Origin of the sequence: Cryobacterium sp. TMT1-2-2, assembly GCF_004403505.1 — a bacterium.
GTDB lineage: Bacteria > Actinomycetota > Actinomycetes > Actinomycetales > Microbacteriaceae > Cryobacterium > Cryobacterium flavum.
This window is the reverse complement of sequence record NZ_SOGS01000016.1, coordinates 228,126-342,404: the sequence shown is the minus strand read 5'-3', so window position 1 is coordinate 342,404 and position 114,279 is coordinate 228,126. Positions and strand designations below refer to the sequence as shown.

101 protein-coding genes, 1 tRNA gene and 1 riboswitch (2 of these 103 running past the window's edge) are annotated in these 114,279 nt (G+C 66.0%); of the genes, 61 read left to right on the top strand and 41 right to left on the bottom strand.

Annotation, left to right across the window (positions count from 1 at the left end):
- From E3T35_RS11470 to E3T35_RS11460, 3 genes are all read left to right on the top strand, one after another.
- Positions 1-49, top strand: partial view of a DUF3817 domain-containing protein gene (locus E3T35_RS11470; RefSeq protein ID WP_092339358.1) — the final stretch only. The gene continues 386 nt to the left of window position 1, outside the view; the window shows 49 of its 435 coding nt (coding positions 387-435); the start codon falls outside the window, past its left edge; its stop codon occupies positions 47-49.
- An 83-nt stretch (positions 50-132) separates the two neighbouring features.
- On the top strand, positions 133-1,680 hold the full coding sequence (gene guaA, locus E3T35_RS11465) for a glutamine-hydrolyzing GMP synthase (protein ID WP_241983034.1): 1,548 nt from the start codon (positions 133-135) through the stop codon (positions 1,678-1,680).
- A gap of 233 nt (positions 1,681-1,913) precedes the next feature.
- Positions 1,914-2,498, top strand: a complete 585-nt coding sequence (locus E3T35_RS11460; protein ID WP_134379177.1) for a GNAT family N-acetyltransferase — start codon at positions 1,914-1,916, stop codon at positions 2,496-2,498.
- A gap of 56 nt (positions 2,499-2,554) precedes the next feature.
- Here E3T35_RS11460 and E3T35_RS11455 read toward each other — a convergent pair whose 3' ends face one another.
- On the bottom strand, positions 2,555-3,799 hold the full coding sequence (locus E3T35_RS11455) for an MFS transporter (protein ID WP_134379175.1): 1,245 nt from the start codon (positions 3,797-3,799) through the stop codon (positions 2,555-2,557).
- 121 nt (positions 3,800-3,920) lie between these two features.
- Between E3T35_RS11455 and E3T35_RS11450 the strand changes: the two genes are divergently transcribed.
- Complete coding sequence (locus E3T35_RS11450) at positions 3,921-4,121, top strand: DUF1990 family protein (protein WP_134379173.1); 201 nt, start codon at positions 3,921-3,923, stop codon at positions 4,119-4,121.
- Positions 4,076-4,219, top strand: a complete 144-nt coding sequence (locus E3T35_RS19820; RefSeq protein ID WP_134379171.1) for a hypothetical protein — start codon at positions 4,076-4,078, stop codon at positions 4,217-4,219. Before E3T35_RS11450 ends, E3T35_RS19820 begins: the two co-directional genes overlap by 46 nt.
- Here E3T35_RS19820 and E3T35_RS11440 read toward each other — a convergent pair.
- On the bottom strand, positions 4,163-4,717 hold the full coding sequence (locus tag E3T35_RS11440) for a MarR family winged helix-turn-helix transcriptional regulator (protein WP_134379169.1): 555 nt from the start codon (positions 4,715-4,717) through the stop codon (positions 4,163-4,165). The two genes, E3T35_RS19820 and E3T35_RS11440, sit on opposite strands and share 57 nt — an antisense overlap.
- A 44-nt stretch (positions 4,718-4,761) precedes the next feature.
- Here E3T35_RS11440 and E3T35_RS11435 point away from each other — a divergent pair, with 44 nt between their 5' ends.
- Positions 4,762-5,676 carry a DMT family transporter gene (locus E3T35_RS11435; RefSeq protein WP_134379167.1) on the top strand — a complete coding sequence of 305 codons (915 nt, stop codon included), beginning with the start codon at positions 4,762-4,764 and terminating at the stop codon, positions 5,674-5,676.
- A 77-nt stretch (positions 5,677-5,753) separates the two neighbouring features.
- Here the strand turns inward: E3T35_RS11435 and E3T35_RS19295 are convergent, their stop codons facing one another.
- Positions 5,754-5,906, bottom strand: coding sequence for a hypothetical protein (locus tag E3T35_RS19295; protein WP_158252815.1), 153 nt, complete (start codon positions 5,904-5,906; stop codon positions 5,754-5,756).
- Positions 5,907-5,996: 90 nt separating this feature from the next.
- Complete coding sequence (locus E3T35_RS11430; protein WP_134379165.1) at positions 5,997-6,815, bottom strand: Bax inhibitor-1/YccA family protein; 819 nt, start codon at positions 6,813-6,815, stop codon at positions 5,997-5,999.
- Positions 6,816-7,013: 198 nt separating this feature from the next.
- On the opposite strand from E3T35_RS11430, the gene E3T35_RS11425 reads away from it, so the two are divergent.
- The 5 genes from E3T35_RS11425 (at position 7,014) to E3T35_RS11405 (ending at position 13,827) form a co-directional block, all read left to right on the top strand.
- A complete protein-coding gene (locus tag E3T35_RS11425) occupies positions 7,014-8,075 on the top strand; it encodes a glycerophosphodiester phosphodiesterase family protein (RefSeq protein ID WP_134379163.1) in 1,062 nt (353 codons plus the stop codon).
- 56 nt (positions 8,076-8,131) lie between these two features.
- Positions 8,132-10,669 (top strand): ATP-dependent helicase, encoded by a 2,538-nt coding sequence (locus E3T35_RS11420; protein WP_134379161.1) that lies wholly within the window; start codon positions 8,132-8,134, stop codon positions 10,667-10,669.
- 258 nt (positions 10,670-10,927) lie between these two features.
- Positions 10,928-12,352: a ferric reductase-like transmembrane domain-containing protein gene (locus tag E3T35_RS11415; RefSeq protein ID WP_241988822.1), complete on the top strand. Its 1,425-nt coding sequence runs from the start codon at positions 10,928-10,930 to the stop codon at positions 12,350-12,352.
- Positions 12,349-12,975, top strand: a complete 627-nt coding sequence (locus E3T35_RS19815; protein ID WP_241988821.1) for an FMN-binding protein — start codon at positions 12,349-12,351, stop codon at positions 12,973-12,975. The genes E3T35_RS11415 and E3T35_RS19815 overlap by 4 nt, the downstream gene beginning before the upstream one ends.
- A 9-nt stretch (positions 12,976-12,984) precedes the next feature.
- On the top strand, positions 12,985-13,827 hold the full coding sequence (locus E3T35_RS11405; protein WP_370449327.1) for an FAD:protein FMN transferase: 843 nt from the start codon (positions 12,985-12,987) through the stop codon (positions 13,825-13,827).
- 168 nt (positions 13,828-13,995) lie between these two features.
- Here E3T35_RS11405 and E3T35_RS11400 read toward each other — a convergent pair whose 3' ends face one another.
- The gene (locus E3T35_RS11400; protein WP_134345300.1) at positions 13,996-14,496 is read right to left on the bottom strand and encodes a MarR family winged helix-turn-helix transcriptional regulator; all 501 of its coding nucleotides are present in this window, start codon (positions 14,494-14,496) and stop codon (positions 13,996-13,998) included.
- Between the two features lie 133 nt (positions 14,497-14,629).
- Between E3T35_RS11400 and E3T35_RS11395 the strand changes: the two genes are divergently transcribed.
- The gene (locus E3T35_RS11395; RefSeq protein WP_134379159.1) at positions 14,630-15,274 is read left to right on the top strand and encodes an NADPH-dependent F420 reductase; all 645 of its coding nucleotides are present in this window, start codon (positions 14,630-14,632) and stop codon (positions 15,272-15,274) included.
- Positions 15,275-15,340: 66 nt separating this feature from the next.
- Complete coding sequence (locus E3T35_RS11390) at positions 15,341-15,952, top strand: DUF6518 family protein (protein WP_134345298.1); 612 nt, start codon at positions 15,341-15,343, stop codon at positions 15,950-15,952.
- A gap of 19 nt (positions 15,953-15,971) precedes the next feature.
- On the opposite strand, the gene E3T35_RS11385 is transcribed toward E3T35_RS11390, so the two are convergent.
- The gene (locus E3T35_RS11385) at positions 15,972-16,382 is read right to left on the bottom strand and encodes a DUF3054 domain-containing protein (protein ID WP_092339328.1); all 411 of its coding nucleotides are present in this window, start codon (positions 16,380-16,382) and stop codon (positions 15,972-15,974) included.
- 58 nt (positions 16,383-16,440) lie between these two features.
- Positions 16,441-17,151 carry a VIT family protein gene (locus tag E3T35_RS11380; protein ID WP_092339326.1) on the bottom strand — a complete coding sequence of 237 codons (711 nt, stop codon included), beginning with the start codon at positions 17,149-17,151 and terminating at the stop codon, positions 16,441-16,443.
- Between the two features lie 252 nt (positions 17,152-17,403).
- Here E3T35_RS11380 and sucC point away from each other — a divergent pair, with 252 nt between their 5' ends.
- The 6 genes from sucC to E3T35_RS11350 all read left to right on the top strand — a co-directional run bounded on the left by sucC (position 17,404) and on the right by E3T35_RS11350 (position 24,444).
- Positions 17,404-18,573: an ADP-forming succinate--CoA ligase subunit beta gene (gene sucC, locus E3T35_RS11375; RefSeq protein ID WP_134379157.1), complete on the top strand. Its 1,170-nt coding sequence runs from the start codon at positions 17,404-17,406 to the stop codon at positions 18,571-18,573.
- 13 nt (positions 18,574-18,586) lie between these two features.
- On the top strand, positions 18,587-19,474 hold the full coding sequence (sucD, locus tag E3T35_RS11370; protein WP_092339322.1) for a succinate--CoA ligase subunit alpha: 888 nt from the start codon (positions 18,587-18,589) through the stop codon (positions 19,472-19,474).
- Positions 19,475-19,711: 237 nt separating this feature from the next.
- Positions 19,712-20,959: a DUF6350 family protein gene (locus tag E3T35_RS11365; protein ID WP_134379155.1), complete on the top strand. Its 1,248-nt coding sequence runs from the start codon at positions 19,712-19,714 to the stop codon at positions 20,957-20,959.
- 10 nt (positions 20,960-20,969) lie between these two features.
- A complete protein-coding gene (purN, locus tag E3T35_RS11360) occupies positions 20,970-21,563 on the top strand; it encodes a phosphoribosylglycinamide formyltransferase (protein ID WP_104089806.1) in 594 nt (197 codons plus the stop codon).
- On the top strand, positions 21,560-23,227 hold the full coding sequence (gene purH / locus E3T35_RS11355; protein WP_134379153.1) for a bifunctional phosphoribosylaminoimidazolecarboxamide formyltransferase/IMP cyclohydrolase: 1,668 nt from the start codon (positions 21,560-21,562) through the stop codon (positions 23,225-23,227). The genes purN and purH overlap by 4 nt, the downstream gene beginning before the upstream one ends.
- A 137-nt stretch (positions 23,228-23,364) precedes the next feature.
- Positions 23,365-24,444 carry a Glu/Leu/Phe/Val dehydrogenase dimerization domain-containing protein gene (locus E3T35_RS11350; RefSeq protein ID WP_134345293.1) on the top strand — a complete coding sequence of 360 codons (1,080 nt, stop codon included), beginning with the start codon at positions 23,365-23,367 and terminating at the stop codon, positions 24,442-24,444.
- 175 nt (positions 24,445-24,619) lie between these two features.
- Here the strand turns inward: E3T35_RS11350 and E3T35_RS11345 are convergent, their stop codons facing one another.
- Positions 24,620-25,309: a DedA family protein gene (locus E3T35_RS11345; protein ID WP_134345292.1), complete on the bottom strand. Its 690-nt coding sequence runs from the start codon at positions 25,307-25,309 to the stop codon at positions 24,620-24,622.
- Positions 25,310-25,850: 541 nt separating this feature from the next.
- On the opposite strand from E3T35_RS11345, the gene E3T35_RS11340 reads away from it, so the two are divergent.
- Entirely contained in the window at positions 25,851-27,713 is a 1,863-nt protein-coding gene (locus E3T35_RS11340; protein ID WP_134379275.1) for an ABC transporter ATP-binding protein, read from the top strand.
- A complete protein-coding gene (locus E3T35_RS11335) occupies positions 27,710-29,515 on the top strand; it encodes an ABC transporter ATP-binding protein (protein ID WP_134379151.1) in 1,806 nt (601 codons plus the stop codon). Before E3T35_RS11340 ends, E3T35_RS11335 begins: the two co-directional genes overlap by 4 nt.
- 20 nt (positions 29,516-29,535) lie before the next feature.
- Here the strand turns inward: E3T35_RS11335 and E3T35_RS11330 are convergent, their stop codons facing one another.
- Positions 29,536-29,922 carry a cupin domain-containing protein gene (locus tag E3T35_RS11330; RefSeq protein ID WP_233206176.1) on the bottom strand — a complete coding sequence of 129 codons (387 nt, stop codon included), beginning with the start codon at positions 29,920-29,922 and terminating at the stop codon, positions 29,536-29,538.
- A gap of 265 nt (positions 29,923-30,187) precedes the next feature.
- On the opposite strand from E3T35_RS11330, the gene E3T35_RS11325 reads away from it, so the two are divergent.
- Positions 30,188-30,448 (top strand): hypothetical protein, encoded by a 261-nt coding sequence (locus tag E3T35_RS11325; protein ID WP_134379149.1) that lies wholly within the window; start codon positions 30,188-30,190, stop codon positions 30,446-30,448.
- Positions 30,449-30,817: 369 nt separating this feature from the next.
- On the opposite strand, the gene E3T35_RS11320 is transcribed toward E3T35_RS11325, so the two are convergent.
- The 3 genes from E3T35_RS11320 to E3T35_RS11310 form a co-directional block, all read right to left on the bottom strand.
- Positions 30,818-31,720, bottom strand: a complete 903-nt coding sequence (locus E3T35_RS11320; protein ID WP_134345289.1) for a sugar ABC transporter permease — start codon at positions 31,718-31,720, stop codon at positions 30,818-30,820.
- On the bottom strand, positions 31,717-33,330 hold the full coding sequence (locus tag E3T35_RS11315) for an ABC transporter permease subunit (RefSeq protein ID WP_092339303.1): 1,614 nt from the start codon (positions 33,328-33,330) through the stop codon (positions 31,717-31,719). Before E3T35_RS11315 ends, E3T35_RS11320 begins: the two co-directional genes overlap by 4 nt.
- Before the next feature lie 100 nt (positions 33,331-33,430).
- Positions 33,431-34,666 carry an extracellular solute-binding protein gene (locus tag E3T35_RS11310; RefSeq protein ID WP_134379147.1) on the bottom strand — a complete coding sequence of 412 codons (1,236 nt, stop codon included), beginning with the start codon at positions 34,664-34,666 and terminating at the stop codon, positions 33,431-33,433.
- A 250-nt stretch (positions 34,667-34,916) separates the two neighbouring features.
- On the opposite strand from E3T35_RS11310, the gene E3T35_RS11305 reads away from it, so the two are divergent.
- On the top strand, positions 34,917-35,933 hold the full coding sequence (locus E3T35_RS11305; protein ID WP_134345287.1) for a LacI family DNA-binding transcriptional regulator: 1,017 nt from the start codon (positions 34,917-34,919) through the stop codon (positions 35,931-35,933).
- Between the two features lie 30 nt (positions 35,934-35,963).
- On the opposite strand, the gene E3T35_RS11300 is transcribed toward E3T35_RS11305, so the two are convergent.
- Together E3T35_RS11300 and E3T35_RS11295 are read right to left on the bottom strand one after the other, a co-directional pair.
- Complete coding sequence (locus tag E3T35_RS11300; protein ID WP_092339297.1) at positions 35,964-36,287, bottom strand: MGMT family protein; 324 nt, start codon at positions 36,285-36,287, stop codon at positions 35,964-35,966.
- A 17-nt stretch (positions 36,288-36,304) separates the two neighbouring features.
- Complete coding sequence (locus E3T35_RS11295; RefSeq protein WP_092339295.1) at positions 36,305-36,757, bottom strand: GNAT family N-acetyltransferase; 453 nt, start codon at positions 36,755-36,757, stop codon at positions 36,305-36,307.
- Between the two features lie 159 nt (positions 36,758-36,916).
- Between E3T35_RS11295 and E3T35_RS11290 the strand changes: the two genes are divergently transcribed.
- The 7 genes from E3T35_RS11290 (at position 36,917) to E3T35_RS11260 (ending at position 51,411) form a co-directional block, all read left to right on the top strand.
- Positions 36,917-38,131, top strand: coding sequence for an NADP-dependent isocitrate dehydrogenase (locus E3T35_RS11290; RefSeq protein ID WP_134345286.1), 1,215 nt, complete (start codon positions 36,917-36,919; stop codon positions 38,129-38,131).
- Positions 38,132-38,252: 121 nt separating this feature from the next.
- Complete coding sequence (locus tag E3T35_RS11285; protein WP_134345285.1) at positions 38,253-40,190, top strand: heavy metal translocating P-type ATPase; 1,938 nt, start codon at positions 38,253-38,255, stop codon at positions 40,188-40,190.
- Positions 40,191-40,446: 256 nt separating this feature from the next.
- Positions 40,447-44,013 carry a S8 family serine peptidase gene (locus E3T35_RS11280; protein WP_241988819.1) on the top strand — a complete coding sequence of 1,189 codons (3,567 nt, stop codon included), beginning with the start codon at positions 40,447-40,449 and terminating at the stop codon, positions 44,011-44,013.
- Positions 44,014-44,270: 257 nt separating this feature from the next.
- Entirely contained in the window at positions 44,271-47,945 is a 3,675-nt protein-coding gene (locus tag E3T35_RS11275) for a S8 family serine peptidase (RefSeq protein ID WP_134379145.1), read from the top strand.
- A 326-nt stretch (positions 47,946-48,271) separates the two neighbouring features.
- Complete coding sequence (locus tag E3T35_RS11270; RefSeq protein WP_241988818.1) at positions 48,272-49,540, top strand: MFS transporter; 1,269 nt, start codon at positions 48,272-48,274, stop codon at positions 49,538-49,540.
- Between the two features lie 216 nt (positions 49,541-49,756).
- On the top strand, positions 49,757-50,758 hold the full coding sequence (locus E3T35_RS11265) for a ring-cleaving dioxygenase (protein WP_134345282.1): 1,002 nt from the start codon (positions 49,757-49,759) through the stop codon (positions 50,756-50,758).
- Positions 50,755-51,411 (top strand): alpha/beta hydrolase, encoded by a 657-nt coding sequence (locus E3T35_RS11260; protein ID WP_134379143.1) that lies wholly within the window; start codon positions 50,755-50,757, stop codon positions 51,409-51,411. Before E3T35_RS11265 ends, E3T35_RS11260 begins: the two co-directional genes overlap by 4 nt.
- 61 nt (positions 51,412-51,472) lie before the next feature.
- Here E3T35_RS11260 and E3T35_RS11255 read toward each other — a convergent pair whose 3' ends face one another.
- Both E3T35_RS11255 and purU read right to left on the bottom strand, forming a co-directional pair.
- On the bottom strand, positions 51,473-51,829 hold the full coding sequence (locus tag E3T35_RS11255; protein WP_241987749.1) for a YrdB family protein: 357 nt from the start codon (positions 51,827-51,829) through the stop codon (positions 51,473-51,475).
- Positions 51,830-51,946: 117 nt separating this feature from the next.
- Positions 51,947-52,807, bottom strand: a complete 861-nt coding sequence (gene purU, locus E3T35_RS11250) for a formyltetrahydrofolate deformylase (RefSeq protein ID WP_092339282.1) — start codon at positions 52,805-52,807, stop codon at positions 51,947-51,949.
- Between the two features lie 196 nt (positions 52,808-53,003).
- On the opposite strand from purU, the gene E3T35_RS11245 reads away from it, so the two are divergent.
- Positions 53,004-54,272, top strand: a complete 1,269-nt coding sequence (locus E3T35_RS11245; protein WP_134345280.1) for an MFS transporter — start codon at positions 53,004-53,006, stop codon at positions 54,270-54,272.
- Here E3T35_RS11245 and E3T35_RS11240 read toward each other — a convergent pair.
- Positions 54,269-55,828: an amino acid permease gene (locus tag E3T35_RS11240; RefSeq protein ID WP_134379141.1), complete on the bottom strand. Its 1,560-nt coding sequence runs from the start codon at positions 55,826-55,828 to the stop codon at positions 54,269-54,271. The two genes, E3T35_RS11245 and E3T35_RS11240, sit on opposite strands and share 4 nt — an antisense overlap.
- Before the next feature lie 289 nt (positions 55,829-56,117).
- Here E3T35_RS11240 and E3T35_RS11235 point away from each other — a divergent pair, with 289 nt between their 5' ends.
- From E3T35_RS11235 to mnhG, 6 genes are read left to right on the top strand one after another with little or no spacing between them, the layout of a single operon-like run.
- Positions 56,118-59,111 carry a Na+/H+ antiporter subunit A gene (locus E3T35_RS11235; RefSeq protein ID WP_134379139.1) on the top strand — a complete coding sequence of 998 codons (2,994 nt, stop codon included), beginning with the start codon at positions 56,118-56,120 and terminating at the stop codon, positions 59,109-59,111.
- Positions 59,108-59,653: a sodium:proton antiporter gene (locus tag E3T35_RS11230; RefSeq protein WP_092339278.1), complete on the top strand. Its 546-nt coding sequence runs from the start codon at positions 59,108-59,110 to the stop codon at positions 59,651-59,653. Before E3T35_RS11235 ends, E3T35_RS11230 begins: the two co-directional genes overlap by 4 nt.
- Positions 59,650-61,257 (top strand): Na+/H+ antiporter subunit D, encoded by a 1,608-nt coding sequence (locus tag E3T35_RS11225; RefSeq protein WP_134379137.1) that lies wholly within the window; start codon positions 59,650-59,652, stop codon positions 61,255-61,257. Before E3T35_RS11230 ends, E3T35_RS11225 begins: the two co-directional genes overlap by 4 nt.
- Entirely contained in the window at positions 61,254-61,847 is a 594-nt protein-coding gene (locus E3T35_RS11220; protein ID WP_134379135.1) for a Na+/H+ antiporter subunit E, read from the top strand. Before E3T35_RS11225 ends, E3T35_RS11220 begins: the two co-directional genes overlap by 4 nt.
- Positions 61,844-62,113, top strand: coding sequence for a monovalent cation/H+ antiporter complex subunit F (locus tag E3T35_RS11215; RefSeq protein ID WP_338061543.1), 270 nt, complete (start codon positions 61,844-61,846; stop codon positions 62,111-62,113). Before E3T35_RS11220 ends, E3T35_RS11215 begins: the two co-directional genes overlap by 4 nt.
- Positions 62,110-62,454 carry a monovalent cation/H(+) antiporter subunit G gene (gene mnhG, locus E3T35_RS11210; protein WP_092339272.1) on the top strand — a complete coding sequence of 115 codons (345 nt, stop codon included), beginning with the start codon at positions 62,110-62,112 and terminating at the stop codon, positions 62,452-62,454. The genes E3T35_RS11215 and mnhG overlap by 4 nt, the downstream gene beginning before the upstream one ends.
- A 341-nt stretch (positions 62,455-62,795) precedes the next feature.
- Here mnhG and E3T35_RS11205 read toward each other — a convergent pair whose 3' ends face one another.
- Positions 62,796-63,629 (bottom strand): DUF222 domain-containing protein, encoded by an 834-nt coding sequence (locus E3T35_RS11205; RefSeq protein WP_134379133.1) that lies wholly within the window; start codon positions 63,627-63,629, stop codon positions 62,796-62,798.
- 326 nt (positions 63,630-63,955) lie between these two features.
- On the opposite strand from E3T35_RS11205, the gene E3T35_RS11200 reads away from it, so the two are divergent.
- Together E3T35_RS11200 and E3T35_RS11195 are read left to right on the top strand one after the other, a co-directional pair.
- The gene (locus E3T35_RS11200; protein ID WP_134345274.1) at positions 63,956-64,558 is read left to right on the top strand and encodes a hypothetical protein; all 603 of its coding nucleotides are present in this window, start codon (positions 63,956-63,958) and stop codon (positions 64,556-64,558) included.
- A 35-nt stretch (positions 64,559-64,593) separates the two neighbouring features.
- Positions 64,594-65,418 (top strand): PKD domain-containing protein, encoded by an 825-nt coding sequence (locus E3T35_RS11195; RefSeq protein WP_134345273.1) that lies wholly within the window; start codon positions 64,594-64,596, stop codon positions 65,416-65,418.
- Positions 65,419-65,499: 81 nt separating this feature from the next.
- Here E3T35_RS11195 and E3T35_RS11190 read toward each other — a convergent pair whose 3' ends face one another.
- Positions 65,500-66,144 carry an FMN reductase gene (locus tag E3T35_RS11190; protein WP_092339264.1) on the bottom strand — a complete coding sequence of 215 codons (645 nt, stop codon included), beginning with the start codon at positions 66,142-66,144 and terminating at the stop codon, positions 65,500-65,502.
- A 1-nt stretch (position 66,145) separates the two neighbouring features.
- Positions 66,146-67,333 (bottom strand): LLM class flavin-dependent oxidoreductase, encoded by a 1,188-nt coding sequence (locus E3T35_RS11185; protein ID WP_134345272.1) that lies wholly within the window; start codon positions 67,331-67,333, stop codon positions 66,146-66,148.
- Between the two features lie 197 nt (positions 67,334-67,530).
- Positions 67,531-67,619: riboswitch (ZMP/ZTP riboswitch) on the top strand.
- A gap of 21 nt (positions 67,620-67,640) precedes the next feature.
- Here E3T35_RS11185 and glyA point away from each other — a divergent pair.
- Together glyA and E3T35_RS11175 are read left to right on the top strand one after the other, a co-directional pair.
- A complete protein-coding gene (glyA, locus tag E3T35_RS11180; protein ID WP_304997025.1) occupies positions 67,641-68,933 on the top strand; it encodes a serine hydroxymethyltransferase in 1,293 nt (430 codons plus the stop codon).
- A 205-nt stretch (positions 68,934-69,138) separates the two neighbouring features.
- On the top strand, positions 69,139-70,023 hold the full coding sequence (locus E3T35_RS11175) for a bifunctional methylenetetrahydrofolate dehydrogenase/methenyltetrahydrofolate cyclohydrolase (RefSeq protein ID WP_134345271.1): 885 nt from the start codon (positions 69,139-69,141) through the stop codon (positions 70,021-70,023).
- Between the two features lie 158 nt (positions 70,024-70,181).
- Here E3T35_RS11175 and E3T35_RS11170 read toward each other — a convergent pair whose 3' ends face one another.
- Complete coding sequence (locus E3T35_RS11170; RefSeq protein ID WP_134345270.1) at positions 70,182-70,724, bottom strand: gamma carbonic anhydrase family protein; 543 nt, start codon at positions 70,722-70,724, stop codon at positions 70,182-70,184.
- A gap of 126 nt (positions 70,725-70,850) precedes the next feature.
- Between E3T35_RS11170 and E3T35_RS11165 the strand changes: the two genes are divergently transcribed.
- The gene (locus E3T35_RS11165) at positions 70,851-71,792 is read left to right on the top strand and encodes an aldose 1-epimerase family protein (protein WP_134345269.1); all 942 of its coding nucleotides are present in this window, start codon (positions 70,851-70,853) and stop codon (positions 71,790-71,792) included.
- On the opposite strand, the gene E3T35_RS11160 is transcribed toward E3T35_RS11165, so the two are convergent.
- Complete coding sequence (locus E3T35_RS11160) at positions 71,789-72,685, bottom strand: LysR family transcriptional regulator (RefSeq protein ID WP_134379131.1); 897 nt, start codon at positions 72,683-72,685, stop codon at positions 71,789-71,791. The two genes, E3T35_RS11165 and E3T35_RS11160, sit on opposite strands and share 4 nt — an antisense overlap.
- A 72-nt stretch (positions 72,686-72,757) precedes the next feature.
- Here E3T35_RS11160 and E3T35_RS11155 point away from each other — a divergent pair, with 72 nt between their 5' ends.
- Positions 72,758-73,681 (top strand): DMT family transporter, encoded by a 924-nt coding sequence (locus E3T35_RS11155; protein WP_134379129.1) that lies wholly within the window; start codon positions 72,758-72,760, stop codon positions 73,679-73,681.
- A gap of 162 nt (positions 73,682-73,843) precedes the next feature.
- Here the strand turns inward: E3T35_RS11155 and E3T35_RS11150 are convergent, their stop codons facing one another.
- Both E3T35_RS11150 and E3T35_RS11145 read right to left on the bottom strand, forming a co-directional pair.
- On the bottom strand, positions 73,844-75,349 hold the full coding sequence (locus tag E3T35_RS11150; RefSeq protein ID WP_134379127.1) for an APC family permease: 1,506 nt from the start codon (positions 75,347-75,349) through the stop codon (positions 73,844-73,846).
- Positions 75,350-75,554: 205 nt separating this feature from the next.
- On the bottom strand, positions 75,555-76,520 hold the full coding sequence (locus E3T35_RS11145) for a helix-turn-helix domain-containing protein (protein WP_134379269.1): 966 nt from the start codon (positions 76,518-76,520) through the stop codon (positions 75,555-75,557).
- A 245-nt stretch (positions 76,521-76,765) separates the two neighbouring features.
- Between E3T35_RS11145 and E3T35_RS11140 the strand changes: the two genes are divergently transcribed.
- Positions 76,766-76,984 (top strand): hypothetical protein, encoded by a 219-nt coding sequence (locus E3T35_RS11140; protein ID WP_134345265.1) that lies wholly within the window; start codon positions 76,766-76,768, stop codon positions 76,982-76,984.
- A 127-nt stretch (positions 76,985-77,111) separates the two neighbouring features.
- Here E3T35_RS11140 and E3T35_RS11135 read toward each other — a convergent pair whose 3' ends face one another.
- Positions 77,112-77,708, bottom strand: a complete 597-nt coding sequence (locus E3T35_RS11135; protein WP_134379125.1) for a TetR/AcrR family transcriptional regulator — start codon at positions 77,706-77,708, stop codon at positions 77,112-77,114.
- 162 nt (positions 77,709-77,870) lie between these two features.
- Between E3T35_RS11135 and E3T35_RS11130 the strand changes: the two genes are divergently transcribed.
- Positions 77,871-79,784: a primary-amine oxidase gene (locus tag E3T35_RS11130; protein ID WP_134379123.1), complete on the top strand. Its 1,914-nt coding sequence runs from the start codon at positions 77,871-77,873 to the stop codon at positions 79,782-79,784.
- A gap of 116 nt (positions 79,785-79,900) precedes the next feature.
- On the opposite strand, the gene E3T35_RS11125 is transcribed toward E3T35_RS11130, so the two are convergent.
- Both E3T35_RS11125 and E3T35_RS11120 read right to left on the bottom strand, forming a co-directional pair.
- Entirely contained in the window at positions 79,901-82,069 is a 2,169-nt protein-coding gene (locus tag E3T35_RS11125) for an HAD-IC family P-type ATPase (RefSeq protein ID WP_241988817.1), read from the bottom strand.
- A gap of 183 nt (positions 82,070-82,252) precedes the next feature.
- Positions 82,253-82,693 (bottom strand): DUF305 domain-containing protein, encoded by a 441-nt coding sequence (locus tag E3T35_RS11120; protein WP_134379267.1) that lies wholly within the window; start codon positions 82,691-82,693, stop codon positions 82,253-82,255.
- A 122-nt stretch (positions 82,694-82,815) separates the two neighbouring features.
- Here E3T35_RS11120 and E3T35_RS11115 point away from each other — a divergent pair, with 122 nt between their 5' ends.
- Genes E3T35_RS11115 through E3T35_RS11105 form a run of 3 tightly spaced genes read left to right on the top strand, consistent with a single transcriptional unit; the run spans position 82,816 to position 86,024 of the window.
- Positions 82,816-84,153: a DUF445 domain-containing protein gene (locus tag E3T35_RS11115; protein WP_134379119.1), complete on the top strand. Its 1,338-nt coding sequence runs from the start codon at positions 82,816-82,818 to the stop codon at positions 84,151-84,153.
- Between the two features lie 50 nt (positions 84,154-84,203).
- Complete coding sequence (locus E3T35_RS11110) at positions 84,204-85,430, top strand: GAF domain-containing protein (protein WP_134379117.1); 1,227 nt, start codon at positions 84,204-84,206, stop codon at positions 85,428-85,430.
- A 42-nt stretch (positions 85,431-85,472) separates the two neighbouring features.
- Entirely contained in the window at positions 85,473-86,024 is a 552-nt protein-coding gene (locus E3T35_RS11105) for a pyridoxal 5'-phosphate synthase (RefSeq protein ID WP_134345260.1), read from the top strand.
- A 127-nt stretch (positions 86,025-86,151) separates the two neighbouring features.
- On the opposite strand, the gene E3T35_RS11100 is transcribed toward E3T35_RS11105, so the two are convergent.
- Genes E3T35_RS11100 through E3T35_RS11090 form a run of 3 tightly spaced genes read right to left on the bottom strand, consistent with a single transcriptional unit; the run spans position 86,152 to position 89,750 of the window.
- Positions 86,152-87,162 carry an acetamidase/formamidase family protein gene (locus E3T35_RS11100; protein ID WP_134379115.1) on the bottom strand — a complete coding sequence of 337 codons (1,011 nt, stop codon included), beginning with the start codon at positions 87,160-87,162 and terminating at the stop codon, positions 86,152-86,154.
- A 4-nt stretch (positions 87,163-87,166) separates the two neighbouring features.
- Entirely contained in the window at positions 87,167-88,582 is a 1,416-nt protein-coding gene (locus E3T35_RS11095) for an APC family permease (protein WP_134379113.1), read from the bottom strand.
- 58 nt (positions 88,583-88,640) lie between these two features.
- Positions 88,641-89,750, bottom strand: a complete 1,110-nt coding sequence (locus E3T35_RS11090) for an ABC transporter substrate-binding protein (protein WP_166789927.1) — start codon at positions 89,748-89,750, stop codon at positions 88,641-88,643.
- A gap of 39 nt (positions 89,751-89,789) precedes the next feature.
- Between E3T35_RS11090 and E3T35_RS11085 the strand changes: the two genes are divergently transcribed.
- Entirely contained in the window at positions 89,790-90,290 is a 501-nt protein-coding gene (locus tag E3T35_RS11085) for a MarR family winged helix-turn-helix transcriptional regulator (RefSeq protein WP_134379109.1), read from the top strand.
- A 95-nt stretch (positions 90,291-90,385) separates the two neighbouring features.
- Here the strand turns inward: E3T35_RS11085 and E3T35_RS11080 are convergent.
- Positions 90,386-90,458 (bottom strand) — tRNA-Lys (locus tag E3T35_RS11080).
- Between the two features lie 95 nt (positions 90,459-90,553).
- Here E3T35_RS11080 and E3T35_RS11075 point away from each other — a divergent pair.
- From E3T35_RS11075 to E3T35_RS11060, 4 genes are all read left to right on the top strand, one after another.
- Entirely contained in the window at positions 90,554-91,183 is a 630-nt protein-coding gene (locus tag E3T35_RS11075) for a DNA-directed RNA polymerase subunit beta (protein WP_092339233.1), read from the top strand.
- 436 nt (positions 91,184-91,619) lie between these two features.
- Positions 91,620-92,204: a sigma-70 family RNA polymerase sigma factor gene (locus E3T35_RS11070; protein WP_166789926.1), complete on the top strand. Its 585-nt coding sequence runs from the start codon at positions 91,620-91,622 to the stop codon at positions 92,202-92,204.
- The gene (locus E3T35_RS11065; protein WP_134379107.1) at positions 92,201-93,133 is read left to right on the top strand and encodes an anti-sigma factor domain-containing protein; all 933 of its coding nucleotides are present in this window, start codon (positions 92,201-92,203) and stop codon (positions 93,131-93,133) included. The genes E3T35_RS11070 and E3T35_RS11065 overlap by 4 nt, the downstream gene beginning before the upstream one ends.
- A 194-nt stretch (positions 93,134-93,327) precedes the next feature.
- Entirely contained in the window at positions 93,328-94,215 is an 888-nt protein-coding gene (locus E3T35_RS11060) for an aminodeoxychorismate lyase (protein WP_134379105.1), read from the top strand.
- Positions 94,216-94,236: 21 nt separating this feature from the next.
- On the opposite strand, the gene E3T35_RS11055 is transcribed toward E3T35_RS11060, so the two are convergent.
- The 4 genes from E3T35_RS11055 to E3T35_RS11040 form a co-directional block, all read right to left on the bottom strand.
- On the bottom strand, positions 94,237-94,905 hold the full coding sequence (locus E3T35_RS11055; RefSeq protein ID WP_134379103.1) for a signal peptidase I: 669 nt from the start codon (positions 94,903-94,905) through the stop codon (positions 94,237-94,239).
- Positions 94,902-98,003 carry an RCC1 domain-containing protein gene (locus E3T35_RS11050; RefSeq protein WP_134379101.1) on the bottom strand — a complete coding sequence of 1,034 codons (3,102 nt, stop codon included), beginning with the start codon at positions 98,001-98,003 and terminating at the stop codon, positions 94,902-94,904. The genes E3T35_RS11055 and E3T35_RS11050 overlap by 4 nt, the downstream gene beginning before the upstream one ends.
- A gap of 44 nt (positions 98,004-98,047) precedes the next feature.
- The gene (locus E3T35_RS11045) at positions 98,048-98,605 is read right to left on the bottom strand and encodes a hypothetical protein (protein WP_134379099.1); all 558 of its coding nucleotides are present in this window, start codon (positions 98,603-98,605) and stop codon (positions 98,048-98,050) included.
- Positions 98,606-98,692: 87 nt separating this feature from the next.
- Positions 98,693-99,352, bottom strand: a complete 660-nt coding sequence (locus tag E3T35_RS11040) for a hypothetical protein (RefSeq protein ID WP_134379097.1) — start codon at positions 99,350-99,352, stop codon at positions 98,693-98,695.
- 384 nt (positions 99,353-99,736) lie between these two features.
- Here E3T35_RS11040 and E3T35_RS11035 point away from each other — a divergent pair, with 384 nt between their 5' ends.
- From E3T35_RS11035 to E3T35_RS11025, 3 genes are all read left to right on the top strand, one after another.
- The gene (locus E3T35_RS11035) at positions 99,737-101,047 is read left to right on the top strand and encodes a UDP-glucose/GDP-mannose dehydrogenase family protein (RefSeq protein WP_134379095.1); all 1,311 of its coding nucleotides are present in this window, start codon (positions 99,737-99,739) and stop codon (positions 101,045-101,047) included.
- 111 nt (positions 101,048-101,158) lie between these two features.
- Complete coding sequence (locus E3T35_RS11030) at positions 101,159-102,556, top strand: DMT family transporter (protein ID WP_134345249.1); 1,398 nt, start codon at positions 101,159-101,161, stop codon at positions 102,554-102,556.
- A gap of 101 nt (positions 102,557-102,657) precedes the next feature.
- On the top strand, positions 102,658-103,737 hold the full coding sequence (locus E3T35_RS11025) for a YeiH family protein (RefSeq protein ID WP_134345248.1): 1,080 nt from the start codon (positions 102,658-102,660) through the stop codon (positions 103,735-103,737).
- Positions 103,738-103,859: 122 nt separating this feature from the next.
- Here E3T35_RS11025 and E3T35_RS11020 read toward each other — a convergent pair whose 3' ends face one another.
- Positions 103,860-104,570 carry a copper homeostasis protein CutC gene (locus tag E3T35_RS11020; RefSeq protein ID WP_166789925.1) on the bottom strand — a complete coding sequence of 237 codons (711 nt, stop codon included), beginning with the start codon at positions 104,568-104,570 and terminating at the stop codon, positions 103,860-103,862.
- A 94-nt stretch (positions 104,571-104,664) separates the two neighbouring features.
- Here E3T35_RS11020 and E3T35_RS11015 point away from each other — a divergent pair, with 94 nt between their 5' ends.
- Positions 104,665-105,450, top strand: coding sequence for a glucosamine-6-phosphate deaminase (locus E3T35_RS11015; protein WP_134379091.1), 786 nt, complete (start codon positions 104,665-104,667; stop codon positions 105,448-105,450).
- Here E3T35_RS11015 and nagA read toward each other — a convergent pair.
- Genes nagA through E3T35_RS10990 form a run of 5 tightly spaced genes read right to left on the bottom strand, consistent with a single transcriptional unit; the run spans position 105,447 to position 110,225 of the window.
- On the bottom strand, positions 105,447-106,595 hold the full coding sequence (nagA, locus tag E3T35_RS11010; RefSeq protein ID WP_241987746.1) for an N-acetylglucosamine-6-phosphate deacetylase: 1,149 nt from the start codon (positions 106,593-106,595) through the stop codon (positions 105,447-105,449). The genes E3T35_RS11015 and nagA overlap by 4 nt on opposite strands.
- On the bottom strand, positions 106,592-107,380 hold the full coding sequence (locus tag E3T35_RS11005; RefSeq protein ID WP_134379089.1) for a DeoR/GlpR family DNA-binding transcription regulator: 789 nt from the start codon (positions 107,378-107,380) through the stop codon (positions 106,592-106,594). Before E3T35_RS11005 ends, nagA begins: the two co-directional genes overlap by 4 nt.
- Positions 107,381-107,425: 45 nt before the next feature.
- Positions 107,426-108,367 carry a 1-phosphofructokinase family hexose kinase gene (locus E3T35_RS11000; protein ID WP_134379087.1) on the bottom strand — a complete coding sequence of 314 codons (942 nt, stop codon included), beginning with the start codon at positions 108,365-108,367 and terminating at the stop codon, positions 107,426-107,428.
- On the bottom strand, positions 108,364-109,335 hold the full coding sequence (locus E3T35_RS10995) for an ROK family protein (RefSeq protein WP_241988816.1): 972 nt from the start codon (positions 109,333-109,335) through the stop codon (positions 108,364-108,366). The genes E3T35_RS11000 and E3T35_RS10995 overlap by 4 nt, the downstream gene beginning before the upstream one ends.
- Entirely contained in the window at positions 109,332-110,225 is an 894-nt protein-coding gene (locus tag E3T35_RS10990) for an SIS domain-containing protein (RefSeq protein ID WP_134379086.1), read from the bottom strand. Before E3T35_RS10990 ends, E3T35_RS10995 begins: the two co-directional genes overlap by 4 nt.
- Before the next feature lie 292 nt (positions 110,226-110,517).
- On the opposite strand from E3T35_RS10990, the gene E3T35_RS10985 reads away from it, so the two are divergent.
- The 4 genes from E3T35_RS10985 to E3T35_RS10970 form a co-directional block, all read left to right on the top strand.
- Positions 110,518-111,771 carry an extracellular solute-binding protein gene (locus E3T35_RS10985; protein ID WP_134379085.1) on the top strand — a complete coding sequence of 418 codons (1,254 nt, stop codon included), beginning with the start codon at positions 110,518-110,520 and terminating at the stop codon, positions 111,769-111,771.
- Positions 111,772-111,835: 64 nt separating this feature from the next.
- The gene (locus E3T35_RS10980; RefSeq protein WP_134379084.1) at positions 111,836-112,804 is read left to right on the top strand and encodes a carbohydrate ABC transporter permease; all 969 of its coding nucleotides are present in this window, start codon (positions 111,836-111,838) and stop codon (positions 112,802-112,804) included.
- 2 nt (positions 112,805-112,806) lie between these two features.
- Complete coding sequence (locus tag E3T35_RS10975) at positions 112,807-113,697, top strand: carbohydrate ABC transporter permease (RefSeq protein WP_174777096.1); 891 nt, start codon at positions 112,807-112,809, stop codon at positions 113,695-113,697.
- Positions 113,698-113,720: 23 nt separating this feature from the next.
- Positions 113,721-114,279, top strand: partial view of a class II fructose-bisphosphate aldolase gene (locus E3T35_RS10970; RefSeq protein ID WP_134379083.1) — the 5' portion only. Its footprint extends 275 nt past the window's final position; only the first 559 of its 834 coding nucleotides appear in the window; its start codon is at positions 113,721-113,723; its stop codon lies beyond the right edge, outside the window.

Here is a 114,279-nt window from a genome sequence, read left to right as displayed (position 1 = left end):
TTCCCTCGAGCAGCTCGAAGCGAAAAAGGCCGCCGAGGTGCGTTCGTGAGTGTCGTCGACACAGCATCAGCGGATCCCTCACGCGCCGATTCAGCTGCGGTCGCCGACTCAGGCCTCGATCGCCCCGTTCTGGTGGTCGATTTCGGTGCGCAGTACGCGCAGCTGATCGCGAGGCGCGTGCGGGAGGCATCCGTTTATTCGGAAATCGTGCCGCACACGATTACCGCCGCCGAAGTTCTCGCCAAGAACCCGCGCGGAATCGTTCTCAGCGGCGGCCCGTCGAGCGTGTACGCCGATGGTGCGCCCGCGTTCGACGCCGCGATCTTCGAGCTCGGCGTGCCCGTACTCGGCATTTGCTACGGCTTCCAGGTGATGGCGACCGCTCTCGGCGGCACCGTCGCCCACACCGGTGCCCGCGAATACGGCTCGACCCCGGTCACCGTGAGCAACGGCGACAACGTGCTGCTGGCAAACCAGCCGGGCAACCAGACCGTGTGGATGAGCCACGGCGACTCGGTTGCCACGGCGCCGGAGGGCTTCACCGTGCTGGCCTCCTCGGTCTCGACCCCGGTCGCCGCGTTCGCCAACGACGCCAAGCGCCTCTACGGCGTGCAGTGGCACCCCGAGGTCAAGCACTCCGAAAACGGGCAGCACGTGCTCGAGAACTTTCTGCACCGCGCCGCCGGCATCAACCCCGACTGGAACAGCGGCAACGTCATCGCCGAGCAGGTCGCGAAGATTCGCGCCCAGGTCGGCACCGGCAAGGTCATCTGCGGCCTGTCCGGCGGAGTCGACTCCGCCGTCGCCGCCGCCCTCGTGCACAAAGCGATCGGCGACCAGCTGGTCTGCGTGTTCGTCGACCACGGCCTGCTGCGCCAGGACGAGCGCCGCCAGGTTGAGGAAGACTACGTCAAGGCCACGGGCATCCGCCTGGTCACCGTGGACGTGCGTGAGCAGTTCCTCGTGGCCCTCGAAGGTGTGAGCGACCCTGAGACCAAGCGCAAGATCATCGGCCGCGAATTCATTCGCACCTTCGAGCAGGCCCAGGCCGAACTCATCGAAGAAGCCAAGGAAATCGACGGCGACCCGATCCGGTTCCTCGTGCAGGGCACGCTCTACCCCGACGTCGTCGAATCCGGCGGCGGCAGTGGCACCGCCAACATCAAGAGCCACCACAACGTGGGCGGCCTGCCCGACGACCTCAAGTTCGAACTGGTCGAACCGCTGCGCACCCTGTTCAAAGACGAAGTGCGCGCGATCGGCGCCGAGCTTGGACTGCCGGCCGAAATCGTGCAGCGCCAGCCGTTTCCCGGCCCCGGCCTGGGAATTCGCATCGTCGGCTCGATCACCCAGGAACGCCTCGACCTGCTGCGTCAAGCGGATGCGATCGTTCGCTTCGAACTGACCGCCGCCGGCCTCGACCGCGAGATCTGGCAGTGCCCGGTCGTGCTGCTGGCCGATGTGCGCTCGGTGGGCGTGCAGGGCGACGGCCGCACCTACGGTCACCCGATCGTGTTGCGCCCGGTGTCTTCAGAGGATGCCATGACCGCCGACTGGACTCGCCTGCCCTACGACCTGCTCGCCAAGATTTCGAACCGCATCACCAACGAGGTCGACGGCGTGAACCGCGTCGTGCTCGACGTGACGAGCAAGCCGCCGGGAACCATCGAGTGGGAGTGATCGCGCAGTAAAAAGGGCCGGCTCGCGAGAGTCGGCCCTTTTTGTGTGCCCGGCGCCGGCATCCGCTCGTGGTCGCGCCCGAAACGGGTGCGCTCATACTCCTTCCACCGCGATGCGGTTGCCTTGGCAGAGCGGCGCGCAGTACAGTCGAATCATGTTCCGCTCCTGATTGTTCCGCGCTCTCGTGCATTCCGCGCGATTGAGCACCGAATTTTTCAACGATCAGGGACACGATGCTACAGATACGGGACTACCGCACTTCCGACGAACGAAGCTGGCTCACCTGCCGCTTGCTGAGTTTTTTTGACACCGATTACTATGACGACGTCAAAATTTGCAAGACAACATTTGCGAGTGATCGTGTGGAATTAGTTGCCTGCAGGGGCGACGTCGTCGTTGGACTGATCGACGTCGAGATCGACGGCGACACCGCGACGATCGACTCAATAGCCGTGCATCCGGATGCTCAACGCCACGGAATCGCCTCAAAGCTCCTGCGGCATGCCGTACAGCGGCTGCCGGAGCGAGTCACGTCGCTCGATGCCTGGACGCGAGAAACCGCGAGTGCAAACGACTGGTACACCTCGGCAGGATTCGCGGAGAACTATCGCTACCTGCACGTCTACAAGGAGTCAGCGAGCGGGGACGACGGATTTGAGTCTCCCGCTGGACTGTCCACACCCGTGCACGCCTTCATGCACGCGCGCTTCGAACTCGAGGATGAGCTTCGTCAGCGCTACTCCCGTGTATACGTCTGCCGCCAATATCTCTTGCGACTGCGGGCGCCAAGCCCCCGTTACCTTGTAGGTAGCCCTTGAAGCTTTGCTTCTGAAGGGTGTTGGCCTGTTAGGCCCGGCATGGTTATTGCCCCCAGTCATTGATGATCCGGGGGTGTTGTCACCGGGCCAACGGGCATTGGATGATCAGGGGCAGGATCGTGGGGGAGCACGATGACAGCCAGCACCGCACAACACACGAAGACTCCGCCACCGACGGCGATCGGCAGTGCAAGGCCAACCACAGCCAGCAGGCCGCCGAGCGCCGAACCGAGCGCCAGCCCGAGCAGGCTGAGCACGCGGGACACCGCGTTTACCCGTCCGCGCAGGGCGTCGGGCACGAGTCGTTGCCGGAGGGAGGTAGTGCAGATTCCCCAGACCACGGCGTGCAGGATGTAGACCGCGAGAAGCACAGCGGCAACAACTCCGTTGGTGGCGATCGACAGCGCGAACAGTGCTGCCGCCGCCGTGACGAGGCTCGCAATAATCGTGCGCCGGTAGCCCATCGTGCCAACGACTCGTGCTGTCGAGAACGAACCCACCAATCCGCCGAGCGCTGAAACAGCCAGGATCACCCCGTAACCGAGGGCGTCGAGGGCGAGGCGTTGCCCGGCGAACAGCACGAGGATCGAGAAGGGGAGCATGTAGCCCACACTGGCAAGCGCGCCGATCAGCGCCAGCCCGCCAACCGTGCGGTTGCCCGCGAGCCATCGCGCACCCTCGATCGCCTCGCGAAAAATGGGCTGGCGCAGGGTGAGGTCGGGGCTCGACCCACCGAGCCGCCGGATCGGCAGCGCCAGGGCGAGAATCCCGGCCGCAGCCCACAGCCCGCCCATGAGATACAGGGGAGCGGCGGCCAGGGCGGCAAACAGCAGTCCACCCAGCGGCGGCCCGGCGAACTCATCGGCGATCAGCTGCGCGGCTGAAATGCGACCATTGGCCCGATCCAGCTGCGTGACCGGTACGACCCCGGGCAACAGCGAAACGGATGCGTTGTCCGCCGCGCTCTCCAGCGTTCCGACGACCGCAAACGCCGCGTAGAGCAGCGGCAACGTTGCGAGGTCCAGCTGCACCGAGACGGCCAGGGCGAGTACCGCGAACCCACGGATGAGGTTCGCGCCAATCAGCAGCGTGCGCCGATCGACTCGATCGACCCATACCCCGATGGGCAGCGCGACCAGGAGCCGCACCAGGGCGTACGTCGTGGCCAGACCCGCGACCAACCGCGGATCGTCGGTGAGCGACGCCGCGAGAAGCGGCATCGAGATGAACGCGACTCCGTCAGCGAGATTCGAGGAGGCACTCGATGCCCACAGCGCTCGAAATGGGCGACCGAGCGACATAACCCGAGTCTACGCAGGGATTCACGCGGTGCGCTGCGGGCGAACCCCGGACTGAAACCGTCGCCGTTGCGATTGACTGGGCAGATGACCCACACCCTGAGGCTCGGCGCGAAGGAGAATCATGACCAGCCCTGAACTTCACGACTGGCCGGCGAGCGATCCGAAATTCCGGCGCTCGGAAGTGTCAGCGGTCGTGGGCAGCGGTGACGCGGTGTGGGAGCGCGCCGCCGGGGATGTGCTGCGCTGGCGGGTGAAGACGGCGAGGAGGCGTTCATCATGCACCGCCACGGCAACGAAGTGCATCTCACGGTGCGATCGCTGACGCGGGCGGCCCCGCAGCAGCCGTGGCGCGCCCTCTACCCACTACTTCGGGTCGCTCAACTCATCGTTCGCCGGCGTTACCTGCGTTCGCTGCGCTGATTCGTTCAGTCCGTGGGTTGCCGCAGCGTTGATCCTCTGCAGCAGCCCCACCAGAAGCGATTGCTCGTCGTCAGAAAGAATCGCGGTGATGGTTCGCTCGGTCTCGACGTGCGGGGCCAGGGCGGCGTCGATGAGCCGCTTACCGGCATCCGTCAGCGCGACCAGGGTACCGCGGCCATCGTCGGGGTTCGCCTCCCGGCTGACCAAACCTCGCGTCTGCAGTTTGTTCAGGCGCTGGGCCACCGCGCTCGTCGAGATCATCGCATCGCGGGCCAGTGCCGCCGGGGAGATCCGGTAGGGCGCACCGCTCCGCAGCAGCGTCGCGAGCACGTCGAAAGAGGATGCGTCCAGGCCGTACCGCGCAAAGGTCGCGGCCAGGCGGGACTCGACGGCCAGAGCGGTGCGACTCAAGCGGCCGATGACGGCCATCGGGGAGACATCCAGATCGGGCTTCTCGGTGCTCCACTGCTCGAGGATTCGATCGACCTGGTCTGTCATGGTTCCACACTATCAATTGCTAAGCACTTAGCTATAATAGCTAAGTGCTTAGCAATCGATTCCTTCTGTTGGCGACCACCGCCCTGGCTCCCGTTCTTTGGGGAACCACCTATCTGGCGACGACGGCGTTGCTGCCCGCGGATCGGCCGCTGCTCGCGGCATTCCTGCGCGCGCTCCCCGCAGGGCTGCTGCTCCTGGTGCTCTGCCGCCGATTGCCGCGCGGCGAATGGTGGTGGAAGTCCTGGGTGCTCGGCGTGCTCAACATCGGGGCGTTCTTCGCGCTGCTCTTCATCGCGGCCTACCGGCTCCCGGGCGGAGTGGCCGCCATCGTCGGAGGCCTGCAGCCGCTCGTGGTCGCATTGCTCGCCAGTCGCGTGCTGCACGAGAGGATGACCGGACGCGTTCTGGCGAGCGGCGCGACCGGTGCCTTCGGCGTCAGCCTCATCGTGCTCCAATCGCAGGCGAGGCTTGACGCTATCGGGATCCTGGCCGCTGTCGGCGGCACGGTCTGCATGGCCTCGGGCATTGTGCTCTCCAAGAAGTGGGGGCAGCCGGCGCCGCTGCTGGCGACGACCTCGTGGCAGCTCATCGCGGGCGGGCTCAGCCTGCTGCCCGTTTTGCTCCTGCTCGAAGGCCTTCCGACCACGCCGTTGACCGTGGCCAACCTCGCCGGCTACGCGTACCTCGCTGTGGCCGGCACGGCATTTGCCTACGTCGCCTGGTTCCACGGCATTGCGCGCCTGCCGGCGAGCACCATCGCATTCCTCGGCCTGCTGAGCCCCGTCGTGGCCATCGTGCTCGGCTGGGCGATCGCCGGAGAGTACCTTGCCCCGATTCAGATCGCGGGAATCGTCATCGTGCTCGGCTCGATCGCGGCCGTCATCGTCGCCAGGACCCCGAAACGCGGTGTCTCCCTGCATCGACCCAGGTTTGCCCGTGGCCGCGCCCGAAACGGGTGACCGCTACGGTAACCGGCGTAGCGACTGCCGATATTGGGGGCGCACATGGGATGACCCCGGGGCGGGCATCCGTTTAGTCAGTCTTTGGGCGCTTTGAGGTAGCGGCGGATGGCGAGCACGACCACCCAGGCGAGCCCGAGGAGCACGATACCGCTGCCGATGTAGCCGAACGTGGCGTTCACGCCGGTGGATTCGAGGGGAAGCAGCGCGTGCAGGTCAGTGAAACTCATTGCTTAAGCCAACCACAGTGTGGCGTGCGTGGGGTACGAAAAAGCGCCCCCGTTCCGAAATAACGAGGGCGCCTGATCAAGCGGATGCCGCTACTCGCGGGTCAGCACGAAGATGCGCAGCATTTCGACGTAGAGCCAGACGACGGTCATGATGATGCCGAACGCGCCGGTCCAGCCGTACTTGCGCGGCAGGCGGTTGTTGACGCCCTTCTGGATGAAGTCGAAGTCGAGCACGAGCGAGTACGCGGCCAGGAGCACAGCGAGCAGGCCGATGAGGATGCCGAGCTTGATGTCGAAGCCGAGAATGCTGATGCTCTGGCTGCGCATGCCGAAGGCCTGATCGGTGGCGCCGAACAGCATCATGCCGAAGTTGATCAGCGAGAACGCGGCGTAGCCGATCATGGCGACCAGGAAGATCTTGGTGGCTTTCTTCGAGGCGCGGATCTTGCCGCTCTTGAACAGGGCGAGCGTGACACCGACGACGACGAGGGTGGCGAGAACTGCCTGCATCACGACGCCCCCGTAGAGGTCCTCGAAGACGCGCGAGATGCCGCCGACGAACAGGCCCTGGGCCCCGGCGAAGGCGAGAATGAGCGGAGCGGACGGCTCCTTCTTGAAGGTGTTGACCAGACCGAGCACGAAACCGGCGATGGCACCCAGAATGAACAGGAACGGCAGCACCGGGGTAGCAACCCAGGAGATCATTGCCGCGACGAGCAGCAGCGCGAAGCCGAGGCCGGTCTTGGTGATGGTATCTTCGTAGGTCATGCGTTCGGTGTCCTGCGCACCGGCCGAGGGCCGGTTGTACATCGACTGCAGATCGTTGTCCGAGAGGGCCCGCGACGACGCCACTGCGCCGCGAGGGCCGAACGCCTCGTTGCGGGAGAAAGCGGGGTTGGAGGATGCCATGTGTTGCTGTACTCACAATCAGCTGGTGGAGTTTGGGTGCGCCTGGTGCGGCACGTACTCCACGGTACCCGAGAGCACATGCGAATGTGCAGGGGATCAGCCGATTTGCAGCATTGCAGGCGGTGGTTCGCACCCATTTCGCTTCGAGCGAATGCCGGCCCCCAGCATCCGTTCTCGCCCCGTTGTTAGCCTGAAACCATGAAACCGATCGTGATTGGCCACCGCGGGGCCAGCGGGCACCGGCCCGAGCACACCCGCAGCGCATTCGACCTCGCCTTCGGCCTCGGCGCCGACGCGGTCGAACCCGACCTCGTCGCCACCCGAGACGGGGTGCTGGTGATCCGCCACGAAAACGAGATCTCCGGCACAACGGATGTCGCCACCCGCGCCGAATTCTCCGCTCGCCGCACCGAGAAACACATCGACGGAACGCTCGTCACCGGCTGGTTCACCGAGGACTTCACCTGGGACGAACTGCGCACTCTGCGGGCCAGGGAACGACTGCCCGCCCTGCGGCAGGGCAACACCACCTTCGACGACCAACAGCCGATCCTGCGCCTGCGCGACCTGTTCGACCTGGTCGATGCCGCAGCCGAACACACCGACCGGGTGCTCGGTATCGTGGCCGAAATCAAGCACAGCAACTACTTCGCGAGCCTCGACCTGCCACTGCCCGAGCTGTTCGCTGCCGAGGTCTCCGCCGCAGGCTGGAACACCGACCGGCTCACCGTGGAGAGCTTCGAACCGAGCGTGCTCGCGCAGGTTCGGGCCCAGGGCGTGCGTGGCAAACGCATCTTTCTGCTCGAAGACCAGGGGCACCCGGCCGACCAACTCGCCGAGTACGGGGCCGGTGCGCTCAGCTACGCCGCCCACCTCACCGCTGGCGGGCTCTCGAGCCTGGCGGCGGGCCGCTCGGCCGGCGGCTCCCGCAGCAGCATGGGCTCCAGCACGGCCACGAGTGACATCGGGGTGGACGGCATCAGCGTTCCCAAGTCGCTCATCCTCAAAACGGATGACGCGGGTGACGTGATCGGGGCATCCGCTCTGGTCGATGATACGCACGCCGCCGGACTGGAGGTCTACTGCTGGACTTTGCGCCCGGAGAACAAGTTTCTGGAGACAGCCTTTCAGAGCGGCACCCGAAAGGCTGATTTCGGCCACTGGCAGTCCGAGTTTCGCCTTATTTTCGACTCGGGCGTCGACGGGGTGTTCGCCGACCACCCCGATCTGGCCGTGCACGTGCGCGACGAGCGGCGCTGACCCGTGGGCGTCATCCCGGCCTCGTGTCAGGGGCCTCGCCTACACTGGAAACCGACATGACCACACCTCTGAACGCGGAATCCGCACCCGTCACCACCGGCCGCTCGGCCACGCCGATCATTCTCGATTCCAATGGGTATGCCGGCCCGGGCGGTACGCAGGAGAGTCCCTTGCTTGACGGGCTCAACCCGCAGCAGAAAGAGGCCGTGGAATACCGCGGCCAGGCCTTGCTCATCATCGCTGGCGCCGGGTCGGGCAAGACCAGCGTGCTCACCCGTCGCGTCGCGAGCCTGCTCGAAACCCGCGATGCCTGGCCGAGCCAGATTCTCGCGATTACCTTTACCAATAAGGCCGCCGCCGAGATGCGCGAGCGGGTGCACGCCATCCTCGGGCAGGGCTCAGACGGCATGTGGATCAGCACCTTCCACTCCTCCTGCGTGCGCATCCTGCGCCGCGAAGCCGAAAAGATCGGCCTGTCCAGCACGTTCAGCATCTACGACTCGGCCGACACCAAGGTCACGCTCAAACGCATCATCAAGGGCCTCGACGCCGATACCTACGGATTCACGCCGGGGTCAGCGGGCGCCAAGATCTCCAAGCTGAAGAACGAGCTCGCCGATGCCGATTCCTATGCGCGCAACGCCAACATGAGCGACCCGCAGGAGGTCATGTTCGTCGAGATTTTTCGGCAGTACCAGGCCCGACTGCGCGCAGCGAGCGCGCTCGACTTCGACGACCTCATCGGCGAGACGGTCTACCTGTTCCGTGCTTTTCCCAAGGTCGCCGCGCTCTACCGGCGCCGTTTTCGGCACCTGCTGGTCGACGAATACCAGGACACCAACCACGCCCAGTACGCCCTCGTGCACGAGCTCACCCGACCGGTCACGCCCGAGCTCGCCCAGGAGATGGAAGACGACGGCGTGCACGTGCGCAACCTGCGCGACGCGTCCGGCGCCATCCCCGGGGCGTCACTCACCGTGGTCGGCGACTCCGACCAATCGATCTACGCCTTCCGTGGCGCCGACACCCGCAACATCAGCGGGTTCGAGCGGGACTACCCGGGAGCGAAAGTGATTCTGCTCGAGCAGAACTACCGGTCGACCCAGAACATTCTCTCGGCGGCGAACGCCGTGATCGGCCACAACTTCGACCGTACAGACAAGAAATTGTGGAGCGCCGGCGGCGACGGCGAGAAGATCGTCGGCTTCACCGCCTACTCCGGGCACGACGAAGCCCAGTTCGTCTCCGACGAAATCCAGGTGCTGCACGCGGCCGGCATGGCCTACCGAGACATGGCCGTGTTCTACCGCACCAACGCCCAGACCCGAGCGCTCGAAGAAATCCTGGTGCGCTCCGCGACCCCCTACCGGGTGGTCGGCGGCACCAAGTTCTACGAGCGGGCCGAGATCAAGGACGCCCTGGCCTACCTCATCGCCGTCGCCAACCCGGTCGACGAACTCGCCCTGCGCCGCATCCTCAACACCCCGAAGCGCGGCATCGGCCCGGCCACCGAAACCGGTCTGTCGAGCTTCGCCGACGACAACGAACTCACCTTTCGGCAGGCCATGCGCAATTCCGCCGCGCTCGGCCTCGGCCCCAAGGTGACCGGCGCCATCCTCAAACTTGCCGAACTGCTCGATGCCGCCGCGCTCATGCTGGTACCGACCTCGATCACCGACGACGGCGTGCCGGTCGGCGGTGCCAACGTCTCCGAAGTGCTCGAATTTCTGTTGAACGGCAGCGGGCTGCTCGCCGGCTTACGAAACAGTCGCGATCCGCAAGACGAGGTGCGCGCCGAGAACATCGAAGAGCTCGTGGCCCAGACCAAGGACTTCAACAAGGAGAACCCCGACGGCGGTCTCGTCGACTTTCTCACCCAGGTGTCACTCGTGGCCGCCGCCGACGACCTCGACGATGCCTCGGGAACCGTATCCCTGATGACCCTGCACACCGCGAAGGGCCTCGAATACGAGGCAGTGTTCCTCACCGGAGTGGAAGAGGGGCTGCTTCCGCACCAGATGTCGGCGAACGAGCCCGGCGGCCCGGCCGAGGAACGGCGCCTGTTCTACGTGGGCATCACCCGCGCCCGCAAACGGCTTTACCTCTCCCTCGCCATGACCCGCGCTCAGTTCGGCGACATCAACGTGGCCATGCCGAGTCGATACCTACAGGAGATTCCGGCCGACCTGATCGACTGGAAGCAGTCGCCGGGTATGGCCAATTCCCGTGGTGGCACCCAGCCGCGAGCCCTCAATGCGCGACGCGACGGTGGCTTCGGTGGGTTCGGTAATTCACTGGGCACCGGCTCTAACGATGGTTACGGCGGGCGCAGCAGCTACGGCACCAGCAAGCAACCGGTCGGCCTGCCGCCCGGCAAGCCGAAGACGGAGTGGGCGAACAAGATCACCGGAACGGTGCGCGACAACGGTGGCCTCGAGCTTCAGGCGGGTGACCGCATTCGCCACCACGACTTCGGCGAGGGCCGAGTCAACCAGGTCACCGGTGAAGGTACCAAGCGCATCGCGCACGTGCAGTTCGACACTGCGGGCGCCAAAAAGCTGTTGATCAAGATCGCCCCGATCGAAAAGATCTAGCGTGCACCCCGTTCAACCCGCGCCAGGGCCGGAACCGGGCCAGCCCGAATCCCTGCGCCAGCCCGATTCCTTGAGGCAGTAGGCGCTCAACCTGCGCTCCTTCCAGTTCGAGGTCGCTCGACTGGGCAGCGTCTTCGCCCTGGTGATCGTGCTGCTCGCGCGGGCGAGAGTCCGGCTGAAAAACAGGCATTGACGACACACAGACTGTTCACAGGTTATCGATAGCTGTTCGATGGCCCCCCGGTCGATGCTCTACTCATGAGCCTCGACACGCGCACCAACCGAACCGGCCAGGCGCCCACACGCCGCACCCGTACGGCGTTGCAGCACCCCGCGTACCAGAAGCGGATGCGCCTCGCCGACAGCCTGCAGATCCTCTGCGTGGCGTCGGTCGCCATCGTCATCGCCATCTTTCTCGCCGACGGGGGAGCAGCCAAGTTCTCCGCTCCGGCCGACGCTTTCACCTCGCTCGGAATCGTCGCCGGACTGGTCGGAACCGACCTGCTGCTCGTGATGCTCGTGCTGGCCGCGCGGCTGCCCCCGATCGACCGCGCTTTCGGACACGACCAGGCCATGGCCGTGCACCAGTCGCTCGGCAAGCCCGCCCTCTATCTCATCCTCGGCCACGCGGCGCTGCTCATCACCGGCTATGCCCTCGCCGAAAACGTGAACGTGTTCGTCGAGGTCTGGAACATGTTCACGACCCTGCCCGATATGCCGCTCGCCTTCCTCGGCCTCGCTCTCATGCTCGGTGTCGTGATCACCTCGCTCGTGGTCGTGCGCCGTAAATTTCGCTACGAGGCCTGGCACGCAGTGCACCTGCTCGCCTACCTCTCGGTGCTGGTCGCCATCCCGCACCAGCTGAGCGTCGGCAACCTGCTCAGCGAGGGGGCTATTGCCCGCTACTACTGGCTCGCCCTCTACGTGGCGGTCGCCGGCTCCATCATCGTGTTTCGCTTTCTACTGCCGGTCACCCGGTCGTTGCGCCATCGCCTCGTGGTTGACCGGGTCGACGCCATCGCTCCGGGCGTGGTCTCCATCACACTGACCGGCCGGCAGCTGGACAAACTCCGGGCGACCTCCGGGCAGTTCTTCGTCTGGCGGGTCTGGTCCCACGGACTCTGGTGGCAGGCGCACCCCTTCTCCCTGTCGTCAGCGCCGAGCGAGCGCGGACTGCGCATCACGGTGCGCAGTCTCGGCGATGCCTCCCAGCAGCTTCCCCAGCTGAAGCGCGGCACCCGAGTGAGCTTCGAAGGCCCGTACGGGCTCTTCACCGAGAACGCTCGCACGTCGCCCCGCGTCGTCTTGATCGCCGCCGGCATCGGCGTCGCCCCCATCCGCTCGCTGCTGGAAACGGTATCGTTCGCGCCGGGCAACGCCACCGTGCTGCTGCGCTCGCACAGCCTCGGCGACACTTACCTGGTCGACGAGCTGACCGACCTGTGCCGGGTGCGCGGCGCTGAACTGCGCATCATCGCCGGCAAACGTCCCAAGGGAGTGAGCACCTGGCTGCCAGCGGATGCCGCCCGCGCCGGCATCACCCTGCGCAAGATCGTGCCCGAACTGCTCCACTGCGATATCTACATCTGCGGTCCCCGCCCGTGGACCGACGCCGTTGTGCGAGACGCCCGCGCCGGCGGGGTCCCCAAGAAGCAGATCCACTACGAAAGGTTTGACTGGTGAGAGCACGTGCCGTAGCACTGGCCGCACTGGCCTCCGTCTCGATCGTCGGCATCGGCTGGCAGCTCGGCTCGCAGGCTATCGACGCCTCGCAGAGCCTGACCGCAGCCACCGGTACCGGCTCAGCTGCCGCCGCCGCCTCGGCCGCAACGGATGCCGCCGCCCAGGCCGCAGCGACCGCGAAAGCGGCCGCCGACGCTGCGGCCACCGCCCAAGCCCAGGCCGATGCCGCCAACACCGCTGCCTCGACGAAGGCAGCAGCGGATGCGGCGGCAGCAGCAACAGCCGCGGCCGACGCAGCTGCGGCTGCCAACGCGGTTGCAGTCACCGCGGCGACCGCATCGTCGCAATCGGGAACCTTCACCGGCTCGGTCGTCGCCACCCAGTTCGGCAACATGCAGGTGTCCGTGACGATCGCCAACGGGGCGATCACCGAGGTCACTCCGCTGCAGCTGACCAACCGTGGCGGCCGATCGGTTGCCATCAGCAACCAGGCCGCGCCGATCTTGCGCTCCGAGGTGCTCGCGGCCCAATCCGCGAGCGTGCAAAACGTGAGTGGCGCCACCTACACGACCCAGGGCTACCTGCGGTCGCTGCAGTCGGCCCTCGATACGGCCGGGTTCTAGGTGCCTGCCGTGCGCCGCGACTCTGAGCGGATGCCCGCGCTCACCTTTGCAACGATGGGCACCGTCGTCAGTTTGCGACTCGGCGATTTCGCTGCCGATACCGCTGCCGGTGACCTGGTCGAGACAGTGTTTCGGCGCTGGGATCAGCAATTCAGCCTCTACCGAGACGACTCGGAGCTGTCTCGGGTCGCGCGCGGGGACATCCGTTTGACCGACGCGAGTGAGAGCCTGCGCAACTGTTACGCCCTCGCGCTGGACTGGCGGGATCGCACCCGGGGCGTATTCACTCCGCATCGTGCGGATGGCGTGATCGACCTGTCCGGGGTGGTCAAGGCGCTCGCCATCGCCGAAGCCGGGGCGGCCCTGATCGCGAGCGGCTTCGCCGACTGGTCGATCAATGCCGGCGGTGACGTGCTGGTCAGTGGTCAGCCGGGCGAACGATTTGAGGCGTGGGAGTCCGCCGACAGTGCGATGCCGACCGGGCATCGAGTGGCGGCGCCGGCCGCGGCGACCGAGCACCTCGAATGGGTCGTGGCGATCGTCAATCCATTCGATCGGGGTGACGTGATTGCGAGCGTGCCGCTGCGGCATCCGCTTCGAGCCGTGGCCACCTCGGGCAGCGCGGAACGCGGAGAGCACATCTGGACGGCGTTGAACGGTGAGCCGTCGCCGTTTCGCCAGGTGAGCGTTTTTGCCGCCGATATCGTCACGGCCGACGTGCTCGCGACGGCGATCGTGGCTGGCGGCGAGGCGACGCTGAACGAAATGACCGAGCGCTTTCCCATCGATGTTCTCGCCGTGTTGCGTGACGGCCAGTTGCTCGCGACGCCGGGGCTGCGCCGGGCCGAATAGGTCATTTCAGACTGCCCGGACAGTTTGTACCTGGCGCTTGATCGACCGCAGCTTCGACCTCGATCTGGATCCAGACGCCTACGCCGATCTCGACTTCGACAACGACGACCGGTACTGATCAGCTGTTCGGTCGTGGCTGACCGGTCGTGCTTGGTCAGTCGTGCTTGGTCAGTCGTGATCGAGCAGGCGGTGGTCGGGGTCGAGGGTGCCGAGCAGTCGACCGCAGATCTCGCTGAGCTGGCCGACCTGGCGGGCGGTGAGCGGGTCGAACACCACGGTGCGCACCTCATCGACGTGGCCGGGAGCGCTGGCGACGACCTTCTGCCAGCCCGTTTCGGTGAGGCGGGCCAGGGAGGCGCGGGCATCCGCTTGCGAGGCACAGCGGGTGAGGTAGCCCTGCGTTTCCAGGCGGGTGAGCACGTGCGAGAGCCGGGAGAGTGAGGCGTTGGTGCGTGAGGCGAGTTCACTGAGCGGCAACGAGTGTTCGTCGTTCTCGGAGATCATGGCGAGCACGTAGTACTCGAAGTGGCTGAGGCCGGCGTCACGTTTCAGCTCGGACTCCAGGCGGGCCGGGAGCAGCATCGTGACCGCCATCAGGCGCAGCCAGGCGATGCGCTCGTCCTCGGTGAGCCAGCGCGGCTCCGGGGTGCGTTGGGGAGGGGAAGTCATAACAGACAATCTACCAGTTGACTTGACGTTTCAACTAAAAAGCCCTAGGTTTTAGTTGTTGCTTCAAGTAAGTAACATCCACATCGTGAACACGACCAACAGGCCTCACCCCCCCAATAGAAAGAGAATTCCCATGACTGACATCGTTATCATCGGCAGCGGCAACATGGCTCGCGGCATCGGAACCCGTGCAGTGGCGGCCGGCCGCAGCGTGCAGATTCTCGGCCAAGACCTGGCCAAGGCGGCGGCGCTCGCTGCCGAACTCGGGGCATCCGTAACCAGCGGCCCGGTCGACTTCGCTGCTGTCGACGGCGACATCGTCGTGCTCGCCGTTCCCTACGATGCGGCCCGCGCCCTTGTGACCGGCTATGGGGCCGCACTCGCCGGCAAGACCGTGATCGACATCACCAACCCGGTCGACTTCACGACCTTCGACTCCCTCACCGTCGCCCCCGGCACCTCAGCGGCCGAAGAACTCGCCAAGCTCGCCGCCGACGGCGTCAACATCGTCAAGGCCTTCAACACGACCTTCGCCGGCACGCTCGTCACCGGGTCGGTCTCCGGCCAGCCGCTCGACGTGTTCGTCGCGAGTGACTCCGACACGGCCAAAGCCGCCGTCGAGTCGTTCGTCATCGACGCCGGACTCAACCCCATCGATGTCGGCCCGCTGCGTCGCGCCCGCGAGCTCGAGGGCTTCCAACTGCTCATCATGACCCTGCAGGTCAACCCGGCACACGCCTCGTACAACTGGAACACCGGCCTCAAGGTACTCGCCTAGGCGCAGATCCGGCTGGGCGCCGCCCGCCCGCCCAGGAGGCGGCGTACAATACCCTAGGCTCGCAGCATGACCCTGACCGACGAACGGATGCGTCGGCCAGCGACGCTCGCCCGCAGTCTGCTCGTGGCGGTCGGCGCCGGGATCGCGACCGGGCTGCTGGCCCGCGCGCTGTATGCAGTGCTGCCGGAGCCGTGGACCACGCTCGCCAACACCAGCGCGCTGTGGGGCCTGCTTCCGTTCACCGTTGCAGCGCTGACCCGAACCCGCGGGTCGCGCGCGATCCTGCTTGGCGTGACCGCGCTGGCGGCGATGGTCGCAACCTGGGCCGTGCTCGGCCCGGAGTCGCAGCCACCCCGCGTGCTCGTGCTGTGGGGGATCGTCGCCATCGGCGCCGGCGCGCTGTGTGGGCTGGCGGGTGACCTGGCCGGTCGACGGCATCCGATCGCGCACCGATTGGGTTTGGCCGTGATGAGCGGGCTCGTCCTCGGCGAGGCGTTCTACGGCGCGCTGCTGATCGGCGGCCCGCAGTGGTGGGGCGAGGGCGCCCTGGGCCTGCTCCTGGCTCTCGGCGGAGGTCGCCGCTGGCCAGACCGGGCAGTGGCGCTCGCGCTGGCCGCTCTGATGGCGGCCAGCCTGTTCGGCGTCTACCTGCTCTTTGACGCAATCGCCGCCGGCTAGAACCGTTGCGGCCGACAGACTAGGCGGGGGTCGGCATCCGCTGGCGAGAGGCGCGCTGCACGAGCGCGGCGATGGCCCGCCAGCCGAGCAGGAACACGCCGAGCACAATAGTCGTGACGATCGCGAAACTGAGCTGCACGCCCTGGCCGCTGGCCAGGCGCAGCAGCAGGCCGCCGGCCACGGTGGCGATCCAGATGCCGATGCCGGTCCAGACGATCGTGCGTGGGTGACGCCAGGCACGCAGCACCAGCCAGCCGATGATCAGACCGCCGAGGAACGGCCAGTAGGTCACGCCGATGCCGGCCAGGCTTTCGCCGTGGCTGAGACGGCCGATCGCGGCGAAGGCCAGAACGAGGACCGCGTCGAGCACGCCAGCGGTGCGGATTGATGATCGAGGAATGGGGCCAGCGCCGATGTGCAGTGATGCCATATTTTCAGCCTATCCACGCGATGAGGGCGTAACCCGGAGTTGCCTGTGAGCCATCGTCTTAGATGCCGCCGCCGATCAGCGCACCGATGACATAGGTCACCGCGAGGGCGAGAATGCCGCCGATGACGATGCGGGCGATGGCGCGCGGCTTGGGGCTGTTGCCGAGGTGGGCGCTGAGCCAGCCGGTAATGACGAGGGCCACCAGCACCGCAAAGAAAGTGGCTCCGATGCGCCACTCGGCCGGTGGCAGCAGCACGGCGAGCAGGGGCAGTGCAGCGCCGACGGTGAATGCGATAGCGGATGCGTACGCCGCGTGCCAGGGATTCGACACATCCTGCTCGGTGATGTGCAGCTCGACTTCGAGGTGCGCGGCGAGGGCGTCATGCTCGGTGAGCTCGATTGCCACCTGTTGGGCGGTCTGGCTGGAGAGCCCCTTGGCCTCGTAGAATCCGGCCAGTTCGGCGAGTTCCTCGTCGGGCTCGTTCTCGAGTTCCCAGGTTTCTTTGGCGATGAGGGCGCGTTCGGAGTCGCGCTGGCTGCTCACCGACACATACTCGCCGAGGGCCATCGAAATAGCGCCGGCGAGCAGGCTCGCGACACCGGCGATGAGAATCACATTGGAATCGGTGGTCGCGGCGGCGACTCCGACGACGAGGGCGGCGACGGAGACGATGCCGTCATTCGCGCCCAGAACACCGGCGCGCAGCCAGTTCAGCCGGGAGGCGAGCCCGGCGGCGTGCGGTTCCACCGCTTGAGCAAGATCAGTCATAGCACTAGATAAGCACTCAGTGGCGGCGTCGTCCAGCAAGGTGTGGCTAGCCTTCGCGCTGGCATTTTGTGGCGGCACAGCGCCGTTTCGGGCGCCTCTTGTGTGCGCCGTGACGTTCAATTCACGCGATAGAGTTTCCAAGGGCCAGTTTGTCTTGATGTCGAGCTAATTTACGGCCGGACTGCTGTTACCAACAACCTCATATATCTTCACCGGCGGTGTGATCGCCAAGACGCGGATTGGAAGAGCAGCGTGGATCTTTACGAGTACCAAGCGAGAGACCTCTTTGAGGAATATGGTGTGCCGGTTCTGCCGGGCATCATCGCGGACACCCCCGCCGAAGTACGTGCAGCGGCCGAGGAGCTCGGTGGCGTTGTCGTCGTCAAGGCACAGGTCAAGGTTGGCGGCCGCGGCAAGGCCGGCGGCGTCAAGGTAGCTAAGACTCCGGATGACGCCGAGGCCGCTGGCCGCGACATTCTGGGCCTGGACATCAAGGGCCACACCGTTCACCGCGTCATGGTGGCCGGCGGCGCCCGCATCAAGGCGGAGTTTTACTTCTCCGTGCTGCTGGACCGGTCCAACCGGTCCTACCTGTCGCTCGCCAGCTACGAGGGTGGCGTGGAGATCGAAGTTCTCGCTGTCGAGAAGCCCGAAGCGCTCGCCTACACGGCGGTCGACCCGATGGTCGGCATCGACCTCGCCGTTGCGAAGCAGATCGCGATCGACGCCAAGTTCCCGGCCGAGCTCGTCGACAAGGTCGCTCCGGTCTTCGTCAAGCTGTACAACGTATTCAAGGGTGAAGACGCGACCCTGGTCGAGGTCAACCCGCTCGTCCTTACCGAAGAGGGCGACATCATCGCGCTCGACGGCAAGGTCACGATCGACGAGAACGCCGACTTCCGTCACCCCAAGCATGCCCTCCTCGAGGATGCCGCTGCGGCTGACCCCCTCGAAGCCAAGGCCAAGGCTGCCGGCCTCAACTACGTGAAGCTCGACGGTGAAGTCGGCATCATCGGCAACGGCGCTGGACTGGTCATGAGTACCCTCGACGTCGTCGCCTACGCCGGCGAGAACTTCGGCAGCGTCAAGCCGGCCAACTTCCTCGACATCGGGGGCGGAGCATCCGCTGAGGTCATGGCCGCCGGCCTCGACGTCATTCTCGGTGATCCGCAGGTCAAGAGCGTGTTCGTCAACGTCTTCGGCGGTATCACAGCGTGTGACGCCGTCGCCAAGGGCATCGTGGGCGCGCTCGCCGAGCTCGGTTCGAGCGCCAACAAGCCGCTCGTGGTGCGCCTCGACGGCAACAACGTCGAGGAGGGTCGTCGCATCCTCTCCGAGGCGAACCACCCGCTCGTAACACTGGCCGCCACCATGGACGAGGGCGCCGCCAAGGCCGCCGAACTCGCCCACGCAGCGAAGTAAGGGACAACTCAGAATGTCAATCTTCCTCAACAAGGACTCCAAGGTCATCGTTCAGGGCATCACCGGAGGTGAGGGCTCCAAGCACACCGCCCTCATGCTCAAGGCCGGTACCCAGGTCGTCGGTGGCGTCAACGCTCGCAAGGCCGGCAGCGTTGTCGTGCACGGCGACGTTGAACTCCCCGTCTTCGGCACCGTCAAAGAAGCCATCGAGAAGACCGGCGCCGACGTCTCCATCGTCTTCGTACCGCCGGTGTTCACCAAGGACGCCGTCATCGAAGCGATCGACGCCGAGATTCCGCTGCTCGTCATCATCACCGAGGGTGTTCCGGTGCAGGACTCGGCCGAGTTCTGGGCCTACGCCATCAAAAAGGGCAACAAGACCCGCATCATCGGCCCGAACTGCCCCGGCATCATCACGCCCGGTGAGGCACTCGTCGGCATCACGCCGGCGAACATCACCGTCAAGGGCCCGGTCGGACTCGTCTCCAAGTCGGGCACGCTGACCTACCAGATGATGTACGAACTGCGCGACCTGGGATTCTCCACCGCGATCGGCATCGGTGGCGACCCCATCATCGGCACCACGCACATCGATGCGCTCGAAGCCTTCGAGAACGACCCGGAGACCAAGGCGATCGTCATGATCGGCGAAATCGGCGGCGACGCTGAAGAGAAGGCCGCCGAGTACATCAAGGCGCACGTCACGAAGCCGGTCATCGGCTACGTGGCCGGTTTCACCGCCCCCGAGGGTAAGACCATGGGCCACGCCGGCGCCATCGTCTCCGACGGAGCCGGAACCGCCCAGGGCAAGAAGGAGGCCCTCGAGGCCGCCGGAGTCAAGGTCGGCAAGACGCCGAGCGAGGCTGCCACCCTGCTGCGCGAGGCACTCGCCGCACTGTAGATCGCTTCAATGGGGGGCTCGCCGGAACGTCGGCGGGCCCCTCTTGCGCGCGTGGCGTTCCAATCTGCGGATATTTCAGCAGAGGCCCGAGGCGGGCCGCGCGACGACGCGGCGGTTCGCGCGCGCCCGAGCCGCGACGGCAGAATATCCGCAGTTATGAACGGAGGCCGGGGTAGAAGCTCAGCGTGGGCGCGTGCTGGTGAGCATTGTCGGCCCGGCGATATAGGCTCGCAACGGATGAACCGCATAACGACCGCCCTGCTCGCCGCTCTCGAGGCTCTACTTGTTGTCGCCATTGGTATCGGCATTGCCATGGTGCCGCTCACCGTACTCTGGGCCGCCCATTTCGGCTTGTCGGTGGAATGGTTCGTGTTCTGGCGGGCGGCCGCCGATATCTGGCTGCTCGGCAACGGCGTCGACCTCACGGTGCAACTCGGCCCCGACGTCGCCGCAGCCCTCGGCCTGGCCGGCGCCGACACTCCCTTCCTCATCTCGGTCGTGCCGCTCGGTTTCGCCATCCTGAGCGTGCTCATGGGCGTGCACACCGGCCGTCGCGCGGCCGAAACCCCGCACCGCTGGACCGGCGTCGGCGTGGCCGTCGGCACGTATGCCATTCTGGCCGCGCTCGTGACCCTGTCCGCCGTGTCGAAAACGGTGGCACCCAACCAACTGCAGGGGCTGCTGCTGCCGACGCTCGTCTACGCTGCCGGAGTTCTGGTGGGGGCCGAACTGGGGCGGCGCAAGGCTGCGGGGGCCGTGGAGGGTCTGGACCGTGTGAGTCGCGGCATCCGCTCGTGGTACCAGCGCATGCCGCACACCACTCGCACCGTCATCGAGGGCGCCCTGCGCGGCGGAACCGCCGCCGCCGCCGGCGTTCTCATCGTTTCGGCCGTGGCCGTGACCGCGCTCATCGCCCTCAACTACGCCACCATCATCGGGCTCTACGAGGCGGTTCAGGCCGGCGTTTTCGGTGGCGCCACCATCACCCTGGCGCAGCTCGCGCTCATTCCCAACCTGGTGATCTGGGCCGCCGCCTGGTTCGTCGGGCCCGGCATCGCGCTCGGCGTCGGTACCACCGTCTCGCCGATCGGCACCGTGGTTGGCACCCTGCCCGGTCTGCCGCTGTTCGGTGCGCTGCCGCAGGGCACTCCGGCCTACGGCTTTCTCGGGCTGCTCGTGCCCGTGCTCCTGGGCTTTATCCTCGCCGTCGTGACCCGGCAATTCCTTGACCGTCGGGGAGCGCCAGAGCGCACCAGCCTCGAGCACGTGCTCACCGGACTGGGCATGGGCGTCGTCGGCGGGGCGCTCCTCGGTTTGCTGGCCTGGTGGTCGGCGGGCGCCATGGGCCCCGGTCGCCTCGCCCTGGTCGGGCCAAATCCGCTGCTGGTCGGCGCCCTCGCGGCAGCCGAAATCGGCGTTGCAGCGGCCCTCGGCATGCTGGCCGGCCGCGTTCGGCTCCCCTCGGTGCGTGCCGCCAAACGGTAAGCTCAAGACCGTGCTGTCTATTGTCGTGTTGATCTCCGGCGGAGGATCGAATCTGCGAGCCCTGCTGGAGGCGTCAGAAGACGCCGAGTTTCCCGCCAGAATCGTGGCGATCGGCGCCGACCGTGACGCCGACGGCCTCGAACTCGGCGTCGAATTCGGCATCCCGGCCTTTTCCGTTCCCTTCTCGTCGTTTCCCGACCGCGCCGCCTGGGGCGACGAACTACTTTCGCAAATTCAGCAGTGGCAGCCCGACCTGGTCGTGCTCAGCGGCATGATGCGCCTGCTGCCGCCGCGCGTGGTCGCCGCGCTGTCGCCGAACCTGATCAACACGCATCCGGCCTACCTCCCCGAATTTCCGGGCGCACACGCGGTGCGTGACGCTCTCGCTGCCGGGGCCGTGCAGACCGGTGCGAGCATCATCGTGGTCGACAACGGTGTCGACGAGGGCCCCATCCTCGTGCAGGAACGCGTCGACGTGCTGCCAGGCGATACCGAAACTTCCCTGCAGAATCGCATCAAGATCGTCGAGCGTCGCCTGCTCATCCAGGCCGTACTCGACATCGCCAACGGACACATGAACCTCAAGGAGAACTCCAACGCATGAGTGGACACACCAACGCGCCCAGCTCGTACCGTAACCGCGACCAGATCGTAATCGAGCGCGCACTCATCTCCGTGAGCGACAAGTCCGGCCTGGTCGAGCTCGCCGCAGCCCTGAAAGCGGATGGCGTCGAAATCGTCTCCACCGGTTCGACGGCGGCCACCATTCGCGCAGCGGGCTACGACGTAACCGATGTCGCGGAGGTCACCGGCTTTCCGGAGTCCCTCGACGGCCGGGTCAAGACCCTGCACCCCGGCGTGCACGCCGGCATCCTCGCCGACCTGCGGCTCGAAACGCACGAAGCTCAGCTCACAGAGCTCGGCATCAAGGCGTTCCAGCTCGTCGTCGTCAACCTGTACCCCTTCGTCGAGACCGCCCTGAGCGGCGCAGAGCCGGCCGATGTGATCGAGCAGGTCGACATCGGTGGGCCGGCATTGGTGCGGGCATCCGCTAAAAACCACGCGAACGTGGCCATCGTCGTCGACCCGGCCAACTACGGCGAGATCATCGCCGCCGTCGCGGATGGTGGCTCGACCCTCAAACTGCGCCAGAAGCTCGCCTCGCTCGCCTTCGAGCACACCGCCGACTACGACCTCAGCGTCTCGGCGTGGTTCACCGAGAACGTCTACGACCAGTGGCAGGACGACACCGAGGCGCTGGGCGAAGACGTCACGTTCTCCACCATCGACGACGACGACGAAGAGGAATCCACCTTTCCCGCCGGCCTCGGTATCGAGGTCACCCGCGACGCCATTCTGCGCTACGGCGAGAACTCGCACCAGGCTGCCGCGCTCTACGTCGGCGAAGGCGGCCGGGGCATCGCCCAGGCCAAGCAGCTGCACGGCAAGGAAATGTCCTACAACAATTATGTCGACGCGGATGCCGCGGTGCGCGCCGCCTTCGACTTCAGTGAGCCTGCCGTCGCCATCGTCAAGCACGCCAATCCGTGTGGCATCGCCATTGCCAAGCCCAATGCACCGGATGCCATCGCCTCCGCGCACCTGCGCGCGCACGCCTGCGACCCGATCTCCGCGTTCGGCGGCGTGATCGCCGCGAACCGCGTCGTCACCCTCGGCATGGCCGAAACCATCAGCGAGATCTTCACCGAGGTGCTCGTCGCCCCCGGTTTCGAACCCGCCGCGGTGGAACTGCTCACCAAGAAGAAGAACATCCGCCTGCTCGAACTGCCGGCCGACTACGAGCGTTCCTCGCTCGAACTGCACCAGATTTCCGGCGGCCTGCTCGTGCAGGAGACCGACAGCTTTGAGGGCTTCAGCTCGGCCGGCTGGACTCTCGTGGCCGGCCCCGAAGTGGATGCTGCCACCCGCGCCGACCTGGAATTCGCGTGGAAGTCCTGCCGTTCCGTGAAGTCGAACGCGATTCTGCTGGCGCACGCCGGGGCATCCGTCGGTGTGGGAATGGGCCAGGTCAACCGGGTCGACTCCTGTCACCTCGCTGTGAGCCGGGCCGGCGAACGCGCCGAGGGATCGGTCGCTGCGTCGGACGCGTTTTTCCCTTTCGCTGACGGGCTCGAAGTTCTGCTCGACGCCGGCATCGCGGCGGTCGTGCAGCCCGGCGGATCGGTGCGCGACCCCGAGGTCATCGCCGCGGCCACCGCGGCCGGTGTCTCGATGTACTTCACCGGGGAGCGTCACTTCTTCCACTAGAACAAACGCGAGAAGCACCGCGCGATATTGACTCGGCGGTGCTTTTTGCATGCCTGGGCCGGTTATCCTGTTCGAGGCGGTGCCACACACCGGCTCCGCCGCATTCGGCCCACAAGGCCCGAGACAACGGAGTTTCCATGACCCTCACGCATCCAGCCGCCGCCCTCGACTCCCTCGCGCAGACAACACTGTCCCACGAGAAAGTGCTGATCACGACCGGGGAACGCTCCGGACTGCTGATCACGGTGGCCGTTCATTCCACCCGCCTCGGCCAGGCGCTCGGCGGCGCCCGCCTCTGGCAGTACGCGAGCTGGACCGACGCGGTCGCCGACGCCCTGCGACTCTCCGGCGCCATGACCCTCAAGAACGCGGCCGCCGGTCTGAACCTTGGCGGCGGCAAATCGGTGATCTACCTGCCGCTCGGCACCGTACTCACCGACGCCCAGAAACGCCTGGCCATGCTCGACCTCGGCGACGCCATCGAAAGCCTGAACGGTGCCTACATGACCGCCGAAGACGTGGGCACGAGCGCCGAACTCATGGCCATCGTCGCCGAACGCACGAGCCACGTCTGCGGACTGCCCGCCGCGAGCGGCGGAGTCGGCGAACCAGCCGATGCCACAGCGGCCGGAGTTTACTCGAGCATCGAATCCACCCTGGAGGCCCTGTTCGGCAGCCGCGAGGTGCCGGGCCGCCACCTCGTCATCTCCGGACTCGGCCAGGTCGGCGGACGCCTCGCGCGGGCACTCGCCGCAGCCGGCGCCACCCTCACCGTGACCGACATCAACCCCGACAAGCGTGCCCTAGCCGACGAACTTGGAGCCAGCTGGGTGTCCGTCGCCGACGCCCACCGAGTACACGCCGACCTGTTCGTGCCGTGCGGCCTCGGCGGCGTGCTGAGCGCATCCGTCATCGCGGAGCTGAACGTGCTCGGCGTCTGCGGCGCCGCCAACAACCAGCTTGCGACACCGGCCGGGGCGGCCCAGCTGGATGCGCGAGGCATCCTCTGGGCACCGGATTTCGTCGTCAACGCCGGCGGGGTCGTCTACCTCGCCATGGCGAGCGAACCGAACGCCGACCTCGCGCAGATCACCGCGCGTGTCGCGGGCATCGGCTCCGTGCTGACCCAGATCTTCACGGATGCCCGCGCCAACGAGATCACGACGCTCGCCGCCGCCGAGATGCTCGCCGCGGCGCGGCTGGGCGCCGCCCGGTAGCCCGTTCGCTCGCCCTGGCGCGCCCGCTTCGAGCGCCGAGAGCTACTGGCGTTAGGTAAGCCTGCTGGCGCTCCTGGCAGGTCGGTCGCGCCAGCAGCTCGAGGCCACCGGTGCAGCTTTCGGCCGCGCGACATCGTGGTCTGCGGTCTGCGGTCTGCGGTCTGCGCCCGGGGCACTACTCGCGGAGGTCGGCCGGGATTGTCGGAACGACGCGTGCGGCCGCACGGCGCTCCTTGAGCGTCGTGCGTGCGGCCTTGCCCAGTTCGGTGAGAATGGGGATTCCGGAGAGCAGGATGATGCCGATGATGAAGAACTCGGAATACTTCTCGACGAAGGCGATCTGGCCGAGGAAGAACCCGACCAGGGTGAGTCCGACGCCCCAGGCGAAGGCGCCAATGGCGTTGTAGGTCACGAAGCTGCGGTAGCGCATCTTGCCGACACCGGCGGCAACCGGCACGAAGGCCCGAAAGACCGGCAGAAAACGGGCCAGAATAATGGACTTGCCGCCGTGCTTGGCGAAAAAGGCGTTGGTGCGCTCCACATTCTTCGGGTTGAAGAAGCGGTTCTTCTCCCGCGAGAACACCGCGGGGCCGGCTTTTCGGCCGATGACATAGGCCAGCTGGTCACCGGCGAAGGCGGCAATGAAGACCACCAGGCAGGTCACCCAAATCGGCAGCGGAACAACGCCGGTCGCGGTGAGCAAGCCAACGGTGAACAGCAGGGAATCACCCGGCAGGAATGACAAAACGATGAAACCGGTCTCGATGAACACGACCGCGGCGACGCCCAGAAGCACGAAGGACCCAAACGAGTGGATCAGCCACTCAGAGTCGAGAAAATCGATTCCGAAGAGGGTGGGCAGCATGAAGAATCCTTCCAACGGGCGAGCGCGCGGGGCATGGCCATGCCGAGATGAGGCGCAGAACCCAGACTACGTGACCTCAGGCTGGGAAATGCCGGGTGGCCATTCCGCCCCGCGGATGCTCCCGCCCCAGAAAAACCTTGCGTTCTGCCCCCGTTTCGCCATAGTCTGAAAGGCTGCCTGATCCGGGGGCATCTGACACATATTCTTGAGGCGCCCAGGAGGCAGACATGACAAAGACAGCACCGATCACGCTCGCAGCGATTGCGACCGACGGCGCACACTTTGGCGTCTCCGCTGGGTCCCCCGCCGCCGTGCGTCTCGTCGGCTAGCCGCGACTCACCCCGCAACGACGAGCGATTCGCTCGTTCAGCCCGGCAGCTCGCTGCCTGCGCGTTCTGTACACGCGCACCCATCGCTCGATACCGGGCATCGCCGACCCGCCAGCGCCGTACGGCGCGAGCGTCTCGGGTGGCGACCACTCTGTCTGGTGACCACAAACATCCGCTTCACGCGCACCCCGCACCACAATCAGGACTGGACCATGACCACCACTGCACCACCGGCACCGCCGCCTCCCACCAACGACGCGGCCGTGCGCAGCAACACCTTTCGCAGCCTGCAACGGCTCTACCCCTATGCCAAACCGGCCCTGCCGCGCATCTATCTCGGCATGGTCGCCGCGCTGCTGGCCGGTCTCGTGGCCCTGGCCATCCCGCAGGTGCTGGCCTGGCTGGTCGACGGCCCGCTCAGCAGCGTCGGCTCCGGCGACAGCGCCTCACAGATCTGGCCGGCCGTGTGGATCGTGCTCGCCCTCGGCGTGGTCGAGGCGATCATGATCGCCCTGCGCCGCTGGTTCGTGCTCACACCCGGCACCCACATCGAGGCGCGCATGCGCAACCACCTCTACGCCCGCCTGCAGGACCTTCCGGTGAGCTTCCACGACCGCTGGCCGAGCGGCCAACTGCTCTCGCGCGCCGTGAGCGACTTGAACCTCATCCGCCGCTGGGTGTCGTTCGGGCTCGTGCTGCTCGTCGTCAACTTTCTCACCATCGTCGTCGGCGTCGTCATTTTGCTGTGGATGCACTGGTTGCTCGGCGTGATCTTCGTGGTCTGCTCGATTCCGATCTGGATCTACGGTTACGTCTTCGAGGAGAAATACTCGGTGATCGCCAGGCGCAGCCAGGACCAGTCCGGCGACCTCGCCACCGCGGTCGAGGAATCGGTGCACGGCATTCGCGTGCTCAAGGCCTTCGGTCGTGGCTCGTTCGCGCTCAAGAACTTCGCCTCACAGGCCGAAAGCCTGCGCGGCACCGAGATCGAGAAAGCCCGCGCCATTGCCGGCATCTGGCTCTGGCTGCTGCTGGTTCCCGATGTGGCGTTCGCGCTCTGCCTCGTCGCCGGCGTCTGGCTCACCAGCCAGGGCGACCTGAGCGGTGGCGAGCTGCTCGCATTCTTCGCCACGGCGACCGTGCTGCGGTTTCCGGTGGAATCGATCGGTTTTCTGCTGTCGATGACCTTCGACGCGCGCACCGCGACCGACCGGTTCTTCGACATTCTCGACACCCCGAACGACATCACCGACCCCGCTGACCCGGCAACCCTGGCCGCACCGCTCGGCCGGCTCGCGTTCGACAACGTGCACTTTCGCTACCCGGACTCGCCGGAGCGTTTTCCCGACCTGCTCGACGGCATCGACCTCGTGCTCGAACCGGGGGAGACCATGGCGCTGGTCGGCCTCACCGGCTCGGGCAAGAGCACGCTCACGGCCCTGACCACCCGGCTGTACGACGTGACGGCCGGTTCAGTGACGCTCGACGGTGTCGACGTGCGCGCGCTCAGCCGTGAGGAGCTGCGCCGCCACCTGGCGATGGCCTTCGAGGACGCCACGCTGTTCTCCGCCTCCGTTCGCGACAACGTGCTGCTCGGGCGCGCCGATCTGGCCGAAAACAGCCCCGAAGCGGATGCCGCGCTCGCGCAGGCCCTGCAGATCGCCCAGGCCGGGTTCGTGCACGACCTGCCGCTCGGCGTCGACACCCTCGTCGGCGAGGAGGGCATGAGCCTGTCCGGCGGACAACGACAGCGCCTCGCGCTGGCGCGCGCGGTCGCGGCGCGGCCATCCGTTCTGATTTTGGATGACCCCCTCTCGGCGCTCGATGTGAACACCGAATCGCTCGTGGAGAACGCGCTCCGCGAGGTGCTCGTCGACACCACGGCGCTCATCGTGGCGCACCGCCCGTCGACGGTCATGCTCGCCGACCGGGTGGCGCTGCTCGAAGACGGCCGCATCACGGCGGTCGGTACGCACTCCGAACTGCTGCGCACCAGCCCGCACTACACCTTTGTCATCTCCAGTCTGGAAGACGAAGAACGAAGAGAATCGATCCGAGCGGAGGAAGTACTGTGAGCGTCACCGGAGTACAGGGTGAGGAACGCCACGACTTCACCAAGGCCGAAAGTAAGCAGATTCGGGCCCGCTCGCTGCGGCTGCTCGGGTCGCTCCTGCTGCCGGTGCGCGGCAAGGTCGTGCTCGCCATGCTCGTAGTGGTCGTCTCGACCGCCGCGCAGGTGGCCGGCCCGGCCCTGATCGCCTTCGGCATCGACCGCGGATTACCGGCGCTGCTGAAGCAGGACTGGATGCCGCTGGCCGCGACCGGCGGGATCTACCTGGTCGCCGGGGTGCTCGGCGCGCTGCTGATCGCGTGGTACACCGTGCTGAGCGCCCGGGTGAGCCAGGCCGTGCTGATCGACCTGCGCAAGCGCGTGTTTGTGCACACGCAGAAGCTGAGCCTCGAATTTCACGAGTCGTACACCTCGGGCCGCATCATCTCGCGCCAGACCAGCGACCTCGACGCCATTCGGGAGCTGCTCGACTCGGGGATCAACCAGCTGGTGCAGGGCATCCTCTATATGTCGTTCACCGCGATCGCCCTGGTGCTGTTCGACGGCACGAGCGGACTCGTGCTGCTCTGTGCGCTGCTGCCGCTGGTCATTCTCACCCGCTGGTTCCAGGTGCGCTCGCAGAGCCTGTTCCGGCAGTCGCGGGTCGCGTCGGCGAGCCTGATCGTGCGTTTCGTTGAAACCATGACCGGCATTCGTGCCGTGAAGGCCTTTCGCACCGAGAAGCACAACGAGTCGGTGTTCGGACAACTCGTCGAGAGCTACCGGCAGGTCAACGCCCGAGTGATCCAGCTGTTCGGAGTCTTCGACCCCGGACTCGTACTGATCGGCAATGTCACGGTCGCCGCCGTGCTGCTGGTGGGCGGCTTTCGGGTGGCCGACGGCGACCTCGCCATCGGCGCGCTGCTCGCGATACTGCTCTACACCCGCCGGTTCTTCGACCCGATGGAGGAGATGGCGATGTTCTACAACTCCTACCAGTCGGCCGCCGCGGCGCTCGAGAAGATCTCGGGTGTGCTCGAGGAACGTCCGGGCGTGCCCGATCCGGTCGCCCCGGTCGACCTCTGGGAGGCCCGCGGACGGGTGCGCTTCGAGAACGTGCAGTTCGCCTACCAGGCCGATCGGGAGATTCTGCCGCACTTCGACCTCGACATTCCGGCCGGGCAGACCATCGCCCTGGTTGGGTCGACCGGTGCGGGCAAGTCCACGCTCGCCAAGCTCATGAGCCGCTTCTACGACCCGACGGATGGCCGGGTACGGCTCGACGACGTCGACCTGCGCGACCTGCACCCCAAGGACCTGCGGCGCGCGATCGTCATGGTCACCCAGGAGGCCTACCTGTTCAGCGGTTCGGTGGCGGAGAACATCGCGATCGGCAAACCGGATGCCTCGGCGCACGACATCCGCGCCGCCGCGGCTGCCGTCGGTGCTCACGACTTCATCGAGAGCCTGCCGAACGGGTATGACACCGACGTGAACAAGCGCGGCGGGAGGGTGTCGGCCGGTCAGCGCCAGCTGATCTCGTTTGCGCGCGCTTTCCTTGCTAACCCGGCGGTGCTCATTCTCGATGAGGCGACGTCGTCGCTCGACATTCCGAGTGAACGGCTGGTGCAGGAGGCGCTGCAGACGTTGCTGGCCGATCGCACTGCCGTGATCATCGCGCACCGCCTGTCGACGGTTGCGATCGCCGACCGGGTGCTCGTGATGGAACACGGGCGCATCGTGGAGGACGGCACCCCGAACGACCTCATCTCGGGAACCGGCCGCTTCGCGACTATGCACGCCGCCTGGCGCGATTCCCTGGTGTAGAGCGGGCGAGGCCGCCGACACTAATCGAGCAGGGGACCACGGCGCTCGGTGGCGTCTGGACCGAGGGGCTCCGGGCGGCCTGGGGTGCCCGGGGTGAGCGTGGCGGGCACAGGCTCCTTGAGCTCGACAAAGATGGTGTGCGTGGCCGTATCGCCGATGTTGGACCCGGAATGCTCTTGGGCGGGAAGCCAGCGAGCGACGCCCTCCGGCAGGTCGACGTCGACGGAACGGCCGCCGCTTGACAGACGCCGCTGGAAGGCGGTCAGGGTGAACATGACGCTGTCGGGGTGCCGATGCGGCACGGTTTCGTCGCCGGGCCGGTCGAGGTACTCGAGCACCCGCACCCGCTCGTTCTCGAAAATCACCCGGTAGAACTGGGGGTTGGTGACGACCGGATCGCTCTGCATGCCAGCATGGTAGCACCCCGCCCACCTCCCCACCGCGGGCGCGGTCAGGGGCCAGGCCCGGACCGATCATCATGCTCATTCTGGGCACCGTGCTGGGTCTGGTCGGCGCCGGCATGATCTCGGGGGTACGGCGCTCGCCGTCGTCACCGCCGCGCAGGGGGATGACGGCTACTTCACCACGCAGGCCGAGACCTTCACTGTTGATTCCTCGGCGATCACCTCGCCGAACCTGGACGTTGGCAAGGACCTCGGAGTGCCGACCGGGATGGGGTTCGACATTGCCACGCTGCGCCTGCAGGCGACCGCTGTCGACTCCGACCAGGACGTCTTCATCGGCATCGCGCCGCGCGCCGACGTTGATACCTACCTCGCCGACGTGAACCACAGCGAGCTGCGCGAGGTACGGACGTCTCCGTTCCGGGTCGACTACCTCGACGTTCCCGGCACCCAAACAGCGGCCGCTCCCACGGACCAGAGCTTCTGGACCGAATCGGCCACGGGCACCGGCGCCCAGGAAATCATCTGAAAGCCCGCCGCCGGCGACTGGTCCGTCGTCGTGATGAACGCTGACGGCAGCCCCGGGGTCGCGGTCAACCTCTCCGCTGGTGTGCACACCGATCTGCTCGGACCGATCGCTGTGGGACTCCTGGTCGGGGGCGGCATCCTCTTTCTGATCGGTGTGCTCCTCGTTGTGGCCGGCGCCATCGGCCTCGGTCGACAGCTCACACCGAAGCCGCGTAAGCCCGGGGGCGCGGGCACGGCACTGCAGCCGCCCGCTTTTGGCCGAGTGGATGCGACCGGCCCGATCACCCCGCCGCGACGAGTACCCGCCGTTCCGGCTAGACCAGGGTCCGGTCGAGCCGACCCCGGTCACCCGGCCGGAGGGCTGAAAAACCTACTTGTCGGAGCCGGCTGTCAGCCCGCCCACGATGTACTTCTGCAGGTAGAGGAACAGCGCCATCACCGGCAGGGCGGCGAGCACGGCACCGGCCGAGAAGGCGCTCCAGTCGGCGTAATTGGGGTTGGAGACGAGCTTGTACAGGCCCACGGCGAGGGTTTGCTTGTCGGGGTCGATGAGCAGCACGCTGGCCACGACGAAATCGTTGGTCGTGGTGATGAACGAGAGCAGCCCGACGACCGCGAGGATCGGGGCGACCAGCCGCAGAATGATCGTGAAGAAGATGCGGGCGTGGCTCGCCCCGTCGATCTTGGCCGCCTCGTCGATCGACGACGGGATCGTGTTGAAGAAGCCGTACATGAGGTAGGTGTTCACGCCGAGGGCGCCGCCGAGGTAGACCATGATCAGCCCGACCTGGGTGTTCAGACCGATCGCCGGGAACAGGTCACCGATCGTGCTCATCACGAGGAAGATCGCGACGACGGCGAGCAGCTGGGGGAACATCTGCACGAGCACGAGGGTCAGCAGTCCAACCCGACGACCGGTGAAGCGCATGCGCGAAAAGGAATATGCCGCAAGAGCGCCGAGGAAGACGGTGAGAATCGAGGTGGTGCCGGCGATGACGATGGTGTTGCCGAACCACTGGGCGAACGGGGCGTCGGGGGAGTTGAGAATGCGCGCATAGGCTTCGAAACCCACCTGCGAGAACAGCTCGTTCGACCCGGTGAGGGTTCCCTGTGGGTTGAGGGAGGCCGAGAGTACGTACAGCAGCGGAAAGCCGGAGAAGACGACCATGACGATGCCGATCGCGTGCCGCCACCCCGTGCGGCCGAACCACCGCTTGAACGTGAACGGTCGTTTCTGCGGGATCACCCGCGTGCCCTCGTCGACGGATGTCATCGGTTCAACTCCTCGAGTGCCTTGGTCTTGCGGAAGGCGATGACCGAGATGACCGCCACCAGGATGAAGATGATGATCGAGAACGCGCTAGCGAGCCCGTAGTCCCGGGCCTGCCCCGTGAAGGCGACCTTGTAGACCATCGAAATCAGGATGTCGGTGGCCCCGACATTCACGTCGGCCGCGGCATCGCGCGGCCCGCCACCGGTGAGCATGTAGATGAGATTGAAATTGTTGAAGTTGAACGCGAACGATGCGATGAGCAGCGGCGCGACCGACACCAGCAGCAGCGGCAGCTTGATCAGCCGGAACACCGCCCAGGGCCTGGCGCCGTCGACCGTGGCGGCTTCCTCGAGTTCGGCCGGGATCGACTGCAGGGCTCCGGTGCAGACCAGGAACATGTACGGAAACCCGAGCCACAGGTTCACCACGAGAATGCTGATCTTGGCCAGCCATTCGTTGGTGAGCCAGGGGATCTGCGCCCCGCCGAGCAACACTTGGTTGACGAAGCCGAAACTCTCGCTGAGCATGCCGGCCCAGACTAGTGCGGACAGGAATGCCGGAAAGGCGTAAGGCAGGATCATGGCGACCCGGTAGAACTTGCGACCCTTCATGCGCATGTCGTTGAAAACGATGGCGAGAAAGAGCCCGAGGAAGAATGTCGTCGCCATCGAGAGGGCGGCGAAGGTGATGGTCCACAGGGTTACGCTGATCAGCGGTGTGCGAATGCCTTTTTCCGTGAAGGCGCGGGCGAAGTTGTCGAATCCCACGTTGATGCGCCAGCCCGGCAGCATCTCCTCACCGGTCGCCGAGACGAAGGCACCGTCACCGGTGTCGGAGAAGACCGTGCCGGTCTGGGCATCCGTCATGGTGTCGGCCTGCTCGTCGTAGACGAGCGAGGAGAGGTAGAGGTAGGCACTGCTGCCGTCGTTGGTGCGCAGGGCGCCGTCGTTCGGGTCGTCGGAGAACGGCACCGTGAGGGCGGTGATTTCAGCCGTGCGCGACAGGATGTCCTGGAAGCTGAGGGTGGTGTAGCCGTCGAGCCCGACGGCCTCACCACCGGTGATGGTGGCATCGTTCACGGGCGCCAACGGGCTGTCGGCCGAGCCGAGGCTCACCTCGCCGCCAGGGTCGGTCACCAGAAAACTCAGAGTGCCGAACTGGTCGAGCACCGTGACCGCGTAGCTGGGGGAGTCGGGCACGCGCTCCTGGGCGCTGCTCATGAGCGCCGAGATGGCCTGCGCCTTGTCACTGTTGTGGCCGGTGCTGTAGTTGGTGAACCCGATGTAGGCCGTGTAGCCCACGACGAAGATCTGGAACACGACCAGGAAGATGACGCCGGGGGTGAGGTATTTGGCCGGGAGCTTGCCGGGCGTGAAGTAGATCCAGTTGACCACGAGCGTGACCAGGGCGACGAGCGCGAAGATGAGCCACTGCTGCTGCAGGAACAGGATGAACAGGCCATAGAGCGCGACGGCGTCCACGACGCCGAGCAGCGCCATCTTGACCAGGATGGCTTTCAGGCCGCCGGAGGCTGCTTCCGCGACCATAGCCGCGCGATGCTGCCGCTTCGACGGTTTGGTCGTGCTGACGTCGGTGTCATCGGTGCGCATGGTTCAGCTTTCGTCGGGTTCAACTCTCGTGCGGGGTGTGGTCGACGGGCGACCACACCCCGCGGTGGTGCGGTTGCTGCGGTTCTACGGCGGGTGCCGGTCAGCCGATGGCGCCCTGCACGTCGGCGGCCAGCTTCTGCCACGTCGCGGTGGGGTCTTCGCCGTTGATGATGGCGGCCTGGGCGATGCCCCAGAACTGCCAGACCTGGCCCATGGCCGGGATGGCGGGCATCGGCACGGCCTCAGCGCCGACCGCGGCGAAGCCGGCCACGATGGGATCGCTCGACGCTGCCTCAGCGGATGCCTTCAGCGCGGGAAGGACCTCGCCCGACTCGAACAGGGCGGTCTGCACGTCTTCGGTGGCCATGTAGTTCACCAGGAAGTCGTTGGCGGCGACCTTGTTCTGGCTCTGCTCGCTGATGAAGAAGCCCTTCACTCCGGCGAAGGGGGCTGCGGCGCCGGTCGACGGAGCGGCGATCGGGTCGACCACGAGGTTGATTCCTGCGTCGAGAGCTGCGCCGACGTTCCACGGGCCGGTCAGCCAGAAGGCGGCGTCGCCGGACGTGAAGGCGGTCTTGGCGATGTCACCGGTGATCTCGGTGTTGAACACGCCGGTACCGGTCTTGCCCTGGGCGGAGAGCCAGGCAGCGAAGGCCTCACCGCCGGCGTTGCCAATTTCGAGCTGGGCGGCGTCATAGCCGCCGGTTGAGTCGGTGCCGAAGACCGGAGCTCCGAACGACGTCTGGAACGGGTAGAGGTGGTACGGATTGCCGTCGACACCCTGCTCGACCAGGAACGGGTAAGTCACGCCGGTGGCGGTGCCCTTGGCGATCATGTCGTCGTAGGAGGTGGCGGCCTCGGGCACGAGGTCGGCGTTGCGCAGCAGAGCGAGGTTTTCGACGGCGTAGGGCAGCTCGTAGACCTGGCCGTCGTACGTGGATGCCGTGATGGCGACGGGGAGGAAATCGTCTGCCTTGTCGCCGAGTTCGATCGGGCTGACGACACCGTTGGTGACGAGTTCACCGAGCCAGTCGTGGGCGCCCATGGTGATGTCCGGGCCCTTGCCGGTGGGGACCTGCTGAATGAAGTCATCCTTGAGGGTGGCATTGTCTTTGGAGACGAGGTCGACCTCCACTCCGGTCTTCTCGGTGTACGCGGCCGCGGCCGGTTTCAGGGCGTCGACGCGTTCGGCGTCGATCCAGACCGTCAGTGTGCTCGCGGAAGCGGCGTCGCCGGCGGTGTCGTCGGATGACGCGGGCGAGCATCCGGCGAGGGCGAGGGTTGCAGCGCCCAGGAGGGCGCCGAGGCGGAGCAGGTTCTTGGTGTTCACCGTCATTGGTGTGGAGCCTTTCGCAAAATTGTGCCTGCGGCGATGCAGGCGGGCTGATTCCGACCCGGTTTGCAAGCGATTGCATCCCGGCCTTGATCGAGGTTAGCCCGAATACGCGCCATTCTGGTCACAGAACTGCAACGAATCGTGGAGAACGCGAATTCTGTGCGGATCATCCTGCAAACGCTTGCAGTGATCGGAAAATGTGTAACATATCGACTACGCCGCCAACGAGGGCGGCACGACGAGGGGCCTCATGGTTGGAATCGCGGACGTCGCCCGTCACGCCGGGGTCTCGACGGCGACGGTGTCACGCGCTCTCAGCGGTGCCCACAACGTGTCGCCGGCCACGCGCCTGCGGGTGGAGGCATCCGCTGCCCAGCTCGGTTACGTCGTATCGTCGACAGCGTCGAGCCTCGCCTCCGGTCGCATGAAGAACATCGGTGTGGTCGTACCGTTTTTGAACCGGTGGTTTTTCGCGAGCGTCGTCGAGGGTGCTCAGCAAGCCCTGCAACGCCACGGCTACGACCTCACCCTCTATAACCTCACGGGCGGGCTCGAGGCCCGCCGCAGCGTCTTCGAACACTTCCTGCTGCGCCAGCGAGTGGATGCCGTCATCGCGGTGTCGCTGGAATTGACCGAGCACGAGGTGGCCCGTCTGCACGCCCTCGACAAACCGCTCGTCGGGGTCGGCGGCCCGCTGGCCGGCGTGCCAACCCTCACCGTGGACGACCTCGCCGTGGCACGCCTGGCGACCGAACACCTGATCGCTCTCGGCCACACCCGAATCGCCCATATTGGCGGGGACAAGGCCTTCGACCTGGACTTCAACCTGCCGACGAACCGGCGCTTCGGCTACGAAGCGGCGCTCGCGGCGGCCGGGATCACAGCACGCCGGGAGGACTATCGCCCGGCCGACTTCACCACGGCGGGCGGATACCAGGCTGCCAAGCAACTGCTTGGGCGGCCGCACGAACGCCCGACCGCCATTTTCGCCGCCTCCGACGAAATGGCCATCGGCAGTGTGCTCGCCGCCCGTGACCTCGGACTCGGTGTGCCCCGCGACGTGTCGGTGATCGGGGTTGACGACCACGAACAGGCGGCCTTCTTCGGGCTGAGCACGGTCGCGCAGTTTCCCAGGCAGCAGGGCGAGAAAGCCGTTGAGGTGCTCATGGAAGAACTCCGACCGCACCTGGAGCCGCGTACCGGGCTCAATATCAACATGCCGTTCGAGCTCATCGTGCGCGCCAGTACGGCGCGGCCGCCGGAGTAGTCCCGGCCGCGAGCAGATTACGCGAGCAGGTTAGGCGGGCGGTGACCAGCGGGCGGCGGCGTAGTCGACGCGATACGCGGCATCCGTTTTCGTGATGAGAACCGGCGTGTTTTCGGCGCGGTAGTGCGGTAGCGCCTGGGTCTCATGCCCGATCGGCGGATGCCCGCCGGCGCGAATCACCCGCCACCAGGCCGCATCAGAGCCGTAACGAGCCATGACTTGCCCGACCGCGCGGGCCGCGCGGGAACCGAGCTGCGCGGCCACGCCGCCGTAGGTCATCACCCGGCCGGGCGGGATGGAATCGACCACGCCGAGCACCCGGGACACGAAGTCGTCGGGCTCAGGCGTGCTCATCTGAGGCTCGACGCGGCTCAGAGCTTCAGCGAGCCGATGACTTCGCCGTACTGGGTCTCGCCGACATCGACGAAGCCCAGGCGGTGAAAAAAGGCCTCCGGGCCGTCGGCACCGGGCTCCCAGATGACGTTGACGTGGTCGAAGCCGCGATCACGGGCTTCAGCGGCGAGGGCTTCAGCGGCGAACTTGCCGACACCCTGACCCTGCGTCTCCGCGTTGACGTTGATGCGCCAGATGCAGGCGCGAAATTCTTCGTGCTCGGAGTTCGGGTCGAAGTTGCCGTGGATGAAACCAGCGACGACGCCGTCGAGAAGTACCACGCGCTGCCACGAGGTGGCCGGGTTGATCACCGAGGCGGCGACCGAATACGAGACCGGTGCAATGAATTGTTCCTGGCCAGGCTTGAGGCTCAGATTGTTGGCCGCGACGATGTTTCGTGCAGATAATTCTTCCAGCTTCAGCTCACCCATGTGTTCAGGCTAACGTGCGCCCGGGGTGGCCGGTAGTCGAGAGGGCGTTTGGCCCCCGCAATTCACCTCGCAAATTTATCTCGATGTCAAGATAGTTACCGTCCTCTAGTAAGCTTGACGGTGGTCGTGACGGCCACACTGAATATAGAGGAGATATTTTTGTCGAAGATCAAGGTTGAGGGAACAGTAGTCGAGCTCGATGGCGATGAGATGACCCGCATCATCTGGCATGCCATCAAAGAAACGCTCATTCACCCGTACCTCGATATCGACCTCGAGTACTACGACCTCTCCATCCAGAAGCGCGATGAAACCAACGACCAGATCACGATCGACGCCGCCCACGCCATTCAGAAGCACGGCGTCGGCGTGAAGTGCGCGACCATCACCCCCGACGAAGCCCGGGTGGAAGAGTTCGGCCTCAAGAAGATGTGGCTCTCGCCCAACGGCACCATTCGCAACATCCTCGGCGGCACCATCTTCCGCGAGCCGATCGTCATCTCCAACATCCCGCGCCTCGTGCCGGGCTGGAACAAGCCGATCATCATCAGCCGTCACGCCTACGGCGACCAGTACAAGGCCACCAACTTTCGGTTCAAGGGCAAGGGCACGCTCAGCATGACCTTCACCCCGCAGGACGGCAGCGAGCCGTCCACGTTCGAGGTGTTCGAGGCCCCGGGCGACGGCGTCGCCATGGGCATGTACAACCTCGACTCGTCGATCACCGACTTCGCCCGCGCCACCCTGGCTTACGGCCTCGAGCGCAACGTGCCGGTCTTTCTCTCGACCAAGAACACCATCCTCAAGGCCTACGACGGTCGCTTCAAGGACATCTTCCAGGACATCTTCGACGCCGAGTTCAAGGCCGGCTACGAAGCGGCCGGCCTCACCTACGAGCACCGCCTCATCGACGACATGGTCGCCTCGGCCATGAAGTGGGAGGGCGGCTACCTCTGGGCCTGCAAGAACTACGACGGCGACGTTCAGTCCGACACCGTAGCGCAGGGCTTCGGATCGCTCGGCCTCATGACCAGCGTGCTCTCCACTCCCGACGGCAAGATCGTCGAAGCTGAAGCCGCCCACGGTACCGTGACCCGTCACTACCGTCAGCACCAGCTCGGCAAGCCCACCTCGACCAACCCGATCGCGTCGATCTACGCCTGGACCCGCGGTCTGTCGCACCGCGCCAAGCTCGATAACAACAAGGCTCTGGCCGAGTTCGCGTTGACCCTCGAAGACGTCGTCATCAAGACCGTCGAAAGCGGCAAGATGACCAAGGACCTCGCGCTCCTGGTCGGCCCGGAGCAGAAGTACCAGACCACCGAGGAATTCCTCGCCTCGCTCGCCGAGAACCTGCAGACCCGCCTGGCGTAGTCAGCACCAGCGTCTCGGAAGGCCTCGACCGTAATCGGTCGGGGCCTTCGTGCGTTCTGCGTGACTGCAGGCGAGGCTTTCCTCGGTGGCGCTCGGCTGCACCGCGCGGGAGAATGCAGTCATGTCCCGCCTCCTCGTGTTCGCACGCCGATATCCGCTCGTCGCCGCCACGGTGCTCGTCGGCCTGCTCGGGCTCGCGCTCGGAATCTTCGGTCAAGCGGATGCCGTGCGCTGGCTGTTCAGCGGGTTCGGCATCGTTGCCGCCCTCGTTTCGTCCGTCGGGATGGTACGTCAACTGGTCCGGGGCAGCTTCGGCGTCGACCTGCTCGCCATCATCGCGATCGTCGCTACCACCCTCGTGGGCGAATACGTGGCGACCCTCCTCATCGTGCTCATGCTGTCGGGCGGCGCGGCCCTCGAAGATTATGCCGCTGGCCGCGCTGCGCGAGAACTCGACGCGCTCCTGAAACGTGCGCCTCAGATCGCTCATCGCCTCGACCCTGACTCGGGTGAGGCTACGGATGTGCCGGCCACCGAGGTGCGCGTCGGCGACCTGCTGCTCGTGCGCCCGTCGGAAATCGTGCCGGTCGACGGGCAACTGCAGAGCGACACTGCCGCGTTCGACGAGTCCTCGCTTACCGGCGAGAGCCTCCCGGTTGAACGCAGCGTCGGAGACCCGGTACTGAGTGGATCCATCAACGGGCAAATCGCAGCCACCCTGATGGCCACGGCGACCGCCGCGAACAGTCAGTACCAGCACATCATCGCCTTGGTCGAGGAGGCGTCAAGCAGTAAAGCCCCGGTGGTGCGCCTCGCCGACCGCTACGCCGTTCCGTTCACGGTGGGCGCTCTCACCCTGGCCGGTCTCGCCTGGGCGCTGTCCAACGATCCGGTGCGGTTCGCCGAGGTGCTCGTAGTGGCGACGCCGTGCCCGCTGCTGCTCGCCGCGCCGGTCGCGTTCATGGGCGGCATGAGTCGCGCCGCTCGGAACGGGATCATCGTCAAGGGCGCCGGCGTGCTCGAAGCCCTCTCCCGCGCCAAAACTATCGTCTTCGACAAGACCGGAACGCTCACCTACGGCACGCCCGCGATCAGCGAGGTGCGCCCCGAAGCGGGCTTCAGCGCTGACGAGCTGCTGACTCTCGCGGCGTCGGCCGAGCAGTATTCGAGTCACGTGCTGGCGGCATCCGTTCTTGGCGCCGCGCACGAGCGCGGTCTCGCGCTGCACACGGCGGACTCGGCGAGTGAGGCCGCAACCTTCGGCGTCGAGGCCCGATTCGGGCCCGGAACCGTGCGGGTCGGCAAGCTCTCGTTCATCAATGACGGGGCAGCGGATGCGACGGCTACGCACCTTGCCGGCGGCGAGCTGGCCATGTACGTCGCCGTGGACGGACGGTTCGCCGGCAGCATCGTGGCCAGCGACCGGGTGCGGGACAACGCCCGCCAGAGCGTCGCTGACCTCGCCCGTCTCGGCGTGCGGGAGAATCTCATGCTCACCGGCGATGCGCGCGCTACCGCTTTGCATGTGGCCGGCCAGGTGGGCATTGTGCACGTGCGAGCGGACTGCCTGCCGAGTGACAAAGTCGACGCTGTGCGGGCGCTGACCCGACGCCCGGTGATCATGGTGGGCGACGGCGTCAACGACGCTCCCGTACTCGCAGTCGCCGACGTTGGTATCGCGATGGGGGCCAAGGGCTCGACGGCGGCGAGCGAATCGGCCGACGTGGTCATTCTGCTCGACGATATCTCGCGTACCGTGCGGGCCGTGCGCATTGGCCAGGACACCGTTCGTGTTGCCTTGCAGAGCATCTGGCTGGGGATTGCCCTGAGCGTGGTGCTCATGGTGATCGCGGCGTTCGGCCTCATACCGGCGACGGCCGGAGCGATCAGCCAGGAGGTCGTCGACCTCATCACCATTCTGAACGCGCTGCGCGCCATCGGCGGTCGGCGCGATGCCGTGCGGGCTCGGCGGGCATCCGTTGGCGGTGCATCGGCCCCACTGGAAACCAGCGAAAGGGCAGACAGACCGGTACTCCCGGCAGTAGACAGACCCGTCTGATTCAGGGGCTACCCCGAGCCTGAATTGAGCATTGGTCAAGGTAACGATCGTGTTACCGAGCATTCTGCACCCTGTACGGGGGTGTCGCCCGTGCGATACGTTCACGAGCACGTTGTGCCCCGAACTGGGGCAGAGCGGCTAGCGCACTCCGATCCGATTGGACACGCACGTGAGATCACAGTTCAGGCGAACCACACTCCCGCCCGAAAGCCCGTATTTCGCTCCTCACCAGATGCGGCGGGTGATGGCACTCTGCGTGACCACGACCCTGGTTGCAGCCGGCGCCCTCGTGGGCGTGAGTGGCGTGGCGGCCGCCCCGATGGCTCCCGGCCTTGGCGGCATCATCGGCGCGGGCAGCCCGGTCACCGACTTCACCGACGGTCGCTACATCGTGACCCTGGCCGACAACGCTGTCGCCACCTACACCGGCGGTGTCGACGGTTTTGCACCGACCACACCGGATGCCGGCGCCCGCCTCGATCCGCACAGTCGCGCCTCGGCGAGCTATTCCGACTACCTGGCTGGTAAGCAAAAGGAGGTGGCGGCATCCGTTGATGCCACGATCGACTACTCCTACACCCTGGCCTTGAACGGGTTCGCCGCCGAACTGACCGCCGCGCAGGCGGCCAGGCTCTCGGCCGAGAAAGACGTTGTGGCCATCTCGCCCGACGAGCTCAAACACCTGACCGCTACCTCGTCGACCGAGTTTCTCGGACTCTCCGGCGATGACGGCGTCTGGGCGTCCACCGGCGGCGCCGACACCGCGGGCGAGGGCGTCGTCATCGGCGTGCTCGACACCGGTTTCGCACCGGAAAACCCCTCGTTCGCCGGCGACGCACTCGGCGGCACGGCCGGTGACGAGCCCTGGCTCGACGGTGACACAATCACCATGACCAAGAGCGACGGCACCGTCTTCACCGGCGAGTGCGTCACCGGCGTGCAGTTCGACGCCTCGGACTGCAGCACCAAGGTGGTCGGTGCGCGCTACTTCGTGACCGGCTACGGCGCCGATCGCATCGGCGGGGTCGACGAGGGCGAATACCTGTCGCCGCGCGACGGCGACGGCCACGGGTCGCACACCGCGAGCACCGCCGGCGGCAACCACGACGTGACCGCGACCATCAGCGGCCTGGACTACGGCCTCATCTCGGGCGTTGCCCCGGCCGCCAAGATCGCCGCCTACAAGGTCTGCTGGACGGCCGCTCCCGGCGGAGACGACGGCTGCGCCACCTCCGACCTGCTGGCCGGTATCAACCAGGCCGTCGCCGACAACGTCGACGTGCTGAACTACTCGATCGGCGGCGGAGCGGCCGACACCACGGTCTCACCGACTGACCAGGCCTTCCTCGGCGCGGCCGCAGCGGGCATCTTCGTGGCCGCCTCGGCCGGCAACTCCGGCCCCGGTGCGTCGACGCTCGACAACGCCTCCCCGTGGATCACCACGGTCGCCGCGAGCACTATCCCCGGCTACGAGGCCACCGCCACCTTCGGTGACGGCACCGCCTACGCTGGAGGCTCGATCTCGGTCGACCGCACCCCGGGCGCCACCCCGCTGGCCGGCACTCTCGTGCGTGGTGACCTCGTAGCGGCGGAAGGCCACGACCCGGCCGACGCCCTGCTCTGCGGCCCCGATTCCCTCGACCCGGCGCTCGTTTCCGGAACCATCGTGCTCTGTGAACGCGGCGTTTACGACCGCGTCGCGAAGTCCGCCGAGGTTTTGCGGGCCGGCGGCATCGGCACGCTGCTCGTGAACAGCGTTCCCGGCTCGGTCGACACCGACGAGCACAGCGTGCCCACCATCCACCTCGACTCCACATACTGGGAGGCGACGTATGCCTACGCGGGCAGCGCCGCGGCATCCGTTATATTCACCGACGGGAATACGACCAGCTACACGCCGCCGACACCGCAGGTGGCCGGGTTCTCCTCGCATGGGCCGGTACTCGCCGACGGCAGCGACATTCTGAAGCCCGACGTGACCGCGCCCGGCGTGGCCATTCTCGCCGACGGTCCGAACGCAGAGGGTGGCGAGCCGACCTGGCAGTTCCTCTCCGGTACGTCGATGTCGAGCCCGCAGATCGCCGGACTCGCAGCGCTGTATCTCGGTGAACGACCGCTCGCCACCCCCAGCGAGATCAAGTCGGCCATGATGACGAGCGCGTATGACACCGTCGATGCGGGCGGCGACACCGTCACCGACCCGTTCACCCAGGGTGCAGGTCACGTCGACCCGACGAGAATGTTCGAACCGGGCCTGCTCTACCTGAATGACACCGAGGATTGGTACTCCTACATTCAGGGCATCGGTTATGACGTCGGCGCCGACCCGGTGGACCCGAGCAACCTCAACCTGGCCTCCATCGCGATCGGGTCACTGACCGCGCCGGAGACCATCACCCGCACCGTCACGAGCACCGAGACCGGCACCTTCACCGCCCAGCCGGTGACGGTACCGGGCATCGACGCGGTCGTCTCGCCGGCCACGCTGAGCTTTGGCGCTGAAGGCGAATCGGCCAGCTACACCGTGACGTTCACCCGAACGGATGCCCCGCTCGATCAGTTCTCGACCGGCTCGCTCAACTGGGTGAGCGGCTCAGGGACGCTCGTGCACAGTCCCATCGCCATTCAGCCCGTTACCCTCGTCGCGCCGGCCACCGCCAACGGCACCGGGATTGACGGTTCGGTCGACGTGTCGATCACCCCCGGAGCCACCGGGGACATCGCGCTGAACCTGATCGGCCTCGCGGCCGGACTGCACCAGAGCGACCCGGCCGACCCGGCCAGTCCGAACACCGGATCCGGCACCGCCGGTGACGAGTTCAGCTACCAGGTGGAGGTACCGGAGGGTACCCAGCTCGCCCGGTTCGACCTCGACGCGGTCGACCAGACCGCCGATCTCGACCTGATCGTCTACCGCCTGAACGGTGACGGCGGTTCTCCGGTGGCCGGCTGGCAGTCTGCGACCGGATCGGCCGATGAACTCATCGACCTGGTCGACCCCGAAGCCGGTTTCTACCAGGTGATCAACTCCATCTACAGCGGAACGACCGCGTTCAACGTGAACACCTACTCGGTGCTCGCCGGCCCCGGCGCGGGGTCGTTCGCGGCCGCACCACCGGTCGTCGCGGGCCAGCAGGGCGTGGCGGCGACGTACTCGCTGTCCTGGTCGGGCCTTCTGCCCGAGACCGGTTACCTCGGTCTCGTCGGTTACGGTGACAGTTCGGTCTCAACGGTCGTCTCGGTCGCCAGTGGCGCAGCTCCCGAGCCGGAAGCGCCCGTGAACACGGCGTTGCCGTCGATCGAGGGCACCGCCGTCGTCGGCGCGAAACTGACCGCTCTGGCGGGAGAGTGGAACCTCGCCGGGCTGGCCTACAGCTATCAGTGGCAGGCCGATGGTCGCGACATCAAGAAGGCCACCAAGGTCGACTACACGCCGACCAAGTCGCTTGGTGGCAAGACGCTCACGGTGGTTGTCACCGCCCGGGCCGACGGGCTTCCGGCCGGCGCGGCTACCTCGGCCGGGGTCGTAGTGAAGTACTCCACCACCGTTGATGTGAAGGTCGATTCGAAGGCTAAGCCGCACTCCAAGGGCGCCACGATCAATGTGTCGGTGAAGACCGACGCACCGCGCTCGGCGTCGCTCGGCACAGTGCAGATTCTGGTCGACGATCAGAGCTACGACGTGGCCCTCGATCAGAGGGGCAAGGGATCGCTGACCCTGCCCGACCTGGACCGCGGCAGCTATACGGTTGTGGCGCAGTACGCCGGTACCGACCTCGTCGCCGCGGCGAACAGCAAGCCGCGCACGCTGACCGTGCGGTAGCAGGCGAGCGCCAGGCGCGCGCCGCGTGCATCCGTTTTTCAAGCGGATGCACGCGGCGCGCGTTGCGTGTGCCCGCTTGCGCACCCCCAGCCTGCGGTACCTGCGGAATGCCCCTATCCGGGGGTCGCCGAGCGCGCTACGGTCACCAGCGAACTGTCCCGCGCATCGGGACAGCGACACGTTCCTGTTGTGGAACGAGACCACCTCGCACCCTTATCGGATTGGACACCCACGTGAGTTCTTTCTTCAGGCGCACGATGTCTGCGCCGGATTCAGCGCTGAACCCAGCGCCAACATCCCGCTCGCGCCGCCGCGCCACAATCGCGGCCACCGTCGCCATCGCCCTGGTGGGCGCTTCCGTACTGGTCGGCGGCACCCTGCCCGCCGGCGCCGCCCCCGCAGCGACCGGTCTCTCCGGCAGCATCGCCTCTCCCGGCGGGCAGCGGATGGATTTCACCGCCGGACGCTACATCGTGACCCTCAGTGACGAGGCCGTTGCGCTGTATCAGGGCGGAGTCGACGGTTTCTCGGCCACCATGCCGGATGCCGGGGCCAAGCTCAACGCCCAAAGCCGCTCGGCCGAGACCTACAAGGACTACTTGACGCGCATCCAAAGCGAGGTGGCAGCATCCGTTGATGCCAAGGTGGCGTATTCCTACACGCTCGCCGTGAACGGATTCGCAGCGCAGCTCACCGGCAAGCAGGCGGCGGCCCTGGCCGTGAAGAAGAACGTGGTGTCGGTTGTACCCGACGCCCTCCGACACGTGACCGCCGAGTCGTCGACCGATTTTCTGCGGTTGAGCGGACCGAACGGACTGTGGTCCAAGCTCGGCGGAACCAGCGAGGCCGGTAAGGGCGTGGTGATCGGAGTGCTCGACACCGGCATCGCCCCAGAGAACCCGTCCTTCGCCGGCTCGCCGCTCGGCACGACACCCGGCGAGGAGCCGTGGCTCGACGGTGACACGATCACCATGAACAAGGCTGACGGAACCACCTTCACCGGCACCTGCCAGACCGGCGAGCAGTTCGCTGCGAGTGCCTGCAGCACCAAGGTGATCGGGGCCCGGTACTTTCTCGACGGCTTCGGAGCCGACCAGATCGGCGACGCGTCAACGGGTGAATACGTCTCCCCGCGGGACGGCGACGGTCACGGTTCGCACACCTCGAGCACCGCTGGCGGCAACGCCGACATACCGACGACCATCAACGGAGTCGACTTCGGCAACATCTCGGGGGTAGCCCCGGCTGCCAAGATCGCCGCCTACAAGGTGTGCTGGTCCGGCCCCGACAACACCGTCACGACCGACGACGGCTGCACGGACACCGACATTCTGAAGGCCATCGACCAGGCCATCTCCGACGGCGTCGACGTGATCAACTACTCGATCGGCGGCGGCCCCGCGCAGACCACGTTCTCGCCCACCGACGCAGCCTTCCTCGGCGCTGCTGCGGCGGGCATTTTCGTGGCTGCATCCGCTGGTAACGACGGTCCAACGGCATCCACCGTGGAGAACGCGTCACCGTGGATCACCACGGTCGCCGCGACGACGATTCCGTCGTATGAGGCGACGGCCACGCTCGGTGACGGTACGGCGTATGCCGGTGCCTCGATCACCGTCGACCGCACGCCGGGAGCCACCCCGCTCTCCGGCAACCTGCTGCGGGCCGACCTCGTAGCGGTGGACGGCTTCGACCCAGCCGACGCGTTGCTCTGCGCGCCGGGCGCACTCGACCCGGCCAAGGTGTCCGGCGGGATCGTGTTCTGCCAGCGCGGCGTCTACGACCGGGTGGCCAAGTCGGCCGAGGTGCTGCGGGCAGGCGGCAGCGGCATGCTGCTGGTCAACCGCACACCGGCCGACGTCGATACCGACGAACACTCGGTGCCGAGCATCCACTTGGACGCCCCCGCCTTTGACCCGGTCTTCGCCTACGCCGCAACGGCAGGCGCGACCGTCACGTTCACACCCGACAACACGACCGCCACGCAGACGCCGGTGCCCCAGATGGCCGGATTCTCCTCCCGCGGGCCGGTGACCGCCGACGGCGGCGACCTGCTCAAGCCCGATATCGCGGCGCCCGGTGTCAGCATTCTGGCCGACGGCCCCAACGCGGAGGGTGCCGACCCGACGTTCCAGTTCGAGTCGGGTACCTCGATGGCCAGCCCGCACATCGCCGGCCTCGCCGCACTGATCCTGGGCTTTCGGCCGCTCGCGACCCCGGCCGAGATCAAGTCGGTCATGATGACGACCGCGAAGAACACGGTCGACGCTACCGGTGCCCCGGTGACCGACCCGTTCGCGCAGGGTGCCGGGCAGGTCAACCCGTCCTCGTTCGACTTTCCGGGTCTGGTCTACCAGAGCGGTCCAGCCGACTGGCTGGCCTACCTGCAGGGGATCGGTTTCGACGCCGGCGTGGAGCCGATCGACGCCAGCAACCTGAACCTGCCGTCGATTCAGATCGGAGCGCTGACCGCGCCCGAAACCATCACCCGCACGGTGACCGCCGTACGGGTGGGCACCTACACGGCAGTCCCGATCGAGATCCCCGGCATCACCGCCGTTGTGTCTCCGGCCGAGATGACCTTCAGCGCCGTGGGTGAGAAGCAGAGCTACACGGTGACCTTCACTCGAACGGATGCTCCGCTCGACCAGTACGCCACCGGCTCGCTGGACTGGGGCTTCGGAAACAGTGGTTCGGGCGACCCGGGCGACTTCTTCGACGTGGTGCACAGCCCGATCGCTGTTCGTCCGGTCACCGTCGTCGCCCCCACCGAGGTGGCTGGCACCGGCCTCGACGGTTCGATCGACATCACCGTGGCCCCGGGCGGGTCAGAACCGGTAGCGCTGAACCTCAGCGGCCTGGCCAACGGGGTGCACCAGAACAACGCCGCGGACCCGTCCGCTCCGCACAGCGGTGAGGGCGCGACCGGCGACCAGTTCACCTACGAGGTGGAGATTCAGACAGGCCGGCTCGCCCGGTTCGACCTGAACGCCGTCGACGATTCGACCGACCTCGACCTGTTCGTGCTGCTGCTCGACGGCCCGGGAGGCAACCCGGTTGCCGGCTGGCAGTCGGCTACGGGGTCCGCCGATGAGCACGTTGACATCCCCACTCCGGAGGCCGGCTTCTACCAGGTCGTTGTGGACGTCTTCTCCGGTTCGACGGCGTTCGACGTGAACACCTTCTCGGTCGCGTCGGGGGTTCCCACCAGTGGGTTCACCGCGACACCGGCGACGATCCAGGGGCCGCAGGGCGTGCCGATCACGTACACGCTCAGTTGGGCCGGTCTCGTGCCGAACACGCCGTACCTCGGTGTGGTCGACTACGGCGACAGCACAGCCTCGACGATTCTCGCCATTGCGGCGAGCGAGGGTGACAACACCCAGGCCCCGGTGAATACCGTGGCGCCGAGCATTTCCGGTACGCCGGAGATCGGGTCGGTTCTGACGGCTGACCCCGGCCAGTGGAACGTCGAAGGTCTTACCTTCGGCTACCAGTGGCAGAGCAACGGCGTCGACATCACGGGTGCGACGTCAGCCACCTTCACGCCGACCAAGGCGCTCGCCGGAACGACACTGACCGTGGTCGTGACCGGGTTGGTGCCGGACGGGCCGAGCGCAGCGGCCACCTCGGCCGGTGTTCTGGTGAAGTATGCCGCCAAGGTCGCGGTGACGCTCAACCACCGGGCCGTCTTCTTCTCCAGCCGGGTCATCGTGTCGGTCACGGTCACCAGCAAGGGGGAGGTCGGTGACACCGCCACGGTGACGGTCGACAAGCGCCGGTTCACCGTGGCGCTCGACGCGAACGGGCACGGCAGCGTCACGCTGCCTAAGCTCGGTCGCGGCCTGTACAAGGTGGTCGGGCACTACGCCGGCAACGACGCGGTCGCTGCGGCGAACAGCCCGGCCCGCTCCCTGCTGGTCGTGCGGTAGCCCGCCGCCGGTGCTCGGGCCCCGTGCAATCTGCACGGGGCCCGAGCTTCGTCTCGTTCCCAACGGGTTCCGGTCTCTTTCTGAACGGGTTCGGTCTCTTTCTGGACGGGTTCGGTCTCTTTCTGGACGGGTTCCGGTCTCTTTCTGGACGGGGCCCAGGCCCCGTCCCTGGGCCCAGTTTAGAAACTGGGCCCGTGGTCATAAGGTGGGCCCGAGCGACGATGAAGGCGACGGATGCGCCGTCCGTCGCCTTCACGCGTGTCACGAGTTGTGCGTGTTCGTACTTTCCGGGCCCGGGCGGGCGCGTGTCAGCTTAAGCTGTAGGGATGCGAGCGGCGGGATGGATGCGGGGGCGACCCCGGGCATCCGCTGTAGCCGTATCGGGCGCAACCGGATCGGGCGCAACCGGCGCGAGCCCGAAGCCGCGGCTGAACCGGGACGTGATCGTGCTCGGCGTCATCGCATTCTTCGTGATGGTCGGGTTCGGGGTTGTGGTTCCGGTGCTTCCGGTCTACGTGCAGAGCTTCGGGGTCGGCAACCTCGAGGTCGGTGCGGTCGTCTCGGCGTTCGCGCTTATGCGTTTCGTGTTCAGCCCGGCCTGTGGCCGCCTGATCGACTGGGCGGGGGAGCGCAGTGTGCTCGCCATCGGCATCGGAATTGTCGCGCTCTCCAGTGGACTGGTCGGCGCGGCCGACAGCTACGTGCAACTCTTGCTGCTGCGCGGTGCGGGCGGCATCGGCTCGGCCATGTTCTCGGTGTCGGCCATGACACTGCTGCTGCGCACGGCCGAGCCGGGCCGGCGGGCCCGTGCGATCGGGTTCTATCAGGGCGGATTCCTGATCGGTGGCATGGCCGGCCCGGCGATCGGCAGCCTGCTCGCGACCATCTCCCTGACCGCACCGTTCTTCTTCTACGCCGGCACCCTCACCGTGGCGGGCCTGGTTGGGCTGTTCCTGCTGCGTTCCGGCGGGCGGGGCAGCGCGCTCGCCGCGGCCGGCGCATCCGCTGTGCGCACGCCGTTTCGCACCGTGCTGCGCGACGAGCGCTTTCGCGCGGCCTGCATCGCCAACTTCGCCCAGGGCTGGACGTCCCTCGGTGTGCGCACGACGCTCATTCCGCTGTTCGTGGTGGTGGTGCTCGGCGGGACCAGCTCGTGGACCGGCATCGCTCTCGCGGCCGCGGCGGTGGCCCAGGCACTCGCGCTGGCGCCGGCCGCCCGGTTCGTCGATACGGTCGGGCGTAAACCGGCCATCATCGGGGCATTCACCGTGGCCGGGCTGGCGATCGTGGCCATCTCGTTCGCGCCGAACATCTGGGTGCTCGGCGCCCTGCTCTGCGTCTACGGGGTCGCCGCGGCGTTCATGGGCACCGCGCCGGCCGCAGCGGTGGGCGATGCTGCCGGCGCTCGCGGGGGACGCCCGGTGTCGGTGTTCTCCATGTGCGCGGATGCCGGTGCGATCGTCGGTCCGCTCGTCGCCGGCTTGCTGGTTGATACCTTCTCGTTCTCGGCCGGGTTCGCGGTGGGCGGGGTTTTCCTGGTCATTGCGGCGGCGTACGCGCTGCGGATGCCGTCGGAGCGCCTCGCCGTCTCGTAACAGCGGATGCGCGTGGCTGATTCAGGAAAGTCCGGCGCGGCCCACCGAGCTTCCACAGGAGTCCGAGGCGTTCCCTGGCCAGCGAAACCGATTTCCTGAACTAGTCCCCGAAAACGCGCGCACGAATTCCGGCGGGCATGGGACGAGTGGGAATACCACAGCAGATACATGCGTTTGCATAAACACCGAACGATTGATCTGCCAAGGAGACTAGCCATGACCGTCCAGACCAGCGGACTGCACCACGTCACCGCGATTGCGGGCGACCCGCAGCGCAACATCGACTTCTACGTGACCGGACTGGGCCTGCGCCTCGTCAAACGAACCGTCAACTTCGACGACCCGGGCACGTATCACCTCTACTACGGCGATGACTCCGGCCGGCCCGGGTCACTACTCACCTTCTTTCCGTGGGCCGGCATTCGCAGCGGACGCACCGGTGCCGGGCAGTCGACGACCACCGCGTTCTCGGTTCCGGCCGGCAGCCTCGGCTGGTGGAAAGCACACTTCGCCGCGCTCGGCGTGGAATCTGCGGTGACCGGGCGCTCCTCGCACGAGGAGCGCCTGTCGTTGCGCGACCCCGACGGCCTGCAGCTCGACCTTGTGGCATCGTCGACCGTGGATCCGCGCAATCCGTGGGATTCCGCATCCGTTCCCGCCGAATTTGCGGTGCGCGGCCAGCACTCCTCGGTGCTCACGGTGGCCGACCCGGCGAAGACCGTGCAGGTGCTCACGGCTGACCTCGGCATGCATGTCATCTCCGAATCGGATGGCCGCATCCGCGTCGGGGCCGGTGATGGTGCGGCCGGCAACCTCGTCGACGTGCTCGCTGACCCGGCCTGCGAGCCGGGACTGACCGCTGGCGGAACCGTGCACCACGTGGCGTTCCGGGTGCCCGACCGGGCCACCCAGGCCGAATGGCGCGAACAGCTCGTGGACAGTGGTTACGGTGTGACCGCCATTCTCGACCGGGACTACTTCACCTCGATCTACTTTCGCGAACCCGGCGGCGTATTATTCGAAATTGCCACGGACACCCCCGGCTTCGACATCGATGAGCCGCTGCTCGAACTCGGTCGGTCGCTCAAGCTTCCGCCGTGGCTCGAGCCGAGCCGTGAGGCCATCGAGAACTCGGTCGCGCCCGTCACGGTGCCCGCCGAGAACAACCCGGGGCTGGCGGATGCCGCGGCGCTGGCAGCCGCCGCGGCTCACGAATGAGTGACGTGACACCGGACTGGCCGCACCTGTTTCGGGCGGGTTCGCCCGACGCTCCGGTACTGCTCATGCTGCACGGAACCGGCGGCGACGAGCAGCAGATCAGTGGGCTCGCCGCCGCGCTCAACCCGACGGCCACAGTGCTCGCCCCACGCGGACGCGCGGCAGAGAACGGCATGAACCGCTGGTTCCGTCGGCTGTCGGAAGGTGTCTTCGATACCGAAGATGTCGCCCGGCGAGCCGACGACCTAGCCGGATTCCTGGTCTGGGCCCGGGACTACTACGAGTTGGGCGACCGTTCGCTCGTTGCCGTCGGGTTCTCCAACGGCGCCAACATCGCCCTCGCCCTGGCCCTGCTGCATCCCGAGGTGGTGGCGCGGGTGATCGCTTTCTCGGGGATGCACCCGCTCGACGTTTCAGCGGATGCGAGCGAGGTGGAGCGTGCGATCGGCGCGCGGGTCGCGGCGAGCGAGCTGGCGGCATCCGCTGCGCTGCTGCTGAATGGTCACAGCGACCCGATGGCACCGCTTGCCAGTGTGCAGAGCCTCGTGGAGGTTCTGGAAGCGCAGGGCGCGCGGGTGCAGCAGGAGCTGCGCGCCGGTGGCCACGGTATCGCCGAATCCGATGTCGCTGCTGCGGTCGCCTGGTTGGCCTAGCCGGCGAGGGTGCACCGCACGTGCCCGATTGACCCGTTCAGCATTGCTCTAGTGGGAGTGGTTAGCGAAGCTCTTTGCGACCGGAGATGACGCCGCTGGCCGTCGCGACCACGGCGAAAATCACCGTGATGATGGGAAAGCCGAGGTCCCACCAAGCGAGCGCGGCCGAGCCGAAGATGGCGATCTCGATGACTGCCTTACCGAACGGATCGAGGCGGAACACGGCCCGGGGCGACCGGAACAGCGCCCAGACCAGGATGGCGAAGGCGGGAGTGGCGAGGCCGAACAGAATGCCGGGCCAGGGGAGGGGCCAGGCGACGAACCCCCAGATTCCGAGGCTGACGAAGGCGAAGAGTTCGAGCACGAACCGGAGCATGTCGTTGGGGCCGATTTTCGGCAGGTCGCGCGTATCTGTCACCAGTCAATCCTAGCGATGCCCTGTGGCCTCGCGTTCCGGGCGTGCATTCCGGGCCCGCGCTGCGGACGGGGCCCAAGCCCGGACCCTGGGCCCAGTTTATAACCTGGGCCCCGTCCGCTACTTGAAGATGATCGTGCGGGCCCCGTCGAGCAGCACGCGGTTCTCGGCGAACCACTTGACCGCCTGAGTGAGGGTGCGGCTCTCCTCATCTTGTCCGATCGACACGAGCTCCGCCGGAGTGCGTGAATGATCGACCCGCACCACGTTCTGCTCGATGATCGGACCCTCGTCGAGGTTGCCGGTCACAAAGTGCGCGGTCGCACCAATGAGCTTCACGCCGCGCGCGTGCGCCTGGCGGTAGGGGTTGGCCCCCTTGAACCCCGGCAGGAACGAGTGGTGAATGTTGATCGCCCGCCCGCCGAGCCGCGCGCACAGTTCCGGCGACAGAATCTGCATGTACCGGGCGAGCACGACGAGTTCGATGTCGAGGTCGTCGACCGCCTCGATGACGCGCGCTTCGAAGTCGGCCTTGCTGGCGGCATCCGTTATGGGCAGCGATTCGAACGGCACCCCGTAGAACCCCACGAGGTCGCGCAGCGTGCCGTGATTGCTGAGCACGAGCGGAATCTCCACCGGCAGCTGCCCGCCGCGCTGGCGAAACAGCAGATCGTTGACGCAATGACCGGCCGAGGAAGCGAGCACGAGCGTGCGCAGCGGACGCCCGACGACATCGATGATCGACGCCATCGCATAACGTTCGATTACCGGCGCGAGCGCCGCCTCGAGCTCGGGCCTGGTCGCCGGCGACTGCACCTGCAACCGCATGAAGAACCGTCCGGTGTCATCGCTGGAGAACTGCTGGCTCTCCGAGATATTGCCCTGCGCCTGCACGATCGCGCCGCTGACGGCGTGCACAATGCCGGGCTGGTCAGCACAGACCAGCGTGATTACCCAGTGGTGCGGGGTCGAAGAAGTCATTGGGCCAGAATACCCGGCGTGAGAGCGGATGCCGCGGCCCGCCCAGTTGCCGCCTCACCGGCTTTGGGTAGACTAGTTGTTGGTCGCACTGCACAAGTCGGCCCCGGGCGCGCACGTCGGCGCGCAGTCGAGTGGCTTCGATCTCGGTGTGAATAATCCCACCGGTCGTCCTCTTCGGCCCAGTTCGAATGCAGCCATGACCAACACCGCCAATATCTTTTTGCCCACCGGCTCGATCCCGGTCGCGCCGTCCAACCGAACCGAACCGCCGTTTCCCTGGGTCGGTTTGATCACCCTGTCTGCCGCCGTTTTTCTCTCGGTCACGAGTGAAATGCTGCCGACCGGGCTGCTCCCCGAGATGAGTCGCAGCCTGGGTGTCGCCCAATCGCAGATCGGGCTGCTGGTCTCCTGGTTCGCGTTCACGGTGGTGCTCACGAGCGCACCGGTCGCCATCTGGACCCGCCGCTTTCCGCGGCACGGGCTGATCATCGTCGTGCTCATCATCTTCGCGGTGAGCAATATTCTCACCGCCATCGCGCCGACCTACGAGTTCGTCGTCGCCGCGCGCGTGCTCGGCGGCGTCGCGCACGGACTGTTCTGGTCGGTGGTGGGTGCCTACGCCGGGCACCTCGTGCCGAAAGCGCAGATCGGTCGCGCCGTCTCGATCACGGTCGCCGGCGGCACGCTCGCCTTCGTGTTCGGGGTGCCGCTCGGCACCGCGGGCGGACACCTGCTCGGCTGGCGGCTCTCCTTCGTCGTGCTCGCCGGCCTGATGCTCGTGGGCGCGGTTCTGGTCTGGAAGTTTCTACCACCGGTCGCGCGGTATTCCACCGGCGTCGCGGCATCCGCTCACGCACCGAAAACCCGTCAGCCGCGCGACGCGACCGTGCCGGCCGTGGTGCTGATCTGCATCATCACCGGCATCACCATGATCGGCCACTACAGCTTTTACACCTACATCGCGCCGTTCCTGCTCGACGGGCTCAGTATTGACCCCGAACTGCTGGCCCCGATGCTGTTCGCCTACGGTGTGGCCGGCGCGGTGGGACTACTGCTCGTCGGCACGGTCTTCGGCCCGCGCCCGAGCCTCGGCCTCATTCTCGGCCTCGCCGTGAGCGCCCTCAGCGTGAGCCTGCTCGCCGTGTTCACGGCGACCCTGCCGGTGGCGCTCATTGCATTCGTGCTCTGGGGCATGGCGTTCGGCATGCTCCCTCCGCTGATGCAGACCCGGATGCTGCACGCCGCGTCGCCGCGCATCCGCGATACCGCAAGCGCCTTTTACACCACCGCGTTCAACGTCGGCATCGGCGGTGGTGCACTGCTCGGTGCGGTGCTGATCGACAGCGTCGGGCTCGAGCGGGTGCCGTTGGTCTACGTGGGGCTGCTGGTCGTTGCCCTCGTGCTCGTGGTGGTCACTGACCTCATGACGCAGCGCGCCCAGGCGCGCCAGGCCGCATCCGCTTAGTCGCGCGAACGGTCGGAGAGCGGACGGTTGGCCACGACCGGCACGCGGCCGGTGAAGCCGTCGCGGGCTGCGGCGATTTCGAGAATGCGACCGCGGCAGGCGTACCAGCCGATCATCAGCCCCGGAACGATGAGCACGAGCGAGCTGATCGTGAGGGTGCCGACCGGCCAGTCGAACGCCATCAGCACGAGCACACCGGCCAGGAACACGAGCGTCAGATAGCCCGAGTACGGCGCCCACGGCATGCGGAACACCGGGCGCACCAGAATGCCGCGCTTGGCCCAGGCCTGCAGCCTCAGCTGGCACAGCACGATCATGCCCCAGGCGCTCACGATGCCGATCGCCGCCATGTTCAGCACGATTTCGAAAGCTTCATCTGGCACGATGGCGTTCAGGCCCACCCCGAGCAGGGTCACGACCCCGGTCAGCAGGATGCCGCCGAACGGCACTCCGTTGCGGCTGATCTTGCCCGCGAAACGCGGCGCTGAGCCGGCCAGCGACATCGACCGAAGTATGCGCCCGGTGGAATATAGGCCGGCGTTCAGCGACGACAAGGCCGCGGTGAGAACGACGAGGTTCATGATCACGTCGACGCCGTCGATGCCGATCGTGCCGAAGAACGTGACGAACGGGCTTTCGCCGGCTTTATATGCCGTGTACGGCAACAACAGCGAGAGCAGCAGAATGGACCCCACGTAGAACACCGCAATGCGAATGATGACCGTGTTGATGGCCTTCGGCATGACCTTCTCGGGGTTCTTCGTCTCCCCGGCCGTCGTTCCGACCAGCTCGATCGACGCATACGCGAACACAACGCCCTGCACCACCAGAACGGATGCGATCAGCCCGTTGGGCAGCCAGCCCCCGTTTTCGCCGATCAGCGCAAAACCGGCGGTGGCCCCGTCGAGCGGCGTGCCGAAGATGACCATCCAGGTTCCGACGATCAGGAATGCCACGATGGCGAGCACCTTGATCAGGGCGAACCAGAATTCCATCTCACCGAACACCTTGACCGAGAGCAGGTTGAGCGAGAGCACCAGGGCGAGTGCGGCGAGGGCGTACAGCCACTGCGGCACCTCGCCGAACGGCGCCCAGTAGGTGGCGAAGAAATTCATGTACAACGCCACCGCGGTCACGTCGACGATCGCCGTCATGGCCCAGTTGAGCCAGTACAGCCAACCGGTGACGAAAGCAGTCTTCTCGCCGAAGAATTCGCGCGCGTACGACACGAAGGAACCGGAGCTCGGGCGGTGCAGCACCAGTTCGCCAAGCGCCCGCAGGATGAGGAAGGCGAAGAAACCGCAGATCGCGTAGACGAACACCAGGGCGGGACCGGCGCTGGCGAGGCGTCCGCCGGCACCGAGGAACAGGCCGGTGCCGATCGCACCGCCGATCGCGATCATCTGCACGTGGCGAGACTTGAGTCCCTTGTGCAGGGCGTCATCCTCGTGCACGCTCAGGGCGTCTTCGATGTGCTCGAACGGGGTCTCTTCGGGCGGAATCGCGTGGTCGTAGTGACCGTGCGGTTCCGACGACGAATCGCCCGACGCGGGCATGGATGAGGGCTGCTGGCCGCGGGTGGGGCTCAAAACGGTGCTCGATTTCGCTGGCCGGTCACGCAGAAGGCTTCGTGTGAGAAACGATTCGAGTGGCGCGGGAAGTTGCCGGAAACTGCACGCACGCGCGCTTCTGGCGGTGTGCGGCGTCGGCCGGGGGATAGCGCAACCCTACTCTGCGGCCCCGAGCCCTGCGCTGAGCGCGTTGCCAGAACCCCCGCCGGGGGGCACCGCCTGTAGGCGGGTAGACTAGACCTTCACACCCCGACCTGACAAGCCTGGAGGCCGCATGGTTCTTTTCCTCCTCGCGTTTGTCGTTCTTTCGGTGATCACGCCCTGGCTCACCCGGCGTCTCGGCACCCGCGTCTTCTACCTGATCGCCCTGCTGCCGGCCGGGGCCTTCGCGTCCACGCTCACCCAGACCGCTACGGTCACCGCCGGCGGGGCCGTGACCCAGTCGATCCCGTGGATTCCGCAGCTCGGTATCAGCCTGTCTTTTCGGGTCGACACGCTGGCCTGGCTGCTCGCCCTCGTCGTGACGGGCATCGGCGCCCTCGTCCTTATCTATTGCGCGCGGTATTTCACCGACGACGAGCCCAGCCTCGGCCGGTTCGCCGCGCTGCTGCTCGCCTTTGCCGGCACCATGTACGGCCTCGTCACCGCGGACGACCTGGTGATCATGTTCATGTTTTGGGAGATCACGAGCGTGCTCTCCTACCTGCTGATCGGGCATTACACGCATAAACGCGAGAGCCGCGGCGCCGCCCTGCAGGCGCTGATCGTGACGACCTTCGGCGGGCTGGTCATGCTGGTGGGTGTTGTGATGATCTCGGTCGCCTCCGGCACTACGAGCCTCGCCTACATCGTGGCCAACCCGGTGACCGGCACCATGGGCACCTGGGCCGTGCTGCTGATCCTGGTCGGTGCGCTTTCCAAGAGTGCACTGGTGCCGTTCCACTTCTGGCTGCCGGCCGCGATGGCCGCGCCGACCCCGGTGAGCGCGTACCTGCATGCCGCCGCCATGGTCAAGGCCGGCATCTACATCGTCGCCCGGCTCGCCCCTGGCTACGCCGACAGCGACGGCTGGCTGCCGGTGCTCGTCACCCTCGGCGTCTGGACCATGGTCGTCGGCGCCTGGCGGGCCCTGCGCCAGTACGACCTCAAACTTCTGCTCGCCTACGGCACGGTCAGCCAGCTTGGCTTTCTCATGATCGCGATCGGCTTCAACACCCGCGACACCGCCCTCGCCGGCGCCGCTCTGCTGCTCGCTCACGCCCTCTACAAGGCCACGTTGTTCCTCGTCGTCGGCGTGATCGACCACCGGGCCGGCACCCGCGACTGGCGCAAGCTCAGCGGCGTCGGTCGCACAGCTCCCGGCCTCGCCGTCATCGCGCTCATCGCTGTCGCGTCGATGGCCGGCCTGCCGCCGTTGTTCGGCTTCGTCGCCAAGGAGGCTGTGTTCACCTCCCTGCTCGACGCCGGCGTCGGCGGGTCCGGCTGGGGCTACGCGGCGCTCATCGGCACGGCCGTCGGGTCCGTGTTGACGGTGGCATACAGCATCCGTTTCTTCTGGGGGGCCTTCGGCAGGCGCAAGGAACAGCCCCAGACCGTGCTGCACGCGAGCCCCTGGGACACCCTGCTCGCGCCCGGGGTGCTCACCGTCGCGACCATTGGTTTTGGTCTGTTCGCCTCCGTGCTCGACCCGCTGCTCGCGCCCTATGCCGACACCGTTCCGGGCGCCGGCAGCGTCACCGAACCGCCGTACCATCTCGCGCTGTGGCACGGGCTCGAGCCGGCCCTCTACCTGAGTGCGGCCGTGCTGCTGCTCGGCGCGCTGCTGTTTCGAGCCCGCCGCGGCGTGTCGAAACTGCAGGCGAGAGTTCCCGACTACATCGACGCCGGCCGCGGTTACGGCAAGGCCATCCGCGCCGTCGACCGCATCGCGGCCCGCGTCACCCACTTCGCGCAGCAGGGCGGACTCCCGCAGTACCTCGGCACTATCCTTACCGTCTTCGTGCTGGCCCTCGGTTTTGCGGCCTTCGTCAACCGCACCTGGCCGGACGCGATCGTGCTGTGGGACTACCCAGGTCAGGTACTGATTGCCCTGATTATGGGAATCTGCGCGGTGATGGCGGCCAGGGTCGGACAGCGGATGACCGCCGTGATTCTTGCAGGCGTCACCGGTTACGGCCTGGTCGCCCTGTTCGCTTTTCACGGGGCACCAGACCTCGCTCTCACTCAGGCCCTAGTCGAGTCGATCACCCTGGTGATCTTCGTGCTCGTGCTGCGCCGACTGCCCGCGAACATCGCCCAGCACAACAAACCGGTGCGCCGCAAGCGTCGCCTGCTGATCGGCAGCCTGGTCGGCCTGGTCATGGGCACCATTGGGTTCATCGCGCTCGGGGCGCGGGACTTCGCGAGTATCGCCGGCGCGCTGCCCCGATTGTCGGTGGACGACGGGCACGGCGACAACATCGTCAACGTGATGCTCGTGGACATTCGCGCCTGGGACACCATGGGTGAGGTCTCGGTGCTCATCGTCGTGGCCACGGGCGTTGCGAGCCTGCTGTTCGTGTCGGGCCGCAACTCGGTCGTGCCCAGGTTGAAGGAATCCCGCAGCCTGCGCTCGGTGGCGAACCGTCGTCGCGTCGTCGCCGACCCCGAGCTATCGAGTGAGGGCCACGCCGTCACCCGGCAGGCTTTTCTCCTCGCCGGGCGTAAAAACGCCCCAAGCAGCCGGTCGATTCTCATTGAAGTGCTCGTGCGGTTGCTCTTCCATCCCGCGATGATCGTGTCGATCTACCTGCTGTTCGCCGGTCACAACCTGCCCGGCGGAGGGTTCGCTGGCGGGCTGCTGGCCGGCCTGGCCTTGGTGGCCCGGTATCTGGCCGGCGGACGCTACGAGCTCAGCGAAGCGGCGCCGATCGATCCAGGAAAAATCCTGGGTCTGGGCGTGATTCTCGCCGTGGGCATGGCCGTCGTCTCGCTGTTCTTCGACGGGATCCCGCTTGAATCGGCCTACTTCACGGCGTCCGTGCCCGTGCTCGGTGACCTGTCGTTTGGTACCTCTACCATCTTCGATATCGGCGTGTATCTCGTTGTCATCGGGCTGACCTATGACATTCTGCGCAGCCTCGGCAGCGAAATCGACCGGCAGAGCGAAAATGACGAGATCGGGCCGCGACCGGCCCCGGCGACCGACGCCGAACCTCCCACCGACACGGCTGCCGGCGTGAGCATCAGCCCCGTGAACGATTCCTCGAACGGAGGAGCATCCCAATGAGCGCCTCCCTCACCCTCGTCATTGTGATGGCCGTCATGTACGCGGCCGGCGTCTATGTGATGCTCGAACGCAGCCTCACCCGGGTACTGATCGGCTTCCTACTCGTCGGCAACGCCACCAACCTGCTCATCTTCATCATGAGCGGCCGGCCCGGAAGCTCGCCGATCGTCACCGGCTCGAGCGTCGCCGACATGGTCGACCCGATTCCGCAGGTGCTCATGCTCACCGCGATCGTGATCAACTTCGGCATCACCGCGCTGTTGCTCGCCCTGATCTATCGCTCGTGGTGGCTGGCCCAGCTCGGCGACGAGGGCGACACCCTCACCGACGAGCACGCCACCGAGAGTGCCGACGAAGCCGACGCCACCTTCCGCTCCTCCTCCGATGATGACGACGCGGTCGCCGAGTCGATCGATGACTTCGAGCGCGGCGACGGCGCCACGAGCGACGAAGACACCGTCTCCAGCAAAGCGGATGCGGCCGGCAGCGCCGGCGCATCCGCTCGCGCTGCGTCGAAAAAGCCCGAGGGAGATGCGCGATGACCGCCCTCGTACCCCTCATCGTCTGCCTGCCGCTGCTCGGCGCCGCCGTCGCGCTGATGCTCGGCCAGCGTCGTCGCCTGCAGGTGCTGGTGAGCGTGCTGAGCCTCGCCACCGCCACGGTGATGAGCGCAGTGCTGCTTGCGCTGGTCGACCGGTTTGGAACCGTCGTGGTGCAGGTCGGGGGCTGGGAAGCGCCGTGGGGCATCGTGCTCGTCGTCGACCGACTCTCGGCGATCATGCTGCTCATCTCGGCGCTCATGCTGCTCGGCGTGCTGCTGTTCGCGGTGGGCCAGGGCATCGTCGACGGTGACACCGAGACTCCGGTCTCGATCTTTCACCCCACGTATCTCGTGTTGGCCGCCGGCTTGTTCAACGCCTTCGTTGCCGGTGACCTGTTCACCATGTATGTCGGTTTCGAGATGCTGCTGTCGGCGAGCTACGTGCTTCTCACCCTCGGCGGTACCGGCGCGCGCATTCGCGTGGGCATCACCTACATCGTCGTCAGCCTGGTCTCGTCGCTGCTCTTCCTCAGCGCGATCGCTCTCATCTACGGGGCCACCGGCACGGTCACCCTCGCCCTCATAGCCGAGCGGATGCCCGACCTCCCCGCCGACATTCAGCTGATCCTCGGGCTGCTGCTGCTCATCGCCTTCGGGGTGAAAGCCGCCGTGTTCCCGATGTCGTTCTGGCTGCCGGACTCCTACCCGACCGCCCCGGCGCCGGTCACCGCGGTGTTCGCCGGGCTGCTCACCAAGGTCGGTGTCTACGCGATCCTGCGCACCCAGACCCTGTTCTTTCCAGACAATCAGTTCTCGATGCCACTCATGATCGTGGCGGGGCTGACCCTGCTGGTCGGCATTCTGGGAGCGCTCGCCCAGGCCGACATCAAACGGCTGCTCTCATTCACCCTGGTCAGCCACATCGGCTACATGCTCTTCGGCATCGCCATCGGCACCCCACTCGCCATTGCCGCGACCATCTTCTACGTCGTGCACCACATCACCGTGCAGACCACCCTGTTTCTCGCGGCGGGCCTGATCGACCGGGTCGGCGGCACCACCTCGCTGTCGCGGCTCGGCGGACTGCTGAAATCGTCACCGCTCGTGGCAATTTTGTTCTTTCTGGGCGCGCTCAACCTCGGTGGGATCCCGCCGTTCTCCGGCTTTCTCGGCAAGATCGCCCTGTTTCAGGCCGGCACGATCGTGGGCGACCCGATCATCTACGTGCTGATCGGCGTGGGCGCACTGACCTCGCTGCTCACCCTCTACGCCCTGGCCCGGGCCTGGAACATGGCGTTCTGGCGGCCGAAGAAACAGGTGAAGGACTACACCTCGTCGATGTCGGCGTCGCTCGTGGAAGACCCGCAGGACGAGGGCATCGTGCTGAAGAAGACGGTCTCCCCGCTCATGGTCGGTGCGACCACGTCCATGCTCGTGCTGGCCCTCGGCCTGACCGTGTTCGCCGGTCCGATCTTCGACCTCGCCACCCGGGCCGCCGCCAACATCAGCTCGCCGTCGACCTACATCGATGCCGTGTTCCCGAACGGAACCGGGTCGATCGCCGACAGTAATGTGGGCACCAACTTCGAGGGCGGCGCCAAGTGACCACTCCGCGCGAGCGCCTCGAAGCCGTCGGCAATCAAATTCCGCCGCTGATCGCCCTGATCGTGCTGTGGATGCTGCTCTGGGGCGAGTTCTCCTGGCTCAACCTGCTGGTCGGGCTCGTCGTGGGAATCGTCGTGACCGTGGCGTTTTATTTGGTGCCGGTGCAGCTGAGCGGGCGCGTGCATCCGCTGCACACCGTGGTGTTCTTCGTGCGGCTCATCGTGGACATCGTGCGGGCGTCGGTCGACGTGTCCTGGCTCGCGGTCAAGCCCCGGCTGGTCACGTCGAACGCGATCCTGGAGATACGGCTGCGCACGCGCAGCGACCTAATTCTCACCTGGACGGCGGTGGCCACCTCGATCGTGCCCGGCTCGATCGTGGTCGAAATCGACCGGGAATCGTCCATCCTGTACCTGCACGTGCTGAATATGCAGAGCGCCGGCGATATCGAGCAGTTTCGGCGGCGCGTACTCGACACCGAACGGCGCATCGTGCGCGGGTTCGGCTCGCACGAAGACGTCGAGCGGATGCGCGGGGTGCTGCCCGCAAACCGGCTCAGTGCTCGTCGATCAGGAAAGGAATTGTCATGATGTTGCAGATTGTGGCCGTGGTCGCGTCGGTCATGTTCGCGGTCGGGGCGCTCCTGTCGGTGTACCGCATCGTCATTGGACCGAGCGTGCTCGACCGGGTCATCGCCTCCGACGTGCTTGTGGCGACCATCATCTGCGCCCTCGGCGCCGAGATGGCCCTGAATCGGCACACCGACACCCTGCCGGTGCTGCTCGTGCTGGCGCTGTTCGCGGTGCTCGGTTCGCTCAGCGTCGCCCGCTTTCTGCCCGGTCGGGACAACGCATGAGCGCCGTTCTGCACGATGTGCTGACCGCAATTCTCGTGCTAGCCGGCGCGACCATGTGCCTGGCCGCCGGAATCGGGCTCATTCGTTTTCCCGACGTACTGTCGCGACTGCACGCCGCGACCAAGCCGCAGATTTTCGGGCTCATGGCGGTGACAGCGGATGTCGCGATCAACAATTTCTCGGTCGGAACCGTGACTCTCGTGGTCGCGATTGTGGTCTTCCAGGCCCTGACCGCGCCGATGGCCGCGCACCTGGTGGGCCGGGCCGCGTACGAGACCGAGCACCTGCGGCCGGACCTGCTCATTGTCGACGAGCTGAAGGACCGCCGGGCCGACCGGTGACGTGCCGACCGGTGACCCGCCGACCGGTGCGCCGCACGGGTGTTTGTCGGGTCGCGCGTCGGTGCTCTTTTTGCGGTCGGGGCCTGGGCCCCGTCCGCGGGCCCAGTTTATAAACTGGGCCCGCGGTCATAAGGTGGGCCCAAGACGAGATCGCCATCGTCCAATGTGACGTTGCGTGTGTGGCCCTGACATGTCGCTGGTCGAGCTCGCCGAGACCGGCATCGTCCAACGCGACCCGGCTTGCGGTGGCGCACGGGCAACGTTCTACCGCGGCGGCTAGAGCAGCATGGGCTCCTGCAAGAGGGGCACCTGCAGGAGGGGGTTCTTGCTGGGCAGCGCGATCAGCGTCTGCTCGGGGTCGATCTCGACCGGGGGTGCAGCCAGTGCAAGCCTCCCAAGAGAAGGATCTTCCAGTGCTTGTTGTGGAGCAGCAGGTGGTGGTGGGCGCAGAGCAGGATGGCTTGGTCGATGTTAGAAAGTCCGAGGTCAGCCCAGTTTTCGAGGTGATGCGCTTCCGACCAGGACGGTGGTCGATCGCAGCCGGGCCAGCGGCATCCGCCGTCGCGGGCGGCGAGGGCTCGGCGTTGGTCCCGGTTGAACAGGCGTTCGTCGCGTCCGACGTTGAGGGGCTGGCCGTCCTGGCTGAACAGGATGCCGAGGTAGCCGGCGTCGCACAGATGTCGGTCGATCGTCTCTTTCGATACGGGGGCCGGGCTTCCCTCAAAGTACCCAAACGACCCGGTGGTGCTGGTGGCCTTAGCCGCGCGCGTGTTCTTCGTGGTCTGGGTGGCGCCCGTGGTTTCAGCCGGCGTCGCTTCGCGGGCTGCCGCGGCGTCCCGCTCGGCCGTCTCCGTCTCGCTCATCAGCACGCCGACGGCGACCAGCCGTCCCGCTTCGATGCGGCTGAGACCGGTGGCGTGCTGCACCATCAACGTCGGGTTGCCGAACCCGTGCCGTGCTGCCAGACCGGACTGCCCCAGCTGCGGCCGGGACCGCTCCGCGATCGTACCCGCCAGCAGGGCGGCCGCCGTGTTCGTCAGCCGCAACAACGCCGCAATCGGCACGCGCGCGGCGAGCACCTCCGCATCGGACAGTCCGGCGAATTCAGCGCTGGACCCACCGAGAGCGGCGACAGCATTCGCCGCCCGAGTGAGCTCCATCGCCAGGTTGTTCATGCTTCAACTCAACACCCAACCACCGACACGAGAAAATGTCACTCATAAAAGCACAACACCGGCAAAACCGGCAAAGAAAACCCAAAGAAATGTTTCGACAAGTCGATGAGTCTTCGGCGATCTCTAGTTCTTCGACGCTGACCGGAACGATCGTTGTGGCCCAGCGCACGTTCGTGTTGCCCCGTCTCATGGGGTTTGCACGGTCGAAACGCGATGCCCGGCGACCCGACGTTCGGGTTTCGCTTTGCCCGTAGCCTGATTTGAACCTCCGCACCAGCCTGTGGAAACACTCGGCAGGATTGTAGTAACCCGTCTACTCTGACCCCATGCGAAACCCCTCGCGTCACCAAACGCTGCACAACGCCGTGCTCAGCGCCCTCCTGATAGCCCTCGCGACCGGCGCGTTGAGCGGATGCTCCGCCACACCCGCCCCAGCACCCAGCGACACAGCCTCGCCCGTCGCCGAGGCAACACCCGCACCGACCGAAACATCTGCGGTCTTCGCTTCGAACGACGAAGCCCTGGCTGCCGCGACCGCGTTTTATGCGTCGTATCAGGGCATCGCAAACACGATCTCGCGCGAAGGTGGAGCTGATCCATCTCGAATATCGGACTTTGTCACAAAAGATATGTTGCCGGGCGAAATCGCAACCTTTGAACGACTGGCAGACCGCGGCGTACACCTTGTCGGCGATATCGATTTCGACTCGATGTCTGTGCAGTCGGCAGACCTGAATGCCGGGTCAATCAATCTGTACATGTGCTTAGACGTTTCCAAAGGCGAAGTCGTGGACGCAGGCGGCATGTCGGTCGCACCGCCAGACAGGCCCTTGCGCTACCCACTCGTTGTGGCCCTGGTTCAGAACGACGCATTGAATCAGCTTCTCCTAGAGAAATCGGAAATATGGTCCGGGTCAGATTTCTGCTAGTCGTTGCGGCCCTATTCGCCGCCCAGTTCTCTCAGGTGAGTGCCGCATCGGCAAGTGCTCACGAAGTGGTCGGGCTGACCGAGACCGTCGAACTTGGCAATGCCGTCGATCCGCCGCCAGACTCCGACGGCATGGCCCACGGAAATGGAGTGGATCTTGTGGCTGGCTACACCTCTGCACATGTTGGCGGCAAGTCTGCCGGCAAGCAGCACGGTTCCGGTGGAGGGTCGGTCACGCCCGCGCTGCCGACAGTGTGCGCAAACGGCGACCCGATGAAGCCCGGAATCGAAACGATTCCCTGCGGCAACGGCACATTTTTGCCTTTGGCCCAGCACAACGCACCCGCAGTCCCGTGCGCAGGATGCTCTCCCGACACCATCGTGCGGGTCTCCGACCTGCAGAACTTTCCCGCCTACCCCGCCCCCACCGGCATGGAGCCCAATGGCTGGGCGATCGTTGGGCTGGCCGCGAACTTCTGGGCCGGGGCATCCGCTCAGATCGGCGAAGGACTACTGCTGGGCGAACCGGCCCAGGTGATGTTCACGCCGATCGGCTACCGCTGGGACTACGGCGACGGCACGACAGCGGTATCCGCCGACGGTGGGGCGAGCTGGGCCGACCTCGGCCTCACCGAATTCTCCAGCACCCCCACTAGCCACAAGTACGCCGCGAGAGGCAGCTACTCGGTCACCCTCACTGTCGACTACCGCGCCGACTACAGCTTCGGCGACCAGGGCTGGCGACCCGTCGACGGCATCGTCACCGTACCCTCCGCGCCGTTCGCCGTCGTCGCGGCGACGGAATCCACTGTGCTCGTGGCCGAAGACTGCAATGCCAACCCTCGCGGACCCGGCTGCTGACGTACCTGCCCGCGTCGCGGCACCGGTTAGAGATCAGGGCACTCTACGTAGGGGTGCCATGACCTGGAACGAGTGCCGTGACTATCGAGACGGGCTGAAACCGGCAGGGTTGAAGCCGGCCGGCAGCTCGAACGGGTCGGGCACGCGGCTCGACCGGTCCGACGCGGCCACCAGGGTCGCCAGCTCACCGGCCGCCCTCTCGATGCGGGCGGGCAGGGTGGCCAGCCGGCTGTCCACTCCGCCGTCGCCGCTGCCCCAGTCCTCCGAGGCGGCGAACACCGAGGTTGGCACGACAACGGCGTGCAGGTAGGTGAACATAGGGCGCAGCGCGTAGTCGAGGGCCAGGGAATGCCGGGCCGTTCCTGCTGTCGCGCCGATCAGAACCGGCTGGTCGGTGAGAGAGCGGTTGTCGATCACGTCGAAGAACGTCTTGAACAGGCCGCTGTAACTGGTCGTGAAGATCGGTGTGACGGCGATCAGGCCGTCGGCCGCGGTGACGGCCTCGATCATCGTTTGCAGCCGCGGGCTGGCGAAACCGGTGAGCATGTTGTTCATCACGTCCTGCGCGTAGTCGCGCAGCTCGTAGGTCACCACTTGGGTCGTGACACCCTCGTCGGTCAGCCGCGCCACGGTGGCAGCGGTGAGCTTGTCGGCGAGCAGCCGAGTTGATGACGGCTGGCTCAGGCCGGCCGAAACGACCGCGAGGGTTCGCTCGGTCGTGGTCATCTCAGGCTCCGGTCTGCGTGGTGCGGGTGAGGCCGAAGGCGGCGCCGGTTCGGGCGGGTGCGATGGCGGCGGCGGTGTCGAGGTCGTCACGCAGCGCGGTCGTAGCGGCAACCGGAGTGTGGGCGGCGAGGCGCAGGGATTCGTGAGTGGGGCCATCCGGTACGTCGACCGGGCGGTTCTTCGCAAACTCGCGGCGCAGCACGGGCACGACCTCTTCACCGAGCAGGTCGAGCTGCTCGAGTACGGTCTTCAGCGGCAGGCCGGCGTGGTCCATCAGCCAGAGCTGTCGCTGGTAGTCGCCGACGTAGTCGCGGAATCCCAGGGTACGGTCGATGACTTCCTGCGGGCTGCCCACGGTGAGCGGGGTCTGCGAGGTGAAGTCCTCCATGCTCGGGCCGTTGCCGTAGACCGGGGCGTTGTCGAAGTACGGGCGGAAGTGGCGCTTGGCATCCTGCGAGTTCTTGCTCATGAACACCTGGCCGCCGAGCCCGACGATGGCCTGTGCGGCGGTGCCGTGGCCGTAGTGTTCGAAGCGTTGGCGGTAGTACTGCACCATCTTCGCGGTGTGCGAGGCGGGCCAGAAGATGTGGTTGGAGAAGAATCCGTCGCCGTAGTACGCGGCCTGTTCGGCGATTTCGGGGCTGCGGATACTGCCGTGCCAGACGAACGGCGGCACGCCGTCGAGCGGGCGCGGGGTGGACTGGAAACCCTGCAGCGGGGTGCGGAACTGGCCTTCCCAGTCGACGAAGTCTTCACGCCAGAGCCGGCGGAGCAGGGCGTAGTTCTCCAGCGCGAGCGGGATGCCCTCGCGGATGTCTTTGCCGAACCACGGGTAGACCGGGCCGGTGTTGCCGCGGCCCAGGGTGAGGTCCACCCGGCCGTCGGCGAGGTGCTGCAGCATGGCGAAGTCCTCGGCGATTTTCACCGGGTCGCTCGTGGTGATCAGCGTGGTCGCGGTGGAGAGGATGATGCGCTTGGTTTTCGCGGCGATGTAGCCGAGCATGGTGGTCGGCGACGACGGCACGAACGGCGGGTTGTGGTGCTCGCCGGTGGCGAAGACGTCGAGACCGACCTCCTCGGCCTTCTGCGCGATGGCGACCATGGCTTTGATCCGGGCGTTCTCGGTGGGGGTGTCGCCCGTGGTGGGGTCGGTGGTGATGTCCCCGACCGTGAAGATTCCGAACTGCATGCCATCTCCAACTTTCTATGCGTCTGCATGTATATCTATCGTAACGGTAGAACCTGCGCGGCTATTCCCGGTCTTCGAGATTCACGGCACGTGCCCGCGAAGCTGGCAGGCGTTGCAACCAGTGCCAGCTTCCTGGACGCGTGCCACGAGGCGCGAGCGGATGTTTGGGCGGCGGGCGCGGGCATCCGCTGATATACTAAGCGGGTCGCAACTGGCGTAGCACGAAGATGGGTCACCATCGGGGAGCGACTGACACGGTTAGTGGCCGCACGCCTGGGCCGCAACATCCATATATAAGGAGAACTCCGTGCCTGATTCCGCCACTGTCTTGAAGTCAACCTTCAACGAACCGCTCTCGGTCGTTGACCCCGAGATCGCCGCCGTGCTCGAGCAGGAGCTCGGTCGCCAGCGCGACTACCTCGAAATGATCGCGAGCGAGAACTTCGTTCCGCGCGCCGTGCTGCAGTCGCAGGGCTCCGTGCTCACCAACAAGTACGCCGAGGGATACCCGGGGCGCCGCTACTACGGCGGCTGCGAGTACGTCGACGTCGCCGAGCAGCTCGCCATCGACCGCGCCAAGAGCCTCTTCGGCGCCGCCTACGCGAACGTGCAGCCGCACTCTGGCGCCACCGCCAACGCGGCAGTGCTCTCCGCCATCGCCACCCCCGGAGACACCATTCTCGGCCTCGAGCTGGCCCACGGAGGCCACCTCACCCACGGCATGAAGCTCAACTTCTCGGGCAAGCTGTACAACCCGGTCGCCTACGGCGTCGATCCCGAGACCTTCCGCGTCGACATGAACGTCGTGCGCGACAAGGCGCTCGAGAGCAGGCCGAAGGTCATCATTGCCGGCTGGTCGGCGTACCCGCGCCACCTCGACTTCGAGGCCTTCCGCGCCATCGCCGATGAGGTCGGCGCGCTGCTCTGGGTTGACATGGCCCACTTCGCCGGACTCGTCGCCGCCGGCCTGCACCCCTCGCCCGTGCCCTACGCCGACGTCGTGTCGAGCACCGTGCACAAGACCCTCGCCGGCCCGCGCTCTGGGTTCATCCTCTCCCGCGACATGGCCCTGGCCAAGAAACTCAACTCGAACGTGTTCCCCGGCCAGCAGGGCGGCCCGCTCATGCACGTGATCGCCGCCAAGGCCACCGCGTTCAAGCTCGCCGCCGAGCCCGAGTTCAAGGAACGCCAGGAGCGCACCCTGCGCGGGGCCAGCATCCTCGCCGACCGTCTCACCGCCGACGACTCGCGTGCCCACGGCATCGATGTGCTCACCGGCGGCACTGACGTGCACCTCGTGCTCGCCGACCTGCGCCACTCCGAGATCAACGGCCAGCAGGCCGAGGATGCCCTGCACGAGGTGGGCATCACCGTGAACCGCAACTCGGTTCCGTTCGACCCGCGCCCGCCGATGGTCACCTCTGGCCTCCGCATCGGCACGCCCGCCCTGGCCACCCGCGGATTCGGCGACGCCGAGTTCACCGAAGTCGCCGACGTCATCGCCGAGGCCCTCAAGCCCGGCGCCGACATTGCAGCGCTCCGCACCCGCGTTGGCGCTCTGACGCAGGCGTTTCCGCTCTACTCCGGTCTGCAGCAGTAACTTTCGTCGAAGCGGATGCCGCTGACTGGCCCGTGGCATCCGCTCTCGCAGATGGATGTCGCCGGCCGCTCGGCTGGGCATCCGCTGTCGCCCGCCTGCGATGAGCCCGGCAAGCACCCGGTAATCAACACTGGACGGGGCCCAGGCCCCGTCCAAGCGAACCGAAGTACGGCACCGAACTGAACCACAACAGTAGGGATCCACGATGACGGCAATCACACTCGACGGGGTCAAGACCGCCTCCGACATCAAGGCCGAGCTGCGGGACCGCATCGCGGCGCTGCGCTCGCACGGCGTCGTGCCCGGCCTGGCAACCCTGCTCGTGGGTAATGACCCGGGTTCTGAGACCTATGTGGCGGGCAAGCACCGCGACTGCGCCGAGGTCGGCATCGAGTCGCTGCGCATCGATCTGCCCGGCTCGGCGACGAGCGCCGACGTGCGCGCGGCGATCAACGACCTCAATAACAGTCGCGAAGTCACGGGCTACATCATCCAGCTGCCGTTGCCCGTTGGTCATAACGAAAACGCGATGCTCGAGCTAATCGATCCGTCGAAGGATGCCGACGGCCTGCACCCGACGAACCTCGGGCGGCTCGTGCTCGGCATCGAGGGCGAACTGCGCTCACCGCTGCCGTGCACCCCGGCCGGCATCGTAGAGCTGCTACGTCGTTACGACGTGCCGATCGTGGGCCAGAAGGTCGTCGTGGTCGGCCGCGGCCTCACCGTGGGGCGCCCGCTCGGCCTGCTGTTCACCCGCAAGGGCCTCGACGCGACCGTCACGCTGACCCACTCGCGCACGGTCGACCTCGCCGGCGAAGTGCGTCGGGCCGATATCGTCGTGGCCGCCGTTGGCGTGCCGCACCTGATTCAGGCCGACTGGATCAAGCCGGGTGCCGCCGTGCTCGACGTGGGAGTCACCCGCGTGACGGACCCGGTCACCGGCACGGGCCGCCTGACCGGCGATGTACACCCGGATGTGGCCTCGGTGGCCGGGCACCTGTCGCCGAACCCGCGCGGCGTCGGCCCGATGACCCGCGCCATGCTGCTCTCCAACGTAGTGAAGGCCGCCGAGCAGTCCCTGCTGGCGTAACGCCAGCTGTGGTACCGGAGTAACTGTGCGTAACTGCGGAAATTTCGCAAATATTTGTGCGAAATCAGGGCATCTCGCCCGCTCGAAACTGGAATTTCCGCAGTTGTGAACGACGCCTCCGGTATAGGGGCGACATTCAGGCTGGCTCCGCTCCTGCGCTACTGCTGGGCGAGGGCTGCGCGGTGCAGCTCGGTGTGTGCCAGGTAGCTCGTGGCGTTGTGCCGGATGCTCGCGATCTCCTCGTCGGTCAGCGTGCGCCGCACCTTGGCGGGAACGCCGGCCACGAGCGAACCGGGGGGAACAACGGTGCCGCCGAGCACGACGGCTCCGGCGGCCACGAGCGATCCGGTGCCGATGATGGCGCCGTTCAGAACGGTCGCGGCCATGCCGACGAGCACGTTGTCCTCGATGGTGCAGCCGTGCAGCACCGCGCCGTGCCCGACCGAGACGCCGGTGCCGAGGGTGAGCGGAAAGTCGGTGTCGACGTGGCAGGAGACGTTGTCCTGCAGGTTGGAGCCGGCGCCGATCGTGATCGGCGCAAGTTCCGCGCGCAGCACGGAGTTGTACCAGACGCTGGCCCGGTCGGCGAGGGTGACGTTGCCGACGATCACGGCGCCGGGAGCGACGAACGCGGTCTCGGCGATGGTTGGAGCCGGTGTGTTCGGCAGGACGATGATTCGGGCGGCGTTGTCAGCAGTCATACGCGTCAGCCTACTGCCGAGGGATGGCGCCACTCGGCTCGGTTTGCACCTGCGACCCCGCAGCGGCTCGGGTCGGAGCTATATCGCGTCGGGCATGCCCGGCCCCGCCCGCAATACACTGAACGGATGCGTGCACCCACCGGAATCCAGTATGAGTTGACCCGCGAAACCCCGAGCGGCCCCGCTCGCGCCGTCGTGACCGAGGTCGCGGCGGGACTGCGCGCATATTCCGTAAATGGCATAGACGTGGTGGAGACCTTCGACGAGTCAGTGCAACCGCCGATGGCGGCCGGAATTGTGCTCGTGCCCTGGCCCAATCGCATTCGTGACGGCAAATGGACTCAGAACGGAATCACCCGCCAGCTCGCTCTCACTGAGCCGGCCAAGCAGAACGCCAGCCACGGGCTGCTGCGCTTCGCGCCGTACCGGGAGGTATCGCGCACTACAGACACGGTAACCCTGGCGGCGACGGTCTTTCCACAGTCCGGCTACCCATTTCACCTTGAGACCGAGGTGACCTACGCGCTCACTTCCAGCGGGCTCGAGGTCACGCATCGGGTGCGCAACGTGGGAGCGGAGCCCGCGCCGGTCGCCGTGGGGGCGCATCCGTTTTTGAAGATCGGAGACGTGCCCACGGGCGACCTCATCGTGCGCGTGGATGCCGCGACCCACCTCGACGTCGACGACCGCCTCAACCCTGTCGGTGAAACCCCGGTAGACGGCACCCGGTTCGACCTGCGCGCGGGCGCCCGGGTCGGCGACCTCGACCTCGACGACGGCTTCGGCGGCGTCGGAGTCGGTGCCGAACATACCCTCACCGCGTCGGATGGCCGAAGCCTCACCCTCTGGGGCGATGCCAATATGCGCTACGTACAGGTCTTCACGCCGCGCATCTTTCCGGTCACGCAGGGTGCGGGCGAGCCGGTGCGCGGCCTCGCGATCGCGATCGAGCCGATGACCGCTCCCGCCGATGCGTTCAACTCCGGGGCCGGCCTGCACTGGGTAGAGCCGGGGGAGCAGTGGATCGTGCGCTGGGGCATCCGTCATGACGGGTTTGAGCTGCGTTAACGCTGCCCGGCCACGTCGACGAGTTCGGCCAGTACCCTGCGCACCGAGGCGCGGGCGAGCGTTTCCGGGCGACTCAACACGTCGATCTGCCGCCCCACAGTGAGGCCCCGAAACGGCACGAGCACGACTCCGTCGCCCTGTCGCGGCGCCATTGTGTAGCGCGGCAGCAGTGCAATGGCCGCCCCGGTCGCGACAACCGACGTCGCCACGAAGAACTCGTTGATCCGATGCACGATGCGCAGCGGCTGACCGGCCGCCGCCGCGACCACGTTCACCGCCTCGGCGAGCGGAAACCCAACGTGACCGGTGACCCACGGCTCGTCTCGAATATCGTCGAGGGTGAGCGATACCTTTACGGCCAGCGGATGCCCGACCGGCACGGCCACATCCAGCGGCTCGAACAGTAACGGCGTGACCGCGACGGTATTCGGCCAGGCCGGATCGTGCGGCACCCGGTGCGCAATCACCAGGTCATAGTCGGCGACGAGCGCCGCAAAACGCTCCCGCGGCACATCCTCGTCGCCGCAGCCCACGGTCGGGCCGCCACTCAAGTGCATTCGGTTCAGCAGCGGGCCGAACCAGGCCAGCCCCGCACTGTGGAACGCGCTCACGGTCACCGGCAGGCCGGGGTCGTTTTGAAACCGGGCCACGGCCTCGTCGGCCCGGGCCATCGCGGTCGAGACGTCGGCGGCGGCGCTCGCCAGGGCGACGCCGGCAGGGGTCAGCCGGAGCACCCGTCCGTGTTTCTCGGTGAGCATGACGCCGGCACGTTGCTCGAGGGCGCTGAGCTGCTGCGAGACCGCCGACGACGACACGTGCAGGGCGCGGGCCACAGCGGCGACGCTTCCGCGCTCGCCGAGCTCCCGCAGTACGGCAAGCTGGCGCAATTCCATAAGCTCAGGCTAAAGCATCCGTTTATAAAATGGTGTCTAGACTTAACGAATGCCGCCGCGCACCATTACCTTATGACTTTCGTTCTGACCCGCCGTACTCTGCTGCCGCACCTGGGACGCTACCGCGTCGACCTCGTGCTGCTGCTCGTGGCCTTGGTCTGGGGTGGCAGTTACCTGAGCGCAAAGATGCTGACCGAGCAGGCGAGCGTGTCAGCCGTGCTCGCGCTGCGCTTTCTGGTCGCGGCGCTGGCCCTCGTGATCGTCTGGGTCGTGCGGCGCGAACGCCTTCCGACCCGGCGGGCGCTCGGGGTGGGTTTGCTGCTCGGAGCCACCCAGGCGAGCATCCTCTGGCTCGAGACCCAGGGCGTGGCATTCACCTCCGCCACGAACGCCGGGCTCATCATCAGCCTCACGATCATCATGACCCCGGTACTCGAGTCGGTGGCGGCCCGCCGCTGGCTGCCGCGCCCCTTCTTCGTGGCGGCGGTGCTCGCGGTCGTGGGGGTAGCGCTGCTCGTCTCCGGCAACGGATTCGCGCAGCCGAACGTGGGCGACCTGCTCATTCTCGCGGCGGCGGTCGTGCGCTCCCTGCACGTCACCATGATGGGCCACCTCGTTCGGGGCCGCAGCGACAGCACCATCACTCTGACCCTGCTGCAGGCGCTGGTCGGGGCGGCGGTCTTCACCGCGTTCGATCTTCCCGGCCTCGTCACCGCCGTCACCACCTTCAACCTGGCCGCCTGGATCGGCGTGCTCTACCTCGGCCTGGCCTGCAGCGTGTTCGCGTTTCTCGCGCAGATGTGGGCGATTCGCCGCACGTCGGCGGCCCGGGCCAGCCTGCTCATGGGAACCGAGCCAATTTGGGCGGTGCTCGTGGGAGTGTCGCTCGGCAGCGAAACCCTCGGCCTGATCGGCGCCGCCGGGGCCGCGCTCATCATCGTGGGTACGTTCTGGGGCCAGCGCATCGAGGCGGGTCACCGCCTGCGCGTCGGGTAGGCATCCGCTGGGGGTGGCGGAAGAATGCCACGTCTGTATGCCGACCCGTCCGATTCGCGGGACACCTCGCGCACGGCTCGGCGCGCGGCCAGGAATCCGTTCCATCAACGACGAGTGCCTGCGGCTCGAAGGCCGCAGGCACTCACCAAGTGGATGTCGCAGCTAGGACAGCACGTCCCGCACCAGATCATCGTTCTCGTGGTTGCGCAGCCGGGAGAAGATATAGCCGCCGATCAGCAACGCGAACGGCAGAGCCACGAGCACCCAGCCGATGGTGCTGAGGCCCCAGGAGGTGGTGGTCGGGTCAACGCCGTCGGCCACGGTGCCGGCGAGCAGTCCGAAGTGGCTCATCAGCAGGTATTCGCCGAGCAGCAGGCCGAACGTGGCGAGAACCGGGGCGATCACCGTCTGGAAGATATTCTCGGTGCCCTTGTTGCGGCGAAAATACGCGATGATCGCGATGCTGACCAGAATCTCGATAAGTACGATGGCGATCACCGAGAGCCCGCTGAACCAGTAGAACAGGTTGAGTACCGGGTCGAGCTGGAACACCGCGAACACCACGAGCACGACGCCGGTGATGACGGACGTGACGAGCGACGCCGTGCTCGGCGCGCCGCGACCGTTGACCGTGCTGAGCGGCCCCGGCAGCGCGCCGCCGCGGCCGAGCGCGAACAGGTAGCGGCTCGCGGCGTTTTGAAAGGCGAGCAGCCCGGCGAACAGGCTCGACAGCACGAGGATGCCCATGAGCGTCGCCATCCACGGGCCCACGTATTGGGTCGCGAGTGCGAACAGCACTGCGGCCGGGTCTGCCAAAGGAACGCCCGCGACGGTCGAGAGTTCGACGGTCTTCTCAACCACGGTCGATGCGCCCATGCCGGTCACCATAGCGAAGGCGGTCAGGCCGAACAGAACGGTGATGACGACGACGGCGAGGTAGGTGGCGCGGGGAACGACGGTCTTCGGGTCCTTGGATTCTTCGCCGTAGATGGCGGTGGCCTCGAAGCCAATGAAGGAGGCGAAGGCGAACGCGAAGGCGATGCCGGCCGAGCCGGCCAGGCCGCCGGCAACGATGGCGGCGGGGTTGAACGAGGCCCAGAAGTTGATTCCTTCCGGCCCGCCGTCGAGCAGGATGGCGACCGCGGTGACCACGAGCGCGGTCAGTTCGAGCAGCATGAGCACGCCGAGCACCTTGGCGCCGACGTCGACGCTGAGCAGGGAGAGCAGGGTCACGATGCCCCAGGAAATGAGCGACCAGGCCCACCAAGGGAGCACGCCCACCTGGCCGGCCATGAGGGCGCCGAAGAATCCGTAGATGGCCAGCTGCACGGCGAGGTAGGCGAGAATCGACACGAACGCCGATGCGGTACCGAGGTGGCGGCCGAGGCCGCGGCCAATGTAGGCGAAGAACGCACCGGCATTGGTGACGCGCTGGCTCATCGCGGCGTAGCCGACGCTGAACACCAGCAGGGTGAGTCCGACAGCCACGTAGGCGCCGGGGGCCGCTGCGCCGTTACCGAGCACGATCGCCACGGGTACCGCGCCGGTCATGCCCACGAGAGGGGCCGCGGCCGCGACCACGAAGAAGACGATGCAGAGAACGCCGAGTCGGCCCTTGTGCAGGGCCGTTTCCGGTGCTGTCGCCTGGTCGGGTTTGGTCTGGGTCATGGCTACTCCTCGTTGAGTAAGAGGTCGGGTGCGCAAAACGGATGCACGCTGCATCCGCTTCACCTGTGGCTATCAGCGTGGCAATCTCTGGGCCAAACCGTTTGCCATTTGCGGCACCGCAGTTGTCGAATTGCGCATGCTGTGACGGTTGCCTGCCGTCGAGGCGCACGCCGACGAAGCGTGCCGCGCGACCGCGAAAGCGGGCTCAGACGCGACGGTAGGTGCTCGGCGTTTCGCCGAAAGCCGTGCGAAAGATGCGACTGAAGTGCGCGGCGTCGACGAAGCCCCAGCGAGCGGCGATGGTGCCCACCGAGCGGTCACCAAGAATGGGGTCGCGCAGGTCGCGGCGGCAGTGCTCCAGCCGGCGGGTGCGGATCCAGCTCGCCACGGTGCTGTCGGCCTCGTGAAAAACGTTGTGCAGGTGCCGGGTCGAGATGAAGTGGACGTTCGCGATGCTCGCCGGGCACAGCTCCGGGTCGCCCAGGTGGGCATCCACATACGAGCGGATGCGCCCCAGCAGGTCGCCGTGCGCCCCCGCCACCGGGTCGCGGCGCAGGTTCAGTTCGCTCTCGAACATGGTCGCGATCAGGTCGACGGCGTTGTAGGCGAGGCGGTGCCCACTCGCGCCGGAAAGCACGTCGAGGTTTTCCGCGAGCTGCACCATGAAAGGGCTGATCAGGCGGCCGAGTCCGGCGTCGCCGGGCAGCCGCACGGCGGTGAGCTGGCCCACCGAATCGGCCGGCAGGTCGAGTACGTCGTGCGGAAACATGAGCACGAGGGTGCGAAAGTCCTTCTCGAACTCGAGCGTGTATGGCCGGTTGGTGTCGTACACGGCCAGGTCGCCGGGGCGCAGGGTGGCCTCGCGGTTGTCCTGCACGAGCAAGCCGGTGCCGGTCAGTTGCAGGTTCAGCTTGAAATACTGTCGAGTGGATGCCGCGATCAGCGACGGTGTGCGAATCACCTGGTGCCCGATGGCGGTGACCTCGACGATGGAGAGCTCGTCGAGCACGCGCGAGCGCAAGGTGCCGTGAAAGCTACGGGAGGCACTGCGCACCTCGAGCGGAACGAATGACTGCGACACGAGGGTGCGCCACTGCGAGAAGGAGTCGGTGATGGCGCACTCCACTCGGTCGGTCGGGGCGGTCAGCGGAACGGTGTCCTCGGGTGGCATGGTGCTCGTGCCTGCGGCGCCCGTTACCGAGTTCACAACCGTCATCGTCACGAGCAGCTCCTTCGCCGGGTCCTGACCAGATCGGCCCTCGGGGGGCGTTTCATGATCGTCTGGAGCTAATGTAGTCCTGCAGGGCTCCATTGTCATTCTTTTTTCGACACTCGGCGAAAATAGATCTGCACGCAGATCGACGGAACTGGCTAGTATCCGGAGAGTGATTGACCGGTCGCGAGTGGAGCGAAAAAATGGATGACGATGCTCGCTTGGCCGCTGCTCAGCTGATCCGTAATCGAGTCGGGTGGGTATCTCTGGCCGCCGGCGCCCTGTTCGCCGTGTTCGGCGTGGTCTTCGACCAGGGCGCACTCCTGGCGTTGTCGGCTGCCTGCGGTTCCGCTTTCCTGTGGACTCTGCTTCCGGTGCGGGTCTCTCGGTCCCAATCGAAGGATGACGCGCCCACACAGTGAGCCTGGCCCGTCGTTGGCGCTGCCAACGGCTGCGCGCGCGGCTGACCGTTTCGGGCGCTCTCATGAGCGTCGGGCGCGCCCATCCGCTTGCGCGGGCAGCTTGTGGCAATCCGAGCAACCCAGGGCGCTAGTCCCCGGTCGAAAGCAGGTGCAGGTAGCCGTCGAGCTGGGCCACGAGCTGTTCCGGGGCGTGCTCGTCGGGGGAGAGCGCAGCGGTGATCTGCGCGCCGAGCAGCACGTTCAGGAGGTGACCCACGACATCCGTGTCGGTAAGAGCCGTGTGCATCTCGCCGGCTGCGCGTGCCTCGGCCAGGTGCTCGAGCAGCGCGAGGCGCCACTGCAGCATCGACTCATCGTGCAGCTGCGCCTTGGCCGCATTGGTCAGCGCCTTCTGCCAGAACGGAATCACGATGCGCGCCTCGCTCACACGCGTCTCATCGAGCGGAAGAATTTCGTGACAGAAGGCGCGCACGGCGGCCAGCCCGGTCAGGCCAGCGGCCCCGCGCTCGATGCGCAGGTTGGTCTGGCTGAACACGTGCCCGAAGGCGAAGGTGAGCAGGTCGTCCTTGGTGCCGAAGTAGGGTTTGAGTGCGCCGTTGGCGAATCCGGCCTCGGTGGCGATCTCGCGCAGGGTCGCGCCCTCGATGCCGTGCCGGGCGATGATGCGCCAGGTGGCATTGACCAGCTCGACGCGACGCTGGTCGTGATCGACGACTTTCGGCATTGGCCCTCTTCTGGTGGTGCCGGTTAGAGCTGGGAGCATCAGCTTGTCAGAAAGATTCTCGAAAGGCTTGCCAGCAGCAGCGCTGACCATTTATATTCTACAACCATAGGAAATAAATCCCCGGAGCTGCAACCGCCGGGCCGATCCAGGAAATGAGACGCAATGCTCACCGCCGAGACTGCCGACATCGTCACCGACTTCGCACTTCCCACCGCGCAGGAACTGCAAACCGTGCGCACGATCCTGGCCGACGCCGGCCTGTTCGGCGACAGTATTCGGGTTGCCTATCTCGGCCTGCTCGACCCGCCGCGAGGTGCCAGCGAGATCAACCGTCGCTTTCGCGTCTTTCTGCACGACGTGTCCGGCGCAGCCCCCACCGACGTGATCGTCTCGGCGACCCACGGCACCGTCGAGTCCCGCGTCACCCTCGACACCGCGCTCACCGGTGAACTGCCCGTGCTCGAGGAAGAATTCGGCGCCGTCGAAGAGCTCCTCACAACGGATGCCCGCTGGCTCGCCGCACTCGCAGCCCGCGGCCTCGACGTGGCCACCGTGCGCGTCGCTCCCCTCTCCGCGGGGGTATTCGAATACCCGAACGAGAAGGGCCACCGCATTCTGCGCGGCCTCGCCTTCGTGCAGAACTTTCCGGAGGACAGCGCCTGGGCCCACCCGATCGACGGCCTCGTCGCCTACGTCGACATCGTCGCGAAGACCGTGGACCAGGTGCTCGATTTCGGCGTCGTTCCCATCCCCGCCGAACACGGCAACTTCACCGATCCCGCCCTCACCGGCCCGCTGCGCGAAACGCTCAAGCCGATCAGTATCACCCAGCCCGATGGCGTGAGCTTTACCGTCGCCGGCGGCAACCACATCGAGTGGGAGAAATGGAGCCTCGACGTGGGTTTCGACGTGCGCGAGGGCGTCGTGCTGCATAACATCGGCTTTCGCGACGGCGCGAAGACACGCTCCATCATCCGTCGTGCGTCGATCGCGGAGATGGTCGTGCCCTATGGCGATCCGGCCCCCGTGCGGTCCTGGCAGAACTACTTCGACACCGGCGAATACCTCGTCGGCCAGTACGCCAACTCGCTCGAACTCGGCTGCGACTGCCTCGGCGAGATTACCTACCTGAGCCCGGTCATCACCGACGGCTTCGGCAACCCGCGCGAGATTCGCAACGGTATCTGCATGCACGAAGAGGACTGGAGCATCCTCGCCAAGCACAGCGACCTGTGGAGCGGCATCGAATACACCCGCCGCAACCGCCGCTTCGTCATCAGCTTCTTCACCACCGTCGGCAACTACGACTACGGCTTCTACTGGTACCTCTACCTCGACGGCACCATCGAATTCGAGGCGAAGGCCACCGGCGTCGTCTTCACGAGCGCCTACGCCGGCAAGGGCTATCCCTACGCCTCCGAAATCGCTCCCGGTCTCGGCGCCCCCTTTCACCAGCACCTGTTCAGCGCCCGCCTCGACATGGCCCTCGACGGCGATACCAACCGGGTCGAAGAAGAAGACGTCGTGCGCGTTCCGATAGGCCCCGGCAACGAGCGCGGCAACGCCTTCACCCGCCAGCGCACCGTGCTCGCCACCGAGCTCGAGGGCGTCAGACAAGCGGATGCCGCCATCGGCCGCACCTGGCACGTCTCCAACCCCAATTCCCTCAATCGCCTCGGCGAACCCGTCGCGTACAAGCTGCACCCGCAGGGGCTGCCCGTGCTGCTGGCCGACCCGGAGTCGTCGGTGGCCCAGCGCGCGGCGTTCGCCACCAAGGGCCTCTGGGTCACCCGCTTCGCCGAAGACGAACGCTATCCCACCGGTGACTTCGTCAACCAGCACGCCGGCGGCGCCGGGCTGCCCGCCTACATTGCGGCCGACCGAGCGATCGACGGCGAGGACATCGTGCTCTGGCACACCTTCGGCCTCACCCACTTTCCGCGGGTCGAGGACTGGCCGATCATGCCGGTCGACACCGTGGGCTTCAAGCTGCGCCCCGACGGCTTCTTCGACCGCAGCCCCGTGCTGGACGTCCCCGCTAACGTGCCCCCGGCATCCGGTGGTCACTGCCACTGACCCGTGTCGCGCACGTCGCATTGCGGACGGGGCCCAGGCCCCGTCCAGGGGCCCAGTTTATAAACTGGGCCCCTGACCATAAGGTGGGCCCGGTGAGCGGATGCGTCAGCGCGGCGCTACCGCGCCTGCACACTCGCCTCGGGCCGCAGGTCGAGACGGCGCAGCAACTGGGCGTTCAGCGCCACGACCACGGTCGACACCGACATGAGCAGCGCCCCGATCTCCATCGGCAGCACGAACCCGATCGGCGCGAGCACCCCGGCAGCGAGCGGAACCGACAGCAGGTTGTAGCCGGCCGCCCACCACAGGTTCTGCTTCATCTTGCGGTAGCTCGCCCGCGACAACTCGATCACCGAGAGCACCGAACGCGGGTCGTCGCTCGCGAGAATGACGCCGGCCGATGCGATCGCCACGTCGGTTCCGGCGCCGATCGCGATGCCGACATCGGCCTGCGCGAGCGCTGGGGCATCGTTCACCCCGTCGCCGACCATGGCCACGCGGCGGCCCTCGTGTTGCAGCTCGGCTACCTTGCGCGCCTTGTCTTCCGGATGCACCCCCGCGAACACCCGGTCGATGCCGAGCTCGGCGGCCACGGACTGGGCGACCGCTTCGGCGTCGCCGGTGATCATTACCACCTCGATATCCAGCCGGTGCAGCGCGTCCACGGCCTGCCGCGACTCTTCGCGAATCTCGTCGGCCAGACCGATCGCGCCTACGACCACGCCATCGCGCAGCACGTGCAGAATGATCGCGCCCTGACGCTGCCAGACCTCGGTCTCAGGCAGCGGCCGGGCCCCGTGCTCGTCGAGCATGCTGGGACCGCCGACGCTCACGCTGTGCCCGTCGACCAGACCGGTCACCCCGACCGCCGCGGCAGTGTGAAACTCGGTCGCGCGCGGCACGGTCAGCTCGCCGTTTCGCGCCGCCGTGACGATAGCACGGGCAAGCGGATGCTCGCTGTCACCCTCCACGGCCGCCGCCCACGCGAGAACGTCGTCGGCGGTGATCGGTGTCGAGACCGATCGTGAAGTGGCGGCTGCATCCGAACCCGAAGCAGAACCCCGGGCCGACGTGCCCGCCTCGACCGAACCCGGGCCAGCCGAATCTGCGTCAGTCTGCGCGGCATGAGCCGTGGCATCCGCTTCGCTGCTCGCGACCTGGTCGGCAACAGCAACGTGACTGACCGTGGGCTCGCCCTTGGTGAGCGTGCCGGTCTTGTCGAACAGCACCGACGTGACCTGGCGCATGCTCTCGAGGGCCAGGCGATCCTTGATCAGCACGCCGCCCTTCGCGGCGCGTTCGGTCGCGATCGACACCACGAGCGGAATCGCCAGCCCGAGCGCGTGCGGGCAGGCGATGACGAGCACGGTGATGGTGCGCACGACGGCATCCTGCGGCTGGCCGAGCGCGGTCCAGACGATCGCCGTGAGCACTCCCGAGCCGAGCGCGAACCAGAACAGCCAGCCAGCGGCGCGATCGGCGATGCGCTGCGCCCGCGACGACGAGTTCTGCGCCTCGCTGACCAGGCGCTGGATTCCGGCCAGCGCCGTGTCGTCGCCGACCGCCGTGACCCGCACGCGCAGGGCGGAATCGGTCGCGACCGTGCCGGCCACGACCTGGTCGCCGACCGAGCGCTGAACCGGCCGCGATTCGCCGGTGATCATCGATTCGTCGACGTCGGCCGTTCCCTCGGTGACTTGGCCGTCGGCCGGCACTCGCCCGCCCGGACGCACCACGACGAGGTCACCGAGCACCAGATCGCTCGGCGAGATCAAGACGATCTCGTCGCCCTCGACCCGCTCGGCCTCATCGGGCAGCAGGGCGGCGAGCGATTCCAGGGCAGTGGATGTCTGCGCCAGCGACCGCATTTCGATCCAGTGGCCGAGCAGCATGATCACGATCAGCAGGGCCAGTTCCCACCAGAAGTCGAGCTCGCCGTCGATGAGGCCGAGACTCGCGCCCCAGGAGGCGAGGAACGCGACCGTGATCGCGAGCGCGATCAGCAGCATCATGCCGGGTTTACGGGCCTTCAGCTCGCTGACCGCGCCGGTGAGAAAGGGGCGGCCGCCCCAGACGTACATGACGGTGCCGAGCACGGGAGAGATCCACATGATCCCCACGAAATCGGGCAGGGCATAGCCGGCCAGCATAGAGAACATGTGGCTGAACCCCACGACGGGCACCGCGATGATGAGCATGGTCCAGAACAGGCGCCGGAACTGCCCGACATGGTCGCCGTGGCCGGCGTGGTTCATGGCGCCGTGGTCCATCCCTGAGTGTTTCATCTCTGCGTGGTCCGTACCGCCTTGCGTTGCGGGTGCGTTGTGCTTCAAATCAGGCCGGGTCATTTCATTCCTCAGTGCTCAAAGCGGTGATGTATACCCCCCAAGGGTATACCTGTTGGTGAATTCACGCATCTGTTCTGTTCACTGTCGCAGGTTATAGGACCGGCGACAGCGAACAGCGGGTCACCAGCGTGCGGCGAGCAGGTCGTTCATCACGGTGAGCTCGCCGGTCTGCGAGCTCACGATCGCCTCGGCCAGGGCGAGCGCGTCGGCGTGCTCCCCATCGTTCAGCTCGGCCCCGGCCATCGCGATCGCGCCCGCGTGGTGCATGATCATCTGGGTCAGGTAGAGCGCTCCGGCATCCGCTCCCGAGGCGTCCTGCAGCTCCATCATGTCGTCGTCGCTCATCATGCCGCCGGTGCCGTGGTCCATCCCGGCCATGCCGTCCTCAGTGGCATCCCAGTCGCGGAGCCAGCCCTGCATCGTTTCGATCTCGGGCGCCTGCGCGGCCTTGATCTGTGTCGCCAGATCGACGACGTCCTGGTCGACGCCGTCTTTGGCGAGCAGGTCATCGCTCATCTCAACGGCCTGTTCGTGGTGCGGAATCATCAGCTGCGCGAACATCACGTCGTCACTGTTGAAAGCGGATGCCGCCACACCCACGCACGAACACCTCGGGCACGGCCTCGAACACGCCGCGCCCAAATGTGCACCCGCGCAGCCCCGCAATCGGGCAGGCTTGAGCCATGGCGCAGAGCAGATCCCCGGGCAACGAAAAAGTCGCCCCCGACCCGACCTCGGGCGCGACAACAGAAACCGCGTCCCCCGCAGAATCTCCGAACGACCAGGCACGCCGTACCGCCCTGAGAAGCATGAAGCGCCTCGCGGCCGGGCTGCTCGCCCTCATGGCCGTCATCTTCACGGTGTCGTTCGCCCTGCAGGAGAGCTACCCCTGGCTCGAATACGTACGCGCCGCCGCCGAGGGTGGCATGGTCGGCGCGATCGCGGACTGGTTCGCCGTGACCGCCCTGTTTCGCTACCCGCTGGGGCTAAAAATCCCGCACACCAACATCATCGCCAACCGCAAAGACGAGATCGGTGCGAGCCTCGGCGAATTCGTTGAGACCAATTTTCTTTCCGAAACCGTCATTCGCGGCAAGCTCGAATCCATGCAGCCGTCCCGCCGCCTCGGCGCCTGGCTCACCACTACATCCAACGCCGAACGCCTCACCGACGAGCTCGCCGTCGCCGGCCAGGGCCTGCTCAACCTGCTCGGCGACGACGCCATCAAGAACCTCATTGAATCCGTCGCGCGCGAACACTTGGTGAAGCCCGAGTGGGGCCCGAGCCTGGGAAAGGTGGGGGAGCGCCTCGTCACGAGCGGGCAGCAGCACGCGGCCGTCGACCTGCTGCTCGACCGCGCCGACGGCTGGTTGCGCGCCCACCCCGAGGCGTTCGGGCGCGTGGTGTCGCAGCGGCTGCCGACGTGGCTGCCCGGCTTCGTCGACAAACTCGTCGACGACAAGGCCTACCGGGAGGTGCTTGCGTTTGTGGCGTCCGCGCGAAACGACCGCAGGCATCCGGTGCGCAAAGCCCTCGACGAGTACCTCAGCGAGGTCATGCACGACCTGCAATATGAATCAGCCATGATCGCCAAAGTCGAAAATCTCAAGGACGAGATTCTCGACAATGCCAAGCTGCGGGAGTTCGCCGGCGACACCTGGGAGGCCGTCAAAGCGTCGCTCATCGAGGCATTGAGCGACCCGACGAGCGCGCTGCGGGTCGGCATCCGCTCGACGCTGAGCGACGTCGGCGAGAGACTCACAACGGATGGCGCCCTCGGCTCCCGCATCGACCGCTGGCTCGCCGACACAGCCAGTTACGTCGTCGCCAACTACCGGCACGAGATCGCCGGAGTGATCACCGAAACCGTGGAGCGCTGGCCCGCCGAAGAGACGGCCGCGAAGATCGAATTGCAGGTGGGCCGCGACCTGCAATTCATCCGCATCAACGGAACCGTGGTCGGCGCCCTCGCTGGTCTGGCCATTTTCACGCTCGCGCACGCGGTGGCCGCGCTGTTTTGAATCGCTTTTGACCCTGATGCGGGGGAGACTGGTCAGAACGAAAGGCTCCAATGCACGACCTCACCCGGTGGGCGCTCCGCCCCCTGATACGAGTGTGGACGGCGTCAGCCGAGCGCCAAGACCGCCACTTGCCCCGACCGAGCGACGCACCGCAGGCCCACGCCGCTGGAATCGACAGCGACCGGGTGCTCATTCTTGGCGGCGGACCGGCCGTTGGGTGGGGTGTGCTCAGCCACCAGCTCGCCCTGCCCGGCTGGCTGGCCCGCGAACTATCGACCCGTACCGGCCGCGGCGTGGACATCGACCTTCTGTCCAGCCGTACCATGACCGCCGTGAACGCGCTCACCACCCTGGCCGACACCCGGCTCGGCCGCTTCGACGCCGTCGTCGTCACACTCGGCGTCAATGAAGCGCTCGATCTCACCAGCGTTACCGAATGGCGCGACCGTTTGGCGGCCCTGCTCGCGGTGCTGGAACGTGAGACTTCACGCAGCACGACCATCTTCGTGCTCGGAATTCCGCCCATTCGCAGCATTGAGATCTTCAAGGGCCCACTCGCCCTCATCGCGGATTGGTCAGCCACCGACCTCAATGCCGTGAGCGAGCGGCTCGCCGCCGACGCGCCGCGCACCACGTTCGTGCCGTTCTCGCCCACGGCGACGCTCTCTCCAGACCGGCACCGCACCCCCGACGACTATCGCCGCTGGGCCGTGCTCCTGGCTGAGGCCATGTCCGACAACTTGGATTCAGCACGGGTCGGCATCACCGACCACCCTTCGACACCCCAATCGGATGCCGCCGGCCAGGAACGCGCGCGCCAGGCGGCCGTCGACGCTCTCGCCATTGTCGACACCCCGCCGGAGGCCCGATTCGACCGGCTGGTCGTACTCGCCCAACGCCTCTTCGACACCGAATCTGCCCTGCTCAGCATCATTGATCACGACCGACAGTGGCACAAAGCCCGAGTGGGGCTGGACGCGCCGGAATTGCCCCGCTCCGGCTCGTTCTGCGCGATCACCATTGACGGCGACGGGCCGCTCATTATCGAGGATGCCCGCAGTGACGCCCGGTTCAGCGACAACCCGCTCGTGCAGGGTGATCCGCTCATTCGCTTCTACGCTGGTTTTCCCATTGAGTCGCCCTCAGGGGAGCGCATCGGCACCCTGTGCGTGTTTGACTCGCAACCCCGCTCGGCCGCCGACGTCGACCAGGTGCTGCTGCGGGAGCTCGCGCTGCTGGTGCAGCGGGAGCTGCGGGTAGGGCCGCGGAAGGGGTAGCAAGCAGGCCATCTCTCGGGGCAATACGGGTAGGCTCGCCGCGTGAGTGATTCCCTGCGTCGACGTCTACGGGCCCTGCCCGATTTTCCGGCGGACCTGCCCGCCTTCGATCCGGCCACGGCGCCGACCTCGCCGGTCGACCTCTTTCTCAAATGGCTCGAGCAGTCGCTGGCCGCCGGCGTGCCCCAGCCGCACGCCTTCAGCCTCGCGACGTCCACTGCAACCGGCGAGGTGTCGTCGCGCATGCTCATTCTGAAAAACCTCGAGCCGGCTTCCTCGGGCACGAACGCGGGCGTCGACTTCGGGGCCTGGCACTTCGCCAGCACCCGGACATCGCGCAAGGGGCGCGAGCTCACCGCCAACCCGCGTGCGGCCATGAACTTCTATTGGGCGGCCCTCGGGAGGCAGGTGCGAGTGGTCGGCGCGGTGTCTCTGTTGTCGGCTGAGGCATCCGCTCTGGACTGGGAGGAGCGCCCCGGCGCCGACGGACGGTCCAACCCCGACTGGCAGCTCTACGCCCTGCTTCCCACCGAGATCGAGTTCTGGCAGGCGAGCGGCGATCGCCACCATATCCGTCACCGCTACGCGCTCTAAATGCCGGCCTACCGCCTAGGTTCGCCTGATAGGGCGTGGTCGGCCCTTCGCCCGACAGCGCTGCAGGGGCCGTCACCGCCACACAGGCTCAGGTCGGGGCACCCGAACCTGCGGGACAACGGCGGCGCTATCGTGCTGCCAGGTATTCCACGGCCGCAGTGCGCAAACGACCGTGAACTCCGCCGTAGGCCTGCGTATCCTTCAAAGTCCACTTGGGCAGTTTTGCCAACATCGTGTAATTGGGATCGCACACGTTGGCGGCCGGAGCGAGTCCCATCTGGCTGACCAGTTGATACGCATCGAGAGTGTCGAGACCGGTGAGATCGGATGCCCAGTTCACAAGGTCTTTCTGGCTGATCCGGAAGGCGTCTTCCAAGGGTCGAGCTGACCCGGTACTCATGATGAACTCGTCGTTCTCGAGTCGGGGCCACGCCGAAGCGCCGCCCTTGATGAGGTCCAGGGCGATGACCGAGTTCATGGCCGACTCAAGTCCGGTGCCACACACCTCGCCCTCTCCCTGGCGCGCGTGACCATCTCCGAGGGACAGCATCGCCCCGGCGACGTTGACCGGAAGGTAGAGCGTTGTTCCGGCTCTCGCTTCAGGGGTATCCATATTGCCACCGTGGGTGGAGGGCGTCACCACCAACCGAACCTCGCCTCCCGCCGGAGCAACACCCACGGTTCCGTGCATCGGATCGAGTGGGAGCGCGAGCGTGTAGTCCGAGTTCTTGGCGCGAAAAGTGGCCGTCCAGGCATCCAGATCGATGTCGTAAAACCACACCCGCTCTTCGAGCGGCTCATGCAGCATCGCTGTTTCGTGCGTCGCTGAGAGAGCGCCGAAGAGCGGGAAGGTGCTCGAGATGGCGTACCGGCGCGCCGGGGTGATTGAAACGAAATGTACGGCCAGCACGTCACCGGGTTCCGCGCCGATCACTTCGATCGGCCCGGAGACCGGATTAAGTTCGTTGAACGGCACAATTTGACTGGGAAAATCCTCGGGGGTTTTCACCCGTCCGCCGAAGCAATCCTCCGTGCTGACTTCAACGATGTCGCCGGGGTGCACGCTCAGCAGGGGAGCGCGCCCCCCGAACACGTAGGAGTACTGTTCGGGGAGCGGAGTGAGCTGGTGTATGGCCATGTCGCTACCGCGTTTCGCTCGGTGCGGACACGGGGACGGGATTGGTCATGCGACCCGTTTTGTAGAGTACGACCGCGACCACAATTCCTATGATCAGCCAGGCCACGCCGAGGATTTGGGCGGACACTCGGGCGTTGTAGAGCACAAAGGCGAGAACCACGAACCCCAGGACCGGGAAAATCAGGTGTACGAACCACCGCCGGGACTTCTGCTTGACGATGAACCACCACACGACCGACACATTCAACAGCAGGAATGCTGTTAGCGCGCCAAAGTTGACCAGGGCCGCGATAGCACCGAGTCCATCCGGCAGTACTGTCAGAAACAGTCCGAGGATGAGGGAGATGGCCGCGACCAAAAATGTCGCATTGACCGGCACGCTGTGTTTCTCGCTCACTTTGGCGAGGAATTTGGGCAGCTGGCGGTCGCGCGCCATCGCATAGAGCAGGCGGGAAGTCGATGCCTGCGCGACGAGTGCATTGGCGAAACCCCAGGCGATGGCGGTCGATGCTGCAGTCAGGACATACATGAACGGACCACCGGCGACTGCGGCCGCTTCATAGAAAGCCACTCCCGTGGGGTCGCCATTGGCGATCAGGGCTGCAGGGTCTTCCACCAGCATGGACGCGACCCAGGTTTGTGCGATGAACAAAACACCCAGCAGGCAGAGCGCGGCGATCATGGATCGACCAAGCGATTTGCTGCTGCCGCTGTTTTCTTCGGCCAGGGTGGAGATTCCATCGAAGCCCAGAAACGACAACACGGCAATGGACGCGGCGCCGAACAGCAGGGGGAGGGAGAACGTTTCAGAATTGTAGAAAGCATCGAAGCTGAAGCCCTGGCCCTTGCCCTGCGAGACGGCGACGATGCCGACGATCAGGAAAACGGCCAGTACCAAGAGTTCGAGCACCAACATGACACGGATCACCACGGCCGCAAGGTGGATACCCAGGTAGTTGATAAACGTGTTGAGTGCGACGAAGAGAATCAGCCACAGCCAGATGGGAATCTGGCTGATGATTCCGTTCATCGCGATGGCGGCGACGAAGTACAGCAGGGTCGGGATGAGAATGTAGTCGAGCAGAATCATCCAACCGGCGATGAAGCCGACCGGGCGGTTGATCCCGCGACCGGCGTAGGTGTAGACGGAACCGGCCATCGGAAAGGCCTGGGCCATTTGCGAGTAAGAATTGGCCGAGAACATCATGGCGACCAACGCGATGATGTATGCGATCGGCGGCATCCCGCCCGAATCGTGAAAAACGCCACCGAAGATGGCGAATGGGGCGATAGGGACCATGAAGATCAGGCCGTAAATGATGAGGTCGCTGAAAGTCAGCGTTCTTTTGAGTTCCTGCTTGTAGCCAAATTGTTCAATACCGGAAGTGGCCAAGCCGCCAGAGTTGGTCGTGGTGCTCATACGTGGTCCAATCGTCGTCGACAGACGTCATTGTTTCCAAGTGGAAATTTTCATCAGGTTACACCCCGTTGGGCATGCCGACAATCTCAAGATCGGTGCCATTGGCACGCGCCAAGCGCATTGGCCTGCGGGTGAGGTCGAATCCAAGCTCGGGACGATCACCAGGAACGCCCGCAGTTGCGGCAAAGAACTGTTCGGCCGCGTTGGCAGCTGAGCTACTTGCCAGCAAACCACTCATGCACAGGGCGGCCAGCAGATGCACACCGTCATAGCACCCCTCGGCATAGGAACCGGGAAGCGGCGCCGTCAGCCCGAAGCGTGCGACGTAGGATTCCAGTAGCCGAAGGTGTCGATCATCACCCTGCTGCAAGAAAGTGGGCATGGCGGAATAGAGTTCGCCGCTTGAGTCGCCCCCGACGGCGACCAGACAATTTTCGTCGAGGGCGGTGCATAGCCTCACGAAGGACTGGCCGGCATCCAACTCGGTAACTCCGCGGTGAAATTCGATGCCATCGCGGCCAACCAACGAGACCAGGATCGCGTCGGCGCGAGCCCGTCTGGCTGCCGCCAGGAGTTCAGCCGCATCGACGTGCCCCATCGGCACAAGTCGATCCAACACGATGTGCTGCCCGAGTTCCCGCAGCACCGTCGTCGCCGCTCGGTGTACTTGACGCGGCCAGACATAGTCGCTTCCAATGAGCGCCCATCGTGTTATCCGTCTATTCCGAGCCAACCATGCGATCGGCTGGCGCAGATGGTCTTTCGGGTCGCTGCCGAGAAAGACGTTCCCTGCCCGGTCCCGACTGAACTCGTGCGGCGGAGTGAAAACGTAGGGCACCCTGTCGGCCACCCGCGCCGCCACGGCCACTCGAACATTGGACGTGTGGGTTCCCACCAGGCCTTCAACCAGGCCAGCTCCGACCAGGAGGTCGACCTCACGTGCGACGGTCTCGGGCAGTCCGCCGGCGTCGACCAGGACCAGTTCTAAGACCGTCTCCGTGGCTAGAGAGATCTCCTCCCCGGCCAGAATCGCGCAATTGATGACGGCCGGGCCAGCCACGCCGAGTAAACCCGAAAGCGGGGCGAGAAGTCCCAGCCGCAGTGCGTGGGGAGACGGGCCGCTCAGGAGAACTTCGCTCGGGAGTAATAAGCTGACCGGTGGCGTCATTGGTCCATTATCACGCCTGGAAATATCCAGCCCCATCACATGTACCTGCTGAGGAGTGAAATGGCGGAGGACTCGCACGGTAATCGCCCTGGGTCAGAATTTGCGGCCCCGCTGGCTGAGCTGGTCTGGACACTGTCCGACCTCGAACGGCGCTTAGCGCTTGGGTTGACAAACGCGCTCTCGGAAGAGGGTACAACGCCCGATCAGTGGCGCATTTTGGAGACACTAGAAAGGCTCGACTCGCCGACGATGGGGGAGTTAGCCGAGGTATCGGGTATGGCGAACGCGAGCCTGAGCCGAACGGTCGACGCACTGGAAGACACGGCGTGTGCCTTTCGATTACCGACCGTTACCGACCGCAGACGAATCACAGTGCATGTGTCCGACCGGGGCCGTGACAAACTCGCGCGCATTCGTCAGATTGTCGTCGCCTGGGAGCAAACGCTTCAGCAGCGGCTCGGACCAGATGCCGCAACAGCCTTACTTGAAGCCGCCGACTTCGCCACGCGGGCGCTAGGGGGCGCTAGGAGCGAACCTTGACCGGCAATCTCGGCGCGCTCCGCCCTTCTAACAGAAATGCGCACCGAATCCGGGGGATTCGGTGCGCATTTGCCGCGCCACGTGCGCGATCATTGTGGGCCCCGTCGGGCTCGAACCGACGACCCAAGGATTAAAAGTCCTTTGCTCTACCAACTGAGCTAGAGGCCCGTAGGTTCTAATCTACCGTGGATTCGCGCCCAGCTTTTCTGGGTAGCGTGGGGGACAGCAAAAAACCGCCGTCTGAACCCGAAGGAGAACCCGCCGTGGCCGACAACTTTCACAAGCCCACCCTGTTCGCGGGGATCAAATTCGAGGCATTCCAGGGCGGCGACGATCCGGCGGCCATCAGCCGCGTCGCGCACGAGACCGCGCAGGCGCTGCTCAACCGGGTGCGCAGCGACCCCGACCCGGAGACTGTCGAACGCCTGGTCGCCTACACCGACGAAAACGGAATCGACGCTGTCGCTGAGCTGTGGTCGCGGGCCACGCCGCGCAGCCTGCCGGGCGCACTCTGGCGCATCTATCTCATTCGTATGCTGATTCGGCAGGATCCGGAGGGGTGCGCGTACCTGTACCAACGGGGAACGGATGCCGCCGCCACGATCGATCCGCTCGTCGCGGGCGCCGCCGTGCCCACTGGCCCGGCCGAGATCATGATCCTCGCCGATGAAATTCTGCGCGGACTGTTCACCGGCGACTTCGCGGTGGCGCTGGATCGTGGGGCCGCCTACTGTCGGGTCACCGCCGTCGGGGCCGCGAGCATCGCCGACGATCTCGAGCTGACCGAACCGCACCGCTCGTCGGAGCTGACCACGCGAGCCCTGCGATTCTCCACGACAGCGGCCGAGTTCGCCGCCTGCGCGCGCCTCTGGCGCCGCGACTCCCTGGAGTAGGTGGGCCTAGCCCTTCGCGCAGGGGCTGCCGTTCGAGTCTGGTCTCGCACCTTCTCACCGTGGTCGGGGCCCAGGCCCCGTCCACGGGCCCAGTCTATAAACTGGGCCCGTGTTCATAAGGTGGGCCCGGACGTGCGCAACCTGTGCGCCACGGGCGAACATTCGACGCCGACCGGTCCGCTCGAATACACTGGAGTCTGGTCGGGCCGCAGTAATCCCGGGTTCCATTATTCGCCGCTTCGAGCGGCCTCGCGCCGAGAGGTGCTCTGCGGCCCGACCTTCTTCAACCCCGCGAGGCGTCATACCGGTCCCGGCGGCGCAGCGCGGCCGCAGGCATCCGCTTTTGGCGAATTACTCGCCGCCAAGACCAATCCGTTATCGACTTCGCACCGAACCCTAGACATGCAACGGGAAAAGACCTGACATGCTAGATCTCATGACTGTTGATCCCGCCGGAGACCTCGCGCCGCCAGCCCCTGCCACCAAGGAGGAGTTGCTCGGACGTGTGGCCCGCGGCGACCAATCGGCATTCGGAGAACTGTATGACCAGATCGCCCCGCGGGTGCTTGGCCTGGTCAAGCGTCTGCTCGTCGACCACGCACAGTCGGAAGAGGTGACCCAAGAGATTTTTCTGGAGATCTGGCAGTCGGCGTCGCGGTACGAACCCACGCGTGGTGGCGCGAGCACCTGGATCCTCACGATGGCACACCGGCGAGCGGTCGACCGAATTCGGTCGTCGCAGGCCGGACGCGACCGTGATACCAAAATTGGAATCCGTGACCTGGCCGTTGCCTACGATCACGTGGCCGAAACTGTTGAAGTACGACTCGAACATGAAAGGGTGGAGAGGGCGATGACTCGATTGACTCAGCTGCAGCGTCAGGCTGTGAGCCTCGCGTATTACGGCGGGTTCAGTCACAGCGAGGTCGCCGATATGCTCCACATTCCGTTGGGCACCGTGAAAACGCGGTTGCGCGATGGCCTCATCCGCCTGCGCGACGAATTGGGCGTGGCATCATGACCGGCCGTAACGAGCAGCACCCGGCCGATCTGGCTGGTGCTTACGCCCTGCACGCCCTCGACGCCGACGACACGGCCACCTTTGAAGCGCACCTCGCCGAATCCGAGCGGGCCCGCATCGAGGCTGCCGAGTTGAACGACACCGCGGTGGCCCTCGGCCTGGCCGTGGCGCCCGTGCAGCCGTCCGCCGCGCTCAAGGCGAACCTCATGTCCCTGCTCGCGTCGACCCCGCAGCTTCCGCCGCTTACGGCCGGCACAACGGATGCCCTCACCTCCGTTACCAACGCAGCTCCCGTCGTTGCCCCGATCGCCACCCCGACCCTGCCCGCCGGGCCGACCTCCACGACGCCGAATTCCGGTGGCGGCGCGCCCGCCGGCTCCGCGTCGGCGGTCACGGACATCAATTCCGGTACCGGTACCGGTACCGGCTCCGGCCCGCACCGAACGGCAACCGAGCGGGCCCAGGCCCGCTGGTTCAAGCGTCCGGCACAGTTCATGCTGGCCGCCGCGGCCGCGGTCGCGCTGTTCATCGGCGGATCCTTCTTCGGTCAGGTGCTGAACAGCAACCAGTTCGAGTCCCAGCAGGCCTCCGGACTCGCCCAGATCAACGCGGCCGACGACTCGCAACGCGCCGCGACGACCACCGCCAACGGGCAGGAAGCAACCCTGGTCTGGTCGAACAAACTTGGAATCTCCGCGGTGCTGGTTGACAAACTGCCCGTGCTGCCGAGCGATCAGGACTATCAACTCTGGTACATCAATGGGGACGGCGCAGCTTCGGCCGGAACCTTCGACTCGACCGGCGATGGTACGGCCTGGCGCGTGCTTGACGGCACGATGCACGCCGGCGACCAGGTGGGTGTCACCGTGGAACCCAACGGCGGATCCGACCAGCCCACGACCAACCCCATCGTCGCGTTCCAGAGCTAACTGGCCGAGGCGGCCTCAGCTCGGCCGCCCACGCCGCGCCGGCCCCAGGTCGGCCGCCAGCCTGTGAGGGGGCACAATTCGTCCTTTCCGCGCTCTTGCGTCCCCTCGTGGGCGACGCGGCGGGCCCGGGTGGAAGCATCCGTTTCACCGGAGCGGATGCCCACCCAGGCCGGGCGCGAAGTAGGCTCAGGGGCATGAGATTGCCCTTCACCCTGCTGATCGACCCCGTGCCCGCCGACTCGCTGCAGCAGGACTTCAGCGACACGTTCCACGAGATGGAATCGACCGCCCCGGCGCTGCGCGTCGGCGAGTTGAGCACCCAGCGCGGCGACGGAATCTTCGAGACCCTCGCCGTCGTCGACGGCCACCCGCAGGAGGTGGAGCCGCACATCAGCCGGCTGCGCAACTCTGCGCGCATCTGCGAGCTTCCGGTGCCGAATGCCGAGCAGTGGCGGGCCGCGATCGCCTACGCCGTGTCGCGCATTCCGCAGCGGGGCGAGATCGCCCTCAAGTTCGTGCTTAGCCGCGGCGTCGAGCACGGTCCGGCGCCCACGGCCTGGTTGCACGCGGCTGCGGCGTCGGACTTCACGGCTGTGCGCGCGAACGGCGTGCGGGTGATCACTCTCGACCGCGGCTATCCCCGCGGGGCTGCCGAGAAGGCCCCCTGGCTGCTGATGGGCGCGAAAACGCTCAGCTATGCGGTGAACATGGCGGCGATTCGCGAGGCGCACCGTCGCGGCGCCGACGACACCATCTTTCTCACCACCGACGGCTTCGTCATGGAGGGTCCGACCTCAAGTGTCGTGCTGCGCATCAATGGCGAGTATGTGACGCCCGCGCCGAGCGGCGCTATTCTGCACGGCACCACGCAGCAGAGCATGTTCGACTACCTGCGCGCGCAGGGTTCACGCGTGGAATACCGCGACGTCACGCTCGAGGAACTTCGCCACGCGGATGCCGCCTGGCTCGTCTCCAGCGTGCGCCTCGCCGTGTCCGTGGTCGCCCTCGACGGCGAGCCGTTTCCCGCCGATCAGGCGCTGACCGACGCCCTGAACGCGTACCTGCTGGGCCGCACGGCGTAGTCGGGAGCTTCGCCGCGCCCGCTACCGGCCAGCGCGCCACCTTTGGCTGGCGCGCTGACCCGAAGCTGGCGCGCTGACCCGAAGCTGGCGCGCCGACCCGAAGCTGGCGCGCCGACGGTGGTCGCGGCGGGCCGCGGCATCCGTTGACACCGCCTTAAGTGGATGCCGACCCCGCGAGCCCCGCCGCCGGCCCGGCAGCGGCAGCACCGCGAGCCCCACGATGATGGCGAGCAGAAAGAGTCGGGCCGGCAGTGACTCCGTGCTGCGCAGCAGGCCGGCGATCGGTTGGCCGACCACTCCGGTCACCGTGCCGACCACGCGGCGTTGCACGAGTTTGGTGACATCGGCGCTGCTGTTGGCGTCACCCTGGGTGGTGGCCTCGGCGCCGTCGACCGCGATGATGCGGTGCGTGTAGACGGCCCCGGTTTCGTCCCGCATGGTCACCACGGCGCCGGCAACGAGGTCGTCGCCGGTCGGCGGTGCCAGCAACACGATGTCGCCATACAGGTAGGTGGGCGCCATCGACCCGCCGTCCACGCTCACGAGCTGCTGCCCCGACACCCAGGTGAACGCTGTGGGCCCGATCAGCGTCACCAGGATCACCCCGATCAGCAGCATTCGCCCGGTCGCCAGGACAGCGCGCAGCGTTGATCGCGGCGGTGTCGGTCGGTCGGTCACCGATTCACTCACTCACTCGTCTTCAGCCCGGTGAACCCGCTCGGTGCCGGCGTGAACCCGGCAGCAGTGTACGACAGCTGGTAGTAGTAGGTCGTGCCAGGAGTGAGGGAGCAGGTCACGTCGGCGCCCGCGCCGGTGGAAACTGCGCCGGCCGGGCAACTCCAGCTCTGGAAAATAGTGGGATCGGTCGGGACCGGCACTGCGGAGTTCGTGGTGCTTCCGTCACCCAGCTGCCCACTGGCATTGTTGCCCCAGCAGTACACCGAGCCAGCGGCGATCGCGCAGGTCCCGTTTACTGCGGCATCGACAACCGCGACGTTCTGGTCTGCGAGCACACCGGTTCGCACGACTTCACGCGGTAAATAGGAGGAGGTCGTAGTCCCGTCGCCGAGTTGAGAACTCCCGTTGAGGCCCCAGCAATAGGCAACGCCACTGGCGGCTGCACAGGCGTGATAGCTGTCGACGCTGACGTCGGTGGCCGTTTGTCCAACGAGAAGCCCGCCAACGGCAGTGGGCGTTGCGCGCCACGCCGTCGTGCCATCGCCAACTTGGCCGTTGCCGTTGCCACCCCAACAATAGACCGCGCCTGCTGCCACGGCGCAGCTGAATCCATTTGCCGAATCAACCCTGGTCGTTCCAGCCGGGAGACCAATCACTGGAAGTGGTGTCAGCTCCATTTCGTCGTCGGTACCCGTACCGAGTTGACGGTACCAGTTGCTGCCCGAGCAGTACACGCTGCCATCGGCAATGGCACAGGTGTGGGTGTTGCCGGCGGTGATCGAGGTGACCGTCTTGCCGATCAGGTCGCCGACGAGGGCAATGGGCACCAACTGCTGATCGGTGGTGCCGATGCCCAGCTGTCCCCACCAATTGGCTCCCCAGCAATAAGCCCGCGCGTCGGCAACGGCGCAGGTGCTCGACTGGCTCGCGCTGATGCTGGTGACGTTGGATTTCGACGCGAGTTCGCCCTCGACACGCTCCGGCGTTAGGTGGTTTGTGGTCGTGTTGTCGCCGAGCTGCCCGTAGCCGTTCGTTCCCCAACAGTAGGCCTGACCCTCGGCCGTGGCGCAGGTGTAGTATTCGCCGGCCGAGATGGTGGTGACGGTTTTACCGTCGAGCAGACCGCCGACCGGCGTCGGCGTGGGCTTCGTGATGGTGGTTCCGTCGCCGAGCTGGCCGTAGTCGTTTTCGCCCCAGCAATAAGCGGATCCACCAGCAAGGGCGCAGGTATGGGAGAATCCGGCAGACACAGATGTGACAGTCTGCCCTCTAATGTCGCCAGACAACCCGCCAGCATCCGTCTTCGTCAGGTCAGCGCCGGTGTACACCGTGGTCGGGTCGCTGCCGTCGGCACTCAGTGAACGCTGCAGCGTGTAGCTCGGGTCGATGCCGGACCCCCAAGACGCATCGGGCCAGTCCACGCTCAAAGCGGTCGACGTGGATGCCGCGCCCCGGCTGGGCGAACCGGCTGCAGCGGGCGCGGTGGTCGCGACCGGCAGCCATCCGCTTGACGGGGCCGTCCACTCACCCACCGTGTAGGAGAGCTGGTAGTAGTAGGTCGTGGCGGGGGTGAGGGAGCAGGTGTCGCCGGTCAGGATCGCACCGGTCGGGCAGACCCATTCCGAAAAAGCCTTCGTGGAAACGGAGGTCGGCGTCGGCGACGCTGCCCCGGCCGCACCGTTCCCCAGTTCGCCGGAGTCATTCCTTCCCCAGCAGTAGCCTGCACCGTCAGAGAGAGCGCAGCTGTGCCACCGGCCGGCACTTACCTCCGTGATGATCTCCCCAGAAAGGGCGCCGTTGGTCACCGCGGCTACCGGTGAACGTTGTGTGACAGACCCGCCGTCACCCAGCTCTGAAAAGACGTTGGTGCCCCAGCAATACGGTTTTCCGTCGGCGATAGCGCAGGCGTGAATCTCGCCGACGGTGACGGCCGTGGCATCCAAACCGGTCAATGCTCCTGCGAGTGCAATCGGTGTGACACTTCCCCCCGGGGCGGATTCGCTGCCAAGCTGACCGTTGCCGTTCCGGCCCCAGCACAAGACGATTGCTCCTGCAACCGCGCACTGCGTGCCATTCGATGAGCTAATACTCGTGACGGGTTGCGCGTCTGGCAGCCCAACAACAGCGGAGGGTGTCAAGACATACATCTCGGAGGTGCTGACACCGAGGAACCCTTCGGAGTTGTTCCCCCAGCAGAGTGCGGCGTCACCGGCGATGGCACACGTCTGGAAGCGGCCAGGGCGGATGGCCGTGACGGGCGCGGTGGCCAGAATGCCACCGACCAGAGCGGAAGTTTTGCGGTTCCCTGTTCTCGTTCCGTCGCCCAGTTCGCCGGAAGAGTTGTCTCCCCAGCAGTAGGCCCGGTCGGCGGCGATGGCGCAGCTGTGCGAATAGCCGGCATTGATCTGCGTGGGGAGAGTTGCGGCGAGAGCGCCGGTCACCACCACCGGTGACCGGCTGCTGGTTGTGGTGTTATCGCCGAGTTGGCCATAGTCGTTGTTACCCCAGCAGTAGGCCGCGCCGGACGCGATGGCGCAGGTGTGGTCGATGCCGGCGCTCAGCGCGGTGACAGTCTGGCCGGCCAGAGCTCCTCCTCCAACCAGGGTTGGCACGTCGCGGCTTTGGGTGGTTCCGTCACCCAGCTGTCCATTGCCGTTGCTGCCCCAGCAGTATGCGGCCCCATCGGCTATCACGCAGCTGTGCGCGTTTCCGGAGCTGAGTGAAGAAAGCACCTTACCCTTCAGCACTCCGGGGAGCCCACCGGCATCCGTTGTCGCCAGATCAGCACCGCTGTACACCGTGGCTGGGTTGCTGCCGTCGGCGCTCAGCGAGCGCTGAACTGTGTAGTCCGCTGCAGCGCCCGGGCCGACCGGTGCGGCCTCCCAGCCGAGTGAGAGGCCGGTCACACCTGCGGCGGTCAGAGCCGGGCCGGTCGGTGCTGTGAGAGTTGCTGTGCTGACCGCGTTGCCCATAACGGTGGCCTGCCCGGTGAAGTCTGCTCCACTACCCAGCAGGGGCGTCGCGGTGACAATCAGCAGCGCGCCGACGGTCGTGAGGGCTGCGCGGCGCACGCGGCGCAGCGTGGAGGTGGGCTGGATGGACTTCGACATGCGGGGTTCCGTTCAATGGGAGGCGGTGGTGGGCGTGGTGCGCCCTATTCCGGAACGACCTGTTTGGCATCGATGACGATGTTGAAGCCTGCGGTCGCGCCCTGAGCCAGGTCGGTCGCGTTGCTGTTCAGCGTCACGGTGATCGTCGCCTCGCCGCTGGTACCCGCCGAGAGCACGCCGGCGTTGAGCAGGTCGGGCAGGGCAGCCAGCGTGCCGGTCTCGGTGACGGTACCACTGGTGATGGTCACGTCAAACCACCCCAGAATGGCGACCTTGTCGTCGACAGCCGCGGTTGAGGTGACGGCTTCAACACTGACCGAATACCGGGCGGGAACGGATCCGGTGTTGTCGAACTCGATCACCTTCTGCGTGCCGGCAACGCCGGGAAGCAGGTCGGTGACCGCCATGGCGACGGTCTCGGTTTCCACGGTGAGCGTGGCGGCCGCGACGCTGTTCGGTCCGATGGTCACCTCGTCGGTGAACAGAGCGGTCGTGCTGAGAAAGCCGCCTGCGCCGATTGCGACGACGGCGCTGCCGGCAAGAAACGCGAGGGTCTTTGGTCGCAGGCGGTGGGAGGGCCTGGATTCGATGTTGGTGGTCATGATTTTCCTTAGCTCACTAGAACTGGGTTGTGGATGAGTTGTGTTTGAAAGGGGATGCTGCCGGCCCGGCGGATCGCCGACGTACGGTCACACCTCGCGCGCGCTGATCAGGGACTCGAAGTGCACGACCGCGCCCTGCATCTCGTTGCCGGCATTGGCCCGCACGGAGATCGCGTAAGTGAGAACCAGCTGACTTCCGGCCGGGATACGCAGGGCCACCGTCGTGGGAACGGCGTCGAGGTTGCCCGTGGCAACGAGCGTCGACGCGGTGGATCCGGCGAGCAACCGCGCGACGAACCCTGAGGCCGTCGACGTGTTGTTGATCACCCGCGTCGCCACGGTGACCTCGATGTCGAAATCGGCCGGGTTGTTCATCGTGAAGCGCAGGGCTTGGCTGGCCTCGCCGGGCTGCAGGGTCGCGGTGGTAGAGCCTTGATTGATCTGCAGGTCAGTGACGTCGAGCAGGGAGCAGGTATTTGTTTTTGTGGCCGTGGGAGTGGCCTGAGCCGACGGGATTGCGCTGCCCCCGAGAACGAAGACCGCGAGGAGCACGGCCAGCAGTCCGCCCGCCATGCGGTTGCGGCGATGCCGGTAGACCGCGACCACGACGAGGAGCCCTGTGATCAGCAGCCCCACAGCCAGAAGTGCGGTGGTGGCGCCGTCGAATCCGGTTGAGGTGAGCACGCCGGTCGCAGGCGTGTTGGACACCACGACAGTGCACGCGTCTTCCATGGAAAGCAAGACCATTCCCCCTAATTTGATGCGGACTGTTAGCTCATCACCACCTTGGTGTGAATCAGCTCCTATAGTACCCGTATACGAAATTACGTACTGTCGAGTCGGTGCGGTATCCCCAGAACGGGCGGCCAGTGACCTTCGTCGCCGGAATGTCTGCTGATTCAGGAGCGGTTTCGAGCGTCGTCAAACGGATGCCCCACGCCGGCGCGCTGTGGCCCGCTCGTGGGAGCCCCACCCTGGACTGGCCCGGGCCCGGGCCCGGACATGGAATGCACGGTGCTCGGAAACCGGCGGTGGGAGTGGGAGGCAGGGGCCCGGCATCCGTTTGTTAACCTGCTCGAATTGGGGTGACGTGCAGCGCCCACTATGCTCTGGGAGGACCGAGAGGAATAAATGAGAATTTCTGTCATTGGATGCGGCTACCTGGGCGCCGTGCACGCGTCGGCCATGGCCGAGCTGGGGCACGAGGTCATCGGTATCGACGTCGACGCTGTCAAGATCGCCCAACTTGCCATCGGCAAGCCACCCTTCTTTGAACCTGGTCTGCCCGAGGTTCTCACGTCCGCCATAAACAGCGGTCGCCTGCGCTTCAGCACCGACATAGCGGATGCCGCCGGCTCGCAGGTACACTTCATCGCCGTCGGAACCCCGCAGAAGCTCGGCAGCTACAGCGCCGACCTGCGCTACGTCGATGCGTCGATCGAATCGCTCATTCCGCACCTGGCCGACGGCGACCTCGTCGTGGGCAAGAGCACAGTTCCGGTCGGAACCGCCGCGCGCCTGGCCGAGCTCATCGAGTCCGGCAGCGGCGCCTCGCTGGCCTGGAACCCCGAGTTTCTGCGCGAGGGATTCGCCGTGCAGGACACCATCAGCCCCGACCGCCTGGTCTACGGCGTCGCTCCGGGCGATAAAGGCGAGCATGCCACCGCGCTGCTCAACGAGATCTACGCCACGGCGCTCGCTGCCGACACCCCCCTGGTCATCACCGACTATGCGACCGCGGAGCTGGTCAAGGTCGCCGCGAACGCGTTCCTCGCTACCAAGATCAGCTTCATCAATGCCATGGCCGAGATCGCCGAGGTCACCGGTGCCGACGTCACCCAGCTGGCGGATGCCATCGGTTACGACGGCCGCATCGGTCGCCGCTTCCTCGGCGCCGGCGTCGGTTTCGGCGGTGGGTGCCTGCCCAAAGACATCCGTGCCTTCACCGCCCGCGCCGAAGAGCTGGGGCGCGGCGAGTCCGTAGCCTTCCTCAAGGAGATCGACAAGATCAACCTGCGTCGCCGCCAGCGCGTGGTCGACCTGACCGTAGGGGCCCTCGGCGACGGCGTCTACAACGCCAAGGTCGCGGTGCTTGGCCTGAGTTTCAAGCCGCACTCCGATGACGTGCGTGACTCGCCGGCGCTCGACGTGGCCGTGCAGTTGCGCGGCCTGGGTGCCGACGTGGTGGCGACCGACCCGCAGGCCATCGAGAACTCGCGGGCGCGGCATCCGCAACTCAACTACGAGGAGTCGCTCGAAGAGACCCTGCGGGGAGCGGATGCCGTCGTGCTCGTCACCGAGTGGCCCGAGTTTCGGCACCTCGACCCGGTCTGGGCTGGTGCGCTCGTTCGTACCAAGACCGTGGTCGACGGCCGAAACGCCCTCGATCCCGCAGCCTGGCGTGCTGCCGGTTGGACCTATCACGGCCTCGGTCGCCCGTAGTACTTCGGACGGGGCCCGGGCCCCGTCCGCGGGCCCAGTTTTGAACGCGTTCTTACCTGGGCCGGCCGCGTTGCACTAGTCTCGAGACACACTTCAAGGGAATCGGGTCTCGTGCGACGCTGGCTGGCTCGACCCGATGTGCTCATGGTCGCGGCCACGGCGCCGACGTATGTCGCCACGCGTGAAGCCCTCACAGCGCTCTCCCCGCAGGATCTCACCGCCGTGCGTTTTCTCGTCGGCGCCGCCATCATCGGCCTCTATCTGCTCATCACCCGGCAGCGGCTCACGCTGCGGCGCCACGATATCCCGCGAATGATCGCCGTCTCGCTCTGCGGCTACGCCGGCTACGGCATGCTGCTCAACCTCGGCCAGGCCACCGTTCCCGCGGGAACCACCAGCCTGCTGCTCAATATCTCGCCGGTGTTCGCGTTCATTCTCGGCTACTTCGTGCTCGTCGAACGCACCACCCGGCTCGGCTACCTTGGCATGGTCATCGCGGTCGGCGGCGTCATCGTGATCACGCTCGGCGGCGGAAGCGCGACCGGGTTCAACGGCAACGCCCTCCTCATCGTGGGCGCCGCTCTGCTGCTGTCGGTCTTTCTGATCGTGCAGCAGCCGCTGTTCGCGCGGGTATCTCCCATTGAAACCGTGTTCTGGGGCTGTGCCATCGGCGGTTTCACCGCGCTGCCCACGGCCCGGTTCGCGATCGATCCCAGTCGGCTGACGGCATCCGTTTGGGTGGCGCTGGTGGTACTGGTGGTCGTGAGCACCGTGCTCGGCTACTGCCTCTGGAACCAGACCCTGTCGCGCACGAGCGTCGCCGAGGGCGGTTCGCTGCTGCTGATCGTGCCGATTTTCTCGCTGCTCCTGGGCTGGCTGCTGCTCGGCGAAGTGCCGACGATTGCCGCGCTGGTCGGAGGAGGCGCGGCCTTGCTCGGGGTCGTTATGCTCTCCCGGGCAACGTCGCGGCGCAAGCAGGCGGGGCTCGGGCTGCTCACCGGGGCGATTCCGATCGTCGGTGTGCTCGCCGGCGCGGTGCCGATCATCGGACTTCCGCGCGAGCACGAAGACGTGGCCGACCTCACGCTATCGCCGGATCTTGCCGCCCAGCTCTGTGACATCGCCATCGAGGCCGCGGATGCCGTCGGCGCCCAGTTGGTCACAGTGTCACTCTGGCGGGACGAATTCGAGGATCTGGTACGCGTGTACTCCAGCCGGCCGCACGTCTACCAACTCGGCGGAATCTCGTCGGAGCTGGATCCGAACTGGGTCGAGCAGTGTGTCATCGGGCAGCGTTCCTTTCTGGCCGACGACGAGGCGGGCGGCTTTGGAGCGCTCACCGCACCGAACTTGACCGCCACAGTGAACGCCGTCATCGTCGACGACGCCGGATTTCTCGGCAGCCTGAACTTTCTCGACGCGTCGGGCGTTTATACGTCGGCCAGCGTCGAGCAGGCCGAGGTCTTCGCCGCGCGCCTGGCGCCGGTGTTGCGGCGCGTGTCGGTCTGAGGCGCCGGGCCCACCTTATGAACCGTGGCCCAGGTTAGAAGCTGGGCCCACGGACGGGGCCCGGGCCCGTCCAGAGAACCAGCGCGCCTAGACTTGTCTGAATGTGGCTTCGGGGAGTACTCGTGGCGGCCCTCGCCGCCCTCGCTGCCTGGGGCGTGCATGCCGCCGTCCCCGCGGTCCCGCTGCTGACCATGGCCGTCGTGCTCGGAATCGTCGTCGGCCAGATTCCGGCCGTACGTCCCGTGCTCGCCGGGGCCCTCGCGCCCGGGCTGGCCGTCGCGGCCAAACCGTTCATGCAGCTCGGAATCGTGCTGCTCGGCCTCAAACTCAGCCTCGTCGACATAGCAGCTCTCGGCTGGGTGACCATCGTGACGACCGTCGCCATCGTGCTGCTCACGTTCGCCGGTACCCTCGGTCTCGGCCGCTGGTTCGGCCTGCCCGGCCATCAACCCCTGCTCATCGCCACCGGATTCAGTATCTGCGGCGCTTCCGCCATCGGCGCCATGAGCGGCGTCGTCAAGGCCAAAGATGAAGAGACCGCCACCCCGATCGCCCTGGTGACTCTGTGTGGAACCCTCGCGATCGCCGTGTTGCCGCTGCTGTGGCATCCGCTCGGATTGAGCAGTCTGCAATTCGGACACTGGGTCGGCGCCGGCGTGCACGACGTCGGCCAGGTCGTCGCGACAGCGCAAATTGCCGGCTCGGGCGCGCTCGCGGTGGCCCTCGTCGTCAAACTCACCCGCGTGCTCATGCTCGCGCCGGTCGTGGCCATCGCGTCCATCGTCGAGCGCCACCGGCTTGCCACTCTCGAGGCGGATGCCGCCGCTCCCGCTGCCTCCGATGTATCCAGGCCTGCTGCCGGCGACCCGACTGCCGGCGACGCCGCTGTGTCTGAACCGGCCACCCGGAGCAACCGGCCGAAGCCTCCACCGATCGTTCCGCTTTTCGTTGCCGGATTCATCGTGGCCATGCTGATACGCACGTTCGCTCCGCTGTCCGATCAGGTGCCCGAGGTCGCCGACCTGGTGCAGACCGCACTGCTGGCCATGGCGCTCTTCGCCCTCGGTGCGGCCGTCAACCTCGGCACCCTGCTGCGCTCGGGCAGTCGAGCGCTCGCGGTCGGGCTGCTGTCCTGGACGCTGATCGCGGCTCTGGCCTTCGGAGCCGTGCAGCTTTCCTGACTTTCACCCCGCTTCAAAAGCCGCTGCAAAACCTGCTCCGACCCGCGGGAGACGGCCGGGCGAACGCCGCTGCAACCCGCGGCAAGGCCGTTCCGCGGGCGTACGCCGCACGTTCACCGGGCTTAGTGCGGCCCGGCGAGCGCCCCGATCACCGAACGAATGGTGTCGAAGTCCGTGGCCAAAGTTCCCGTGCCGAGTGGGCTGGCAACCTGGGCGCGCAAATGAACCTCACTAACCCCGGTCGATGCCACCAGCGCTGCCACGTTGTGCGCCCGAACCCCACCGCCGGCCAGGATGCGCACGGCCGAGCCGTGCTGGCGGAGGTCACGCAGCGCCCCTCCGCCGTCAATCGCCGTGGTCTGTCCGCCGGAAGTGAGAACGCGTTCAACGCCGAGTTCGCCGAGTTGTTCGAGGGCGGCGCCCAGGTCGAACACTTCGTCAAAAGCCTTGTGAAAGGTGACCGGTAGCTCTGCCGCGTCGGCGATCAAACGACGCATCGCGGTCTGATCGATGTGGTTGTCGCGCGTCAGCACACCCAGTACCACGCCGACCCGCACGGCCGTGCCGGTGGCGGCGCGCCGAATTGCCCGAATGTCGGCCTGCATCACCGAGAGCTCCGACGCCGAGTTCACGAAGTTGCCGCCGCGTGGGCGAACCATCACCTGCACGCCAACGCGTCCGACGGAATCGAGCACACGCGTGAGCAGCCCAATGCTCGGAGTGGTGCCGCCCTCGACCAGATTGCCGCACAATTCGACCCGGTCGGCTCCGGCCCGCTCGGCCACGAGCGCTCCGTCCAGGTCATCGATGCAAATTTCGACGAGTGTGTGCATGAAAGTGTCCTGCCGCATTGATTCAGAAATGATTGCAAATGATTATTATATGTATTATAGAATCAAATACAATCACACCGGAAGTGAGCCCCCATTGGCCGAGATCGTTGTTGTAGAGAACAAACGAGCAGCTGGCGATCTGATCGCCGAGTCGATTCGGGCACTTATCGAGTCCAAACCCGACGCCGTGCTCGGGTTGGCGACTGGTTCAACCCCCTTGCCGGTGTACGCGTCACTGGCTCGATCGTTCTCGGAGCGTCCCCTCGATGTCTCGAGAGTGCGAGGTTTCGCCCTCGACGAGTACGTCGGGCTGCCGGCCGGCCACCCCGAGAGCTACCGGATGGTCATCGCGCGAGACGTCGTAGAGCCGCTGGGACTGTCCCCGGCCAATGTCCATGTGCCCAATGGCGACGTCGCCACGCTTTCCACTGCTGGTGCTGAGTACGAACGAGCACTGATCGCGGCGGGTGGAGTAGACGTGCAAATACTCGGCATTGGTCGAACCGGGCACCTGGGGTTTAATGAGCCCAGCTCGTCGTTTGCATCCCTCACCCGAGTGAAGACGCTCGCCCGAAAATCCCGCGCCGACAATGCCCGGTTCTTTGAGTCGCCGGATGATGTTCCAGTGCATTGCATCACCCAGGGACTCGGCACAATTCTGCGCGCCAGGCACCTGGTGCTGCTGGCCTTCGGAGAAGGCAAAGCCGCCGCGTTGGCCGCGGCCTTTGAAGGGCCCCTCTCGGCCAGCCAGCCCGGCACCGCCATCCAACTGCACCCCCACGTCACCGTCGTCGTCGACGAAGCGGCCGCGAGCAAATTGGTCAACCTCGACTACTACAAGTACATCTGGGCGAACCGCCCAGCCTGGCAGACGATCTAAGTCAGCTCACGCCCCGCGGCAAATACCGCTTCGACAGCAAGACCTTCGCCCAGCAGCACGGCGTCCGCCGCATAGCCGGCGGCCAGTAACCCCAGGTCGTGACCGCGACCGATGGCTCGGGCCGGTGTCTCCGTGAGCGCGGTGATGGCCTCGGCGATCGGCACGCCGGCCCCGGTCACAGCTCGGCGCAGCGCGACATCGAGGGTCAGCGTCGAGCCGGCAATCGATCCGCCATCGGTCAGCCGGGCGACGCCGTCGGTTACCGTCACGGCGAGCGAGCCCAGAAGATAGGCGCCGTCCGAGGCGCCAGTGGCGGCCATGGCATCCGTCACGAGGGCTATCCGGCCGGGCGCGCCCGCGAAGGCCAGCCGCACGACTTCCGGGTGCACATGGACGCCATCGTTGATGATCTCGAGGGTGACGCCTGCGGAATGCGTCGCGGCAGCCACGGGTCCGGGCGCGCGGTGATGGATGCCTTTCATCCCGTTGAAAGCGTGGGTCAAGATTGTCGCCCCCGCATCGAAGGCCGCGAGCGTTGTGGAATAGTCAGCGGCACTGTGTCCCACGGCGACCACAACACCAGCGTCGACGAGTTGCGCAATCGCGTCGATCGCCCCGGGCAACTCGGGGGCCAGCGTCATCTGGCGCAACTGTCCGTGAGCGTTCGCGAGCAGTCGATCGATCCGTTTCGCATCCGGGGCACTGAGCAGGGTGGGGTCATGGGCGCCACGGTAGGTCTGGTCGAGAAACGGCCCCTCGAGATGGGCGCCGAGAATGAGCGCATCGTGCTGTGCCAGGTCGGCAACGATCGCGACCCGCCGCTCGAGATCCGCCTGACTGGCGGTCACGAGCGACAAGACGCTCCGGGTTGTGCCGTGACGGCGGTGTACCTGCAGCGCCGTGGTGATGCCCTCGGCACCGTCGTCGAAAGCGGCGCCTCCGGCCCCGTGGCAGTGGATGTCTACGAAACCCGGCGAGAGTATGCGGCCGGCAGCGTCCGTGATTCGGGTGGTGGCCGTGGCCAGGCCGCGCCAGGTTGCACCTGTTCCGGTAGCGCTGATCGTGTCGCCGGAGAAAGCAACCCATGAGTCCGGCGTGGTCGCGCCGCCCGAAATCATCCTGGCGGAGTGAATAACGTGTGTCACTGGCCGACGATTACTTCGAGCCCCGCCTCGGCGAACGCCGACAGCTGATCCGCGGTGATTCCCGAATCCGTGATCAACGCGCTGAAGACCGTTAGGGCACCCAGAGTGGCAAAAGCTGTCGTTCCAATCTTGCTCGAATCGGCCACCACGAAAGCCCTCGTGGCACGCCGGGCCATGAGCGAGTTCACCGCGGCTTCTCGTTCGTCATTGACCGTGGCGCCGCGGATCGGATCGATTCCGTTGACGCCGATGAACGCGAGGTCAAGGGTCACCTGATTGAGTACCTCGGCACTGTACGGGCCGACGAGCTCATAGGACCGCGAATGCACCACCCCTCCGGTGACGACGGTCTTGATTTGAGGTCGCATGGCGAGCTGCGCCGCAATGTTGATGGCATTCGTGACGACGGTCAGATTGGAGTGGGGGCTGGCCTCCATAATGTCTGCGCGGGCAACGAGCACACTCGCGATGGCCGTACTGGTCGTGCCACCGCAGAGGCCGATGACATCCCCGCGCTCTATGAGTGAACTCGCCGCTATCGCAATCTTCTGCTTCTCCGGGGCGTGTTGCTCCCGCTTGTAACGCACGGGGAGATCGTAGGCGACGACCTGACCGGTGGCTCCTCCGCGCGTTCGGGTTAGCAGCTGTTGCGAAGCGAGCGTGTCGAGATCGCGTCGCGCCGTCGCGGCGGACACCTGGAGTTTCGTGATGATGTCGTCGACCTCAAGATGGCCCGATTCAGCCAGAAGGTCCAGCACAGCGATCAGACGCTCGGCGCGGTTCATGATTTCTCGTTTCTCAAGCTTCTCAGTTGCAAATCTATCCCGACGTTATGGCCCGGGTTCGTCGACAAGGCGATCCACGACGAGTTCCTCGACGAAGTTCGTAAATTGAGGAGAAATTTCTCCGGCCAGGGGCATGAGGACGGCAGCGGCAGACCAGGCGGTGGCTTGCCGCAGCAGGGCATCGGTATTCGTTATTCCCGCGGCTAACGAGACGGCGACGGCCGCCACGGCCGCATCCCCGGCACCGGTGGCGTTGCCCGCCAGCACTCGCGGTAGTCGTGCGTGCAGTGATGAATGCGGATGCTCGCGCGATACGGCAAGCATGCCCCGCTCTCCCAGCGACACCAGGACTAGTCCGGCGCCCAACTGCACCAGAGCGCGGGCGCCACCGACCGGGTCGACCATCCCCGTGGCGGCGGCAAGTTCCTCACGATTCGGCTTGAGCACAGACGCACCCGAACGTGCTGCGGCCAGGAGTCCCGGCCCAGACGTATCGATGATGCTCGGAATCCCGCGTTCGCGCGCCACTTTCACCAGCTGGGCGTAGAAGGCTTCATCGGCACCGCTCGGCAGGCTGCCGGAGCCCACCAGACATCGTGCGCCGGCCAGGGCAGCTGTCGTCTCTCCGGTCAGTCGGAGCCACTCCTGCCGCGTGTGGTTCTGGCCGTGCTCGTTCAAAATCGTGGTTTGTTCGCGCCCAGAATCAACGAGAGCGATAGTCCGCCGGGTGTCCGCTTCCACGGCGACTATGTGATGACGTATGCCCGCCTGTACGAGATCGTCCACGAGCGCTTGACCGGTGCGACCGCCGGCCGTCGCTACAGCCAATACGGGCTGGCCCTGCTGGTGGATGACCCGCGCCACGTTGAGTCCTTTACCGCCAGCACGAGCGACAGCGGTGGGCACCCTGTTGGTTTCCCCAAAACGGATGTCCGGGTGCAGGTACGTGAGGTCCACTGCGGAATTCGGCGTGACCGTGACGATCATTGGGCTGCTCCGGCAGCGACTGCAGCAGCACGGGCATGGAGCGATGCCCCGAGAAGTCCGGCATTTTCACCGATACTGGCCGCGACCACGACCGGCTTTCGTTGGAAGCTCAGGAGATTGTCAACGCGCGTGCGCAGCGGGATGAGGAGTGCCGCGCCGGCCTGAGCCAGACCACCGCCGATCACAATGGCCTCGGGGGCCAGCACCGCTGCCAGCTGCGCGATGCTCAAAGCTAGGGCGTCGAGGGCGTCGTTCCAGATCGACTGCGCTTGGGGATCACCGTCGACGGCTCGCTCAATGATTTCTTTGGCGCCGGGCATCTTCGTTCCCGTGGCCCGCTCGTAGCGGCGCACGATGGCACCGGCCGATGCGATGGTTTCGAGACAGCCGGTCGAACCACAGGCGCACAGTTCGCCTGCCGGGTCGATGATGGCGTGCCCCAACTCACCGGCGTATCCGCCCGCCGAATGAGCTCGCCCCCCGATGAACAGCGACGCCGCAATGCCGGTGCCGATCACGACGACGGCCACATCTCGGTATGGCCGGGCTGCGCCGAGCCGGAATTCCGCTTCCCCGGCTGCGCGGACATCGTGGGAAAACGATGCGGGCATGCCCAGACGTTTCTCGGCGAGATGTTTGAAGGGGGCATCCGCCCACTGCAGATTGGCCGCGCGGATCCCGATTCCCTGATCGTCATCGACGATGCCCGGGGCGATAAGCCCGACCGCCAGTGGTTGCACGAGCGGGAAGTCCGTCGCAAAACCGGCGGTGAGGTCCGCAATTTCTTGCATCACGGCATCGACGGTGTGCACACCACGATGCGGTGTGGGGACTCGGGTCAGACCGAGCATGGCACCGGACGCATCGAACAGCGCGGCCTTGATGTCGGTCCCACCAATGTCGAAGGCGACGACGGCTGCACCATCCCCGAGGGGCTCAATTGAGACGGCCGCGGGAAAGTTGGTCACGAGTCGAGTATGACTGACCGCGTCAGGCTCCGAGGCAGGTCGGGGTTGAGGCCCTTGGCGCGGGCGCGGAGCAAAGCGAGCTTGTGTACGCGCACGAGGTTGGCCAGCGGGTCGAGGGCGCTCGTTTCGAAGCGTGCGCCGGTGGCGAGCACATCCTCTCGAATACCTGCGGGCGCCGCGCCGAACATCCAGGTGATGCGCCCGGGGGCGGCGATGCTGATTGGACCGTGCCGATATTCCATCGCGGGGTAAGACTCGGTCCAGGACTGTGTCGCCTCGCGCATTTTGAGTGCGGCCTCGTGAGCCAGACCGACGGTCCAGCCCCGGCCGAGAAAGGTGATCTGTTCTGCGCCGATGATCCCGTCATCGAGTTCGTCTGCGACCGCCAACTCGGCGTCAGCGATGGCCGTGCTGAGATCTTCGCCGAGGCTCGCGCGGAGAAAAGCGAGCGCCGTGGTCGCGAATCGAGTCTGCACGACCGACTGCTCATCGGCGAACGGCAGGGCGATGAGGTCATCCACCTCGTCAACGAACGGCGAGGTCGTGTCGCCGACGATTCCAACGATCCGAGTTCGACCGCGGTGTGCCTTCACAATGTCGAGCACTTCAGTCGTGGTCCCGGAGCGAGTGAGGGCAATGATGGCGTCATAATCGCGATCGATGAAGGCCTCGGAGGCCGAGAAAGCGTCCGTCACCCCGTGGCCGGCGCTCTCGCGCAAGGCCGCGTAGGCCTGGGCCATGAACCAGGAAGTGCCGCAGCCAACCATGGCGACTTTCTGCCCACGAGAGGGGAGCAGTCGCTGTTCATCGGTCATCGCAACGGCACGGGCCCAGGTCTCGGGTTGTGAGGCCAGTTCCGTCGCCATGTGTTCTTCGGTGGATGTCGTCATGACCGTGGCTCCTCGGTAAGTTGTGGATCTTTCGGATTGATTGGTTGCGATCATTCAGGTGGAATGACGCCGATTTGAAAATTCGCGGTCATTTCTGACTGTTAATGATTGTAGAGCTAGAAAATCAATCACTACCAACTATTCTAAGCGTTTGTTGACGTCATGTAACGATCTGATATCAACAGTTGTGCTGACACGACCCGCGCGCCAAACTGGTCAAAACCTGAATGGATGTGACTGTTCAGGTGCTTTTGCAGTCAAAAAACATCATCAGACGATAAGGAAATCAGACATGAAGAAGTCTCTGCGATTGGGGGGCATCGTCGTGACAGCGACGCTGGCCACGATGTCACTAGCCTCCTGTGGTTTTGGTGGCGGCAACGCGTCGGGCGGGTCCGACGGATCGGGCACGACCGTGAACCTGTTGGTCCCCAGCTACTCGGACAACACGCAGGCACTGTGGGAAGGCGTCATCTCCGACTTCGAAGACGCCAACAGCGATATCAAGGTCAACCTCGAGGTGCAGTCCTGGGACAACCTGACCGATGTCATCACGACCAAGGTTCAGGGAAACGCAGCGCCTGACATCATGAACGGCGGCCCGTTTGCGGGTTTTGCCGCGGATGACCTGCTGTACCCGATCGACGAAGTAGTGTCGGCCGACACCCTCGCTGATTTCCAGTCCTCGTTTGTTGAGAACGCTTCCGTCGACGGCGTCCAATTCGGCGCGCCCCTGCTCGCCTCGGCCCGTGCACTTTTCGTCAACGAAGACCTGTTGGCACAGGCCGGCGTAGCCGCTGTCCCGACGACATGGAGTGAGCTGCTGGATGCGGCCACAAAGATTTCCGCCATCGGCGGGGGAGTAGCCGGGTACGGGCTGCCGCTCGGGTCCGAAGAAGCGCAGGCGGAATCGGCGGTCTGGTTCTACGGTGCCGGTGGCGGTTTCGGTGATGCCAGTGCGATTACGATCGACACCCCCGAAAACCTTGAGGCTGCCAAGTTCATTCAGTCGATGGTTGATGCCGGCGCGACGCAGGCGGATGCGGGCGCTACTGACCGCAGCCCCCTCATGGACGTCTTCGTCCAGGGCAAGATCGGTATGATCATCGGGCTTCCGCCGACGGTCGGTCAGATCGCTGAGGGCAATGCTGCACTCAACTACTCCGTAAACCCCATCCCCACGGTTGACGGCTCGGCCTTTACCCTCGGGGTAGCCGATCACCTCATGGCATTCAAGAATGACGGATCCAAGCAGGAAGCCATCACGAAGTTCCTGGACTTCTTCTACTCTGCTGACCAGTACGTGCCGTGGGTAACCGCCGAGAACTTCCTCCCGACCACCCAGTCCGGTTCCGACGCGATGGGCGACACTCCGGCCCTGGCGCCGTTCATCGAGGCTCTGCCCGGTGCTCAGTTCTACCCGAGCACGAACCCCAACTGGTCGGCGACGGATGCCGCGTTCAAGAGCTTGATCGGGCAGCTGGCCCAGGGCAAGGATGCGCAGGCCGTTCTCACCGAAATCCAGGCCAAGTCAGACGAAGGCTAACAGCCTTCGCGCCGTGCGCGACCTCGCTCCAAGTTGATCACAAGGAATATCGGTGGATTAGGAAATGACTCAAACAATTCATGAACCACCGACCCAGACGGGGACGGCCACTGGCCGTCCCCGTTCGGGGCCTGCGCGTCAGCGTGCAGCAGCGGGTACCCGCCTGTCCGATCTGATCTCCGCTTTGCCGTGGATCGGGCCGGCACTCGTCCTGATCTTCGGCGTCGTACTCTTCCCTGCCGTCGTCATGTTCTACAACTCCACCAGGGACATCAGCCTGAGCGGTCTCGACAAGGGTCCCGTCGGGTTTGCCAACTATGCAACGCTCCTTGAATTCACCCCGCTCGGCGGAATCATGCTGCGCACCCTGATCTGGGTCGTTGCCGTCGTGGCTCTCACCGTTCTCATCTCGCTGGTCCTGGCCCAGTTTCTCAACAAGTCATTTCCCGGGCGCCAGATCGTGCGCCTCGCCGTCATCATCCCCTGGGCAGCGAGCGTGGTGATGACCACGCTCGTGGTCTACTACGGGCTCGAAGGGTACATCGGCATCATCAACAAGTTTCTCGTCGACATCCAACTGATCGACGGACCATACGGCTGGACCAAGAACCCGGTCAGTGCCTTCAGCTGGTCGATCGGCATTGCAGTTTTCGTCTCCCTCCCTTTCACGACCTACACGATTCTCGCCGGTCTGCAATCGGTACCCGGCGATATTCTCGAGGCCGCCAAAATGGACGGTGCCGGTCGCATCCGCACCTATTTCGAGATAGTCCTTCCACAGCTGCGCGGTGCATTATCCGTAGCTGTCTTGATCAACATCATCAACGTCTTCAATTCGCTGCCGATCCTCAAAATCATGACCGGGTCGATTCCCGGCTACGACGCTGACACGGTCATGACGATGATTTTCAAGTACATCCAGAATGAGCACAAGATCGACGTGGCCAGCGCGCTGAGCGTCGTTGCCTTCCTGATCGTGATCGTGATCGTGGCGATCTACGTCAAGGTCGTCAAGCCTATGAAAGAGGTCTGATTATGACCGCCCTGCTTACGTCGGGGCCGCGCGCTGCCCGCAAACCTCGATACACGGCTGATCAGGTTCCGCTTTCGACAGTGATCTGGCGCATGGTTGCCGGCGCCGTGGTGCTGCTCATTTTCGTGATTCCCTACCTGATCATGTTCTTCGGGTCAGTCAAGACAAAGAGCGAGATTCGTTCGGTTGAGCCCACCTATTTCCCCACGGAATGGCACTGGGAGAACTACCTCACCATGTGGTCCACACCCGAGACCCCGCTGGTGCAGAACCTCATCTCGACGATCGTCATCTCCGTTTTCGCAACTCTTCTGGTACTTCTCGTTGCACTACCGGCCGCTTATTACACGGCCAGGGCGCGCTTTCCCGGACGCATGGTCTTCATGTTCCTGGTGATTGTGACCCAGATGCTGCAGCCGGCCGTTCTCACCTCCGGCCTCTTTCGTCAGTTCGGGTTCCTGGGCATTTCCGATACCTGGCTCGCCATGATCTTGATCAACGCGGCGTTCAATCTGTCCTTTGCTGTCTGGATCATGCATAGCTTTTTTGCTGGAATCCCGAAGGAAGTAGACGAAGCCGCGCAATTGGATGGAGCGGGTCGCCTCACGGTGTTGTTCAAGATCAACCTCCCCCTCGTCTGGCCGGGCATCGTCACCGCAATCGTGTTCACCTTCGTGGCCTGCTGGAACGAATTCGCCGCAAGCCTGGTCATCCTCTCGACGGCGGGCAACCAGCCCATGGCCGTTGCCCTGACCAAGTTCGTGGGGCAGTACGAAACCAGCTGGCACTACGTCTTCGGTGTTTCCATCGTCGCCATCGTGCCGGTCGTGGTGCTCTTCATGCTCATTGAAAAACGCCTCATCGGTGGTCTCACCGCTGGCAGCGTCAAGTAACCAATCAAGTTCTCGGAGACCGAATGACGTTAGTCCTCACCCGAAGCCTCATGGATTCGGCCTATCAGCGCGGGGTTGCTATTGGGGCGTTCAACGTGCTCCATCTCGAGACGGCCGAGGCGCTCGTCGCAGCAGCCGAGCAGGCCGAACTGCCGGTCATACTTCAAATCTCAGAGAACTGCGCCCAGTATCACGGCGGACTCGAACCGATCGCTCTATCCACCCTGGCGGTGGCGCGAGCGTCAGCCGTCGAGGTCGCAGTGCATCTCGACCACGCCCAGAATGAAGAACTCGTCTACGAGGCGATCGAACTCGGCTTTGGGTCCGTGATGTACGACGGAGCGCATCTGGGATTTGATGAAAACGTCGCGATCACGGCGCGAATCACCCAGTACGCGCAGTCTCGCAGCGTATATGTCGAGGCTGAACTGGGTGCGGTTGGCGGCAAAGATGGCGCCCATACACCGGGCGTGCGAACAGACCCGGGTGAAGCAGCCGCATTTGTGCGCAGCACCGGTGTCGACGCACTGGCAGTAGCAGTCGGTTCATCGCACGCCATGACGGAGCGCGTGGCAGCAGTCG

Excerpts from the sequence above, each read along its gene's own strand:
- E3T35_RS11090 (WP_166789927.1), bottom strand. The coding sequence starts at position 89,750 with ATGACGCCACCGGTCAGCTTATTACTCCCGAGCGAAGTTCTCCTGAGC.
- E3T35_RS11215 (WP_338061543.1), top strand. The coding sequence starts at position 61,844 with ATGATGTTGCAGATTGTGGCCGTGGTCGCGTCGGTCATGTTCGCGGTC.
- E3T35_RS10980 (WP_134379084.1), top strand. The coding sequence starts at position 111,836 with ATGACTCAAACAATTCATGAACCACCGACCCAGACGGGGACGGCCACT.
- E3T35_RS11035 (WP_134379095.1), top strand. The coding sequence starts at position 99,737 with ATGAGAATTTCTGTCATTGGATGCGGCTACCTGGGCGCCGTGCACGCG.
- E3T35_RS11380 (WP_092339326.1), bottom strand. The coding sequence starts at position 17,151 with ATGACTGATCTTGCTCAAGCGGTGGAACCGCACGCCGCCGGGCTCGCC.
- E3T35_RS11150 (WP_134379127.1), bottom strand. The coding sequence starts at position 75,349 with ATGACCCAGACCAAACCCGACCAGGCGACAGCACCGGAAACGGCCCTG.
- E3T35_RS11225 (WP_134379137.1), top strand. The coding sequence starts at position 59,650 with ATGACCGCCCTCGTACCCCTCATCGTCTGCCTGCCGCTGCTCGGCGCC.
- E3T35_RS11275 (WP_134379145.1), top strand. The coding sequence starts at position 44,271 with ATGTCTGCGCCGGATTCAGCGCTGAACCCAGCGCCAACATCCCGCTCG.
- E3T35_RS11320 (WP_134345289.1), bottom strand. The coding sequence starts at position 31,720 with ATGACATCCGTCGACGAGGGCACGCGGGTGATCCCGCAGAAACGACCG.
- E3T35_RS11170 (WP_134345270.1), bottom strand. The coding sequence starts at position 70,724 with ATGACTGCTGACAACGCCGCCCGAATCATCGTCCTGCCGAACACACCG.
- E3T35_RS11230 (WP_092339278.1), top strand. The coding sequence starts at position 59,108 with ATGAGCGCCTCCCTCACCCTCGTCATTGTGATGGCCGTCATGTACGCG.
- E3T35_RS11005 (WP_134379089.1), bottom strand. The coding sequence starts at position 107,380 with ATGAACCGCGCCGAGCGTCTGATCGCTGTGCTGGACCTTCTGGCTGAA.
- E3T35_RS11400 (WP_134345300.1), bottom strand. The coding sequence starts at position 14,496 with ATGACTTCCCCTCCCCAACGCACCCCGGAGCCGCGCTGGCTCACCGAG.
- E3T35_RS11110 (WP_134379117.1), top strand. The coding sequence starts at position 84,204 with ATGCACGACCTCACCCGGTGGGCGCTCCGCCCCCTGATACGAGTGTGG.
- E3T35_RS11450 (WP_134379173.1), top strand. The coding sequence starts at position 3,921 with ATGACCAGCCCTGAACTTCACGACTGGCCGGCGAGCGATCCGAAATTC.
- E3T35_RS11025 (WP_134345248.1), top strand. The coding sequence starts at position 102,658 with ATGTGGCTTCGGGGAGTACTCGTGGCGGCCCTCGCCGCCCTCGCTGCC.
- E3T35_RS11440 (WP_134379169.1), bottom strand. The coding sequence starts at position 4,717 with ATGACAGACCAGGTCGATCGAATCCTCGAGCAGTGGAGCACCGAGAAG.
- E3T35_RS11285 (WP_134345285.1), top strand. The coding sequence starts at position 38,253 with ATGTCCCGCCTCCTCGTGTTCGCACGCCGATATCCGCTCGTCGCCGCC.
- E3T35_RS11265 (WP_134345282.1), top strand. The coding sequence starts at position 49,757 with ATGACCGTCCAGACCAGCGGACTGCACCACGTCACCGCGATTGCGGGC.
- E3T35_RS11295 (WP_092339295.1), bottom strand. The coding sequence starts at position 36,757 with ATGGGTGAGCTGAAGCTGGAAGAATTATCTGCACGAAACATCGTCGCG.
- E3T35_RS11300 (WP_092339297.1), bottom strand. The coding sequence starts at position 36,287 with ATGAGCACGCCTGAGCCCGACGACTTCGTGTCCCGGGTGCTCGGCGTG.
- E3T35_RS11100 (WP_134379115.1), bottom strand. The coding sequence starts at position 87,162 with ATGGCCATACACCAGCTCACTCCGCTCCCCGAACAGTACTCCTACGTG.
- E3T35_RS11310 (WP_134379147.1), bottom strand. The coding sequence starts at position 34,666 with ATGACGGTGAACACCAAGAACCTGCTCCGCCTCGGCGCCCTCCTGGGC.
- E3T35_RS11240 (WP_134379141.1), bottom strand. The coding sequence starts at position 55,828 with ATGCCCGCGTCGGGCGATTCGTCGTCGGAACCGCACGGTCACTACGAC.
- E3T35_RS11175 (WP_134345271.1), top strand. The coding sequence starts at position 69,139 with ATGACGGCAATCACACTCGACGGGGTCAAGACCGCCTCCGACATCAAG.
- E3T35_RS11245 (WP_134345280.1), top strand. The coding sequence starts at position 53,004 with ATGACCAACACCGCCAATATCTTTTTGCCCACCGGCTCGATCCCGGTC.
- E3T35_RS19820 (WP_134379171.1), top strand. The coding sequence starts at position 4,076 with ATGCACCGCCACGGCAACGAAGTGCATCTCACGGTGCGATCGCTGACG.
- E3T35_RS11270 (WP_241988818.1), top strand. The coding sequence starts at position 48,272 with ATGCGAGCGGCGGGATGGATGCGGGGGCGACCCCGGGCATCCGCTGTA.
- E3T35_RS11000 (WP_134379087.1), bottom strand. The coding sequence starts at position 108,367 with ATGATCGTCACGGTCACGCCGAATTCCGCAGTGGACCTCACGTACCTG.
- E3T35_RS10990 (WP_134379086.1), bottom strand. The coding sequence starts at position 110,225 with ATGACGACATCCACCGAAGAACACATGGCGACGGAACTGGCCTCACAA.
- E3T35_RS11205 (WP_134379133.1), bottom strand. The coding sequence starts at position 63,629 with ATGAACAACCTGGCGATGGAGCTCACTCGGGCGGCGAATGCTGTCGCC.
- E3T35_RS11065 (WP_134379107.1), top strand. The coding sequence starts at position 92,201 with ATGACCGGCCGTAACGAGCAGCACCCGGCCGATCTGGCTGGTGCTTAC.
- purU (WP_092339282.1), bottom strand. The coding sequence starts at position 52,807 with ATGACTTCTTCGACCCCGCACCACTGGGTAATCACGCTGGTCTGTGCT.
- E3T35_RS11135 (WP_134379125.1), bottom strand. The coding sequence starts at position 77,708 with ATGCCGAAAGTCGTCGATCACGACCAGCGTCGCGTCGAGCTGGTCAAT.
- E3T35_RS10985 (WP_134379085.1), top strand. The coding sequence starts at position 110,518 with ATGAAGAAGTCTCTGCGATTGGGGGGCATCGTCGTGACAGCGACGCTG.
- E3T35_RS11430 (WP_134379165.1), bottom strand. The coding sequence starts at position 6,815 with ATGGCATCCTCCAACCCCGCTTTCTCCCGCAACGAGGCGTTCGGCCCT.
- E3T35_RS11340 (WP_134379275.1), top strand. The coding sequence starts at position 25,851 with ATGACCACCACTGCACCACCGGCACCGCCGCCTCCCACCAACGACGCG.
- E3T35_RS11200 (WP_134345274.1), top strand. The coding sequence starts at position 63,956 with ATGCGAAACCCCTCGCGTCACCAAACGCTGCACAACGCCGTGCTCAGC.
- E3T35_RS11460 (WP_134379177.1), top strand. The coding sequence starts at position 1,914 with ATGCTACAGATACGGGACTACCGCACTTCCGACGAACGAAGCTGGCTC.
- E3T35_RS11115 (WP_134379119.1), top strand. The coding sequence starts at position 82,816 with ATGGCGCAGAGCAGATCCCCGGGCAACGAAAAAGTCGCCCCCGACCCG.
- E3T35_RS11345 (WP_134345292.1), bottom strand. The coding sequence starts at position 25,309 with ATGCTGCCCACCCTCTTCGGAATCGATTTTCTCGACTCTGAGTGGCTG.
- E3T35_RS11130 (WP_134379123.1), top strand. The coding sequence starts at position 77,871 with ATGCTCACCGCCGAGACTGCCGACATCGTCACCGACTTCGCACTTCCC.
- E3T35_RS11020 (WP_166789925.1), bottom strand. The coding sequence starts at position 104,570 with ATGCACACACTCGTCGAAATTTGCATCGATGACCTGGACGGAGCGCTC.
- E3T35_RS11420 (WP_134379161.1), top strand. The coding sequence starts at position 8,132 with ATGACCACACCTCTGAACGCGGAATCCGCACCCGTCACCACCGGCCGC.
- E3T35_RS11040 (WP_134379097.1), bottom strand. The coding sequence starts at position 99,352 with ATGGTCTTGCTTTCCATGGAAGACGCGTGCACTGTCGTGGTGTCCAAC.
- E3T35_RS11455 (WP_134379175.1), bottom strand. The coding sequence starts at position 3,799 with ATGTCGCTCGGTCGCCCATTTCGAGCGCTGTGGGCATCGAGTGCCTCC.
- E3T35_RS11095 (WP_134379113.1), bottom strand. The coding sequence starts at position 88,582 with ATGAGCACCACGACCAACTCTGGCGGCTTGGCCACTTCCGGTATTGAA.
- E3T35_RS11315 (WP_092339303.1), bottom strand. The coding sequence starts at position 33,330 with ATGCGCACCGATGACACCGACGTCAGCACGACCAAACCGTCGAAGCGG.
- E3T35_RS11395 (WP_134379159.1), top strand. The coding sequence starts at position 14,630 with ATGACTGACATCGTTATCATCGGCAGCGGCAACATGGCTCGCGGCATC.
- E3T35_RS11145 (WP_134379269.1), bottom strand. The coding sequence starts at position 76,520 with ATGCCACCCGAGGACACCGTTCCGCTGACCGCCCCGACCGACCGAGTG.
- E3T35_RS11425 (WP_134379163.1), top strand. The coding sequence starts at position 7,014 with ATGAAACCGATCGTGATTGGCCACCGCGGGGCCAGCGGGCACCGGCCC.
- E3T35_RS11165 (WP_134345269.1), top strand. The coding sequence starts at position 70,851 with ATGCGTGCACCCACCGGAATCCAGTATGAGTTGACCCGCGAAACCCCG.
- E3T35_RS11185 (WP_134345272.1), bottom strand. The coding sequence starts at position 67,333 with ATGCAGTTCGGAATCTTCACGGTCGGGGACATCACCACCGACCCCACC.
- E3T35_RS11235 (WP_134379139.1), top strand. The coding sequence starts at position 56,118 with ATGGTTCTTTTCCTCCTCGCGTTTGTCGTTCTTTCGGTGATCACGCCC.
- E3T35_RS11120 (WP_134379267.1), bottom strand. The coding sequence starts at position 82,693 with ATGTTCGCGCAGCTGATGATTCCGCACCACGAACAGGCCGTTGAGATG.
- E3T35_RS11415 (WP_241988822.1), top strand. The coding sequence starts at position 10,928 with ATGAGCCTCGACACGCGCACCAACCGAACCGGCCAGGCGCCCACACGC.
- E3T35_RS11260 (WP_134379143.1), top strand. The coding sequence starts at position 50,755 with ATGAGTGACGTGACACCGGACTGGCCGCACCTGTTTCGGGCGGGTTCG.
- E3T35_RS11305 (WP_134345287.1), top strand. The coding sequence starts at position 34,917 with ATGGTTGGAATCGCGGACGTCGCCCGTCACGCCGGGGTCTCGACGGCG.
- E3T35_RS11060 (WP_134379105.1), top strand. The coding sequence starts at position 93,328 with ATGAGATTGCCCTTCACCCTGCTGATCGACCCCGTGCCCGCCGACTCG.
- E3T35_RS11140 (WP_134345265.1), top strand. The coding sequence starts at position 76,766 with ATGGATGACGATGCTCGCTTGGCCGCTGCTCAGCTGATCCGTAATCGA.
- E3T35_RS11390 (WP_134345298.1), top strand. The coding sequence starts at position 15,341 with ATGACCCTGACCGACGAACGGATGCGTCGGCCAGCGACGCTCGCCCGC.
- E3T35_RS10975 (WP_174777096.1), top strand. The coding sequence starts at position 112,807 with ATGACCGCCCTGCTTACGTCGGGGCCGCGCGCTGCCCGCAAACCTCGA.
- E3T35_RS19295 (WP_158252815.1), bottom strand. The coding sequence starts at position 5,906 with ATGAGTTTCACTGACCTGCACGCGCTGCTTCCCCTCGAATCCACCGGC.
- E3T35_RS11330 (WP_233206176.1), bottom strand. The coding sequence starts at position 29,922 with ATGCAGAGCGATCCGGTCGTCACCAACCCCCAGTTCTACCGGGTGATT.
- purH (WP_134379153.1), top strand. The coding sequence starts at position 21,560 with ATGAGTGGACACACCAACGCGCCCAGCTCGTACCGTAACCGCGACCAG.
- E3T35_RS11125 (WP_241988817.1), bottom strand. The coding sequence starts at position 82,069 with ATGAAACACTCAGGGATGGACCACGGCGCCATGAACCACGCCGGCCAC.
- E3T35_RS11385 (WP_092339328.1), bottom strand. The coding sequence starts at position 16,382 with ATGGCATCACTGCACATCGGCGCTGGCCCCATTCCTCGATCATCAATC.
- mnhG (WP_092339272.1), top strand. The coding sequence starts at position 62,110 with ATGAGCGCCGTTCTGCACGATGTGCTGACCGCAATTCTCGTGCTAGCC.
- E3T35_RS11050 (WP_134379101.1), bottom strand. The coding sequence starts at position 98,003 with ATGTCGAAGTCCATCCAGCCCACCTCCACGCTGCGCCGCGTGCGCCGC.
- E3T35_RS11070 (WP_166789926.1), top strand. The coding sequence starts at position 91,620 with ATGACTGTTGATCCCGCCGGAGACCTCGCGCCGCCAGCCCCTGCCACC.
- E3T35_RS11350 (WP_134345293.1), top strand. The coding sequence starts at position 23,365 with ATGACCCTCACGCATCCAGCCGCCGCCCTCGACTCCCTCGCGCAGACA.
- E3T35_RS11325 (WP_134379149.1), top strand. The coding sequence starts at position 30,188 with ATGGGGTTCGACATTGCCACGCTGCGCCTGCAGGCGACCGCTGTCGAC.
- E3T35_RS11365 (WP_134379155.1), top strand. The coding sequence starts at position 19,712 with ATGAACCGCATAACGACCGCCCTGCTCGCCGCTCTCGAGGCTCTACTT.
- E3T35_RS11190 (WP_092339264.1), bottom strand. The coding sequence starts at position 66,144 with ATGACCACGACCGAGCGAACCCTCGCGGTCGTTTCGGCCGGCCTGAGC.
- E3T35_RS11045 (WP_134379099.1), bottom strand. The coding sequence starts at position 98,605 with ATGACCACCAACATCGAATCCAGGCCCTCCCACCGCCTGCGACCAAAG.
- E3T35_RS11155 (WP_134379129.1), top strand. The coding sequence starts at position 72,758 with ATGACTTTCGTTCTGACCCGCCGTACTCTGCTGCCGCACCTGGGACGC.
- E3T35_RS11085 (WP_134379109.1), top strand. The coding sequence starts at position 89,790 with ATGTACCTGCTGAGGAGTGAAATGGCGGAGGACTCGCACGGTAATCGC.
- sucD (WP_092339322.1), top strand. The coding sequence starts at position 18,587 with ATGTCAATCTTCCTCAACAAGGACTCCAAGGTCATCGTTCAGGGCATC.
- E3T35_RS11160 (WP_134379131.1), bottom strand. The coding sequence starts at position 72,685 with ATGGAATTGCGCCAGCTTGCCGTACTGCGGGAGCTCGGCGAGCGCGGA.